At 41.2% G+C, this 115,343-nt stretch carries 84 protein-coding genes, 1 tRNA gene and 1 pseudogene (2 of these 86 running past the window's edge); 48 read left to right on the top strand and 38 right to left on the bottom strand.

Annotated features, from left to right (window positions below; translation table 11 throughout):
- The 3 genes from AC1XUE_RS08095 to AC1XUE_RS08085 form a co-directional block, all read right to left on the bottom strand.
- Window positions 1-1,016: the 5' portion of an NAD(P)/FAD-dependent oxidoreductase gene (locus AC1XUE_RS08095; protein ID WP_483355430.1), read on the bottom strand. Its footprint begins 562 nt before the window's first position; the window shows 1,016 of its 1,578 coding nt (coding positions 1-1,016); it begins with the start codon at window positions 1,014-1,016; its stop codon lies beyond the left edge, outside the window.
- A 202-nt stretch (window positions 1,017-1,218) separates the two neighbouring features.
- Window positions 1,219-3,657, bottom strand: a complete 2,439-nt coding sequence (locus AC1XUE_RS08090; RefSeq protein WP_483355429.1) for an outer membrane beta-barrel protein — start codon at window positions 3,655-3,657, stop codon at window positions 1,219-1,221.
- 265 nt (window positions 3,658-3,922) lie between these two features.
- Window positions 3,923-4,267, bottom strand: a complete 345-nt coding sequence (locus AC1XUE_RS08085) for a DUF6249 domain-containing protein (protein ID WP_483355428.1) — start codon at window positions 4,265-4,267, stop codon at window positions 3,923-3,925.
- A 199-nt stretch (window positions 4,268-4,466) separates the two neighbouring features.
- Here AC1XUE_RS08085 and AC1XUE_RS08080 point away from each other — a divergent pair, with 199 nt between their 5' ends.
- Both AC1XUE_RS08080 and AC1XUE_RS08075 read left to right on the top strand, forming a co-directional pair.
- Complete coding sequence (locus AC1XUE_RS08080; RefSeq protein WP_483355427.1) at window positions 4,467-5,018, top strand: RNA polymerase sigma factor; 552 nt, start codon at window positions 4,467-4,469, stop codon at window positions 5,016-5,018.
- A 26-nt stretch (window positions 5,019-5,044) separates the two neighbouring features.
- The gene (locus tag AC1XUE_RS08075) at window positions 5,045-5,566 is read left to right on the top strand and encodes a hypothetical protein (RefSeq protein WP_483355426.1); all 522 of its coding nucleotides are present in this window, start codon (window positions 5,045-5,047) and stop codon (window positions 5,564-5,566) included.
- Here AC1XUE_RS08075 and AC1XUE_RS08070 read toward each other — a convergent pair.
- Window positions 5,558-7,909 carry an ABC transporter permease gene (locus AC1XUE_RS08070; protein WP_483355425.1) on the bottom strand — a complete coding sequence of 784 codons (2,352 nt, stop codon included), beginning with the start codon at window positions 7,907-7,909 and terminating at the stop codon, window positions 5,558-5,560. The two genes, AC1XUE_RS08075 and AC1XUE_RS08070, sit on opposite strands and share 9 nt — an antisense overlap.
- Window positions 7,910-8,053: 144 nt before the next feature.
- Here AC1XUE_RS08070 and AC1XUE_RS08065 point away from each other — a divergent pair, with 144 nt between their 5' ends.
- Together AC1XUE_RS08065 and AC1XUE_RS08060 are read left to right on the top strand one after the other, a co-directional pair.
- Window positions 8,054-8,476 (top strand): VOC family protein, encoded by a 423-nt coding sequence (locus AC1XUE_RS08065; RefSeq protein WP_483355424.1) that lies wholly within the window; start codon window positions 8,054-8,056, stop codon window positions 8,474-8,476.
- A 181-nt stretch (window positions 8,477-8,657) separates the two neighbouring features.
- The gene (locus AC1XUE_RS08060) at window positions 8,658-9,818 is read left to right on the top strand and encodes an acyl-CoA dehydrogenase family protein (RefSeq protein ID WP_483355423.1); all 1,161 of its coding nucleotides are present in this window, start codon (window positions 8,658-8,660) and stop codon (window positions 9,816-9,818) included.
- Window positions 9,819-9,914: 96 nt separating this feature from the next.
- Here the strand turns inward: AC1XUE_RS08060 and AC1XUE_RS08055 are convergent, their stop codons facing one another.
- The 3 genes from AC1XUE_RS08055 to AC1XUE_RS08045 all read right to left on the bottom strand — a co-directional run bounded on the left by AC1XUE_RS08055 (window position 9,915) and on the right by AC1XUE_RS08045 (window position 13,364).
- Window positions 9,915-10,859 (bottom strand): sterol desaturase family protein, encoded by a 945-nt coding sequence (locus tag AC1XUE_RS08055; RefSeq protein WP_483355422.1) that lies wholly within the window; start codon window positions 10,857-10,859, stop codon window positions 9,915-9,917.
- Between the two features lie 177 nt (window positions 10,860-11,036).
- Window positions 11,037-12,524: a helix-turn-helix domain-containing protein gene (locus tag AC1XUE_RS08050; RefSeq protein ID WP_483355421.1), complete on the bottom strand. Its 1,488-nt coding sequence runs from the start codon at window positions 12,522-12,524 to the stop codon at window positions 11,037-11,039.
- 168 nt (window positions 12,525-12,692) lie between these two features.
- Window positions 12,693-13,364: a porin family protein gene (locus AC1XUE_RS08045; protein ID WP_483355420.1), complete on the bottom strand. Its 672-nt coding sequence runs from the start codon at window positions 13,362-13,364 to the stop codon at window positions 12,693-12,695.
- Window positions 13,365-13,650: 286 nt separating this feature from the next.
- Here AC1XUE_RS08045 and leuS point away from each other — a divergent pair, with 286 nt between their 5' ends.
- The 5 genes from leuS to AC1XUE_RS08020 all read left to right on the top strand — a co-directional run bounded on the left by leuS (window position 13,651) and on the right by AC1XUE_RS08020 (window position 24,081).
- Window positions 13,651-16,515: a leucine--tRNA ligase gene (leuS, locus tag AC1XUE_RS08040; RefSeq protein WP_483355419.1), complete on the top strand. Its 2,865-nt coding sequence runs from the start codon at window positions 13,651-13,653 to the stop codon at window positions 16,513-16,515.
- Window positions 16,516-16,945: 430 nt separating this feature from the next.
- Window positions 16,946-17,533 (top strand): RNA polymerase sigma factor, encoded by a 588-nt coding sequence (locus AC1XUE_RS08035; protein ID WP_483355418.1) that lies wholly within the window; start codon window positions 16,946-16,948, stop codon window positions 17,531-17,533.
- An 88-nt stretch (window positions 17,534-17,621) separates the two neighbouring features.
- A complete protein-coding gene (locus tag AC1XUE_RS08030) occupies window positions 17,622-18,773 on the top strand; it encodes a FecR family protein (protein ID WP_483355417.1) in 1,152 nt (383 codons plus the stop codon).
- Between the two features lie 100 nt (window positions 18,774-18,873).
- Entirely contained in the window at window positions 18,874-22,278 is a 3,405-nt protein-coding gene (locus tag AC1XUE_RS08025; RefSeq protein ID WP_483355416.1) for a SusC/RagA family TonB-linked outer membrane protein, read from the top strand.
- Window positions 22,279-22,281: 3 nt separating this feature from the next.
- Window positions 22,282-24,081, top strand: a complete 1,800-nt coding sequence (locus AC1XUE_RS08020; RefSeq protein WP_483355415.1) for a RagB/SusD family nutrient uptake outer membrane protein — start codon at window positions 22,282-22,284, stop codon at window positions 24,079-24,081.
- A gap of 76 nt (window positions 24,082-24,157) precedes the next feature.
- Here the strand turns inward: AC1XUE_RS08020 and AC1XUE_RS08015 are convergent, their stop codons facing one another.
- The 4 genes from AC1XUE_RS08015 to AC1XUE_RS08000 all read right to left on the bottom strand — a co-directional run bounded on the left by AC1XUE_RS08015 (window position 24,158) and on the right by AC1XUE_RS08000 (window position 30,380).
- Window positions 24,158-26,398 (bottom strand): M28 family metallopeptidase, encoded by a 2,241-nt coding sequence (locus tag AC1XUE_RS08015; RefSeq protein ID WP_483355414.1) that lies wholly within the window; start codon window positions 26,396-26,398, stop codon window positions 24,158-24,160.
- A 242-nt stretch (window positions 26,399-26,640) separates the two neighbouring features.
- Window positions 26,641-27,492: a sugar phosphate isomerase/epimerase family protein gene (locus AC1XUE_RS08010; RefSeq protein WP_483355413.1), complete on the bottom strand. Its 852-nt coding sequence runs from the start codon at window positions 27,490-27,492 to the stop codon at window positions 26,641-26,643.
- A gap of 132 nt (window positions 27,493-27,624) precedes the next feature.
- A complete protein-coding gene (locus AC1XUE_RS08005; protein ID WP_483355412.1) occupies window positions 27,625-29,001 on the bottom strand; it encodes a M16 family metallopeptidase in 1,377 nt (458 codons plus the stop codon).
- A gap of 50 nt (window positions 29,002-29,051) precedes the next feature.
- Window positions 29,052-30,380 carry a M16 family metallopeptidase gene (locus tag AC1XUE_RS08000; protein WP_483355411.1) on the bottom strand — a complete coding sequence of 443 codons (1,329 nt, stop codon included), beginning with the start codon at window positions 30,378-30,380 and terminating at the stop codon, window positions 29,052-29,054.
- Window positions 30,381-30,682: 302 nt separating this feature from the next.
- Here AC1XUE_RS08000 and AC1XUE_RS07995 point away from each other — a divergent pair, with 302 nt between their 5' ends.
- Window positions 30,683-32,308 carry a hypothetical protein gene (locus AC1XUE_RS07995; RefSeq protein ID WP_483355410.1) on the top strand — a complete coding sequence of 542 codons (1,626 nt, stop codon included), beginning with the start codon at window positions 30,683-30,685 and terminating at the stop codon, window positions 32,306-32,308.
- A gap of 70 nt (window positions 32,309-32,378) precedes the next feature.
- Here AC1XUE_RS07995 and AC1XUE_RS07990 read toward each other — a convergent pair whose 3' ends face one another.
- Entirely contained in the window at window positions 32,379-34,067 is a 1,689-nt protein-coding gene (locus tag AC1XUE_RS07990) for a VRR-NUC domain-containing protein (protein WP_483355409.1), read from the bottom strand.
- Between the two features lie 285 nt (window positions 34,068-34,352).
- Here AC1XUE_RS07990 and AC1XUE_RS07985 point away from each other — a divergent pair, with 285 nt between their 5' ends.
- Window positions 34,353-35,543 (top strand): phosphoglycerate kinase, encoded by a 1,191-nt coding sequence (locus AC1XUE_RS07985; protein ID WP_483355408.1) that lies wholly within the window; start codon window positions 34,353-34,355, stop codon window positions 35,541-35,543.
- 176 nt (window positions 35,544-35,719) lie between these two features.
- On the opposite strand, the gene AC1XUE_RS07980 is transcribed toward AC1XUE_RS07985, so the two are convergent.
- From AC1XUE_RS07980 to AC1XUE_RS07970, 3 genes are all read right to left on the bottom strand, one after another.
- Window positions 35,720-36,541: an alpha/beta fold hydrolase gene (locus AC1XUE_RS07980; protein ID WP_483355407.1), complete on the bottom strand. Its 822-nt coding sequence runs from the start codon at window positions 36,539-36,541 to the stop codon at window positions 35,720-35,722.
- Between the two features lie 96 nt (window positions 36,542-36,637).
- The gene (locus AC1XUE_RS07975) at window positions 36,638-37,231 is read right to left on the bottom strand and encodes a 2OG-Fe(II) oxygenase (RefSeq protein WP_483355406.1); all 594 of its coding nucleotides are present in this window, start codon (window positions 37,229-37,231) and stop codon (window positions 36,638-36,640) included.
- A 153-nt stretch (window positions 37,232-37,384) separates the two neighbouring features.
- Window positions 37,385-38,287: an AraC family transcriptional regulator gene (locus AC1XUE_RS07970; protein WP_115828947.1), complete on the bottom strand. Its 903-nt coding sequence runs from the start codon at window positions 38,285-38,287 to the stop codon at window positions 37,385-37,387.
- 257 nt (window positions 38,288-38,544) lie between these two features.
- Here AC1XUE_RS07970 and AC1XUE_RS07965 point away from each other — a divergent pair, with 257 nt between their 5' ends.
- From AC1XUE_RS07965 to AC1XUE_RS07925, 9 genes are all read left to right on the top strand, one after another.
- Window positions 38,545-39,345, top strand: coding sequence for an SDR family NAD(P)-dependent oxidoreductase (locus AC1XUE_RS07965; RefSeq protein WP_115828946.1), 801 nt, complete (start codon window positions 38,545-38,547; stop codon window positions 39,343-39,345).
- Window positions 39,335-40,567: an enolase C-terminal domain-like protein gene (locus AC1XUE_RS07960; protein WP_483355405.1), complete on the top strand. Its 1,233-nt coding sequence runs from the start codon at window positions 39,335-39,337 to the stop codon at window positions 40,565-40,567. Before AC1XUE_RS07965 ends, AC1XUE_RS07960 begins: the two co-directional genes overlap by 11 nt.
- 17 nt (window positions 40,568-40,584) lie before the next feature.
- Window positions 40,585-42,240, top strand: coding sequence for a sodium:solute symporter (locus tag AC1XUE_RS07955; RefSeq protein ID WP_483355404.1), 1,656 nt, complete (start codon window positions 40,585-40,587; stop codon window positions 42,238-42,240).
- Window positions 42,241-42,505: 265 nt separating this feature from the next.
- Window positions 42,506-45,607: a SusC/RagA family TonB-linked outer membrane protein gene (locus AC1XUE_RS07950; protein ID WP_483355403.1), complete on the top strand. Its 3,102-nt coding sequence runs from the start codon at window positions 42,506-42,508 to the stop codon at window positions 45,605-45,607.
- Complete coding sequence (locus AC1XUE_RS07945; RefSeq protein ID WP_483355402.1) at window positions 45,607-47,124, top strand: RagB/SusD family nutrient uptake outer membrane protein; 1,518 nt, start codon at window positions 45,607-45,609, stop codon at window positions 47,122-47,124. Before AC1XUE_RS07950 ends, AC1XUE_RS07945 begins: the two co-directional genes overlap by 1 nt.
- 80 nt (window positions 47,125-47,204) lie before the next feature.
- On the top strand, window positions 47,205-49,559 hold the full coding sequence (locus AC1XUE_RS07940; RefSeq protein WP_483355401.1) for a glycoside hydrolase family 95 protein: 2,355 nt from the start codon (window positions 47,205-47,207) through the stop codon (window positions 49,557-49,559).
- A 7-nt stretch (window positions 49,560-49,566) separates the two neighbouring features.
- The gene (locus tag AC1XUE_RS07935; RefSeq protein WP_483355400.1) at window positions 49,567-52,563 is read left to right on the top strand and encodes a T9SS type A sorting domain-containing protein; all 2,997 of its coding nucleotides are present in this window, start codon (window positions 49,567-49,569) and stop codon (window positions 52,561-52,563) included.
- Between the two features lie 306 nt (window positions 52,564-52,869).
- Window positions 52,870-53,463: a Crp/Fnr family transcriptional regulator gene (locus tag AC1XUE_RS07930; RefSeq protein ID WP_483355399.1), complete on the top strand. Its 594-nt coding sequence runs from the start codon at window positions 52,870-52,872 to the stop codon at window positions 53,461-53,463.
- Between the two features lie 115 nt (window positions 53,464-53,578).
- Window positions 53,579-54,475 carry an EamA family transporter gene (locus AC1XUE_RS07925; RefSeq protein WP_483355398.1) on the top strand — a complete coding sequence of 299 codons (897 nt, stop codon included), beginning with the start codon at window positions 53,579-53,581 and terminating at the stop codon, window positions 54,473-54,475.
- Between the two features lie 133 nt (window positions 54,476-54,608).
- Here AC1XUE_RS07925 and AC1XUE_RS07920 read toward each other — a convergent pair whose 3' ends face one another.
- Window positions 54,609-55,463 carry a TraB/GumN family protein gene (locus AC1XUE_RS07920; protein ID WP_483355397.1) on the bottom strand — a complete coding sequence of 285 codons (855 nt, stop codon included), beginning with the start codon at window positions 55,461-55,463 and terminating at the stop codon, window positions 54,609-54,611.
- A 210-nt stretch (window positions 55,464-55,673) separates the two neighbouring features.
- Window positions 55,674-58,028, bottom strand: coding sequence for an ABC transporter permease (locus AC1XUE_RS07915; RefSeq protein ID WP_483355396.1), 2,355 nt, complete (start codon window positions 58,026-58,028; stop codon window positions 55,674-55,676).
- 586 nt (window positions 58,029-58,614) lie between these two features.
- On the opposite strand from AC1XUE_RS07915, the gene AC1XUE_RS07910 reads away from it, so the two are divergent.
- Together AC1XUE_RS07910 and AC1XUE_RS07905 are read left to right on the top strand one after the other, a co-directional pair.
- Window positions 58,615-58,836, top strand: a complete 222-nt coding sequence (locus tag AC1XUE_RS07910) for a hypothetical protein (protein WP_483355395.1) — start codon at window positions 58,615-58,617, stop codon at window positions 58,834-58,836.
- A 35-nt stretch (window positions 58,837-58,871) separates the two neighbouring features.
- Window positions 58,872-59,309 carry a TlpA family protein disulfide reductase gene (locus AC1XUE_RS07905; RefSeq protein WP_483356005.1) on the top strand — a complete coding sequence of 146 codons (438 nt, stop codon included), beginning with the start codon at window positions 58,872-58,874 and terminating at the stop codon, window positions 59,307-59,309.
- A gap of 558 nt (window positions 59,310-59,867) precedes the next feature.
- Here the strand turns inward: AC1XUE_RS07905 and AC1XUE_RS07900 are convergent.
- The gene (locus AC1XUE_RS07900) at window positions 59,868-60,293 is read right to left on the bottom strand and encodes a hypothetical protein (RefSeq protein ID WP_483355394.1); all 426 of its coding nucleotides are present in this window, start codon (window positions 60,291-60,293) and stop codon (window positions 59,868-59,870) included.
- Between the two features lie 376 nt (window positions 60,294-60,669).
- On the opposite strand from AC1XUE_RS07900, the gene AC1XUE_RS07895 reads away from it, so the two are divergent.
- Complete coding sequence (locus tag AC1XUE_RS07895) at window positions 60,670-60,969, top strand: helix-turn-helix domain-containing protein (protein ID WP_483355393.1); 300 nt, start codon at window positions 60,670-60,672, stop codon at window positions 60,967-60,969.
- Between the two features lie 273 nt (window positions 60,970-61,242).
- On the opposite strand, the gene AC1XUE_RS07890 is transcribed toward AC1XUE_RS07895, so the two are convergent.
- Genes AC1XUE_RS07890 through AC1XUE_RS07875 form a run of 4 tightly spaced genes read right to left on the bottom strand, consistent with a single transcriptional unit; the run spans window position 61,243 to window position 67,391 of the window.
- On the bottom strand, window positions 61,243-62,214 hold the full coding sequence (locus AC1XUE_RS07890; protein WP_483355392.1) for a hypothetical protein: 972 nt from the start codon (window positions 62,212-62,214) through the stop codon (window positions 61,243-61,245).
- Entirely contained in the window at window positions 62,211-65,327 is a 3,117-nt protein-coding gene (locus tag AC1XUE_RS07885) for a hypothetical protein (protein ID WP_483355391.1), read from the bottom strand. The genes AC1XUE_RS07890 and AC1XUE_RS07885 overlap by 4 nt, the downstream gene beginning before the upstream one ends.
- A gap of 25 nt (window positions 65,328-65,352) precedes the next feature.
- Window positions 65,353-66,027, bottom strand: coding sequence for a condensin complex protein MksE (locus AC1XUE_RS07880; protein ID WP_483356004.1), 675 nt, complete (start codon window positions 66,025-66,027; stop codon window positions 65,353-65,355).
- Window positions 66,027-67,391 carry a hypothetical protein gene (locus AC1XUE_RS07875; protein ID WP_483355390.1) on the bottom strand — a complete coding sequence of 455 codons (1,365 nt, stop codon included), beginning with the start codon at window positions 67,389-67,391 and terminating at the stop codon, window positions 66,027-66,029. Before AC1XUE_RS07875 ends, AC1XUE_RS07880 begins: the two co-directional genes overlap by 1 nt.
- A 374-nt stretch (window positions 67,392-67,765) precedes the next feature.
- On the opposite strand from AC1XUE_RS07875, the gene AC1XUE_RS07870 reads away from it, so the two are divergent.
- The gene (locus tag AC1XUE_RS07870) at window positions 67,766-68,335 is read left to right on the top strand and encodes a recombinase family protein (protein ID WP_483355389.1); all 570 of its coding nucleotides are present in this window, start codon (window positions 67,766-67,768) and stop codon (window positions 68,333-68,335) included.
- Between the two features lie 979 nt (window positions 68,336-69,314).
- Here AC1XUE_RS07870 and AC1XUE_RS07865 read toward each other — a convergent pair.
- Window positions 69,315-71,306, bottom strand: coding sequence for a hypothetical protein (locus AC1XUE_RS07865; protein ID WP_483355388.1), 1,992 nt, complete (start codon window positions 71,304-71,306; stop codon window positions 69,315-69,317).
- 377 nt (window positions 71,307-71,683) lie between these two features.
- On the opposite strand from AC1XUE_RS07865, the gene AC1XUE_RS07860 reads away from it, so the two are divergent.
- Both AC1XUE_RS07860 and AC1XUE_RS07855 read left to right on the top strand, forming a co-directional pair.
- A complete protein-coding gene (locus AC1XUE_RS07860; RefSeq protein ID WP_483355387.1) occupies window positions 71,684-73,549 on the top strand; it encodes an O-antigen ligase family protein in 1,866 nt (621 codons plus the stop codon).
- A gap of 49 nt (window positions 73,550-73,598) precedes the next feature.
- The gene (locus AC1XUE_RS07855) at window positions 73,599-74,348 is read left to right on the top strand and encodes a hypothetical protein (protein ID WP_483355386.1); all 750 of its coding nucleotides are present in this window, start codon (window positions 73,599-73,601) and stop codon (window positions 74,346-74,348) included.
- Between the two features lie 516 nt (window positions 74,349-74,864).
- Here AC1XUE_RS07855 and AC1XUE_RS07850 read toward each other — a convergent pair.
- The 3 genes and pseudogenes from AC1XUE_RS07850 to AC1XUE_RS07840 form a co-directional block, all read right to left on the bottom strand.
- The gene (locus tag AC1XUE_RS07850; protein ID WP_483355385.1) at window positions 74,865-75,776 is read right to left on the bottom strand and encodes a UPF0236 family transposase-like protein; all 912 of its coding nucleotides are present in this window, start codon (window positions 75,774-75,776) and stop codon (window positions 74,865-74,867) included.
- Between the two features lie 71 nt (window positions 75,777-75,847).
- The gene (locus AC1XUE_RS07845) at window positions 75,848-76,060 is read right to left on the bottom strand and encodes a hypothetical protein (RefSeq protein WP_483355384.1); all 213 of its coding nucleotides are present in this window, start codon (window positions 76,058-76,060) and stop codon (window positions 75,848-75,850) included.
- Window positions 76,011-76,621 (bottom strand): annotated as a pseudogene (locus AC1XUE_RS07840) (molybdopterin cofactor-binding domain-containing protein); the annotation flags it as partial. The gene AC1XUE_RS07845 and the pseudogene AC1XUE_RS07840, both read right to left, overlap by 50 nt.
- 1,156 nt (window positions 76,622-77,777) lie before the next feature.
- Here AC1XUE_RS07840 and AC1XUE_RS07835 point away from each other — a divergent pair.
- The 10 genes from AC1XUE_RS07835 to AC1XUE_RS07790 all read left to right on the top strand — a co-directional run bounded on the left by AC1XUE_RS07835 (window position 77,778) and on the right by AC1XUE_RS07790 (window position 85,828).
- Window positions 77,778-78,164, top strand: coding sequence for a hypothetical protein (locus tag AC1XUE_RS07835; RefSeq protein WP_483355383.1), 387 nt, complete (start codon window positions 77,778-77,780; stop codon window positions 78,162-78,164).
- Between the two features lie 216 nt (window positions 78,165-78,380).
- Window positions 78,381-80,156: a hypothetical protein gene (locus AC1XUE_RS07830; protein WP_483355382.1), complete on the top strand. Its 1,776-nt coding sequence runs from the start codon at window positions 78,381-78,383 to the stop codon at window positions 80,154-80,156.
- 88 nt (window positions 80,157-80,244) lie between these two features.
- Window positions 80,245-80,679, top strand: a complete 435-nt coding sequence (locus AC1XUE_RS07825) for a hypothetical protein (RefSeq protein WP_483355381.1) — start codon at window positions 80,245-80,247, stop codon at window positions 80,677-80,679.
- Window positions 80,680-81,134: 455 nt separating this feature from the next.
- On the top strand, window positions 81,135-81,926 hold the full coding sequence (locus AC1XUE_RS07820; protein WP_483355380.1) for a hypothetical protein: 792 nt from the start codon (window positions 81,135-81,137) through the stop codon (window positions 81,924-81,926).
- A gap of 118 nt (window positions 81,927-82,044) precedes the next feature.
- Complete coding sequence (locus AC1XUE_RS07815; RefSeq protein WP_483355379.1) at window positions 82,045-82,344, top strand: helix-turn-helix domain-containing protein; 300 nt, start codon at window positions 82,045-82,047, stop codon at window positions 82,342-82,344.
- 171 nt (window positions 82,345-82,515) lie between these two features.
- Complete coding sequence (locus AC1XUE_RS07810) at window positions 82,516-82,887, top strand: hypothetical protein (protein WP_483355378.1); 372 nt, start codon at window positions 82,516-82,518, stop codon at window positions 82,885-82,887.
- Window positions 82,884-83,588, top strand: coding sequence for a P-loop NTPase family protein (locus AC1XUE_RS07805; RefSeq protein WP_483355377.1), 705 nt, complete (start codon window positions 82,884-82,886; stop codon window positions 83,586-83,588). The genes AC1XUE_RS07810 and AC1XUE_RS07805 overlap by 4 nt, the downstream gene beginning before the upstream one ends.
- On the top strand, window positions 83,575-84,120 hold the full coding sequence (locus AC1XUE_RS07800; protein WP_483355376.1) for a hypothetical protein: 546 nt from the start codon (window positions 83,575-83,577) through the stop codon (window positions 84,118-84,120). The genes AC1XUE_RS07805 and AC1XUE_RS07800 overlap by 14 nt, the downstream gene beginning before the upstream one ends.
- Window positions 84,121-84,329: 209 nt before the next feature.
- Window positions 84,330-84,989, top strand: a complete 660-nt coding sequence (locus AC1XUE_RS07795) for a plasmid mobilization protein (RefSeq protein WP_483355375.1) — start codon at window positions 84,330-84,332, stop codon at window positions 84,987-84,989.
- Window positions 84,986-85,828 (top strand): relaxase/mobilization nuclease domain-containing protein, encoded by an 843-nt coding sequence (locus AC1XUE_RS07790; RefSeq protein WP_483355374.1) that lies wholly within the window; start codon window positions 84,986-84,988, stop codon window positions 85,826-85,828. Before AC1XUE_RS07795 ends, AC1XUE_RS07790 begins: the two co-directional genes overlap by 4 nt.
- A 411-nt stretch (window positions 85,829-86,239) precedes the next feature.
- Here the strand turns inward: AC1XUE_RS07790 and AC1XUE_RS07785 are convergent, their stop codons facing one another.
- Window positions 86,240-87,331 (bottom strand): nuclease/transposase family protein, encoded by a 1,092-nt coding sequence (locus AC1XUE_RS07785; protein ID WP_483355373.1) that lies wholly within the window; start codon window positions 87,329-87,331, stop codon window positions 86,240-86,242.
- 26 nt (window positions 87,332-87,357) lie between these two features.
- Window positions 87,358-88,155, bottom strand: coding sequence for an RNA polymerase sigma factor (locus tag AC1XUE_RS07780; RefSeq protein WP_483355372.1), 798 nt, complete (start codon window positions 88,153-88,155; stop codon window positions 87,358-87,360).
- Window positions 88,156-88,604: 449 nt separating this feature from the next.
- On the opposite strand from AC1XUE_RS07780, the gene AC1XUE_RS07775 reads away from it, so the two are divergent.
- Entirely contained in the window at window positions 88,605-88,823 is a 219-nt protein-coding gene (locus AC1XUE_RS07775; protein ID WP_483355371.1) for a helix-turn-helix domain-containing protein, read from the top strand.
- A 118-nt stretch (window positions 88,824-88,941) separates the two neighbouring features.
- Here AC1XUE_RS07775 and AC1XUE_RS07770 read toward each other — a convergent pair whose 3' ends face one another.
- The 6 genes from AC1XUE_RS07770 to AC1XUE_RS07745 all read right to left on the bottom strand — a co-directional run bounded on the left by AC1XUE_RS07770 (window position 88,942) and on the right by AC1XUE_RS07745 (window position 95,781).
- Entirely contained in the window at window positions 88,942-89,070 is a 129-nt protein-coding gene (locus AC1XUE_RS07770; protein WP_483355370.1) for a hypothetical protein, read from the bottom strand.
- Between the two features lie 275 nt (window positions 89,071-89,345).
- On the bottom strand, window positions 89,346-89,810 hold the full coding sequence (locus AC1XUE_RS07765) for a hypothetical protein (protein WP_483355369.1): 465 nt from the start codon (window positions 89,808-89,810) through the stop codon (window positions 89,346-89,348).
- A 183-nt stretch (window positions 89,811-89,993) separates the two neighbouring features.
- Window positions 89,994-90,404, bottom strand: coding sequence for a hypothetical protein (locus tag AC1XUE_RS07760; protein ID WP_483355368.1), 411 nt, complete (start codon window positions 90,402-90,404; stop codon window positions 89,994-89,996).
- A gap of 282 nt (window positions 90,405-90,686) precedes the next feature.
- Window positions 90,687-92,810 carry a DEAD/DEAH box helicase gene (locus tag AC1XUE_RS07755; protein ID WP_483355367.1) on the bottom strand — a complete coding sequence of 708 codons (2,124 nt, stop codon included), beginning with the start codon at window positions 92,808-92,810 and terminating at the stop codon, window positions 90,687-90,689.
- A 2-nt stretch (window positions 92,811-92,812) separates the two neighbouring features.
- Window positions 92,813-94,126 (bottom strand): ATP-binding protein, encoded by a 1,314-nt coding sequence (locus AC1XUE_RS07750; RefSeq protein WP_483355366.1) that lies wholly within the window; start codon window positions 94,124-94,126, stop codon window positions 92,813-92,815.
- The gene (locus AC1XUE_RS07745; protein ID WP_483355365.1) at window positions 94,123-95,781 is read right to left on the bottom strand and encodes a tellurite resistance TerB C-terminal domain-containing protein; all 1,659 of its coding nucleotides are present in this window, start codon (window positions 95,779-95,781) and stop codon (window positions 94,123-94,125) included. Before AC1XUE_RS07745 ends, AC1XUE_RS07750 begins: the two co-directional genes overlap by 4 nt.
- Window positions 95,782-96,040: 259 nt before the next feature.
- Here AC1XUE_RS07745 and AC1XUE_RS07740 point away from each other — a divergent pair, with 259 nt between their 5' ends.
- The gene (locus AC1XUE_RS07740; protein WP_483355364.1) at window positions 96,041-96,961 is read left to right on the top strand and encodes a BRCT domain-containing protein; all 921 of its coding nucleotides are present in this window, start codon (window positions 96,041-96,043) and stop codon (window positions 96,959-96,961) included.
- Window positions 96,962-97,042: 81 nt separating this feature from the next.
- Here AC1XUE_RS07740 and AC1XUE_RS07735 read toward each other — a convergent pair whose 3' ends face one another.
- The gene (locus tag AC1XUE_RS07735; RefSeq protein ID WP_483355363.1) at window positions 97,043-97,282 is read right to left on the bottom strand and encodes a hypothetical protein; all 240 of its coding nucleotides are present in this window, start codon (window positions 97,280-97,282) and stop codon (window positions 97,043-97,045) included.
- 257 nt (window positions 97,283-97,539) lie between these two features.
- Between AC1XUE_RS07735 and AC1XUE_RS07730 the strand changes: the two genes are divergently transcribed.
- Complete coding sequence (locus AC1XUE_RS07730; RefSeq protein ID WP_483355362.1) at window positions 97,540-102,816, top strand: P-loop domain-containing protein; 5,277 nt, start codon at window positions 97,540-97,542, stop codon at window positions 102,814-102,816.
- Between the two features lie 59 nt (window positions 102,817-102,875).
- On the opposite strand, the gene AC1XUE_RS07725 is transcribed toward AC1XUE_RS07730, so the two are convergent.
- Complete coding sequence (locus AC1XUE_RS07725) at window positions 102,876-103,115, bottom strand: JAB domain-containing protein (protein ID WP_483356003.1); 240 nt, start codon at window positions 103,113-103,115, stop codon at window positions 102,876-102,878.
- Window positions 103,116-103,902: 787 nt separating this feature from the next.
- On the opposite strand from AC1XUE_RS07725, the gene AC1XUE_RS07720 reads away from it, so the two are divergent.
- The gene (locus AC1XUE_RS07720; RefSeq protein ID WP_483355361.1) at window positions 103,903-105,468 is read left to right on the top strand and encodes a recombinase family protein; all 1,566 of its coding nucleotides are present in this window, start codon (window positions 103,903-103,905) and stop codon (window positions 105,466-105,468) included.
- Here AC1XUE_RS07720 and AC1XUE_RS07715 read toward each other — a convergent pair.
- Window positions 105,434-105,517, bottom strand: a tRNA-Leu gene (locus AC1XUE_RS07715). The genes AC1XUE_RS07720 and AC1XUE_RS07715 overlap by 35 nt on opposite strands.
- 108 nt (window positions 105,518-105,625) lie before the next feature.
- Complete coding sequence (locus tag AC1XUE_RS07710; RefSeq protein WP_483355360.1) at window positions 105,626-106,870, bottom strand: ABC transporter permease; 1,245 nt, start codon at window positions 106,868-106,870, stop codon at window positions 105,626-105,628.
- Window positions 106,871-107,109: 239 nt separating this feature from the next.
- Between AC1XUE_RS07710 and AC1XUE_RS07705 the strand changes: the two genes are divergently transcribed.
- The 8 genes from AC1XUE_RS07705 to AC1XUE_RS07670 form a co-directional block, all read left to right on the top strand.
- Window positions 107,110-108,372 (top strand): asparagine synthetase B, encoded by a 1,263-nt coding sequence (locus tag AC1XUE_RS07705; RefSeq protein ID WP_483355359.1) that lies wholly within the window; start codon window positions 107,110-107,112, stop codon window positions 108,370-108,372.
- 215 nt (window positions 108,373-108,587) lie between these two features.
- Window positions 108,588-109,835 carry an efflux RND transporter periplasmic adaptor subunit gene (locus AC1XUE_RS07700; protein ID WP_483355358.1) on the top strand — a complete coding sequence of 416 codons (1,248 nt, stop codon included), beginning with the start codon at window positions 108,588-108,590 and terminating at the stop codon, window positions 109,833-109,835.
- Between the two features lie 5 nt (window positions 109,836-109,840).
- On the top strand, window positions 109,841-111,277 hold the full coding sequence (locus AC1XUE_RS07695) for a TolC family protein (RefSeq protein ID WP_483355357.1): 1,437 nt from the start codon (window positions 109,841-109,843) through the stop codon (window positions 111,275-111,277).
- Window positions 111,278-111,354: 77 nt separating this feature from the next.
- Window positions 111,355-112,017 carry an ABC transporter ATP-binding protein gene (locus tag AC1XUE_RS07690; RefSeq protein ID WP_483355356.1) on the top strand — a complete coding sequence of 221 codons (663 nt, stop codon included), beginning with the start codon at window positions 111,355-111,357 and terminating at the stop codon, window positions 112,015-112,017.
- A 114-nt stretch (window positions 112,018-112,131) separates the two neighbouring features.
- On the top strand, window positions 112,132-112,515 hold the full coding sequence (locus AC1XUE_RS07685; RefSeq protein ID WP_483355355.1) for a four helix bundle protein: 384 nt from the start codon (window positions 112,132-112,134) through the stop codon (window positions 112,513-112,515).
- Between the two features lie 12 nt (window positions 112,516-112,527).
- Window positions 112,528-113,769 (top strand): ABC transporter permease, encoded by a 1,242-nt coding sequence (locus AC1XUE_RS07680; protein ID WP_483355354.1) that lies wholly within the window; start codon window positions 112,528-112,530, stop codon window positions 113,767-113,769.
- 88 nt (window positions 113,770-113,857) lie between these two features.
- Window positions 113,858-115,024, top strand: a complete 1,167-nt coding sequence (locus AC1XUE_RS07675) for an ABC transporter permease (RefSeq protein WP_483355353.1) — start codon at window positions 113,858-113,860, stop codon at window positions 115,022-115,024.
- A 105-nt stretch (window positions 115,025-115,129) separates the two neighbouring features.
- Window positions 115,130-115,343, top strand: the start of a protein-coding gene (locus AC1XUE_RS07670; protein WP_483355352.1) for a sigma-54-dependent transcriptional regulator. Its footprint extends 1,160 nt past the window's final position; 214 of the gene's 1,374 nt are visible here — the first part of the coding sequence; the start codon lies at window positions 115,130-115,132; its stop codon lies beyond the right edge, outside the window.

Below are 115,343 nucleotides of genomic sequence, written 5' to 3'. Positions count from 1 at the left end.
AACTCACCCGGAGCCGTTGCTGCAGGAACTATAAAGCCACCCGGACACATACAGAAAGAAAAAACACCTCGCTGTACTCCATTGTATCGGGTTTGGGTTACCAAACTGTAAGAAGCTGCAGGCAAATAAGGACCACGGTCTGTTTCGCAGTGGTATTGAATCTGATCGATTACTCTCTGAGGATGCTCGATGCGGACACCCATTGCAAATGATTTGTTTTCGATCAGTATTTGCTTTCTGTCCAGCAATTCATAAATATCCCTTGCAGAATGGCCGGTTGCGAGAATGACGCCTATACCGATGTGCTCGGTTTGATCGTCAGTAACGACACCCTTCAGGTTGTTTTGATCAACAAGCAAATCCGTTACCCTGGTATCAAAGTGGATTTCCCCCCCTGCCTTAAGAATACTCTCGCGCATGGCGGAAACGACTAAGGGAAGTTTATTGGTGCCAATATGAGGATGTGTGTCAATCAGAATCTGTTCGCTTGCACCATGTCCTACAAATATTTCAAGTACCCTTCTGATATCACCCCGCTTATTGGACCTTGTATATAACTTTCCGTCGGAATAGGTACCTGCACCACCTTCACCAAAACAGTAATTGGATTCGGGGTTGACTACATGGTCTTTGTTGATAGCAGCAAGATCACGGCGCCTGGCGCGTACGTCTTTTCCTCTTTCGAACAAAATCGGTTTGATACCAAGCTCGATCAGTCGGAGTGCTGCAAACATGCCGGCAGGGCCACATCCTACGATAATTGCTGCAGGACGGTTGCTTACATCCGCGTAGTTGGTGGAAAGGCTGATGAGTGAAGGCGGTGTTTCATTCACATATACTTCTGCCTGAATATTGACTTTAACCTGCCTGCTTCGCGCATCAATGGATTGCCTTGTTCTGCGGATAACAGGATTGTCGCCTTCACGAAGATTCAGTTTTTTGATGATAAACTGGCGGAAGTTTTCTTCATCCAGCGCAATTTCAGGCGCCAGAACGAATTGTAGTGTTTGTTGCATTGTGAAAGGGATTTAGCCTTTAATAAATGCAAAGGTACTTAATTTATGTAATTGCAGAAAACTGCTACAGGCAGCTTATTAGCCTTTCGGTAGTAAGCTGCCTGTTATTTTTTCCTCTAACGTTTAAAGGATTGACGTACTGCTACTGAGGTGCGCCGCGGCCGTGTGGTATTTGGAAATGCTCAGTATCATGGTTGTAGCACTAATTTTGCACGTCGTCGTTTTTGATTCCCCGTTTGTTTTTCTTAATGGCATCTTTCAATTTCCCAAACTTATAGTTGACGCTCACATTGAAAGACCGGAAATACTCTCTCCGGTAATCTGTTTGTTCGAAATCAGGACCAGAGGTATAGCGATAATTTTGGCGGAATTTCGTAAATGGATTGTTGACCGATGCGGAGAAAGAAAGTTTATCTTTAACAATATCTTTGTTGACACTCAATGAACTGAAAATATACGAATTTGAGCTTCCCTGTAAGTTGACGCTGGGACCGTTGTAATTAAAGTTCACGTTTAATCGCCAGTCTTTTTCGAAACGATATCCGCTAGACATATTGATCTGCGCCATGACTCCCTGGTTCGTTACCGGTAATGCATTTACCGTTCCGTGTACTTTTCCGTGTGCAGCTCTTGCGTTTACATTCATGTTCCAACGTTTGGTAAACGGATAATTCCAGCTCAGGTTAGCCATCAGGAGACGAGCAGTTCCGGTGTTATCGTAACTGAGTCTACTAATCTTTGTAGCAGGATCATATACAGAAACAAGGAAAATCAGATCTGTAAAAAATGTAGTTCCTACGCTAAAATTCAGAGATCCTTTATTCGCTCTGTTATAACCGAGCTGAAAGTCGTGAACCAGAGCCGGACGTAGATTAGGATTTCCGGTGCGTTCAAAGTTGGGGTTGGATCTGTCGACAAATGGATTGAGCTGATAAATACCTGGTCGCTGGATACGCTGTGAGTAACCGAAGTTCATGCTACTGTTGTGCTTTTTTAATTTTTTACTTACGGAAACTGACGGGATTACATTGAGATAATGCTGATCCAAGGTGGATTCTGTAGAAAGGAAATCAGCATTCATTGTGGTTTGTTCCAGGCGAGCCCCTGCTTTCACAGCCCAGCTTTTGAGTGTGTATTGGTAGGTATTATAAATGCCATACACATGCTGCTTGTTGGCGAATTGGTTACTGAAAGCAGGTACAACTTCGAAATCTGATGAATTGTTGCTAAACTGACGATACTGAAAATCACTCTTGTTGTCCCTGATAATGGCTTTTATACCTGCTTCAATACTCACTTTTTTGTAAGGATATATGTAGTCAACCTGAATCGTCTGTTCTGAGAAATGCTGATCGTTCAATTGGCGGTAATCCGGCAAAGGGTAATTGATACGGTCCGAAATTGCCAGATCAGCATTCTGATTGTTATCAAATCTGAAGAACCGGTAAGAAAATGTAAGGAGCCTGTTTTTGTCAGCCTTAAAACCTTTCTGGTAATTCAACGCAGCATCCATGCCGGTTCCATTTCCGGAGTTTCTGTTGTCGAGCTTGTATTGTTGCAAGATTTCTCCGGCGCCATTCAACTCAGACCACTGCACATTTGTACCGCTGGACTTGTTTCCGTTGACATTAATTTGTCCTGAAATAAGGTTGAGACTGTCTATCTCATAGCTTACCTCGTATCCTAAATACCCGCTCCGGCTTTTGGAAACAGTATACGCATCCTGCCAAAGATTGGTTGGTGTGCCATTATTTGTAATTCTGCTGATGCTGTTATACGTTTCCGGTATATTGTAAAAGCTTCCACCGGTCATTCCGGTCATGCCCCATTTTCCCAGTTTGGCAGATACGGATCCACCTATACCCGGACCGCCAACCGGGAATCGTTCATTGATATTGACCGATCCATTGACCCCACTATCTACTTTTTTGCTGGTAATAATATTGATGATTCCTGCCAGTCCTTCAGCGTCGTACTTGGCCGGTGGGGTGGTTATGACCTCAATACGTTCAATGGAAGAGGCAGGCATACTGCGCAAAATATCCTTATAGCTGCGCTCTACCATACTGGATGGTTTGCCATTGATCAGAATCTTAAAATCCGCGTTGCCTTTCAGGTAGATGTTATTGTCCGAGTCCAGTGACAGATACGGAACCTTGCGCATCATATCCAACACACTGAATACTTTGCTTTCGGGATCAGCCTGCAGATCATAGGTAATCCGGTCGATTTCCTGTTTGATGACCTGCTTGGTTCCGCTTACAATTACCTCCTTCAACCCAACGGTTTCAGATGTCATTAGAATGTTTCCTAAGACCAGTGAGAGATCAGCACTTCCTGAGAGATCAGCCTTTAAGACTTTTTTCTGGTAACCGACGCCTACGATCACTATCTCATAGCGCATTGGTTTAAGGTCAGAGAATAGAAAGCTGCCATCATTTTTTGTATAATCTACTTTCAGGACAGTGTTTTTATCCGTCATCAGATTGATGGTCAGAAAGTCAAGCTTTTTACCTGAAACAGAGTCTGAAACAGTGCCTGCGATATTGTAGTCTGAGGTTTGCCCTGTGGCTTTTTTCTGGAATGCAAGCAACGCCAGCAATAGCAGCATCAGCTGTGCAAGGAGCATAGGTATCTTCATTTTTTTTCATGGTTACGAACCTGAGGTTCGATGGCTAATAGATGCAAAAAGGCAATGCAATCCCGTTAAGAGGATTTTCACTCTTTCGGGCAATTCGGGAAATGAAGAACAGAATGGTTTTACCGGCCGGTAGTTAACGATCTCAGTTCATGGCTAATATCTTTGATAATCTCAGATCAAATATATAAAAAGGTACTTTGTATTACAAGGTACTATGTTAAATTTTTTTAGACAGGATAATTTGAAGTGTATTTGAGAAGGCAATTCATTCTTCCTGTTTACGGTCAAGCTGCCGCTCAATGATAAAGTTGATAATGAGACTAATACCTCCAAATAACAGGGTCATGGAAGAGAATGAGGTCCCCCTGCTAAGATCATAATATTCATGCAGAATGTCGCCGATAAGAATTCCCAAAGCGATTCCTACGAGGAGCATACCAAATTTTAGAGTAGGGGAGATTGACCTTTTGCCCGTGAATATTGAAGCATCTACATTTCTTTCGATCATGGCCATACGTTCGCGGTAACGGGTCATCATTAATACATACAATATGCCAAAAGCGGAACCTATTGCTGATACAGTAATGATGATGTGTTTGATGTGTTCCATTCATTTAAGTTTTAATTTCAGCCATATGACATTCGTTCGGGAAATTAGGTTACAGTTTTTTTGAAAAAAACAGAAAATAAAAATTTGAGAAATGTTGTAACCTGTTTTTTCAATTCGATGTCTAACCCATGCAGTCGAACAGTTGGTTTGATATAAGATTTTTGCAACATCAAGCTTTATATAGGGTTAATTACTCAGCATGAAACAATCGGAAGAACAGGTCTGGATCAGCAACGTCAAAAACGGAGACCCGTCTTCCTATTCATTTTTGGTGAACAGGTATAAAGATATGGCCTATACCATTGCATTGAAGATTCTGAAACGTCAGGAAGATGCAGAGGATGTTGCACAGGAAAGTTTTATAAAAGCCTATCAGCAGATTTATTCATTTCAGGGTCATGCTAAGTTTTCGACCTGGCTGTATACGATTGTTTACAGAACTTCCATATCCAAACTCAACCGGAACAGAATTCTGACGTTTTCGATTGATGAAAATTTGAATGAAGATGATGTATATGATTACTCGGATTCGCAACTTGATCAGTTACAGCATACAGAACGATCCGTTTTTGTAAGAAAAGCGATTCAGAAGTTACCGGAATCGGAGTCGTTGCTCATTACATTATTTTACTTGAATGAGAATACGATTAAGGAGATAGAAGAAATTACAGGCATGTCCGAGTCGAATATCAAAGTGAAATTATTTCGAGCCAGAAAAATACTGGAGAAAGAATTGCAGTTCTTATTGTGAGAGTTTTAAAAATCTGACTGATCGTAATGGAACAGGAAAAAGATGACATATTCAGAAAACTAATCCGGGAAGCTGGTACGGAATTGCCGTCGCCAGACTTCACCGGCATGGTAATGGCTGCGGTTCAGACTGAAAATCAGGAAGCGTTAGTCTTAAATGGTAAGCTGAAAGCGGTTCTTCAGGAAAATAATGTTGTGCAAACACCAGGTCATGATTTTATGCTCCGCGTGATGTCTCAGGTGGAGGTTCAGCAAATTGCCCGCCCGCCTGTTCTGGTTGTGAAGCCTATTATCAGCAGTCGAGTCTGGTATATGATTGCGGCAGCCTGTGTAGCCATGATATGCCTGACAGGATTTTTTTACTATGATCAGATAAGTATGCCTGAAACTGTTACGACCAAACCCCTCACAGATAAATTCTTTACGTCCGTAGCATCAGGAATGTTAGCCATGCCATCGGTCTATAGCATTTCCCTGATTGCACTCGGAGCACTTCTCGCAGTTGACTATATGCTCCGTGGAAGGCTTACCAGTAAGAAATTAATCTGATTTCAAACTTTTGACAGGATTTGTAAGCGCTGCTTTTATACTTTGAAAGCTGATGGTTAGCATGGCTACTACTATGGCAAGAAAGCCGGCCAATGCCAGCACCCACCATGCAATTTCCACTTTATAGGCAAATCCCTGCAACCATTTTTGAAGAGCAAACCAGGTAATCGGCATAGCAAGAACAATGGCGATCAATACCAGCTTTATAAAGTCGCGGGAAAGTAATACAGTGATATCCCGGACAGTTGCGCCCAATACTTTTCGGATACCAATTTCCTTGGTACGCTGTTCTGCTGTAAAGGAAGCCAGGCCTAATAGTCCGAGTGATGAAATCAGAATAGCTATACCTGCGAAAAAATTGAATAATTGTCCGGTTTGCTGTTCGGCTTTGTAGAGCTGATTGTATTCAGCATCCAGAAACCGGTATTCAAATGGATATTGAGGTATATATTGCTTCCATAATTTTTCAGCTTTGGCAATGGCATCGGAAGCGGACTTACCTGCAGTATGCACATGGATGACATGATGCTGTGTAGGTCTTGAAAACATCACCAGAGGCCAGGCAGGGATACGTATAGAGGTAATGCTGAAATCTTTGACAACTCCGGTAATCACGCCTTCAACGCCCTCATGACGAAACCGCTTTCCGATAGGATCTTTGATGCCTGCTTGTTTAACAGCTGTTTCATTGAGAATAAAGTGGGCTTCATCAGCTTTACTTCCATCAAAATTACGTCCTGCTACCAGTTGTATACCGAAGTTGGGAATGAAGTCTTTGTCAATTCCCATTTGCGCCATGATCAGCGTCCGGTTCTTATCTTTTCCATCCCAGTCTACTGCCGTGGTGCCACTCGATACATTAACGGGACTATCGGTGGAGGTGCTGATGGCCGCAATGCTGGTTTCAGCGGCAAGTGCCTGTTTAAATTGTTGAGTGAATTCACGTCCGGTGAAAGTAAATACATGTTCTCTGTTGAACCCTGGATTGCGTTCCCTTATAAAACGGAGCTGGCTTCCAATGACTAACGTTCCGCCTATGAGCATTGTCGCCAAAGCAAATTGTATGACAACAAGTGTTCTGCGCAGTCCGGAACCACCTGGCTGGCCCGAGCGGCTGCGAAGCATATGTATGAGATGGAATTTTGATGCTAGTACCGCCGGATAAATTCCCGCTATCAGAAAGCAAAAGGTTAAGGTCCCGATCAGTATTTGCCATGCCTGAGGATCGGTGAGAGAAAATCTACCCGACTTTCCTGTGATTTCAGAATAGAAGGGAAGTAGCATAAACACCAGTAAAACGGAGATCAGCAGCGCCAGGGCCAGCGTCATAGCCGATTCTACCAGAAGTTGTACTGCAAGCTGTTTTGATTGAGCTCCTACAACTTTTCTAACACCCATTTCTTTATTTCTCCTGGTGGTTCTTGCCGTAGTGAGGTTTACATAATTGATACAGCCGATACTAATCAATAATACGGCCACAATGCCTAGAATTTGTACCTGCTGCATAGCTCCCTCGTTGCCTTCAACAGATAGTAAGTGTATATCGGCAAGCGGCTGCAGCAGGTAATCCGGTGCATTTTTTTTGTCTTTTAGAATATTGGTTTGGAGATCTGTCAGCTTGGTCTCTACGGTTTGGGGCTTTGCTTCCGGTCGCAGTTTAATGTAGGTTCCAAAGTCATAATTGTCCCAGTCTGCGTCGGCAGATTGATTTCCAGCGAATTTTTTTTCGCGCGCCTGCATGTTTACACACATGTCGTAACGGAAGGACGAATTATCCGGAGCATCAGCCAGTACACCACTGACTGTATATCTGTCATTGGACTCAACTTGTACAAACGACTTCCCCATTGCATCGCTGGTTCCAAAAAATTTAAGAGCCAGCTTTTTTGTAATGACTACTGAATTTGGCTGGTCGAAGGGTTGACCAGCATTTCCGTGAATCAGGCTGAATCCGTTGAAAACATGGAGAAAGCTGCTATCTACGTAAATCAGATTATCTTTCTCCGTGAAGGTTTTACCGTTGACCAGAAATGTTCCTGACGGGAAATAACCCATGCGAACGACACGCTCAACTTCGGGGAGCTGCTGTGCTGCTGTATATCCGATGGGGCCGGGTGATGATGTTAATGTCATCTCTTCTTCTCCTTTGCCAAAATGGGTATTAAGCTGATAGATGCGTTCAGAATCAGCATGGAAACGGTCGAAACTGAGCTCATCCTTTACCCACCAGAAGAGTAGAAGGCTGACTGCCAGCACTACAGCCAATCCACCCACATTCAAAGCAGAATACCATCCACCGGCGCGAAAGTTACGAAATGCGATTTTGATATAGTTACGTAGCATGTTTTATGGTTCAGGTTTTAATGTCTGTTACGGAAATCGGGCTGAAAGTGTGGCAGATTATTATTTTATGGTAGAATGAACTTTTAATACGGTAGTAAGCTGTTTTGATAGTGAGGGAATAGTACAATCGTAAAAAATAAGAATATGAAAGTCAACGGCATTTTAGAATCGGCGCTATATTTTGATGATTTAGATAAAGCAGTGCGGTTTTATAAAGATTTATTTGAATTTGAAACTTTGGTAGAAAGCGAAAGGCTTGTTGCATTGAATGTAGCTGGTAAACAAGTGCTTCTGTTATTTAAGAAGGAAAGCTCTATAAAACCCATTACACTTCCTGGTGGTGGGATAATTCCTTCGCACGATGGATCGGGCCCTGTTCACCTTGCTTTTTCAATCAATTCCGAGATGTACGACAATTGGAAAACCCTTTTGGCAGAGCGTAATGTAGAGATAGAAAGTATAGTCGAATTCAATAAGGGAAAAAGCATTTATTTTCGGGATACCGAAAGACATCTTATTGAGCTTGCAACTCCGGGAATCTGGAACGGGATAGAAGGAGTTGAGTAATTTGCACGGCATGAACATGGGCTTTTCTGCGGAATTAGCCTACGGGTTTGTATATTTTAGAGGGCTCGTATTCAGCTATTTCAAATTCTGATGTATATAAGAAATACTCTATTTCACGTGGTTACAATTTGTAAAATAACTGTTTTTCTCCAGTGTTATTGATAAATATCAAAATCAGCTTATGACCACCGACTTCCTTCAAATCTCCGACCTGCTCACCACGGAGCAACTACTCATCGCCCGGACTGTCCGGGACTTTACCGATAAGGAAATCAAGCCGATCATTGAGGATTTTGCGCAAAGGGCTGCATTTCCAGTTGATCTGGTGAAAAAGTTTGGTGAATTGGGTGTGTTTGGACCGGCGATTCCGCAGGAGTATGGTGGGGGAGGACTGGACTATATAAGTTACGGACTCATGTGTCAGGAGATTGAAAGAGGCGATTCCGGAATGCGCTCTACCGTTTCGGTACAGGGATCTTTGGTGATGTGGCCTATTTTTGCCTTCGGTTCAGAAGAACACAAACAAAAATATCTGCCCAGGCTTGCCAGTGGGGAGTTGCTGGGATGCTTCGGTCTTACGGAACCTGATTACGGCTCTAACCCGGCAGGAATGGTTTCCCGGCTTGTAAAAACGGAAGGAGGCTACTTGTTGTCTGGTTCCAAAATATGGATTTCAAATGCACCTTATGCTGATATTGCCATTGTATGGGCAAGAAATGAAGAAAACAGGGTACAGGGAATTATTGTAGAGAGGGGTATGAAAGGGTTTTCTACTCCGGAAATTCACGGTAAATGGTCGCTGCGTGCCAGTGCTACTGGTGAGCTTGTTTTTGACGAAGTCTTTATCCCGCAAGAAAACATTTTGCCTGGGGGTATTGGAATGAAAGCACCACTGGCGTGTCTGGATAAAGCAAGGTTCGGCATAGCCTGGGGTGCTTTGGGCGCTGCACTCGACTGCTATGAAACAGCGCTGAAGTATGCGAAGGAACGCATACAGTTTGATAAACCAATTGCCTCATTTCAACTAATCCAAAAGAAACTTGCAGAGATGCTGACAGAAATCACCAAGGCACAACTTCTTGCCTGGCGTTTGGGGATCTTAATGAATGAAGGAAGGGCAACTAATGCTCAAATCTCCATGGCAAAACGAAATAATGTAGCGATGGCACTGGACGTGGCAAGGGAAGCAAGGCAGATATTAGGTGCTATGGGTATATCAGGTGATTATCCAATTATGCGGCATATGAATAACCTTGAGTCTGTCATTACCTATGAGGGAACACATGATATTCACTTGCTGATATTGGGTGCCGAAATTACGGGAATACAAGCATTTAAATAGCTACTAGCTGTCGGATTTCAGGCCGGGGCTAAAAACCGAAATGATTAAATCAGAAGATTATGAATTCGATTGGCTAACTACTTAGGCTGTGGCCACCTATTCCTGAACTTCAATTGCAGACGGCTGGTTCTTGATTGCCGACTGCTGATGGCTGATTGCCGAAAGTTCCTTTTGCAATTCCTTACTCGTCTGCCTGGATCCGTCATGAGACCAGCCTGGCGCCTTTACAGCATATTTTATTTTGGTAATGAGGTCGGTAGCCTGAGCGAAGTCGTTTCCAATTGCTTTCCATTCATGGAAAATAGTATGTCTCAAATTGGTCTGATCCAAATTGGTGGTAAGGCCATAGCGGGTTGGAATATGCTGTATTTCTTTCTGAAAAGTGCCAAAAAGTCTATCCCAGATAATCAGGCACATGCCCATGTTTTTATCCAAGTATTCAACATTGCTCGCATGATGGACTCTGTGATGAGAAGGTGTAACGAGAATGTATTCCAAAAAGCCCAGTTTGCCTACATGTTCAGTATGTACAATGATTCCGTAGATCTGTGTGATAGAGTACATAATTACGATATCTGCAGGATTGAAACCAATCAAAACCAGGGGAATAAAGTAAACGAATCGGTAAAGAGGCTGAAATACCGATGACCGGAAGCCGGTGGTTAAATTGAAATGTTCAGAAGAATGATGTGTTACATGTACAGCCCAGAAAATTCGGCAATGATGATCCACGTAATGCAAGGTATAAAATGCCAGATCTTCCAGAAGGAAAAGTGCCGTCCAATAAATGTAGGGATTCGCAATAGGCTCAACGATACGAAAGTTGAAAAGCCAGATCAGCAGGCTCACATATACAACACGAAAAACAAGGTCAATGCCACCGTTTAATAGCATAAGCGCAGCATTCATAAGGGTGTCTTTGATGGTATAGTTTTTCCTTTCCGAACGATTGGTCAGGAAAATTTCAAGTGCGATGAGGATGATGTAAAAAGGCGTTGAAATCTTTAGAATGAAATCCTCAAATTCATAGGTGCCCGACATAGGATTATTAGAATTTTGGACAAAGATAAAAAGGAAGGAAGCCGTTTGATTTACAATAAGAACTTTTAAGGAATTTTTAATCGGTCATTCTTGATTCTGAAAGGTTGGTTATTTGTCAAAATAACGACAATCAACTATTTGTAAACCCCTATGCCAGGATGATATTTATTAATCTGGTTATCTGATCATCTTTTTGAGTGCTTTCCGAAGTGCCTCATTTTTGTATTTTTTCTGTAAAATGATTGGTGCAGCAATCCGTTCACGGCAGTCAAACAAGGAACATCTTTCGCAAGTCTGATTCACCGTGCGCGACGGTATTGCAGGGTCATTGAGAAAGCGGATTTTTTCGCGTGTGGCTTCATCCAGATACATCCCCATCGAAACACTTACATTGAGGTTATGGGTGGTAGTCACTGGTTGAGCAAAACTGATCACCAAATAATCGTCATTGGAATCCAGGTAAGTTGACTTTTGCGCTTTGCAAAGTACAGTGGATGCGTCTTTATCTTTATGTTCTCCCAATTCATTCAGAATTGTAAGTGCAACCCAACGGCGACAATAATGTTCGTCGCGGACCGTATGCGGATAATGCTTACGTGAAATGTGCATTTCCTTGGTCATATCGAACAAATTCTGCCCTGCAAAATTATTAAAGCGTGAGAAGAAAATCTGATTGATGCCGAAATAACGTGGAAGCACATTGCTTACTCTATAGAAGAATGACTCAGGAGTAGTATTAAACTCAGAAACCATATTCACCAGTTTTTCAGGCTGCCATGTAGGTGATTCAAAGAATGCAGCCAGTTTTGGGACCAATAAGCTCCTTTTGATAATGATGGCGCTGGCAAAATAGGAGGCTTTGAAATTATTGAGCAGTTGCTCAAATGTTTCAGCTTCTACCAAAGCTGTCGTATGCAGACGGTTTTTCAAGTTGAGATAGTGGTAGCCAATCTCTCTTCCGTAAATAAACAAACGCTGAACTGAACTTAGATTGTGATTAAGCAATAGTCGATTGCCTTGCGCATTGGGTATAGTGAGCGACCGCACTGTACTAAATTCGGGATAGCTTTTTTCATTGATATATTCAATCGAATAGCTGTAACGGTTTCTGAGAATGTTTTCAAGAAAAGCTTCGCGAATCAACTCTTCTTCGGGCATCTCCAATTCTTTTAGAAACTGCTCTGCTTCCAGTTCAATGTCTTCAAAATAATTGTCATGCATTTCTTGATAGGTCCGCAATGCTGAGAAGTAGAATTTCTCAATAGACATATTATAATTTCGGGCAATTTCGATGAGCGTGCCCACGAATGCACTGATTTTGGCAGGTGCGTCGGAAAGAATTTCAAGCAGATTGGCCGGGTCTATTCCGAAGAGCTCAAGAGGTAATTCGGTAAGAACGTTAGAGCTCAGAAGTTCAGAAATGGGTTCCAGCCTTTTGCTGAGTTTAAGAGATACGAGGGTATCATACTCCACATTCATAGCTGATGCTAAGGCCAGAATCTTATCCGACTTGGGATATTTTTTTCCTTTTTCTATCTCGTTGATATAAGATACCGACAGCCCTGACTTTTGGGACAATTCGCTGAGTGATAGTCCTTTGTCAAGTCGTAGTTGTTTGATTTTTAGTCCAAAAACCAGTTTTACGTTATCGGTATTTATAGCCACAAAAAATTATCAAATTTAAGTTGAGATATACACTTATTAAAATTCCATACCTGGCAAGTTATATAAATCTGTACAAACACCGAAATTTGAGCTAGGACGTATTTTTATAAACAATAAAGGCGAAATGGAAATCATCCACCTCGCCTTTGCTGTTGAATTTAACTATTTCTAAAAAATCGCTAGTCCTAGTGTAGCCTGGAAAAGATTACCCTTTTTTCCAAACTGAGATGCCGTAGTTGCATTGTCGAAATTCACTTTTACAACATCTGTAAAGTTTCCTTCATAACGCACGTCAAGACTTAATCTACCAAAGTCAAGTCCTACACCTGCCTGGTAACCAAATGCCAGACGGTTATTAATTTCAGCACCGGAATTGTTTCCCGTAACATCATCAAACGAATCTCTGATTTTACCATTGTTCGACATACGTAACGAAGCCATAGGGCCAACATTGATACGCAAAAGCTTAGCAATTCTTACACCAAAAAGTACCGGTACATCCAGGTTGGAAAACCTTACATCCACCTTCCCATCAGAGTTTTGAAGGCCATCTTTGTATACATTGAATCTTCCTCCTTTTTGAGACAAAAGAAATTCCGGCTGAATATACACATTACGACCAAATCGGAAAAATACCCCTCCTACAAAGCCTAGTGAACGATTGTCATTGTCTTTGAAATTGAATGCATCACCACCATTCCCCAGTGAAAGATCATTGCTGCCGTTAATATTGGATAGGTTAGCACCTGCTTTAATACCAAAACGGAATCCCGGATCATATTGGGCCGACGCTGAATGGGCAATGATCAGAGCACAAATAGCAAACAGTAATTTTTTCATAGCATGTTTAATTGAATTGGTTTTTAGTTTTTTGATTACTCAACACGTCTATTGCAAAAGGCGTGCCTGCATGATGGGCAGACAGGATAATTGTAGAATGATAAACGCTGGGCCGGATCAAAAGTCTTTTCATCTATTGTGGTGTATTACAGTACTGAATACAATCAAATCAACTATTTTTGCGGGCAATTTCACGCAGAGCTGAATTTCTCTGTTTAGTAAGTTTGGTGTGTAACTATTTGTATTTTAATACATTAAAATATTTTCGTTAATTAAAAGTAGTATCATGAGCGAGTATAGTCATAAGGACATCGAGAAAAAATGGCAGGATTTTTGGGAGAACAATGGTGTTTATCATGTTGAAAACAATTCCACGCTTCCCAAATATTACGTCCTGGATATGTTCCCGTATCCTTCCGGTGCAGGGCTACACGTTGGGCATCCGCTGGGTTATATTGCTTCGGATATCTACTCGCGATACAAAAGGCTGAAAGGATTTAACGTTTTGCATCCGATGGGATTCGATAGCTTCGGACTGCCGGCAGAGCAATATGCGATTCAAACAGGGCAGCATCCTGCCATCACGACTGAACAAAACATTACGCGGTATATTGAGCAGTTGAAAAATCTGGGTTTAAGTTATGACTGGAGCCGCGAAGTACGTACTTCGGATCCGTCATATTACAAATGGACGCAATGGATTTTCATGGAGCTTTTCAACAGCTGGTATAACAATAACAGTCAACAAGCTGAATCCATTGAGACTCTGACTTCGCAATTTGCTTCAGAAGGAAATCAGAACGTAAATGCTGCATGCGACGAAGATATAGCTCTATTCACGGCAGAGGAGTGGAATAGCTGGACTGAAGAGGAACAGTACAAAATGACATTAAAGTATCGCCTCACCTATGTAGCCGATGCTACGGTTAACTGGTGTCCGGCTCTGGGCTCGGTACTTTCAAATGACGAAGTAAAAGACGGAGTATCTGAAAGAGGTGGTTTTCCGGTTATACAAAAGCTGATGCGTCAGTGGATGATGCGGATCACAGCCTATTCACAGCGGCTTTTGGACGGTCTGGACCAGGTAGAATGGACAGATTCATTAAAGGAGCAGCAGCGTAACTGGATCGGAAGATCCGTTGGGGCGTTGGTGAAGTTTGCGTTAGAAGGCAAAGGGCAGGGGGCAGAGGGAGAAGGGCATGGTGAATCCCATTCACCACGCCCCTTGCCCTCCACCCATATAGAGGTGTTCACGACACGTGTTGATACGATCTATGGTGTAACCTTTATGGTGATTGCACCGGAGCATGAGTTGGTGGATGTGATCACAACACCGGAGCAGCGTTCAGAGATTGATGCCTACATTGACATGACTAAAAAACGTTCGGAACGTGATAGAATGTCGGATGTGAAGACGGTTTCAGGTGCATTTACAGGTGCTTATGTGGTGAATCCCCTGAATGGAGAAAAAGTGCCAGTATACATTGCAGATTACGTTTTGGCGGGATACGGTACGGGAGCTGTGATGGCTGTTCCTTCAGGTGATCAGCGTGACTGGAATTTTGCAACGCATTTTGGATTACCTATTATTCCGATTCTGGATGCGCAGAAAGATACAGATGTTCAGGCTGATGCAACCAAAGAAGGGAAATACATCAATTCTGGTATCATCAACGGAATGACTTTCCATGAAGCCAACAAAGTGTTGATCCAATGGGTGGAAGAAAAAGGTGTTGGTAAAGGAAAAATCAATTATCGTTTGAGAGATGCCGTTTTTGGCCGTCAGCGATATTGGGGAGAGCCGGTTCCTGTTTATTATAAAAATGACAACAATGGACAGGCTTTGCCATACTTGTTGCAAGAAAGCGAATTGCCACTGAACTTACCGGAAGTCGATAAATATTTACCAACGGAAAGTGGAGAACCGCCACTAGGAAGAGCAGAAGGCTGGGCGCATGGAAGTGGAAATCAATATGAGTTGAGCACCATGCCGGGTTGGGCAGGTAGCAGCTGGTACTGGTACCGCTACATGGATCCTAAAAATGATGGTGATTTTGCATCCAAAGAGGCGATAGCGTATTGGAAAGACGTGGATTTATACATCGGCGGAACGGAACATGCAACAGGTCACTTGCTGTACAGCCGTTTTTGGAACAAATTTCTGAAAGACCGTGGTTTTGTACCGGAAGAAGAGCCTTTCAAAAAGCTCATCAACCAGGGCATGATTCAAGGACGTAGTAATTTCGTTTACCGTGTCAAGAGCGATAATTACAGTAAGCCTGTATTTGTAAGTGCTGGTCTGAAAGGTGAATACGATGTAACAGCACTTCATGTGGATGTGAATATTGTTGAGAATGACGTTCTTGACGTTGAAAAGTTCAAAGCGAGCCGTAATGATATTGCTGGTGAACATGCTGAATTTATATTGGAAGATGGCAAGTATGTGTGCGGCTGGGAAGTGGAGAAGATGTCAAAATCAAAATTCAATGTGGTCAATCCTGACGATATTGTAACCCGGTACGGTGCCGATACTTTGCGACTTTATGAAATGTTCCTCGGGCCATTAGAGCAGGCGAAGCCTTGGAATACCAATGGTATAGACGGAACCTACCGTTTCATCCGTAAATTCTGGCGTTTGTTCTACAATGATTTGGGACAGTGGGTAGTGAAGGACGTTCCTGCCAAACCGGAAGAGCTGAAAACGCTGCACAAAACCATTAAAAAGATTGAAGAAGATATTGAGAATTTTTCTTTTAATACAGCGGTAAGTGCATTCATGGTGTGTGTGAACGAACTAAGCAGTGCAAAATGCGCCAGTAAGGATGTGTTGCAGGAACTGGTCATTCTGCTTTCGCCGTATGCCCCACATATAGCGGAAGAACTTTGGTTCGCATTGGGCAATGAACAGGGCATGGTTTCGAAAGCATCATTCCCGAAATTCAATCCTCAGCATATTGTTGAAGACACTTTTGAATATCCTGTTCAGATCAATGGAAAAGTAAGAATTTCTCTGCCGTTTCCTTTGGATACCCCGGCTGCGGAAATTGAAAAAGAAGTACTGGCCAATGAAGTAGTGCAAAAATGGATGGAAGGCAAAACACCTAAAAAGGTGATTGTTGTACCAAAAAGGATTGTGAACGTAGTGCTTTAATAGATTAGCATCAGTAAAAAAGAGGATCGTCGGTGTGAGCCAGCGATCCTCTTTTATTTGGACATATTTGGATGGGTTATAATTAATAAAAAATGTCCGGAGGCGTTAGCTTTCCGGACATTTCTGGCTAATAGTGTGTTGATGATAGTGTGAACCTTAAGAGTAAGTTTGCTGATGAAGTGATTAAGAATGTTATAATGTGTGTATTTTGTGTAATCTATAGACACGGAAAGGGCTGGTTGGTCACATAATCGCGGTAAAAAAATAGTAAAGATCCTGAATTAGGGTGTTTGTATTCTGTATATGTCTGATAGAGAGAGGAAAATGATATATGTTCGTGTAGGTATCATGAGTTGAATATGAATTGTTATAGATTAGCATCATTTTTGAAGCATCTGAACCTATAACCGCTGAACTACCATTGCAACTGATGGTCCTAAACGAATCTGACATCGAACTGTGGGAGCTGTTTGCCTCCGGGAGCCAGGCTGCATTCAGCAGGCTTTACGACAGATATGCGGATATGTTATATGCATTTGGCCTTCGTTATACATCAGATAAGGGAACGGTTAAGGATTGTATTCACGATCTTTTTATTGACCTTCATCATTACAGAGATGGTCTGGCCAGGGAAGTGAATGTACGTTATTACCTCCTGAAAAGCTTCAAAAGAAAACTTCACACTGCGAGCAAGAAGGCGGCCATTTTCAGCCTGAATGAGTGGGATTTGGATGATAAGGTGGTATCCGGCTTTTCGTTCAGTGCTGAGCAGGAGATTATCAGTGATGAAAGACAGCGCGAAATGCTGCAAACCCTTGCTCAGGAAATCAATAAACTTCCTGAAAGACAAAAAGAGATCCTCTATTTGAAATTCACGCATAATCTGGATTACGAAGAAATCGCTTCCATGATGCAAATTTCGGTGCCTACTTGCAGAACTTTTGTATATCGTGCCATCAAGGAACTTCGTGGTAAGCTGGAAGTCAGTGCTATCTTGCTGATTTTGTGGGCATGTTAGAGTTGATATCTTCTTTTTATTAAAAAAAATCATTTTAGAAGTCTATATTTTGTCATCTTCCTTCTCTTTCAGGAAAACATAGTTTCTAATGAAAGACGAAGATCACGACAGACTGCCCAAAGATGGAGATAATCCGGATCAACCAGGTCCTGATAGTAAAACCCTCCATAATGCCAGACTCTTTTTTCAATCTCTACCTCAGGAAAAATTAACGGTTGCTGAAAAAGATCAACTCTGGAATCGTATTGTCGGATATGTTCACATTGAAGACGATTCCAGTGAAAGACGCTCCGTCAGGACAATTTTCTGGTATCGGATTGCCGCAGTCTTGACTATTTTTCTCTCTGTAGGAATAGGTTACAGCGTGTTGAAATATACTGCTGCTAATCGCATGAAGCAGGCTGCCGATATAGCTTCTGTTGAATCTTCAGAGACAAAACTCATGCTGGCAGATTCCCGAACGATCAATTTAAAGGGTGAAAATTCTGATGTTGTCTATCAGCATGAAGTGATCAGAATTGACTCATCCAAGGTTGAGAAAAATGTGAGTCCGGCTCAGAAGTATGGTCTGAATACATTGGTTGTGCCTTACGGTAAAAGATCAACCATAACATTGACCGACGGTACAAAAATCTGGCTGAATTCAGGTACCAGACTTGTTTATCCATCCGAATTTGAAAAAGGCAAAAGGGAAGTATATCTCGACGGCCAGGCTTACTTTTCCGTGGCCCATGATATCACACGACCCTTTTATGTTCAGACCAGTAGCATGGATATCAAAGTATTGGGAACTGAATTTGATGTAAGCGCTTATGGAGATGATAAAAAGATATCTGCTGTATTGACAAAAGGAAGTATAGAACTACTTACTGCTAAAGATTCATTCTGGGGAGGTAAAAAAAGCAGAATGTTACCTGGTACCCGCGCGGTATATGATGGAGTATCCAAACGCGCAAAAATTGGTGAGGTGGATGTAGACCAATATATCTCCTGGAAAGACGGATACCTGGTAGCCAATCGCGAACCCTTGTATGAAGTTTTCAAAAAGCTCTCCCGGTACTACAATTACGACATGGTCCTCAGTGACAAGGAACTCGGAATAGAAACATTTTCTGGCTCACTGGATCTCCAGGACGATATAGACCAAACGGTAGTCAGCCTGGCAAATGCTACATCATTACAATACCACAAATCGGAAAGGAGGTTCATATTCGAGAAGAAAGATACAGCATCTGAATAAAAAAACACGGAAGACGCGGCAACGTCTTCCGTTAGAGTACACTTGCCGGCAAGCAAGTGATTTTTAAACAATTGTGTTCAACAAAAGTCCATTCAAATTTATGAAAAAATTTGACCACTCAGGGTATTGCCCTTTGGGAGAATTCCACCCACAAAAATTAATCAGGATTATGAAATTGACAGTGGTGCTGTTATGTATAGGGATGATGGGCGTACATGCCACCGGATATTCCCAGAAGGGAAGAATGAGCGTTAGAATTAAGAACGGCAATTTAACTACACTTTTTAACCAGATTCGCGAAAACACCGATTACAGAATTTTTTACAAAGATAACCTGCTCGATAAAGCTGCTGGACTGAAAGTAAATCTGGACCTGGAAAATGTAAAAGTTACCCGTGCTCTGGACGAAGCATTACAAGGAAGTCGGCTCGATTACAAAATCAATGGCAGGCAGATCGCCATCGTGGAAAGAGAACAGGAAAAGCAGAATAACCGAATCGTACCGGAGAAAGCAGTCCTTGTAGAGCATAAAAATATCCTGCTCGCAGAAGTTACGGGCGTGGTGAAGGATCAAAAAGGAGTGGCATTACCAGGGGCAACTGTAACAATCAAAGGGTCGACGAAAGGAACGACGACAGATGCAAATGGTATATTTAAGCTCAATGCTGAAAAAGGTGAAGTGCTTGTGTTTTCATTCATTGGCTATTTAGGTAAAGAGGAGATTGTAGGAGAAAAAACCAGCTATGAAATAGAATTGGCTGAGGACGCGGCAGGTTTGGAGGAATTGGTCATTGTAGGTTTTGGTACACAAAGGAAAATCACTACGATCGGGGCACAGTCGACCATCTCTGTTGCAGACCTTAAGCAACCGGTACGGAATCTTACCACAGTACTTGCAGGTCGGATTTCAGGTGTTATTTCTGTACAACGAAGCGGAGAGCCCGGTTATGACAATGCATCCCTTTGGGTTCGCGGAGTATCTACGTTTACCGGAACAAGTCCGCTAGTATTGGTGGATGGTGTACAGCGCGATTTTGCGAACATCAATCCGGAGGATATCGAGAGTTTTTCAATACTTAAGGATGCGTCAGCAACCGCTGTATATGGAGTGAGAGGGGCCAATGGGGTCATTCTCATTAACACCAAAAGAGGAAAAGCCGGTCCACCACAAATTAATGTAGGTTTGAGTCAGGGAGTTACTTCCTTTACCAGATTGCCTAAGTTTGTAGATGGTGCTACATACATGGAAATGGTGAATGAGGCGAAGTCTACAAGAGGGAATCCTGTATCTTATTCGCAGGAAGCGATTGATAAAACCAGAAGTGGGGAGGATCCATATTTGTATCCCAATGTCAACTGGTTTGATGAAATTTTTAATAAGTATGGAAAGAACAGCCGGGTCAATTTCAACATTACAGGCGGCTCTGAGAATGCGGATTACTACATATCAACGTCTTATTTCAGCGAAGCAGGTTTGTTTAAAACAGATGGATTGGCCAATTACAATTCTGCTATAAAAACGGACAGGTATAATTTCACTTCCAATGTAAACCTGAATCTGACCAAAACTACAAAGCTAAGCCTGGGTATACAGGGGTATATCATGAACGGCAATTTTCCCGGAACCGGTACCAATGATATCTTCGGATCGGCTATGCAGGCTCCGCCCGTGATTTATCCCGTCAAATATCCGGATGGGAAAATTGCAGGTCTTCAGGCGGGTTCTTCCGTTCAAAATCCTTATGATCAGCTCACGCAATCTGGATACGTGTCTGAGTGGCGCAACCAGCTTTTGTCGAATATCCGGGTTAATCAGGATCTGGGGTTCTGGCTGAAAGGACTAAGCTTTACATCCATGTTTTCGTTCGATGCTTATAATCAACACACTTTAAGGAGAACCAAAACTTCGGATAACTGGCTGGCAACAGGAAGAAATGAAGCGGGAGACCTGGTATACAATCAAACAAGAATCGGGAGTGAATATCTGGGGTATTCCAGAACCAATAGCGGTGATCGGCAATTTTATACGGAAAGTGCTCTTAATTATAACAGAAACTGGGAAAAACACGGATTGGGTTTGATGTTACTTTACAATCAAACGGACAAGGTGCCGGGTTTTGCGGATGATTTTATTCTCTCACTTCCGTTCCGTAACAGAGGTGTGGCTGGTCGGGGTACGTATTCTTTTGCGGATCGTTATTTGATGGAATTCAATTTTGGTTATAACGGGTCTGAGAATTTTGAGCCATCCAGACGATATGGTTTTTTTCCATCCATAGGTTTGGGGTGGGTCGCTTCCGAGGAAAAATTCTTTAAACCACTCGCCAATGCATTTCAACTGTTGAAGTTCAGATTCTCTCACGGTCAGTCGGGTAACAGTAACATCGACCCTAATAACAGCAGACGGTTTGGTTTTATCTCTACGGTGAATAATAACAGTTCCTATACATTTGGTAAATCCTATGATGATAAGCTGGATGGCCTTGATATCGCTGAATATGCAGCAAGTGTGAGCTGGGAGGTTTCAACCAAGACAAACCTCGGGCTTGACCTGCGTATGCTGAATAATGGCTTGTATGTACAACTGGATTATTTTAAAGAACACAGAGACGGTATATTTCTTCGCAGGTCATCATTGCCGGCGACATTGGGTTTGAGAAATAATCCGTACGGGAATTTGGGGATTACAGAAAACAAAGGTCTGGACGGGACAATTGAATACAACAAGCGGATCGGTAAGTTGGATTTAGGACTGCGGGGTACTTTTACATACGCAAAAAACAAAGTAATACAGGATGATTTGCCGCCGTGGAAATATCCATGGCTGGAAAGAAAAGGGCAGAAGATAGGACAACGCTTTGGCCTTATCGCAGACGGACTGTTTGAATCAGAAGAGGAAATTAAGGCGCATGCTACACAGGTAGGCAAGGTATTGCCAGGAGATGTGAAGTTCAGGGACATCAACGGCGATGGGAAGATTGATGCTTTTGATGAGATGCCTATCGGCTTTGGTTCAATTCCTGAAATTGTATACGGATTCGGATTGACGCTGGGATACAAAAACTTTTCCCTTGCTACCTTCTTTCAGGGGATAGGTAATGTTGATATTTTATTGGGAGGAGAAGGGTTTGTTCCCTTTCAGCAAGGGGGGAACCGTGGTAATCTCTTATCGCAGATCACCGACAGATGGACTCCCGAAAATCCAAATCAGGATGCCTTTTATCCACGTCTCACTTTTGGAGATGAAAATATGAACTACAGAACGAGCTCTCGTTGGGTACAAAATGGCCGTTATCTTAGATTGAAAAATCTTGAATTGGCTTACAAGTTTCCATCTAACTGGTTTAAAGCGATTGGTGTGAAGAGTTCGCGAATTTATCTGCTTGGGTATAACGTGATGACGTTCAGTAGATTTAAGTTATGGGATGTCGAATTAGGCGATGGGCGGGGAGCAGCCTATCCCAACCTCACCAGCTACAACGTGGGTATTGATTTCAATTTCTGACCAATGAAACAATCATTAATGATGAAAAAAGTAATATTTACTTTCTTGCTTATTGCAAGCCTATCTTCATGCAGTGAAGATTTTCTTAATCAGGTTCCCGACGACAGGCTCACGATAGATCAGGTTTTTCAGCGTCGTACTGAAACAGAACGTTATCTGTATGGAGCATATTCCTACGTAAGGGATGAGGCAAATCAGTGGGAAGCGAATCCATGGACGGGTATGTCTGACGAAGCAGATATGACTTGGGCTAGAAATGGTTTCAATACCTATTTTGCAAATATTGGTAGTTGGGACGCTACTTCTAATTTCTTCAATTTCTGGACTCATTATTATCAGGGAATTCGTACGGCAACTTATTTTATGCAACGGGTGGGAGAAAATGCCGAGATTTTAAGGTTGCCGGAAGGAAAGCAGCTCATTACGCAATATACCGCTGAAGCCAGAGCGTTGAGGGCGTATTACTATTTTTGCCTGCTTCGTCAATATGGTCCGGTGGTGATCCTGCCCGGAGATGAGGTGATCCCTCCTGACCAACCCCTGCAAGACTTGCAGATTGCAAGAAGTTCTTTCGATGAATGTGTCAGCTACATTGTTTCCGAGTTGGACAAAGCTGGAAACGATCTGCCTGAATGGTATGGACAGGATCGGGAGTATGGCAGAATGACCAAAGCATTTACAAGTGCGGTTAAAGCCAGATTGCTTCTATACGCTGCGAGTCCTTTGTACAATGGCAACACCGAGCTGGCCGGCATGAGCAATGCTGATGGCAAAAAGTTGATCAGTCAGCAGTATGATGCCACAAAATGGAAACAAGCGGCTGATGCCTCTAAAGCAATTATAGACTTGAATCGATTTTCGCTATTTAAGCAGAATAATTCAGCAGGCGTCTTTGATCCTTATTTGTCTTGTCAAAATATACTACTCACACCATGGAACAGCGAAATCATATTTGCAAGAGTTGATAACAATCTGCAAGATTGGGAACGCCACGCTGCTCCGCGTTTTGGAGGCGGATGGAGCGGTATTGGAGTGACACAAAATCAGGTGGACGCCTATCACATGGCAAATGGTAAAAATATCAAGGAAGCTGGCTCAGGATACGTAGAAGAAGGATTTTCCACTGCTGATGATAAATACACCAAAGCGGGTACATACAATATGTGGACTAAGCGTGAACCGCGGTTTTATGTTTCGGTGGTTTATAATGGAAGTCAGTGGATGAACACTTCAGACGGTGTTAAAACTGTCGAGTTATTTAATACCGGCAATACCGGCAAAGCAGGGTCTTATGATCATTCGGCTACGGGTTATCTGGTTAGGAAAAATGTAGATCCGAATTCTAATCCACGTATCAACCGTTATTCCCGTCGTCCGTTGGTTATGTTCAGATTGGGAGAGTTCTATCTCAATTATGCGGAAGCGCTGAATGAAATTGAGCCAACTAATCCTGATATTTTGAAGTATGTCAATCTGATCAGGGAAAGAGCGGGTATTCCGGGCCTGGCTGCCGGACTGACGCAGGCACAAATGAGAGAAGAAATCCGCAATGAACGTCAGGTGGAGCTTGCATTTGAATACCAAAGGTACTTTGATACCCGTCGCTGGAAAATCGCAGAACAGACTGACGCAGGACCATTTTATGGCATGAATGTAGACGGAGGAAAAAGTGTGAACGATCCGGAATTCTATCAGCGGAAGGTTTTTGAAACACGTGTTTTCAAGAAAGCCTATTACTTTTTTCCAATGCCGCAATCAGAGATTGACAGAAATAAAAATCTGATCCAGAACCCTGGCTGGTAACTACTCTTAAAAGAATCCCCAATGACTCGATAAGCCGGACATTGGGGATTCTTTTTCAAAATGAAACAAAGATTTTCTATTTCAAAAGTGCTGTAGCTTTATCAATTTCAGCTGTAAAGGCTTTGAGATTTTCGCTTACACGTTTGATCCCTTCTTCAGCTTCTGCCCAGTTACGTTGTTCTATTGCTTCGCGAATCATAGGCAAAGTTTTTACACCATATCCTGTATAAAAACCCGGTGCATAAATCTGATGTTTGTACCATGGTCTTCGTGGCAGACCTTGCTGATTAATCAGTTGTCTTTCCGTTTTGAAAAGGATTTCATTCAGTTTTGCAAGCTTATCTGCCGGCAACTTGTCTGCGTTAGATAGTGATTTAGAATAAGCAGTAGCACTTTTTTCTAAAGCGGTTAATGCATTTTCCAAAGGAGCAAAATTCATAAATGGAGCTACATCCAATAGGAGCGGTTTCACGAATGGTTCCTTTGGATCGGCAACTGCCTCAAAACGTTTCTCTCCCAGCAATTTATTGTGATCTGTCGCTTTGCTACGTACATTTTCAAGTTCTTTTTTGACTTCAGTAGCGTACATGTTGACAGTATTTGAAAAGTTGTCAAAGTCAAACGGAAGTACGTCTGCATTGGCAAACCGGATAATGGCCCGGCCGGCAGTTTGTGCTAAAGCTTTTCCATACAAGAAATCGCCGTCTTTGAAGCGAACATAATTATCATAAGAATCATAAATGGTATGGTAATCGCCACCAATGTCTTCCCCACCAAAACCAAGGTTCAGAGACGCAATCCCAAGGTGTTGTATAAATGGCGTATAGTCAGAACCGGAACCTAGCGCGCCAATCCGCAAATCGCTGCGGGTACGCGCTTCTGCTTTTGCCGTAGGACTGCCGTTCATAATTGTTCTGGAACGTAGTCTGTCAATGATACTCGTTCCTTTTTCAGGGTCAGTCACATCTCTGCCTACCTGATTAATAAACTTTTCCAGCGTATGCGATCCGCCTGCTCCAAGATACCCGCGACCATTTCCATCTGTATTGACATACACAACCGTTTTGGCTGACAGGTCATTCTTATACTTTTCGACCCACTCTGTTGAACCCAGCAACCCTGGTTCTTCACCATCCCACCAGCAATAAACAATGGTACGTTTTGGTTTCCATCCTGTTTTAAGCAATTCACCTATTGCCCGTGCTTCTTCCATTTCGGCTACGGCTCCACTCACAGGATCGCTCGCTCCGAATACCCAGGCATCGTGGTGGTTGCCACGTACTACCCACTGGTCGGGGAATTCGCTTCCTTTGATCGTTGCAATGACATTGTAAGCAGGCACAATATCGAAGTTGAATTCAAGCTTCAGGTGTACTTTTGCGGGCCCCGGGCCGATATGGTAAGTAATCGGTAGCGCACCCCGCCAGCTCGCGGGAGCAACCTGTCCGCCCAGTGCTTTCAAAAGCGGCAATGCATCCCCGTAAGAAATAGGCAGTACCGGAATTTTCATCATACTTGGCGCCTCTTCAACAGAGAGCCGTTTATTCTCTGCACTGGCTACGAATCCATTGGTGAGCGGATCGCCGGGAGCTAGCGGAAGATCTACCACCGAACCTCTTTGCGCACCGGTTTCATTTTTGAAAGGTCCTTTCGGGTATACATCGCCCTGGAAAAATCCGTCTTCCTTTGGATCAGAATAAATAATACAGCCAATCGCGCCTTTTTCATAGGCCACTTTCGGTTTGATACCGCGCCATGAATTTCCGTATTTGGCAATCACAATTTTGCCTTTTACATCAATGCCTAATTTAGCAAGTTCCTCGTAGTCTTCCGGGATTCCATAATTTACAAAAACAAGTTCAGCAGTGACGTCGCCATTCGCAGAAAACGCATGGTAGGGAGGGAGAACATCTTTTGTTTGTCCGGAAGTAGCATCTTCTTTAACAGCCTTTTCATTCAATAATGCCTTGAATTTAGTTGGCTCGGTTAGTTCCAGAATCCTTACTTTGGGTGTGGGAAACAGCACTTGTACCGTGTCCAGATGCGCTTCGAATCCCCAGGAGGTGAGTTTGTCACGAATGAACAGGGCATTGTCCAATCCGTACGCGGATCCCAGCTGATGGGGCCGGGCAGTCATACGTTTCATCCAATCTTTCAGATTGCTGGTTTGGATCTGTTTGTCAAAAGCCGTTTCGAGTTCAAGCTGTTTTTTTGCCGATTCAGAACCAAATCCCATAATGGACTGAGCATCTGAGGTATTAAAGAGAACGGTTGACACAAGGAGTGCACCGATCGTTTTTCGATAAATTCTTTTCATAAATGGGAGTGAAGATTGAGAACGTATATTATTCGACTTCCCTAAAATAATCATATTCAAAAGTGAAAAAGCACCGACATTGTAAATTCATATAAATCATTGCTTTAATGACAAGTGAATTGTTAAAGGTTGTATGTCAGATGTTTGTGGTACGTTTTCCGTAAGTGTATGACAATAAAAAAGCAGAATCTTCTGAATACATGTGATCCGGAAATTCTGCTTTTTCATTGAGAAAATATCAACTATTCTTTCAAACTTTTGATGTATTTGATAGTGACAGGAATCTGTTTGAGATAGGAGGGACTTTCGTCTTCAATAAAGTAGTGCTCAACTCCTGCTTTCTTCGCAGCTTTCAATACAGCAGGAATATTGATTGAACCTGTACCAAGAGCGACGTCATTCGTAGTTGGAGTGTTACCTGTCAGATCTCCTTTCACGCCTTTCTTCAGATCTTTCAGGTGCATCAGTTTCCAGCGTTTACCATATTTGTTCAAAAGCGCTGCCGGATCCTGCCCCGGAAATGCGGTCCAGAGAATATCCATTTCGAAGGATACATATTCGGGATTTGTATTTTTGACAATGTAGTCAAACAAGGTTCCGTCCTGATAAGGAACGAATTCGTAACCGTGATTGTGGTACGTCAATGTGATGCCGTTTTCCTTTAATGTTTTTCCGGCGCGATTGAAATCAGCTACAGCTTTCTTTGCATTTTCCAGCGTGAAACCACTTTTATCGTGAGGAATCCAGGCAACCATCACGTATTTGGCTCCCAGTATCTTCGCATTTTTAATGGTTTGTTCAGCACTTTTAGCCAATTCATTATAATCTGCTCCGATGGAAACCATTTTGATTCCTCTTTTATCAAGCTGGCGACGGAGCTCTGCCGTTTCCATTCCTTTGATCGGGCCGCCTTCCATTTCGGTAACACCCAGGGATTTAATCGTATCGAGTGTAGCTTCGATACCCTTCGGCCAGCTGCCCCGGAAGGTGTAAGCCTGCAGCCCGATAGGTTTGGTGTAAAGTGGTTTTTGTGCAAAGGCAGCGCTGCTGAGTAAGGCACTCATCAGCATCAGACACAGCTTTTTTCCTTTCATTGTTCAGGTATGAGTTAAAGGTTAAGATCTTGCTGAAAAAAGAAAGAGAATTCGAAACCTACTGTTTTATAAAAAAGAAACCCGGAAGTCAGTTGCCTGTTCTTCCGGGTTGGTATCTATCAGAAAGCGATTTTAAAAACCTTCTGCTTTGATCTGTTTTTCCGTGATCTCTCCATATTTCTTCACCTGATCCTTGATTTCACTTGCTTTCCCTACCAATACGAACTGCAGTTTATCTTTTGGGAAATAGGTACCAATGATTTCTTTTGCCTGAGCAGTTGTGAGTCCATCTACTTTGGATTGGAAGGTATTGATATAATTTTCGTCAAAATTGAAAACGAACATATCTGTCAGCAAACGGGCCAAGGCACCGGCAGACTCATAGTCAGGAGGGAAATCTCCTTTTACATAGGCTTTTGCCGATGCGAGTGTGGTTTCATCTATTCCCGCTGTATGCAAACTGTCAAGCACGTTTAACGCCATATCTATGGCTGGTACCGTGGTTGCGTTTTTTGTAAAAGTGCTGATTGCGAATGTTCCTGCATATTTGTAACGGGCAAAACGGCTGTTGGCTCCGTAGGTCAAGCCTGAATTTACACGAAGCGCATCATTTAGCCATGATGTGAAACGTCCGCCGAGGATTGTGTTCACCACAATGACAGGCACATAGTCGGGGGAATTATAATCTACGCCCTTTCCACCGATAAGGAACGTGGTTTCACGGGCGTCATCCTTGTTAACAAGTAATACCCTGCTTTTATCAAATTCCAGATCCGGCGCTACACGTTTTACCATTCTGGCATCCGCTGTTTTCCAGTTACCAAAAAGCGCTGTGATCCGCTTTTTCATATCGGCAGTCTTAAAATCTCCTACAACAGCAATCGCACCTTTTCCGGTCGTGTAATTGCTTTTGTAAAATGCAGTCGCATCTTCGGCTGAGATTTTCTCAACTGTCGATTTGATACCTCCACCTGGTGTGGCATAAGGGAAGTTCTTAAAAACAAGGGCATTAAAATAATTGCCTATTACAGATCGCGGACTTTCCTTTTGCTGATCCAGTTCAAGCAATGTTCTTTCTTTGTGTTTGTTGAACTCCGTGGCATCAAACGTCGGGAATAATAATACCTGCTGAATGATATCGAAAAGTTTGTCCTGGTCTTTCACCGCAAATGAGGATACAAGACCTGCGTTGTCTTTCGAAGCATAGGTAGATAAGTTTGCTCCTACAAAGTCCGTCATTTCTTCAATCTGAGACTTTGTATATTTTTTCGTGCCGAATAACAATCCGTCGGCGGTCAGGGACGCCATTCCGTAGCGGTCACTGTCCTGAATAGAGCCGGCATCGAAAACGGCAGAAACATTAATAAGCGGAACTTCATGCTGTTCCATCAAATATACAGTAAGTCCGTTCTTGAGCTTAAATTTTTCGTATTTAGGTACTTTGAAATTATTCTGTGCCATGGCAAACAGCGGCATGATGGCAAACAGTATAGCGCATATTTTTTTCATTGATATCAATTTTTATCAGCAGCGAATGCTGTCAGTTTCAGATTTGAACTTTATTTCGAAGAACTTTTTTCAGGAAGCAGATAACCCACTGTTCTGTTTCTTTCTGTGAAATATTTTCCTGCAACCCGTTTGATGTCCTCTGTTGTTACTTTTTCATAAAGTTTCGGCGCTTCAAACATCTTCTTATAATCACCGAAGAACACATCGTATGTTCCCATGCTGTTGGCTTTTCCATTGATGGTTTCCAATGATCTGTAAAATTCCATCAGTTTTTGATTTTTCACCTTTTGTAGTTCATTGTCAGAAACACCTTCTTTTAAGATCAGGTCTATCTGAGCCAGCAATGCTTTTTCAAGGTCTTGTGCGGTTACTCCCTTGCCGGCAATCGCATATATGTTAAAGATGTTCGGATCGAAACCTTCGCCCAGAAAAGAGAATGCACGCGATGCAATCGTAGTGTCCATCACCAGCGATTTGATCAGCCGGGAAGAGTTACCTGAGGTAAGCAAACTGCTGAACAAATCCAGAGCATAATAATCTTCATGGCCAGTTTGAGGCGTGTGGTAGGCAAGCAAAACGTTTGGAGTGGTAATGTCTTTATAGGCATTCACTCTTCTTTCTCCGTTTTGCTGAGGTTCGATCGTACGGATTTTAGGAGGTAATCCACGTGCAGGGATTGGAGCCATATACTGATCGGCCAGTTTGCGTACCTGATCTGCCTGTATATCACCTACAATCACCACGGTCGCATTATTAGGCGAATAATAGGTTTTGAAGTAATTCTCCAGGTCTTCCTGAGTCCAGCTTTTGATGTCAGATTCAAATCCTATCACCGGAAACATATACGGGTGCTCTTGAAATGCCACTGACTGTACGAGCTCACCAAGCATGCGATAGTTGCTGTTTTCAAGTCCCGTACTTCTTTCAGACAGCACTACACCTCTTTCACTTTCCACCATTTTGGGATCTATACTGAGTGATGCGATACGATCAGATTCCAGTTTAAAAATCGTTTCCAGCGCATCCTTCTGAAACCAGTCAGTATATACAGTAACGTTCTCAGTCGTATAAGCATTATTGGAGCCACCATTTGCTTCCATAACCCTGTCGAATTGCTTGGGTCCGTAGTTCTTTGAACCATTAAACATCATGTGCTCAAAGAAGTGGGAAAGCCCGGTGATGCCATGTACTTCATTTCTTGACCCCACCTTCCAGAACAGGTACATATTGGCAGTGGGAATGGAATGGTCTTCCAATACAAGGAATTTCATTCCATTTGCAAGCGTAAAGGTCTTAACGTCATCCGGTTTTGTTTGTGCGTGAGCGGTGCTCAGTCCCGCAATGATTGCCGCGACAAGCAGTAGTTTTTTAAGCCTCATCGAAATGGGTTTTATTGAATGAATATGTAATGTAGGCGAAAGATAACAAACGGTCTTTGAAAATAAATTGCAGCCTCGGAATATCATAGAAATGTACTTTTTATGTCCATATTTTACTACGGATTTTCTGGGGTATACATGGCATCATACGTGTGACAATTTTTTTTCAAATAAATGCGAATTGGCTGTTACCATTTGTAAGATTTATAGTCTCAAGGGTTAGCGCCACCTTTTCGGGTGTAGTAAGTTTAAATTTTCTTATATGCACACTTTTTACCTTTCATAAATCTATACACATTTCTATGACTACAAATCCTTTACTCAGGTTATTGTTTTTAGTATGCAGTTTTCTGTTCAGCTACAGCGTGATGGCTCAGGAGACGCCCACTTCAAATTGTAATACACCCGGTGGGTGCGATACGCTCGCGGTTGAACGCAAAGTTAGTCCGTGGCGTGTTGGCGGTTTTATTGGTCCGGCAGTGGCTTTTTGCGGAAGCTGGGAAGGAACCTTCAATTCGAATAAGTACCGCGATAAATCGCTGTTTAATGGAATAGGTTTCAATGCAGCGTTGAATGCAGATTATTTCTTCAGATCGAAAACCAAGCCTTCACGGGTGCAATTCGGACTTGGAGCAGTAGCAGGTTTGCAAAACTTCTTTTTCAGAAAGGATATCAATGAATTTACAGACCGGATCGTTGCAGAAGCGGGAGTAAGCGATGCTGTTATCAGAAAAGGATCTTCCGAGGACCATTACTTTGCCGTGGGGCCTGTTCTGAATTTCAACTTTACAAAGAAGCCGCGGTCTCCATTTTTGGAAGCATCCGTAAGAGGGGGAATCTTTCGCTCCACACCTGCTGCAATTTTTATCTATGACCGCGCAACAGGTAATAATATTTATTCAGTAACAGCCAGTGATAAACGCTATCATGCCGGCTTGCTGGCTACTCTGGGATTTTTTGTTCCAAGTAAAAACGGCCTTTGGGCATGGGGTGTGGAAGCACTCGGTTTCAGGACTAAAATGGATTACATTTTCCCTGGGGCAACGATCTATCCTTACCAGCGAAAGCATGGCGGTTTCAGCGCCGGACTTGCAATGCGTAGAAACTTCGTACGGGATGTACCTGTCAGAAAAGACCCGACACCTCCTTTATTGTGTGTTTCTCCTGATCTGGAATGGAAGATGGGAGATCAGTCAATTAAGGGAAATATATTCAGCACTGCCAAAGACACAACAGCCGCTGAACCTATATTGCTCACATGGGCAAGCAGAACCACCCCTGATACGACTAAGACTGAAACGTTCACGGCCCGGATTCATCAGTTAAATGGTGCCGAGGATAAGGTTATTGCTTCTGTGGTGTGTCAGGAAGGCAATGCCTTGGCATTCCCGGCTGAGTACCTGGACAAAAATGGTCGTCCGGTAATGGGACAGTATTATGCTACTGTAAGCAGTCAGTTGCTGTCTGATTGTGCTTCCTGTACCAGTGAGGTGAGTACCACAGGTTTTTCAGTTGTAAAGCCGGATACATTGATCATTAAAGAACCTGGTTGCTTCAAACAGTGCAATCTTGAAATTTATGCATACAAATTGGTGAAGACGAAACGCGTAGTTTACGGAAAGTCTAATACTTCATGCGAAGGATGTATTTGCCCGGTTGATACTGTTCCAAACACTGTTTCGAAATACTATCTGTTGGGTAAAATTCAGGTTGAAAATTGCGATCCTGCCACATTGAATATCAATGATGAAATAGCGAAAGCTAATATCAAGATACCTTCATGGGTGAAAACAGTTTATTCATCAGTTCAAATAGTGGTAGCAGGAAACTGCGACCTTCCGCAGGGAGTGAACAAAGTGAATTACAAAGCAACTGTAAAGAAAGGTGTTGTAGGGCCATTTATCAAAGTCGTCGAAAAGAAGAAGTAACAAAGAATTAACAACAGTAAAGCCCTTTGGTCCTCTAATCGAAGGGCTTTACTGTATACCTTGATAAATTTTACATTTCTTTGATCCATTTCACTCTCACAATCCTGCTGCTTACCCCATGTTCAGCAAAGAAATGTTGCCAGTGCAATTGACGTGATGACAAGTGATCGGTAGGAGACTTGATTTCTATAAAAGCGTATTCTGATTCGTTCCATACCATCAGATCCGGAAAGCCTCTCGTATTCTCACGCATGTTCTGCGCGACTTCAAAAAGTATTTTATGAATCTGTTCAGGACTTAACCATGATATAAGGGTAATGACTTTTTCCAGGCCCGCATCATACCAGGGCACAAGTACATTTGTAATGCCATACTTTTCATTGTAGGTATTCCTGACAATCATTTCAATAGCATCCCTTGACTGAGCAGTTTGCATTCTCTCCCGTAGCTGCTGCGAGCGTTTGCTATAAAAGTCAGGAAGGAAGAAGTCGCTCGGAACGCGTTGCAACGGATTGTGAATGGCTTTCACATTGGTATCGTAAATAATATCCCAGAAGAGCAAACCAAACAACATCCTCCAGGGTTCGTTTTCACTAAAAACAGCATTGTATCCAAGGCTGTGGTAATAATGAATGGCACCTAGCTCTACCTGATGCCGGTACATGATAGGAATTTCAATGGCGTCAGCGGCTTTCAGTGCCTGCGTTGTCCTTTTGATGATTCGTTTTTTCTTATTAACAATCCTTTCATAAAAGTCAAGACTGAAATAGCGCTCGTCAGCATTTTGCGGGTTTTCAGCTATCTCATCACACAGTGCCAGCGCTTCTTCTATCTCGCCAAGTGCATATAGCAATCTGACCCGACGTTCGCGAGAGGGCGCATCATTGGTGAGCTGGTAAATGCTGAGTGCCTGTGACCGCATTTTTTTTCGTTCCAGCCATGCACTGACCCTCATTACAAAGCTGTTATAGGATGGCAGAGCCTTGGAGCTGAGCATGCCATTATTCCCTCCGTGCCAGTTCATAAACCAATCAAAAATATCTTCAGGCGGAAGATCCTGCTTCAGCACATCGAAAGTTTCTTTCATGAGTGCGATCATCAGGGTATCGTCTACATCCTTGCGGGTATCAAACTGAATAGAAAGGTGTGATTCGTCAAAGGACTGAAAACGTACATGTCCCAGATCTCTGATAACGAATTCTGTCATATCAGCATAACGGTTTCCGAAAAACAGGAATTTCATCAGCATCACCTCCGCTTCGTAGGCTACTTTGATGACTGGCTCAGATTGTGAAATGAGTGTACAAAGGGTATTGAAATCGTAAGTATATAGTATCCAGCGTACCAGATCCGGTTTTCTGATACTTTTGGCGGGCATCACTTCCGGTTTCAGCAGGGAAGTCAGATGCAGCAGCTGTTCTTTGGTAAAAAGATCAACCACCTCCGCTAGTCTTGCGGTATGATCTTCACACAGTAATTCGATAAAGTGTGTGTCAGAAAGCTCCTCCAGCGATGCATTAATATCCGATATTTCAGAATAGGTAATGCTGTTTACTTTAAAGAACGACTTACTACGGTTGCTGAATCTGATGAAAAGACATTGAGCATCTTCTGAAAGCGCATCGTACGTATCCAAAAACCCGACTTCCGCGCTGGTTAAAATACCTGAATACCTCTTGCGTACGAAGTTGATCACATAGCAAAAGTACTCATGATAATATTTAGGGGGCAAATCTTGCGGGAACTCGTTACTTAGCACAGCAGGAAACAAAGGATGATCAGCATACAATACAAAGTTAACAGACTTACAGGCCTTCTGCGTTCCTGTTGTTTCAGATTTTTAAGTTGATACAGATTTCATTATTTCACTCTGAGAGGCAATCTTTTACCATATCTCGACAAGATTTTAATAATCTCACATTTTGAAAAATATTTGGTAAAAATTGTATTATTACCATGTAAATTTTGCCATTTAAGCAATACGTAGTATTTTATTTAGAATTGACTTACATTTGTTTTCGATGGTAAACAATTTTACATGCCCATGACAACATTAGATTCTTACAATTTTTCAGGCAAAAAAGCCCTTGTTCGCGTAGACTTCAATGTACCGCTAAACGACAAATTTGAGATCACGGATGATACACGTATTCGTGCTACCATTCCTACGATCAGCAAAATTCTGGACGAAGGTGGAGCAGTGATCCTGATGTCGCACCTTGGACGTCCGAAGGATGGTCCTACTGAAAAATTTTCTTTAAAGCATCTGGTAAATCCATTGTCTCTGATTTTAGGCAAGACGGTGAAATTTGCAGATGATTGCATTGGTGAGAGCGCGGAAGAGCTTGCTGCTGCTTTGGAACCAGGCGAAGTGTTGCTACTTGAAAATCTCCGTTTTTACAAAGAAGAAGAAAAAGGAGATGAAGGGTTTGCAGAAAAGCTTGCAAAGCTGGGCGATGTATGGGTAATGGATGCATTTGGTACTGCACACAGGGCACATGCTTCTACAGCTGTTATTGGCAAGTTTTTCAAGGATAAAGTTTGCGGATATGTGATGCAGGCTGAACTTGATAATGCAGAAAGACTTTTAGGTCATTCGGAACGCCCGTTTACGGCAATCATGGGTGGTGCCAAGATTTCAGATAAAATATTAATCATAGAGAGATTACTTGATTCGGTTGATAACCTGATCATCGGAGGCGGAATGTCTTATACGTTTTCGAAAGCACAAGGCGGTAAAATCGGTAAATCTCTTTTAGAGGCTGATAAGCAGGATCTTACGCTTGAACTTGTAAAAAAGGCCAAAGAAAAAGGTGTTAATTTGATTTTGCCGGTTGATACCGTTATTGCTGATGGATTTAGTAATGATGCAGAACGTAAAACAGTACCTGCCGGTAATATACCTGACGATTGGGAAGGATTGGACATTGGTCCGGAAACGATTAAAATCTTTTCTGAGATCATTGCAAAGTCTAAGACAGTACTATGGAATGGTCCTATGGGTGTTTTCGAATTCCCTAATTTCGCAGCTGGTACTAATTCAATCGCTGAGTCTGTTGTTGCTGCAACGGAAGAAAACGATGCATTCTCATTGATCGGTGGTGGTGATTCAGCTTCGGCGATCAACAACGCAGGTTTCGGAGATCGCGTGAGTTATGTATCTACCGGAGGTGGAGCACTTTTAGAGTATATGGAAGGCAAAGTACTTCCGGGTGTAGCAGCTTTGGAAGCATAACTACATTCAATTAATAGAATGTCTGTTTTTATTGAAAGCAGATTCCAAACAGGGGTGTCAGAAAATTTTCTGACACCCCTGTTGCATATAACATCGTCGTATATAGGTATCAGAATTCCCGGTCTGAAGCCTATTGAAAGCCTATAGATCGAATGCTTTTTGAGCTGCTTTTCTAATTATGACTGAAAGAACTCCAAAAGATCTTTATTGATCGTCGCAGCTTCCGTAGTAGGCATTCCGTGAGGAAAACCAGGATATGTGATTAACTTTCCGTTTTTGAGAAGTTTGGATGCTTTGATGGCTGTGAGCTCGTGGGGGACGATCTGGTCATCCTCACCATGCAAAATCAGAACCGGAATATCCACACTTTTTAGATCCTCTGTAAAATCCGTCTCAGAAAATGCCTTGATACAATCATAGTGTGCTTTGATACCACCCGACATCCCCTGGCGCCACCAATTGTCTCTTATTCCTTGGGATACTTTTGCACCTTGCCGATTATAGCCATAAAATGCCTCATTAAAATCTTTAAAATACTGAGGTCTGTCGGTGGCTGTGCCTTCCCGGATTTCATCGAATACAGACATTGGAATACCGTCGGGATTATTTTCTGTTTGGACCATCAACGGAGTTACAGCACTTACCAATACGGCTTTAGATATGCGGCCTTTGCCATACTTAGCAGCATAACGGATCACTTCACCACCACCAGTCGAATGTCCAACGTGAATGGCATCTTTCAGGTCAAGCGCTTCAGTAAGCTCGGCGACATCAGCTGCATACGTATCCATGTCGTTTCCAACAGCGGTTTGGGTGGAGCGCCCGTGTCCTCTGCGGTCATGTGCAATAACCCTGTATCCTTTGTCTAGAAAAAACATCATCTGTGCGTCCCAATCGTCACTTGACAGCGGCCATCCGTGATGAAAAACAATGGGCTGGCCTGTTCCCCAGTCTTTGTAGTATATTTCCGTACCGTCTTTTACTGTGATCTTACCCATATTTTCCAGATTAAGTGTTAATGTATAAAGTTTACGAATATACATTAACAGCGTAAAAGACCGTACCATATGTTGTTATTTCAACAGCTTATCTTATCAGCCAATTTTCAACCAACCGGTGATACTCATTCTGGGTTTATTGGTTACAAGCACTTCATGTTCCAGGTCGCTGCTTTTGAAAAATACACTTTTACCATTCGTAGGTGAAATGTTCTGGCGGATGTCACCATGGTGAATACACAATTCACCACCATCGTTTTCCTGCCAGTCCGAGTTCAGGTACATGATCATGGAGTATTGCCGGCTTCCATCGTTGCGGAATTGATCCAGGTGTTTTTTGTAAAAACTGCCTGTTTCGTATAAGGTGTAGTGAAATTCATATCCGGTAATACCGGTGTAGCATGTGCTGTTCAGATAGACGACGAATGCGTCCATCAATTCAAAAAAATCATTTTCAGACAGATTATTGTGGCTTCGGTCGAGCCAGTAAATCCTATCACTTCTTACAAGCGTGTTGTGAGCAACTACGGTGTCGTTTCCTATTCCTGCAGATTGCATCTGATTGCCGTTGTAAAGCGCTGTGAGATTCGCCTTTAACCGTACGGCCAAAGATTCACTTAAAAAATTTTCAGCAATGCCTACTTGATTATCGATGAAAGTATCGATGAGTTCATTAAATATTTCTTGCAATGACGACTATTGTAGTTACAGTGCAGCAGTGTAGCCGTCCAGAATGTGAAGGTACAGTTAATTAATTGTAAATCTGTATTTTAGTTAAGTGCGGAAAGAAATTGTCACGAAGAAATATATGCGAAGTAAGTCTGGTTGTATTGCAGTATGATATCATCCGACTTTTTTCGCAGTAGATTTGTACTGTTCAGGCGACTGGCCCATGTTCTTCTTAAAAACTCTTGAAAAGTAAAAAGGATCATCATAGCCAAGGCTCATGGCGATCTCTTTAATCTTGGAATCGTTGGTATAGATCAATTGACACGCTTTCTGTATTTTTAAGTGAATAAAATAGTCCATAGGGGCCATCCCGGTGCCTTTTCTGAAAAGCATAGAAAAATGCGAGCACGACAGCTGGTGTTGTTTTGCCATATCTTCTACGGATAGTTTCTTGTCCAGATTTTGTCGCATATTTCTGATTGTATCCGATACCAGATCGGGCTTGCCGATAGCGTCTTCGCCGAAATGTTTTTCGGGATAAATCAGCATGGCCACGAAGTAATAGATACACATGTTGGCATTGGCGAGGTTTTCCAGGCTGTAGCCCATTTCGAGAGTCTGGTAGATCTTATGCCACATATCAAGCACCTTTTCATGAAAAGCCAGCTGAGTGGGTCCCCTCTCGGGTAAGATCTGTAACGACTGATTGAAACTATGAACGACCGGGCCTGTAAAATGTACCCAATAAATGGTCCATGGGTCTTCATGGTCGGCCCAGTAACGAATGTACTGATCGGTTGCCGGGAGGAGAATATACTGGTTAGCACACACTTCAAATTTCCTATCGGCAATCACATAATGTCCTTTTCCCTGAACGCAATAAATTAGAATATTATCCTCGCATCCCTTGCGGCGCTCGCGGTAGTGAAACAGCGCTTTTGGGAAATAACCTATATGGGTAATATACAGCTGGAAGAGTGCAGGGTTTTTATGTACGATGTCCCGCAAAATACCAGGCGGCAGACTGATTAGTTTTTCTCCGTCAAATCCATCTCTCCTTCTGAAACTGCTGCTCATCTTATGAAGCTTAAATCGTTGTATTTTCCATTATCTATTTAATGACCTTGCGATAATAGGTATTTTTAAATTAAAAAGTAAAATCAATGTTAGTTTAATGATATAAAAATAGAATTTGAGAAAATAGTAAATCGTGGAATTGTCCATCAAAATAAATGAATGCTCTATATGTATCTGCTCAATGCTGTTCTACTTTTGATTGTCGTTGCAGGCTTCCATTTATTTCTTCCACAGATGATTCTACAATCCTATATCACATGTTGCTATTAGCTGACAAAGTCGTTTTTTTAACTGGGGGCACCGAAGGGATCGGTTTTGAGTGCGCCAAAGTGTACCAGCAGGCGGGTGCTAGCCTATGCATCATCAGCAATGATCCGGGCAGTATATCCTATGCAAAATCACGGTTGGGAAGTGGTATCGTGGAGTTCGTTTTGGCCGACGTAGCCAATTCCGATCAGGTAAAAAATGCAATTGAGCAATGCCTGGATGTCTTCGGTAAGATCGATGTCATTCACAACAACGCGGGTATTTCAAGTCCCTCGAAAGCGCTTCACGATACAACCCAGCTTGAATGGGAAATGCTTTTTGCCGTCAATGTGAGCGGGATATATTACACCACGCTGCATGGGATCGACGCGCTGAAAAAATCCGGGGGTAATATCCTTAATACCGGTAGCCTGGTAGGAGAAATTGGCCAGGAAATTCACGCAGCATATACGGCTACAAAAGGGGCTGTAAATTCCCTTACGAAATCCATGGCGTTGGATTATGCACCGTTCGGGATCCGGGTGAACGCAGTTGCTCCGGCAGGCGTCATTACCCCACTTTTACGAAGCTGGAGCCAGCAGCAGCCTGATCCGGAATCTGCCGCGGAATACCTTGCCAACATCCATGCGCTGGGTTACTGCCCGGAAGGCGATGTGATCGCTGATGCCTGTCTGTTCCTTATTTCAGATATGGCACGGTTTGTCACAGGTTGCATTTTGCCGGTGAGCGGCGGCGCGGAACTGGGTTACAAAAAAATGTACAGCAAACAGAAACAGGTTTATGATTTATAAAATTGCCGTAAAAGATGCCCGCTACAAGCTGGACGGAAACGCAGGTAGCGATGCAATTCACCGAGATCCGGTTTATTCCTATGCCGTAACGCAGCTGGCCGACGATAGCGGGATTACCGGAACAGGTTTCGCTTTTACATTGGGAGAAGGAAATGATCTCGTTTGTAAAGCAGCGGAATACTATGCGCAAAAGCTTGTGGGTGAGGATATTGAGGAAACAATGGCTGATTTTGGGACACTTTTCAAACAGTTGTCTGACGACCAGCAATTTCGCTGGCTGGGGCCTCATAAAGGTGTGGTACATCTGGCTTTGGCTTCCGTTACCAATGCGTGTTATGATCTGTGGGCGAAGAAAAAGGGCTTGCCGCTCTGGAAATTACTGGCCGACCTTTCCCCGGAAGCAGTTGTAAATACGCTCGACTTTTCCTACCTCGAAGATGCGCTGACGAAAGAACAGGCTATAGTTCTGTTAACTGAACAGCAAGCCGGTAAAGCAACTCGGGGAGGCATTCTGAAAACCGGGTATCCGGGATACGATACATCAGTAGGCTGGTTTAATTATTCCGACGAAAAAGTGCGGGAGAATTGCAAAAAGGCAATAGCAGCAGGGTTTACGGCTATGAAACTGAAAGTCGGTTCGGCTGATCCCGAGCGGGATATCCGGCGTGCGCACATTGTGCGCGAAGTGGCCGGGGCGGATGTAAAAGTAATGCTGGACGCAAATCAGCAATGGAATTTGCCAGATGCTATTTCAATTTGTAAAAAACTGACAGATGTGAATCCCTACTGGATCGAGGAGCCTACGCATCCTGATGATGTATTGGCGCACCGGACGCTGGCCAGGGAAATTGCGCCGGTTAAGCTTGCATTGGGCGAGCATGTTCCTAATAAAGTAATCTTCAAAAATTATCTTCAGGCAGAAGCTGCAGCATTTGTACAAGTGGACGCAGTCCGTGTAGGTGGGGTCAGCGAGTTTTTGACCGTCAGTTTGTTATGCAAGAAATTCGGTATCCCGGTGGTGCCGCACGTGGGAGATATGGGCCAGTTGCACCAGCATTTGGTTTTGTTTAATCACATTGCAATGGGGCATGAAGCGTTATTTTTGGAGCATATTCCTCATCTTCAAAAACATTTTGTGCATCCGGCAAACGTTAAAAACGGCGTTTATGAAACCCCGCAGGAGGCAGGCAGCAGCTGCGAGCTGATCGGTATTACTATTTAAAACAATTTTCAGCAAACATGATCCATACTCTCGATATTACAATCAGCGCGTTATACATCACGGCGATTTTTATGATCGGTATGTGGGCTGGGTTAAAGCATAAAAACAAATCAAAAAATAGCGCCAATGAAGCCGGAGCTTATTTTCTGGCTGGTAAAACACTTCGTTGGCCTACGATTGGGCTGGCTTTGTTTGCGACCAATATATCCTGTGTACATCTCGTAAGTCTGGCACAAAGCGGTTTCGATACGGGCTTATTGAGCGGAAATTTTGAATGGATGGCCGCTTTCATCCTGATTCTGCTTGCGCTTTTCTTTGCACCGTTCTATATCCGCTCGGGTGTTTCAACTCTGCCCGATTTCCTTGAAAGAAGATACGACCGTGCCAGCCGGGACTGGCTGGCTGTCATATCGGTGGTATCGGCGGTGATTGTGCATATTTCATTTTCGCTTTTGGCTGGTGGTATTGTCCTTCAGACATTGTTTGGCGTAGATATGTACACCAGCATCATCGCCATTTCGGTGATTACTGCTATTTACACGATCGTCGGCGGACTGACCGCAGTGGTTGTTACAGAGTCCATTCAAACGGTGGTATTGCTGTTCGGTGCGGTAGTAATCAGCGTCGCAGCTTATAACAAAATGGGTGGCTGGGAGCCGATGGTGGGCGTTTTGCAGGCGAGTAGCCAGCTGGAAAAACTGTCGATGATGCGCCCGCACGGGGATAGTAGCGGGATGCCCTGGTATGCGGTTTTTCTCGGATATCCTATTCTTGGAATCTGGTACTGGTGTGCGGATCAGACGATTGTGCAGCGGGTTTTGGGTGCCAAAGACGAAAATCATGCGCGGCTTGGTCCACTGTTCTGCGGATTTATCAAGATTCTTCCAGTATTCATTTTCGTACTTCCAGGCCTTTTCGCTTATGCTCTTTCCCAAACTGGCGGGTTGGATATTTCGGCACTACAGTCTGTTGAAAACGGCAGACAGGTTGTCAATAGCAAAGGAATTTACACATTAATGATCACGCAGCTTTTGCCGAAAGGATTGGTTGGGGTATTGGTAGCTGCATTGTTATCCGGACTGATGAGCCAGATCTCAGGTGCACTCAACTCCATTTCGACGTTGGTAAGCTACGATATTTATCAGCGCCGCAAGCCCGACATCTCTGACCGCGAGCTGATTCTGGTTGGAAAAATTGCTGCGGGCATTGCGCTGATCGTTTCACTGGCTACTTTGCCGCTTTTGAACAGTTATGAGAGCATTTTTAATGGTCTCAATGATATTATCGCGCACATTGCGCCTCCGATAACCGCCGTTTTTCTATTGGGAATTTTCTGGAAAAAAGCTTCGGCAGAATCTGCAAAGTATACGCTCTGGATTGGCTCGGCAGTAGGAGTAATCGTGTTTGCAGTTAATAAGCTTTTCCCTGAAAGTCTTATCGGGCAAATCCCATTTATGATGATGGCCTTTTATTTATTCTGCTTTTGCGTGGCTGTTCAGGTCATATGCTCTTTTATTTTCCCTGTCCGTCACACGGCTGAAAGCATGCAACTGTACTGGAAATCACCTTTGGAATCGCTTCAGGCACCCGGCTGGCGGGGTATTGGGAACTACAAAACGCTCTCGGCGCTGCTTGCGGGTATTATGGTCTTTTTATTCTGGTTTTTCAGATAGTCCAAATCGTTGAATTTTGATAATTGTTTTGTGCAAGAACCGGTAGAAGGCGGTTTGCTGCATTTTTGATGCTCTGTATTTCACAAATTTATTCTTTTCAATAATCGTATTGTCCATTATTTTATCAGGTTAGTCCATTTCAATGTGATTTTAGCATGTCTAATTTTACCTCATCAAATAGTATAAATTAATGAAAAGATATGGAAATAAAAATAGTGTTACCTGTGGCGAATAGTCTTCAACCTAACCATTCAAACCCGATTATATGAAAGAAGTATATTTTACTCAATTTCGATGGAAGCAACAGCTTTTGCTGCCAGTGCTCTTACTTTCCTGCCTGAACATACTATGTGTGTCGGGAACCAAAGTTTACGCCCGCGCAATAGATATCAGCGGAACCGTCACATCGGCCCCTGATAACATAGGTCTGCCGGGTGTTTCAATCACCGTTAAAGGCACGACCTTCGGCACAGTGACCGATATGAATGGTAAATACATGCTAAATGTGGCCGACGAAAACGCAGTGCTTGTGTTCTCCTATATTGGTTACGATGCTTCCGAGCAAACTATAGGGGGCCGCAGTGTTATCGATGTTGTTCTGAAAGAAGATCTGAAACAGCTCAGTGAAGTGGTAGTGGTAGGTTATGGAACGCAGAAAAAGGTAAACCTGACCGGCGCAGTAGCTACTGTAAGCGGAGAAGAAATGATCAGAAGACCGGTTACGAACCCAACAGCGATGCTGCAGGGAACAATGCCTGGTGTTCAGGTGCGGCAGGGAACGGGCGAGCCGGGTAATGAAGGGGTATCTGTGCGGATACGGGGTACAGGTACTTTCAGTGGCGCAGGTTCGGATCCACTTGTATTGATCGATGGCGTACAGGGCAATATGGCCGACCTGAATCCGAATAATATTGAAAGTGTATCGGTATTGAAGGACGCCGCTTCCGCATCCATTTATGGAGCAAGGGCAGCCAACGGGGTGATTCTGGTAACGACGAAAAAAGGGAGTGAAGGAAAGCTGAGTGTGCAATACAGCGGGAATTATGCGATTAACAAGCCTACGAAGCTTTTTGACCTGATCACGAATTCGGCGGAATATATGGAGTTGTATAATGAAGCACGCCTCAATTCCGGGCTTACTTCCGGCTTGTATTCACAGCAGCAGATCGACGAATACCGCAATGCAACCGATCACAACCTGTACCCGAATACCGACTGGCTGAGTCTGATTTTTCAAACAGCCCCCACGCACCAGCACGACCTGACTTTCAGCGGCGGACGTGGCGGAACGCATTTCAATGCTTCCGTCGGATACGTGAACCAGAAAGGTGTGATGAAAGGATTTGATTTTGAAAAATACAATGCGCGGTTGAACATAGCTTCTCAGATAACCAAGAAGATTAAATTCGGCGCAAATCTTGCATTGAAGTCGGGTAATACGACATCGCCTGTTTTTGGCTCGGAGGATATGTTCCTGTCGGCTATGTCACAGGCACCTACTTACGGGCCAAAGCTCGCCGACGGCAGCGGCAGGTTTACCTACAAAGCGTATGATCTTGAATACAATAATAAAAATCCGATCGCGCTTTTGGAAGGAAATATCAACCGTGACAAGCTGGATTATTCGGCCAATACGCAGGGGTGGTTTGAAGTAAATCTGTTGAAAGGATTGACCTGGTATGCGAAAGGGGCAGTTAATGCGGATTTTTACAAGACCAAATCTTTCAAGCCTCCGCTGCAGCTTTACAATTTTCGTACGAATGATTTCATGGCTACCCTGGATCTTGGCGGCGGACTGGAAGTGAAAGATGAGCAGAATGTTTATACCAATTTATTCTCCTATCTGGATTATGAGCGCGTTTTTGCCCAAAACCATGCATTCAAACTGCAGGTAGGGTACAGTACCGAAAAAAGTACATATCAATACCTGGAAGCGATCCGGAGAAACTTTCCGACCGATGTGCTGCGCGAGATCAATGCAGGAAGCCCATCGATACAGTATGCAAATGGTTCTAAGAATGAGTGGGCAATACGTTCATTCTTTGGAAGACTGAACTACAATTTTAAGGAACGTTACCTGCTGGAAGCCAACATGCGTTACGACGGAACTTCCAGGTTGAATGCGGATTCCCGATGGGGAGTGTTCCCTTCCTTCTCTGCGGGCTGGCGGGTTACGGAAGAGGATTTTATCAAAAATCTGGATTTTAAATGGCTCAATAGCCTGAAGTTTCGTGGATCCTGGGGGCAGCTGGGAAACCAGAATATTGGAAATTATCCTTATCAGGCTATCCTGAGTTTTACAGGCAATTACTCGTTTGACGATTCCAACCTGTCTTCCGGTGTAGCGCAAACGCAGCTTTCCAATGCCAATATCCGCTGGGAAACTACAACCATTGCTGACATAGGCATGGATCTCACCGTCTTCAGTGGCCTGAATCTGACCGCAGACTTGTATCGTAAAACAACAACCGATATTTTGAGAAGCTCGCAGGTGACAGGAGTAGTAGGCCTTGGCGCACCAACGATCAACAATGGAACCATGCAGAATACGGGTGTGGAGCTAGGCGTTACGTACAATCACCAGGTTTCGAGTGGTGTATTTTCAGGATTGAACTACACAATAGGTGCCAATCTGGAACATTATAAAAACAAGCTGGTCAAATTCGGACAGCGTGAAATTGACGGTTACCGGATCCGGGAAGAGGGCAGGGAGTACGAAACTTACTACATGCTCGAAATGACAGGTATTTTCCAGTCACAAGATGAGATTGCGGCTGCGCCAAAGCAGTATAATGACGCGACGGTGCCGGGAGATATCCGTTTCAGGGATGTAAATGGCGACGGAGTGATCAACGATGAAGACCGTGTGGTGATGACAGGAAATTATCCTGGATTAAACTATGCATTCAACCTTTCGGCTAACTGGAAAGGCTTTGATTTTTCTGCTCTTTTTCAAGGTGTTAATAATGTTAAATTTTTTGTAGACAATTGGGGAACAGTCCCTTTTGTACAAGGCTCGCCGCCGACAACGGACTGGCGTAACCGCTGGACGCCGGAAAATCCGTCGACTACCATGCCGCGAATTTACTGGGGCTGGGGCGCACCTGATCGCATTCGCAGGCCATCTTCCTACTTTTTGCAGGATGCTTCTTACCTGAGACTGAAAAACCTTACAGTGGGATACTCCCTTCCTCAGACATTGGTAAAAAAGATCGGCATGGATAACCTGCGCCTGTTCTTTTCTGGTGATAACCTGATTACGGCTACAAAATACCCAGGCCTGGATCCGGAGCGCGGCGGAAGCGGAGCGTTTGTACAATATCCTCAAAACAAGATTTACTCATTCGGACTAAATATTAAACTATAATGAAAAGTCAGAAAATAAAACTGTTCATGCTGCTGGCGCTGGCTTTCAGTTCATGCAACGATAACCTCGATCTGAATCCGCTTGACCAGATTTCTTCGTCTACTTTCTGGAAAACGAAAGGGGATTTTGACAAAGCATTGACGGCCAATTATGCTTCTATGCAGGCCGATCCTTGGGCGGTGGAATTGCCGGTCTGGAATTGTCTTGCGGATGATGGGTTTGCGCAGCACAATTCAGGAAGTGCCCGGGAAATTACATCGGGAAGTATCAGTCCATCCACAGGCGGTTATGTTTCTGGTGTTTATGGAGAAAGTTATAAGGCGATCGCGCGGGTGAATATTTTCCTGGCACAGCTTGAGGCCTACACAAATTCGGATATATCCAATGCGGACCGTACGCTTTATGAGGCAGAAGTTCGTTTTTTGAGAGCATTTTACTATTTCCAGCTCTACCATTTGTATGGGGATGTTCCATTGGTTTTAGTACCGCTTACCCTGGAAACACAAAATCAACCTAAAGTGCCTGCTGCTGAAATACTTGCGCAGATCAATGCAGATCTTGATTTTGCCATTGCCAATCTGAAATCGAATGCATACCCACAAAACGGTGGTCACGCAGCAGTGTCTTCCGCGCAGGCTTTGAAAGCCCGTGTACTGATTTTTGCTGCTTACGGAGAAGATGGAACACCCGATCCGGCGGTGCTGACGCAGGTAAAAGAGCTCACAAGCGCCGTAATACCAAAGTACACTCTGAGTCCTAACTTCGAAGATCTGTTCCGCGACGCGGGGCAGAAAAACAACCCGGAGATCATTTATTCGATTAACTTTCTGGCACCTAACAACACGCGTCCTTGGGATATGTATTATGGCGACTGGCTGGTAGCAAGTCCGTTACAGAATTTCGTTGATGCTTTTGAATGCACTGATGGACTTCCCTACGGCGTATCGCCGCTGACAGACAAAGACGAACCTTTCAAAAACCGGGATTCACGTCTTGCTAAAACAGTTTTTGTGGATCATCCTGATTTTGGCGGAGGCCGGGTGCATATTCCGTCTAACAGCCGCCCGTCGGGTTATGGTGTTATGAAATTCCTTGCACCTGAAAATATTCCATTTGGATTTTCAACATTGAGTCAGCAGAATGCAGTAGTACTGCGGTTGGCAGATGTTTTACTGATGTACGCAGAGGCGCAGAATGAACTTGCAGGGCCAGATGCATCGGTTTACAAAGCGATCAACGATGTGCGGCTGCGTTCCAAAATGCCCACATTACCAACCGGGTTAACCAAAGCGCAAATGCGTGAAAGAATCCGGCACGAACGACGCATTGAGCTTGGCTTTGAAGGCTTGCGTTATTATGATCTGAAAAGGTGGCGCATAGCGGAGCAGGTTCTAAACAATGTAAAAGATAGTTTCGTACCCTATAATTTTGAACAGAAGTTTTACAAATGGCCCATACCCCAACCCGAAATCGACAAAAGTGGTGGTGTACTGGTGCAAAATGAAGATTATCGTTAGGGAGAAGCATAGGCTTCGCTTGGTCTGACAAACTAAGCGAAGCAGAATTGATATCCTGGTGAAGTACCAAACCTATATCCATGAGAAATAACCTACTATTAACAACCATCCTGAGTCTTTTATCAATTACTGGCTGCTTTTCGCAACAAACCAACTTGCGTATCTGGTACGATAAACCGGCTGCTCAATGGGAAGAGACGATTCCTGTGGGGAATGGGCGGCTGGGGATGATGAACGACGGCGGGGTGTTGAGCGAAAATATTACGCTCAATGATATCACGTTGTGGTCAGGAGCGCCACAGGATGCGAACAATTATGAGGCTCACAAAAGTCTGCCTGAGATCCGGAAATTGCTTTTGGATGGAAAAAACGATGAGGCTCAGCAGTTGGTTAATCAGAATTTTGTGGCAAAAGGGGAAGGCTCAGGACACGGAGATGGGGCCAATGTTCCTTTTGGATGTTATCAGGTGTTAGGAAATCTGCACATGAATTTTTCGTACAAAGGTATTGACTCTTCAAAGGTTCAGTTTCAGCGTTATAAGCGTGAGTTGTCTCTCAATAATGCTGTTTCCGGTTTGGTATATACAGTCAATGGTGTGACCTACAAGCGAGAGTATTTTACAAGTTTTGGTGATGATGTGGGTATCATCAAAATTTCTGCTGATAAACCTGGTCATCTCAATTTACGCCTTTCACTAGACCGCCCCGAACGTTTTCAGACCGTTGTAAAGAACAATGTGCTCGAAATGTCGGGGCAGCTGAACAATGGGGCCGATGGAAAAGGAATGAAGTATCTGACCAAGATCAAGCCGCAGGTGAAAGGCGGGAAAATAGTTACTTCAGGAAAACAAATTGTGATTTCTGATGCAGATGAAATTATACTTTACTTTTCAGCAGGTACCGATTTTAAAACCAAAAACTTCGAATCGGAGACGCAGAGGCTGATTGATGTCGCATTGAAAAAATCTTACACTGTTCAGAAACAAACGCATATAGCAAACTACCAGAAATTGTACAACCGTGCAACGATGCATCTTGGCGGGTCCAAAGGCGATCAAATGCCGACCGATCAGCGGCTTGCTGCGTTTCATAAAAATCCCGGATCAGATAATGAGCTGCCAGTTTTATTCTTCCAGTTTGGTCGGTACCTGAGCATCAGCAGCACACGCGTAGGATTACTGCCACCGAACTTGCAGGGACTGTGGGCGAACCAGATCCAAACACCGTGGAATGGGGATTATCATTTGGACGTGAATGTGCAGATGAACCACTGGCCGGTTGAGGTAGCCAATCTATCTGAACTCAATTTGCCGTTGGCCGATCTGGTGAAAGGCATGGTAAAAGATGGAGAAAAAACGGCTAAGGCTTACTATAAGGCCAATGGTTGGGTTGCACACGTAATCACGAATGTATGGGGTTATACCGCTCCGGGAGAGGAAGCTTCCTGGGGTGCAAGCAATGCAGGTTCGGGCTGGATTTGCAATAATTTGTGGGAGCACTATGCATTCACAAATGATAAAAATTATCTCAGGGACATTTATCCTATACTTAAAGGTTCAGCTGAATTTTATAGCAGCGCTTTGATCAGGGATTCAAAAACAGGATGGCTGGTTACCGCCCCATCTGTTTCTCCTGAAAATTCATTTTACCTGCCTAACGGAAAAACTGCGTCAATTTGTATGGGACCCACTATTGATAACCAGATCACCCGTGAGCTTTTTACCAATGTGATCACCGCATGCGAAGTGCTGGGCACGGATTCGGATTTTAAAAAACTTCTTGAAAACAAACTGAAAGAACTGCCGCCTCCCGGCGTTGTGGGAAGCGACGGCAGACTGATGGAGTGGTTGGAGGAGTATAAGGAAACAGATCCCAAACACCGTCACATTTCGCATCTGTACGGACTTTATCCTGCTGGGTTGATTACTCCTGAAAAAACACCCGAACTGGCAACAGCCTCAGCTGCTACGCTGGAAGTACGCGGCGACGACAGTCCTGGTTGGTCAAAGGCTTACAAGCTACTATTTTGGGCCCGATTAGGTGACGGTAACAGGGCTGACAAGCTACTAAGGGAATTGCTTATGCCGACCTTGCAAACAAACATCAATTATGGAGGAGGGGGAGGAGTATATCCCAATCTGCTCTCGGCTGGCCCACCTTTCCAGATCGACGGCAACTTTGGGGGCACAGCCGGGATCGCCGAAATGCTGATCCAGAGTCATGATGGTTATATTGATGTATTACCCGCAATCCCGGATTCGTGGAAAGCGTCGGGCGAAGTGAAAGGACTGAAAGCACGAGGCAATTTTACGGTGAATTTTGCATGGAAGGATGGTAAAATAACTACCTACAAGATTACATCGAAAGATCCTCGAAAAGTGCTGGTGAAGATTAATGGAGAGAAAAAGGAAATTACATCAACCCGCGAAAAATGAATTGATTATGTTTAGTTATTTTGATAATATCAGGAAGTTGAACCAGTTACGGCTGGTTGCTTGTCTGCTCACATTTGTTTCATTTCAGTCCTTTTCACAAAGTTTTGAAGCTGACTCTGGTGCCATTGCAGGTGGTGCGGATATTCAGGATTGTGAATCCTGTTCGGGACAAAAAATGATTGGGAACCTAGGCGGTGGTTCGGTTACGATTCCTGTGAATGTGGCTGCAGCGGGGACTTACAAGCTGCTGCTTTCCTACTGCACCAGCGATCAGCGAACGATCAACGTGACGCCCAATGCGGATGATTTGATCGCAGTAACCTGCCCAGCTTCCGGAGGTTGGTCGACAGTTGCGACAATCGGTGTGAATGTGACACTGAACGCGGGAAGCAATGCAATCAAGCTCGATAATACATTTGGTTACGGGCCGAATGTTGATAAAATAACCTTGATACCACTGAATGCGCCCAATATCCAAACCATCGCATTTGGTACCAATAACAAGATCAATTACGATCTGAACAACGGCACCTATGATGTGTATTTCAACAATGTAAAAACGGTCGGAGAGGTTTTTGCAACGGCACATTCCAATTCTGTTGTCAACAGTACATCTGGTTACAGCAGTCGGGTATATTCATCAGCCGCGATTAGCGATGAGTTTGGTGCGGGAACCAGGCACGTAATCACGCTCAGAGGTGGCGGTCAGCTGGAAATGCAGCAGGTTTTTTATACCTATTCAGGGAAAGACCATTTTTATACGGAATTGATACTCAATGGTTCCGATTCAAATTCTTACAAAATGACGCCGATCACGTCCAATGCGGTTGATATTCAATCGAATGGAGACAGGCGGGCACTTTTTGTTCCTTTCGACAATGATAAATGGATTCGTTATGAAGCGAAGGAAATTGGCTATGCGAATTTTACTTCATCAGAAGCAGGAGCGATTTACGATAATACCAGCCGTAAAGGCTTAATCATAGGTTCCGTAGAGCATGAAGTATGGAAAACAGGCGTGAATCTCTCAGGCGAAGGGCGCACCGGAACTTCATTTATTTCCGTCGTAGCCGGCTGGACGAGCGAAAATGTGACACGAGACAAGCGAGGTCATGGTTGGGTTGGTGTAGGAAAGCAAAGTTGCAAATCACCTCGGATATTGGTGGGCTATTACAATGACTGGCGTAATGGTTTTGAAGAATATGGAAAAGCAAACGCACTGGCAGAACCAAGGTATATTTTTGATTGGACCGGCGGCACTCCTTTTGGTTGGAACAGCTGGGGCGCTATCCAGGCGGATCTGAACCTTCCGAAAGCAAAAGCGGTAGTGGATTACTTTACAGATCAGGTTCCAACATTCCGAAATGGAGATAATACCCTTTTTATTGATCTCGATTCTTACTGGGATAACCTCACTCCTGGCGGCTTAACAGGTGATTTTAGTCAACTTACTGATTTTGCTGATTATTGTAAAACGAAAGGTCTGAAACCAGGTATATACTGGGCACCGTTTGTGGATTGGGGCAAAGCGAACCGGCAAATGGAAGGCAGTTCCTACAATTATGAGGAGGTGTGGACCAAAGTGAACGGTGCACCGATTGATCTGGACGGAGCTTATGCACTGGATCCTACACACCCGGCCACAAAAGCAAGAATTGCTTATTTGATAGAGAAATTTAAGGCGTGTGGCTTTGAAATGATCAAGATAGACTTCTTGGCACATGCTTCACTGGAAGCGGATGGATTTTACCAATCCGATATTCACACAGGCATGGAAGCATACAAAGTGGGTATGGAATATCTGACAGATCAACTGGACGGATCCATGCTGGTATATGCTGCAATTTCGCCCAGCCTTGCTACAGGGCGTTACGTGCACATGCGGCGGATAGCCTGCGACGCGTACAAGGATATCAGCGAAACGGCTTATACACTCAATAGCACTAATTATGGCTGGTGGCAAAACCAGATATACCAATACATTGATGCAGATCACATTGTTTTCGGAACCCAAACTGCCGGTGAAAACCGTGCAAGGCTTGCTTCTTCCATTGTAACAGGAACCATTATTACAGGAGATGATTATTCAACTGATGGAATCTGGAAAACCACATCGCAAACGCTTTTACAAAATGCTGGCTTGCTCGAGTTGGCAAAAAACGGAAAAGCTTTCCGGCCCGTAGAAGGCAATACGGGCTGGGATCCTAATGCACTTTTTATCCAAACAGTCGGTGGAGATCATTACTTGGCTGTTTTTAATTATGGAGCAGAAACCAAAGTTTTTTCAATAGACCTTGCCAGGGCCGGACTGAATGGACAAACGAACTATTTATCTGAGGAGCTTTTTAGCAGAGCAGATCCGTCGGCGAAGGCAATGGCTGCAACGGTACAAGGGATTTTGTCTCTCACTATTCCCCCAAAGGATGTTATGATCATCCATTTGAGAGATGCTGCATTGCCCGTTACATTGATTTCATTCGATGCGGAGCAGGTCAATTTAGCTACAGTTTTACGCTGGAAAACGGCTTCTGAATCTAATAATAAAGAATTTGTTGTAGAAAAAAGTGCAGATGCGGTGGCCTTTCATGCAATTGGTAAAGTAGCAGGTCGCGGGGATTCCGATAAGCCAGTTCAATACACATTCAGCGATCCGTCACCACAGGCCCATCCAATCAGTTATTACAGGCTTAAGCAAGTCGATTTTGATGGTAAGTCTGAAAACTCCCGGATTGTGGCCGTCAGCTTTACAAATAAAGACTCTCTTATATTGTTTCCAAATCCTGCAAATACAAAGTTAAACCTGAAAGTTCCCAAGAATTTTGGCAGTGATCTACATTTGAAGATTGTAGGTATGGATGCTAAAAGTAGGCTGATGGACCAGTTTGCCAAAAATACGGATAATGGTCTGACCATTGACATCAGCAACCTGGACAAAGGTACTTATCTTCTTTCTGTAGAAGACGGTAATGGTAATAGCCACGGAATTAAGTTTGTGAAAGACTGATTCTCTGGCTGACCACCATTGCGATAGGAGGTGACCTGTATGCATAAACGGCAATCAGCGAGGTTTTGTCAAAATGAAATGCAGTGCCCCGGGAAGCATCTGAGTTCCCGGAGTACTGCATTTTGGCTTGTCTGAAAGCGAGGTGTTTCCATATTTTTAGCTGACTTTTGGAATTGCCTGGTGACAACATCGGCATGCAATCTGTGGTGTTGCAGCCATGCTCATGTTGCTTTGACGGAGTTTAACGGATGCTGCATTGTTGGGTGAGTTGTAAGACTTCGTACCCGAAATGCTACCTTTGTTGTGATGGATGCATTTTGGAATTTTATAGAAGGGTACAAAATTCTATCTCAAGAGTCAAAGACAGCCTGGTCTGCACTATTGAAAGAATCTGAGGTGAAAAAGGATGACTATCTTCTCAGAAACGGTGTCATTCCAAAGGAAATTACTTTTGTAAAAAAGGGATTATTCTCCTACGACTATACCAATGAGAAGGGAGACAAAGTGATCAAAAAGTTTTTCCCCGAAAATTACCTGGTATCCTCTACGAGCGCTTTACTTCTGCAAACGCCAGGTATTTTCTCTGTTCAGGCTCTGGAAGACTGCGAGGTGATCAGTTACTCATTTGAAAAGTTCAGAGAATTGACTGAAAAACATAACGATATCGCTGCATTCTACATTAAATATCTGGAACAGAAGTGGGTTGTTGAAAAGGAGTTTGACGAAATTGCACTTAAATCGGAGACGGCAAAACAACGCTATTTGGTATTCAAGGAAAAATATCCGGACTTGATTCCGCGGCTGAAGCTTCATCACATTGCCTCCTATCTGGCCATCACACCCACACAACTGAGCAGGATCAGGGCTGAGCTAAATAATTCTTTTTCTCAACATATGTAAAGAACGTCCTTCTTTATTACAGATACCTTTGACCCGCCGTTCCACCATTGGTCGGCTCAAATTGAATGATACGGTCAGAAATACAAAGCTGATCAGTAGGGTTTAAAACACAACAATGAAAAATAATATCATCAAAGGAAGTATTTTAGTTGCGCTTGGTGCATCGAGCTACGGCATGCTGGCAACCTTTGTCAAAATGGCTTATGATGAAGGATTCACCACCGCCGAGGTGACCTTATCACAGTTTCTGCTAGGTTTTACAGGGCTTTTCATTCTGACTTTATTTCGTAAAAAGGAGGTTGTTCCACAGGAAAAAGTAGCTGACTTTAGGAGCATTTTAAAGTTGATTGCTGCCGGAACTTCGATGGGGCTCACAAGTATTTTTTACTATATGGCAGTGCAGTACATTCCGGTGAGTGTTGGAATTGTATTGTTAATGCAAACCGTTTGGATGGGCGTAATTCTGGAAATGGTCCTTCACAGGAAGTTACCAGGCTTGCGTAAAACAGGAGCTGTTTTTATTATTCTGGCTGGTACAGTACTGGCAACAAATTTGCTCACGCAATCCGTTACGATCAACTGGATTGGTTTTGGCTGGGGAATGATGGCAGCGCTGTCTTACACTGCATCCATGTATGCATCCAACAACGTTGTGTTGCACTTTCCCTCGCTAAAAAGAAGCTTGTTTCTCATTCTGGGCGGGCTTATCACCATATCAATTATTTTTCATTCGTCTATTAACCAGGAATTTCACTATCAGATATTTCTGCGTTGGGGACTGATTCTTTCTCTTTTTGGTACCATACTGCCGCCCTTACTTTTTACAAGAGGTGTACCGCTGATCGGCATGGGACTGGGTGCAATTATAGCATCGGTCGAAATACCAGTTTCCATCTTAATGGCACATTTCCTGCTGGGAGAAGCCGTTAGTTTGCTTCAATGGACAGGTGTTTTGCTCATTCTCTTCGCAGTTGTTTTAATGAACATAAAAAGCACGAAGATGGTAGGTTAATGCCTTCTGAGTTTTCTTCCACCAAGCTGCGCTTGCACCATACCAATAACTTTGCCGAATGCTTCTTTCATCTTGTCCTGTATTCCGTCATCTAAAATAGAATTTACATGACACATTAGACTTATTTAAGTTACTACAACTCAACTTCCCTGACCACAAACCCTCTTTCCCGCAGTAGCTGAATCAGTCCGGTTTTAAATTTCAAATGTGCCAGTCCGACAGTGACTAAACATGAGCCCTCACTCATTTTATCCAAAATTTTAGGAAGCCACAATGCATGCCTTTCAATGGTATTATCTTTGATGTGCGCGCTTGCTTCCTGATCAAGCATCATATCATTTCTCAACGATTCATGATAACTTTTAGGGTCATAATGATCGGGAGTGGTGATTTCTTCCTCTTTAAGATCATTTTTGATTAAAATAACAATTGCCTGAGCTACTTTTCGGTGATCCTGTTTTGCTTCATGACGAGCCATCTGACCAGTTTCATCAAGTTGAAAAGTGGGTTTATTTAAGCGCTGCATTTCAAAGTGGAAAAAGTCATCGAATGTCATATCCTGATCTTTTGTGTCTCCTCTTTTGATCATCATAACCGCCTGTGCCATACCTGTTAATGAAGCACTATTGTTGTGTGGTTTGATACTCCCATATGACGAAGTTGTGAAAAAGCTGTCGACAAGTGCATACTCACTTTTTGTGAAAATGGAATCGAGTGGTGGCGAATAAATATCTGCATTCTCAACGTTGCCGACCACGTTTCCGCCTTTTTCAAACAATCCAAAGTCAGACGATTTAGCAATATTCATAATCTTCGGAAAGCTCTGTAGCAATTGTGCCGAAGCAATATGGACAGTACCGAATAAATAAGAACTTTTAGATAATCCATTGCCTGAGACCTCCCATACTACGGACTGATTTTTTTGACCAAAAACGGCTATTGGAAGAAGCAGAATAACCAAATAGACTAATATAAAAAGTTGTTTCATCTTTCGCAGTTTTATACATGCAAAGTATAATACTTTGGCCGATAATTTAAATTATCATTTTTTCTGTTGTATCATCATTAGGTACAATTGACTTTTACAGTCGTAACCTATTACCTCGCTTTTTTCCAATGTCATATCCTTATCTATTTCGCTCCTTAACTGCAATTCACTTTAGCAGATATTAAAGTGCAGTCAATGTCGGATATACTATTATTGGCTATTCAAAGACTTGACGGGGTTAGCTACCGCTGAGCGGATGGCTTGGAAACTAATAGTCAGCAATGCTATAACGAGTGCACCGACACCAGCCATCGCAAATACTCCCCAGCTTAGAGAAATGCGGTAAGCGTAACCCAGAAGCCACTGGTACATGAGCCACCCTGCCAGGGGCCAGGCAATTAAGTTTGCAATTAAGACGAGTTTGAGAAAATCGCTGGAAAGTAAGCTCACAATATTATTGACCGAAGCTCCCAGTACTTTCCGAATGCCTATTTCTTTTGTGCGTTTTTCGGCGGTGAAAGTAGTTAAGCCAAATAAGCCCAGGCATGAGATAAAAATAGTGAGTAAGGTAAACAATTCTACCAATTTGCCTACTCGTTTTTCATCGTTAAATTTCCGTTCGTAGGCTTCGTCAACAAAGTTATATTCAAAGGAATACGCCGGATTGTATTTTTTGATCAGGATTTCGGTCTGGCTTATACTTTCAGCAATGGATTGTCTATCACTGAATTTGATGTGCACCACATTAAACCAGCTTTTTGCACCAAAAATCACCAAGGGCTCGGTAGATGTGTACGGAGAGCCTAAAATAAAATCTTTGACTACACCTACTACCTTCCACTTTTGATCGTCGCTTACAATCATTTGTCCTAAAGGTTCATCAAAGCCCATAAGTCTGGCAGCCGATTCGTTCAATATGCAACTTACGGAGTCAGTAGGAAAGGTTTTTAAGTCGAAATCACGGCCAGCAGTTACTTGCAGTCCAAAGGTTGAAACCAAGTCGTCGTCGGCGCACAGTACATTGAAATTAACCAATAACCCAGGGTTCTTGCCCAACCAATCTATTTTGGACGAGTTATCCCAAAGCTCAGTTATTGGTGAGTTGGTTTGGGTTACTGATGTAGCAACGCCAGAATTGAGCAAGTCATTTTTTAATAGTCGATAGTTCTTTTTGAGGTCCCCAAAGTATTGTATATGGATGAGCTTATCTTTTTGATATCCGGCATCTCTTATCTGGGCATGCTTTATTTGTTTTTGAATTACCAGACTTGAAATAATCAAAACAATGCCGATAGTAAACTGCACAATTACCAACACCTTATGAAACGGGAAAGCACTCTTATTACTATGAAAGATACCTTTTAGTACATAGATAGGTTTAAAAGCCGTTAGATAAAAAGCCGGATAAATACCAGCTGCGGCACCGGTAATGATGATAAATGAAATAATAAAACTCCAGAGATAAGTATCTTTATAGTTAATAGTCAGACCTGTTCGCATTAACTCATTAAACGTGGGTAAAGCCAGTAATATCAGCAGGAGGGCAATTGCGCCGGCTAAAAAGGCCAGAAAAATAGATTCACCAATAAACTGAACGATCAGGTTTATTCTGGTAACGCCCAAAACTTTTTTTACTCCCACTTCTCGTGCCCGCTTTTCGCTGCGCACTGTACTCAGATTCATGAAATTAATGCAGGCAATGGCCAATATTAAAGCTGCAATTATGCCGAAAAACCGGACTATTTCAATGCGGCCTCCGGATACCTTACCCTCTTTAAAATTCGAATACAAGTACCAATCGGAAAGTGGATGAAGGAACAACTGTAAGTTCTTTTCACCGTGTAGGGCTGGTAAATTTTCAATCTTTTGCTGCACTAATGCTAGTTTGGCTTCGGGTTCTAACTCCACATAGGTATGAATATCACTGGAAGTCCAGATTTCGGCCCATGGCATGCTTTTACGGAAATAACTGTAAGGTAGCAGGTAGTCGAAAGAGAAGCTGGTATTTGGCGGCAGGTTTTTAAGTACCCCGCTAACCTTAAAGTCATCCTGGTTATCTAGACGGATAATTTTATTAATCGGATCTTGATCACCGAAAAGAGCTTTCGCTAGATTTTCGGTTATCACAATAGAATAAATATCTTGGAATGCTGCTTCTGGACTTCCTTTTAATAGTGGAAAGCTAAACATTTGCAAAAATCCAGGCTCTACACAAATGCCAGGAAAGGCTATCTCTTTATTGCCTACTTTAAGTAAATGATTGGTAACCCAACTCGTTCGGCTTGTATTTTTTATCTCCGGGAAATCATGCTTCAGAACATCGGCCAAAGGTACCGGCGACGTATTGTCGGTTACCACAATGCCCTGCTCTTCTAAATTGGTAAATACCTGATATACATCATCTTTCTTCTCGTGAAATTGCTCAAAACTTACTTCGTGCCGAATCCACAGGGTAATTAACATAAAACTGGCCATACCAACAGCCAAACCAACAATGTTGATAAAGGAAAAAGTCTTGTTTTTAAAAAGATTACGGAGAGTAATTTTGAAATAGTTACTAAGCATGAATTTTTAAGTAAGGTTATTAAAAATCATTTTTAATGATACCAGGGTTTTCTTACAAATGGCATTTTTTTAATCTTATTGACGTAACTACCATGTACTATCGAATCTATAAATAATATACCATCTATTTAACTGGTTTAAAGAGAGTTGATTAGATGTTATTTCTTGTAATTTTGTCCGATTTCAGAACACCTTGTGTTCACTTTTGAACAATCTTAAAATTACTTTACCGATGCAGCAGCTGATGCGAAACGCATCGTGAAATCTTTCAAAACAAGCAGGCACTCAATCAATAAGAGATTATTGTCAGATCTCAATTTCTACCCGGCAATCCCCAACTAACAGGCAATCAGTGGTTTTCTCCATTTGGTGATTCATTTTACGATAAAACGGTCATTTCAAATACCACCTTGGTGGACCTTTCGAAAGAATAATCATGCTGAATAGCTCAGCTTATTTAGAGCCTCAACATCCCATGATCAGTAAGTAGCTATGATAGAGCTTAAAATATAATTATTTTGCGATATATCTGTATTTATCCAAACTATTTATCTACATTGCTATACATCTAACTCATCCATAACATATGATACAGCATGCATTCAAATTACTAATTTTGCTATTCTTTGCAGCAACTTCCATTACCTCTGCACAGGTTGACAAACCCCAAGTGTATATCAGTCCAGATGGGATTCGCTTTACCAGAGCTCAGTTTGACAGCATCAGCTCTGCAAATAAAGGCGAGGCCATCGCGGTAAATGACAGGATAGAGAAAGATAAGGAAGTTCAGTTGACGTTTAAAATTTAAACGTTAACCCATTTCAAGAGTTTTTCGCAAAATGGATAGGCCAGTCATTTCCTAATTTTCAAATTAAGGATATCAACGGAAAAGTATATCACAGTTCTACTTTGCTTGGAAAAGTAGTTGTGTTTAACTTTTGGTCCACTACGTGCGCTCCATGCATCCAAGAGATGCCCATACTTAATGAACTTGTAAGCAGCTATACAAAACAACCAGTTGTATTTTTGGCACCAGCTCCGGAAGCTAGCGACAAGGTCAATAGAAGTTTAGCCAAGCATCCATTTAACTACAACATATTGCCCGATGCAAGTTCATTATTTTCTGCATTAGGTATTGACAGCTACCCATACCACATAATTGTCGACAAAGCCGGGCTAGTCAAGGCCATTTACCACGGATCACGTACAGACCTGGTAACGAATCAGCCTATTTTAAATGAAGGAATAATTACTACAATAGAGGAAAGCTTAAAAAAGTAGTATTGAGCAAATAATTCAGACTAAAAGTCTGAAAAATGGAGGTAACTTAAAACTTTATAAATAAATTTTATGCAGTCAGGAATAGGAAAGGATCTTCATGAAGTAAATCATTGCTGATCAGAACTTTTATTTACTGCTTCCTTCTGGTCAACATTAATCCTATTTATAAGATGAAATGTTTAATCGCCTTGATTTTTACCATTGCATGGTGCTATTCTACTCGGGGCGTTTGCCTCGTTTAAGATGCTGAAGAATTTTACATCTTCCTGTCTCGATAATGTATGGTTAAATATCGTTGACGCTGTTACTAAGAGGATTTAATCAATTCCTAGATATACCAGGGAGCGGGCATTAATAAGTAAAATCTGTCCCGTAATTCTTACCTTTTTTAGGTACAAACATAGTCCTGAAGCTGAAAATATACTCAATGGTTTCGTCACCTATTTTTAGAGGAAGGACAACTCGCATTTTCTGACCGATAAATGCATCTATATATTCAATCTTGCTAGACATTGCGCCTTGTGATACTGGAATAAGCGGGTCAGATCTCCATCCGCCCTATTGTCCTGGCACATATCGAGTCAGAGACGTAGGGGCAATCAAATCGGAAAGGGTGGCGTTTTTATAGACTGAAGTAGGGGGCTGCGAGTTCTCGCGATCAATCAATTTAATACCATTATGAAAAATGCGACTTGTTTCGTTTGCTATTGAAATATAAGCAGCATCGTCCCAAAGAACTTTAATTGTCTGATCTGATTTGTTTTTTAGTTCAAATCCTACCTGAGAATAAGCATATTCCCAATTTATTTTTATCATTGGATCTTCCCAGACAGATATCGTGCTATCCAGGCTGTAATTTTCAAGCGCTTTGGGGCCTTCCACCGAATAGAGGTAAGCAGAAGAATGACCTTCTCTCTTGTCCTTCTTTTGGGCAGCACTTGGCATGCTGCTGACTAAAATCATTAAGAGTAAAAAAAATCTCATATTTAATGTGGAGGGTTGTTTGATTTGGTAACTAAAATCTCTTTACAATAAAGGTACTAGAACCATTTAATCAATAAGCGCAAAGTAAAGGGCTAGTAAAAACACGTAACGAGAAAAAGAAAAAGGAGTATAAATAGATGAAATTCAACCTTTTATACTCCTTTGTTGTACCGGAGATGAAATTTATCTCGAATCAATTCTTGAAAGATTTGGAGAAATTAGCCAGGCTTGTGGAGCGGAAATAGGTGGTTTGTTTTGTACTGGTTCTCAGTCCTGCACATGTACCTGCTAACCATTGATTTTCGAATAGGTTATCACTTAATGTTGTTAATTATCAACAATTAGATTATATTTGTTGATAATTAACAACATTATTATGGGCTCAAAAAAACAAAACCTTCTTCCAAGGCTCTTAAAGATTCTTGAACAGTTGGGGGAGAATATTAAACTAGCACGTAAGAGACGTAGGCTAACTACCATACAAGTTTCTGAGAGAGCTGGTATTGACAGGACCACATTGTATCATATCGAAAAGGGCAACCCAAGTGTATCATTGGGTGCATATTTCAATGTGTTGAGAGTTCTTGGATTACAGGATGATTTTTTGAAACTAGCGGCTGACGATACTTTTGGAAGAAAATTGCAAGATCTGGAATTGATCGGCAAATCAAAATAGTATGGCAGAGAAGACAGATATGTGGGTCTATGCCGACTGGATAGGAATGTCCTGAAAATGGTTCAGCCTATGCTGAAAAGTAACTTTTTTTTAGCATTTACAAGCAATTGTAGAGGCGTACTAAATAATACTATTTGGCTTGAATAGTTAACGAAGTCATGTTGAAAATGTAAAACAAACTTTGTACAAACTAAATTGCTTTATTTAAGATTATTTCGTGATTTTATATGGTTTAGCCTATTTAAAATAGGTTGAATTTACAGTATTTATTGATTAAATGGCACCCTCCCTAGCCAGCATTTCAATTAGATCACTATCTTCTTCACGCAGCCAGGCACGGTCTCCAATGAGTTTGGAAACCATTTTTTTATGATCCTCACATAAGACTTCGTCGGGAATTTCTTTGAATTTTTCTTCGTCAAGCTCCTCCCAATAGGAATGATGATTTGGTGTGTCGCTTAGTTTTATCGATTCAGAGATTGGTGTCAGCAATTTGATCATAGGAAGTAACTCTTTCACTCTCAGAAATATATTCAAGCCATCGCGATCCCAATCGCAAGAATAAAATATTGGTACATCTATTAGGTCGACCTCATACAGCAACTTAGGAGTGTTGGCGCCTCCAGCATACCATAGTTCTACATTGTTCTTTCTCGGTCGTGTAGGTCGACGTAAAAAGTCCAAATTCTCACATAGTACAATTAATTTTCGCTTTGGTGCAGTCAATTTGTAAATCCATTGCTGTCCTTTGTCATTTGCCAGTTTATCAATGTTCAAAATTCTTTTCAACGCTTCAATCACATCTTCTTTATTATCCAGATACTTTTCGTCGTTGAAAAAAAACATGCGGGATACTCCTCTGATGGATTCTTCTTTTTCAATAATTTGATCTCTGAGGTCTAGAATTGAACCATCAACCATTTGCTCATCCAAGCCTAGAAGAACTTTTAGTTCATGTTCTTCAAACCTAACTTGCGTTTTCAGGCGACCATTCCTGTCAGTTAATAAATCATGCTTTTGAAGCAGGTTGCTATATTCTGAAAATTGATTCAAGTAACACTTTTCATAGTATTCGCGAAATGAGACCGCTTGTCTTTCATCAAGGACAACACATCTGCCATCTACATACAGCTCCTCGGTACCAATAAATTGACTGATTGTGTCGTCCTTAATGAATTGCTCACTTAGTTTGGTTTTCCCGGCGGAATAAATTTCATTTAGTTTATTGAAAGTAAGCCAGTTCATCTTTTATCAACCTCTAAAACATTACTGATACCCTGCGATCTAAAAAAGCTTGCAGTACCTGGGTAATTAATATTCCGATCACCGTCACCTCTAATAAGTTGATGCAAAAACCATTCAGGAACCGAACCGATATTATATGGCTTAGGGGTAAGCGTTAGGAGCTGATAGCCAAACTCGGAAGCGATATCTACAACCAGCTCAAAATTTTCATCATCTATACTGGCAGTTTCTTCCAGAATCACGAATTTTAGTCCAGTACTGTCCTTTCCTAAAACGGACAATCTACCAATTCCCAACAAGATTATAGCAGTGTAAGCTTCACCCGTACTACCTGGCGCCTCTTTCCCTTGATCATCCACCAATTTTGCTTTTAGAGAAAAGTAACTCTTAGGATCCACCAGTTGCTTTACCGAGCGCATTTCCTTTTGCGTTAATTGATGATAGAAATTTTCGACAAAGCTATCGACGGTTTGCCCCAGCTCTAACTCACTGGACTCAAATACTTGATCGCTTTCTTTATTCAGCGTGTTAACCCAGTCGATTAATAGACGATTGTCAGAAAGGCGCTCCTCATTGAATTCAATCTCAAAGAAGAAATGCTTGCTGATTCTTCTTCCTGCAAAAAATGTATTCAGGTCACGTACTTGATCTTTATATTTCCGGTAGCTTTTAGCCGTAGCTCTAAACACGCTCTTTATTTTATCATAAATTGTTCTGCGACAATTCATGCGACTACTGTTAAGTTCGGAAAGCTTATTTCCTACATCTTCTAACAGGCCGATTCCCCAAAGCATCGAAGTTTCCAGAACCCTAAAATGAAATAAGCGTTCCTGGATCTGCGCATGAACATCCGCATTAAAATTTGCGCTGCCTGGTTTGGTAAAAGGAAGTGCTAATTCCAGATAATAATTTGTATACTCGTTGTGTGCAGAGTCGAAGTCACCTTTTGCACGAGATGCATCTGAATGAGATCTTTCTAACAGCTCGGTATCCTTGATGTGGATACGAATTGCTTCGACGTCCTCTTCTAACTTTGATATTGAAACCTGTTTTTGGGCGAGTCTCTCTAAGCTGTCGGCCAAAAGCAGGTCATCATTAGGTATCGAAACTCCAAGTTCGGCTACTTTGACCCTATATTCCAACAAGTTTGCTTCAAGTTTTTTGTGATGTTCTTGATTTGTGTGGCGGGTCCTTTGCCACGTCTCAACCAAGACTTCTAGTTCCGATATATTATTTACAACGGTAAGTTCACCTAACTTGCTTCTAAACTCGTTATTAAGCTGTTCTATTTGATAATCAATATGTTGAATATATTTAGTGGTTTCGCTCAGAATAGCTATGTCATTCTCAACAGTATTAAGATGAATAGAACTTACCAGCCTCAAATCAAAAACTTCCGGGACTAACTGATTGTCGTACGGCTGTCCTAACTGAATCTTTCGTAATTCATTTTTAATCCCAAAAAGCTGTTTTTGTCTATTTTCTAGTTGTTCAGATAAAATCGAGCGTGCTTCCTGTATCGTTTCGGTACTGGATAGTATTTGAGGCTCATCCCTCCGACGGATCAACTGGCTTAACGGCCCAGTTGATAGCCAAAATCCCTCAGCCACCTGTGGCTCTGGAAGGATATTCTGAGATGATATGATTGTTAAATCTGTAACAAATTTACTTCCTATCGATATGTCAGTAGGTCTCCCAAAACTAGTTGAAAGCAGATGAAACAATATGGATTCTTGTTCCAAGGATAGTGGATTGCCTTCTCTCAAAACTTCGCTGAACAGAGTATTATCGATATTATTGTCGACAATTTTTTTTAAGTCCTCTGCTTGCTCAATTAAGTCCTTATTATGAATTAACAAATTTTGCAGTTGTTGTTCTTGCTCAGTTGCCTTCTGGCGTATATGATCTATTGATTTGTAGTCATTTAGGATTGGCAAAACATTACATGCCTTATTGACCAGAGTTTCTATTGGTACATTTTTGTCTACAATGGTTGTTGTTTCGAAGTTTGTCAGACTGGGTACTGGAATATTATTTAGCGTTTCTTTATCCCGTAGTAGCTTTTCTGTTTGTTTTTTTAGATCATCACATGTAAGTAGGGCAAGATATATAGCCTCACTATTAACACATTCTTTATCGACTGCTGGGATCAAATGGTCTTTTAAGTTGATAATTTGGGCCTCTAAGAAACTCATTGATGACTTGTTCTCCTCTAACTTTTCCCCAAGTTGCCTGATATATTGAGTATCTGAATCCAATTCAGATCTCAACTTAGCTAGCTCTGCTTTTTTCCATAATATTTCCTTTGTTAACTTTATATCTTCGAGGTGCTTCAAACTGAGCAGATCAATTTGGCGCTTTGTAATCGACATGCTGATTTCTCCTAAATCTTTATATCTGGCGAGTAGGTTCTTCAAATCCTCTTGATGGCGCTTAAATTCTGCGTAATATTCTTCTCCAACCTCGTCAAATAAAAAATCTTTTAACATTGCGGAATTAGTCGGATCAAAATTCTTCGCCCTCGAAAATGATTGTATAATACGGGCAAAAGCTTCTAGATTATTCTCAGTAGCAAGATTGATTGGCAGTAGTTGAAAGTTTTTTAGAAATAGATGGTATCCCTGAATGTCATTTTTGTTATTGAATGATCGGAGATGTAGTCCAAATTTGTTTCTTAAACTAATCGCTAACTCAGCTACGGATGGTACTGATCCCGCTATTAAACAATCACTACTTTCGATCAGATCTTTTTTAGTGAAGGAAATATCTGTCACTGTTAAATTTAAAGTGTTTATATCAGGCCGCTGAGTTACAACAAAGGGTTTGATAGGTGCCCGGGGGTCTTTGGAAATACACACTCCAATGATTACAAATCGATCTTTATCCACCTCTACACTCAGAAACGCATACGCGTAGGGATGCTTGTATGGGATTGACTCTATGCTACGATCTGACTTTTGAAGGCCATCGGTGCCAAATCGTATTAATCTACGATCCTGAACAAAGATGAGTTGGATCAAATCTGCCAGTACCGATTTTCCTATTCCATTCTTGCCTGTAAAATCGGTTCGAAATTCATGAATCAAATAATCCTGGTGATAGTGCTTCAGCACACCAACCGTAGAAATTTTGTGTATTCTAGGATACGACACCGCTATCATCTTTGCTCAATTTTCTCGCTATTAATGTATCAAAGAGGACTTCCGGATTTACCAGCTCCTTCGAATAGATGTCCTCCAACCTATGGATGCTTACGTTGATTATGAATTTAAAATTGCTACCATCAATGTTTTTGACACTAAGCCATCCCAGATCGTCAAACCGCTGAGCCATTTTTTTAAAATTGGTTCTCACGAACGACCACTCCGTGTCAGTGTAGTTGTTCCCTTCATTAATTCTACTAAAGAAAACTAATTTATATTTCTCCTGGCGCTCACTGTTAAGGATAGTGTCCTTGATATCATCCCAACTTCCTTCCTTCACACGATCAAAGCTTTTTTCGTAGTACATTGTTAAGAGCATCAGTCCAAACAGAGTTTGATTTTCTGTTAGTGGAATATGTAATTTGGGGCCACTTAGTGCTCCAAGTTCTGATTCGGGCGGGAATAGATAATAATATTTTTCAGATAGTCCTATTTGCCTGACAAGAAGATCTAAGCCGTACAAGCGCTTATAAAATATAAAGAATCTATTAAAATATGATTCTTGTGACAGCAAGTTGTATTCTTCTGGATCTGTAAATACCTGTATATGTCGACCATTAAGTAACTTTATATTTATGTCGGCAAACTTGGATTCAACTTCTTCCTCCATTAAGAAATCGTAGTCGCCGGGCCGTTTCGCTGAATAGTCATTTTCCATATAGCAATTGTTTTGTCTGATGAAAATTGAGGCTCTTTTAATACCTCGATTGAAAAGGTGTTTGATTTACTAAGTTCGCTGATCACACTTGTACACATTATTAATGGAATTTCTATACTAGCGGTAGCCTCATAAACCTCCCAAAATTTCAGTGACAAATCGAGATGGTCAACATGATTGAGTTCTTCTAGAAGCACATTTACATAGCCATCAATTTCTTCTTGTTTCTCAAGAAGTTGAGATATTGCTGTGTTTTCTGCTTCAAAATAGCTCGGGCTGATCGTTGGAATAAAACTCTCTCTCAAAACCTGTACCTCAAAATCGTACTTTTTTATGTCAATGAATCTAACAGGTTGATAAGTAATGCTTTTTGGCCTAAACGGAAAGATGAATGTTACTCCATATTTTTTGTCAAACTGGGAATGATCTAAGCAATGATTTAGTAGCCGTTTGATATTTATACGCAGTCTTGCATGCTCCTGAAAATTGGTTTGTAGTTCCGTCAGCTTTTCCTCTGCGTAAATTATTTTATCAATAATGAAATCAATTCGACCTTCGATTTCGTCAAAATATGTTTCAACACTGGCAACAATGTTTTGCGCCCTTTGAAAATCATCCTTTAAATCCTTCTGTATATTTAGAGGTGATACCTTAATTTGAGAATACAACGAATCTAATACTAGTTGTAATTGCTGGGACAACTCTTGCCGGATACTCAATGTACGTTGTATATCATACGCCTTAGCTGCTGCCAGGTGAAACACTTCAACAAAATCGTCGATTTTTTGTCCCAGTGTCTGTTCGTCATTTCTTAGGATAGTGCTTAGTTCGCTAAGTGTTCCCTTCAATTGATCGTTAAGTCCTGCTATATGATCATTAATCGTTCGCCGTGCTGCACCATCAAAGCTTTGCTGGTACCAGCTTTCAAGCTCTAAAAGTGATCTGATTTTTTCTGTATCAATAGTGGCGTACTGCTCGACGCTGCTGGAAAGGGAGAACTTTTTACGTGCAGAATCGACTCTTGTAAAAATCAACGCCACCAATTCCCGTGAATGGTCGGTTAAGGCATACTTACCTTCCATCCTTCTAAGAGGTCGTTCAATGAAATCACCAAACATCCTTTGGAGGAAGTCATCAACATTTGGAGATACAACTCCTGTTACCTCATGAAGAATTTCCTTTACGTCTTGATTTGTAAAATAGTTGTCAATATCCCCACTTTCTATTCGCTGATGAAGCATTATTAATGTAACTCCGTCTGTTCTTGAAGGGATGTATTTATTAAAAATGTTTTTTGCTTGATCAGGAGTTTTCATTGTCGTTAAACATACAAATCTATTTGGGTTTGTAACAGGCCTAAGTAAATTCTCATAATACCGAATTTAAACCTTTGCCTCGCAATCAATGATTATAAGCCAAGAGGAGTAGGTATTTTATATTTTGATTACAGATTGTCTTGAATAAACTTGATTTTGCTTTAACATTAAGTTCTTAATCTGTATTTTCTACCCGACGTGTATCAGTTTCGTTCGATGGGATCACCAATGTCCTGTAGTCCATAAAGTCATACCTTTCTGAGCCATATCAAAATTTAAGTCTCCATCTGCACTGCATATCGAAAACATGGTTCAAAAAGTAGGTTCAGTCAAAATATTGGTTTTATATTTGTGAGACTAACTTTTTGATACCAATGAACAAAATTTTTGGATACGCGCGTGTTTCGACTGTTGATCAGAGCACCGATACACAAATTGAGGCTTTGGAAAAATATGGATGTGATAAAATATTCCAGGAAAAAATCAGTGGCCTTTCCGTGCAAAGACCTAAGCTTGACGAAATGCTATCCTTATTAAGAGAGGTAGATACAGTTGTTGTATCCAGGTTTTTCAGATTGGGTAGGAGCAGGGATCATCTTATTAGCCTGGTTGGAGATTTTGCCAGAAAAGGAATTGTGTTCAAAGCACTGGACCTCGGCATTGACTCATCAACACCGGCAGGAAAGATGGTCATCGGTATTTTCGCATCGTTAGCAGAGTACGACAGAGAAATGATCCTAGAGAAGACGAGAGCAGGACAGCTACTTGCAAAAGCGAAAGGAAAGCATGTGGGCAGACCGAGTGGTGTAAACGAGGTTAATTTTTTAAAAGTTAAGCGCGGTTTTGACAAAGGCCTTTCCGTTTCGGAGATTGTAAGTTTGACGGGAATAAGTATTTCTAGTGTAAAGCGGTACAGAAAACAAATTTCCAATAATGGCTCATAATTAATTTTGCAAGCGGCACTTGCGAAATTGCGAAAAAATAAACCCTGCCAACGATCAAACACTAATTCCCGAGCAGCGGCGAGATAATTGGATAGGGGAGGATTACTTAGCAGGGAATATCCATTGATTCTGATAGAACGAGATTTCATTATTTTGACAATATGAAGGTGTAGCGAAATAAACTAACGTTTAAATAGGTACACATTTTGGATTTTTAAAACACTCCTGCTCAACCTATAAGCAGTGTAAAAGCTTGGGAAGCTGGAGACTATTTTGTCGGCTTTATCTACTATAACAGTACACATAATATGGGAATGTTTCACTACACAGAGATTTCGGTCGACATGGATTAAATCATATGCTGCTGAAAAAGGTTGACAGTCAGCCAGTTTAAGGTAATGGTCTGGATACTGGACATTTCCAAAACGGATTTTCTTATATGGGTACCATTTAAGTGGGGGAGGTCCGGTTCGGTAATGTGCCTGATGAGGTGTCAACCGGGTCGCAGGGCGATATCCTAGCGACGCATGTGGCCTCATAGCATTATAATTGTTGATCGCCTTTTCGACAGCTTCGTATGCTGATGAAAAAGAAACAAAGCTTCTTATCTCAAAATCATCGGCTACAGCCGCCCGGTGTAAGTGTCCTTGCCCGTCTAAGGTCTTGTCCAGGTGGCGACCGACGATTTTTTGAGAGTAAGCATCCATAATAACTGTACAGTACTGGAACTTCTTTACAGATTTTGCAGGCGTGAGGTCCCCCCTGAAAACAAGGGAGGACCTCACGAGTTTCCTATACTGTCAATCAGAATACCGATACAGAGAATGGCTTCCTGTAAGTGTAGGATGGTGGAAAAGATATCAGATAAAATATATTAAATTGCTTAAATACAGATGAATACATACCATATCGAATCTATTTAAAAATTGTGTGGTACCTCATGCTAGTATCTCGAAGCTTGATTTTGTGAATGAGAATGTCACATCCATTTTACCAAGTCGTCCTCAATTAAGAATATTCGTTCATCTTCTCCTTCATCAATATTTCTTAGCCACAGCAGTGCCCCGACCGGTATATTTGTAAACCTAACATGCGTAGTTGTCGCCGTTTTTACACCAAGTGATTTCCAGTTTTTATCATCCCAATAAAAAAGCTCATAACGCATACCACTGTAGATTCCATTTTTGTCATTCCGCGGACAGTAGCTTATTGCAGATATAGTGATGCTTTCAGATAATTCTATGCCCACCCAAAGTGAATCAGTAGATGATTGATTTACAATTATATCTGGCCTCTCAAAATTTATTGCATCGTGGTATTGAACAGTCTTTACATGACTGAGAAGGTCATCATCGAAAATATTTTTAAAATTATCTTTTGTTAGACCGGCTGAACCTATGTACCTCCCTTGCACTTTATCTAATTCTCGGTTGTAAAAAGAGATGGAGGCCGGACCACTTTTAAAATGGTAGTTAACTGAGGGAAATAAAAATCGTATGAATCTACCACGCTGAGGGTTAACATTTACAAACTGAACCTGCATCTCTGGCTTCTTCTCTATAATATGTAAATTCTTCGCGTTATTAAAATTTATATTATCAGCAATCTGGAATTTCCCTCCAATCATATCCATACACCTGGGGCCATAAATTCTTGGGTAAAGTATGGGATATTTCCTATTAAAGCTATACTCCATATTTCTGCCGATGCGTTTAACATGCTTTACAGTGCCGTGCTTATCAACTGAGATAGGAGATCCCGCAGGTACGAGTTTCCCGTTAAGACTGTAAGCAGGAAGATATACCATTTCTCTTCCCATTTTGGAAAATATAACCTTACCATTTACCAACTTACCCAGGCACAGAGGAGTCCACTCAGTCTTATCAAACGTACACAAATACATATCTGAATTCTTGGAAATGTCTAGCTCTATATCTGTTACTGGAAAAAGGTTGTCTGTAATATCTTCTTTGGTCGCCTGATCATAGAGTTCAAAGTTGAGGGACTTAGGATCTATGAAAAATTTAGAAAGATAAACCTTTGGAGCTCTATTATCTAAATAGAATTCATCGGGGTTAAGGTAACCAGTCGAAAAGTGGTGCCATTCTCCCAAACTGTCTAAAACTGCATTGAATTCATGCATGCCTGATCGGACACCCCAGTGAGGTATTGTACTTGCGGCTGATGCGATACCTAGACTTCGTAGTACAGCGATTCCCAGCGCTGTCTGATCGTAACAGGTTGACCATACTCTTCCTTTGAATAAGTTACTTAACTTGATTCCAGATGGTGAGCTTAAAATGAGATTGTCATCATAAATTGTATTCTGAAGCCATTTGTTTATGTAGCCACATACTTTAATTGGATCAGTAGTATATTTTAAGGTGTCCTTAACCCAAGCCAGCTCAGTAAAAATATAGCCCCTCCATTCATCAATCGGTTCAGAGCCAACCCTATAAGGTAAGATATATTTGCAAAATTCGTCGAAAGAATAAGATTTCGACCAAGGATTATCCCAAGCTTTAAAAGCGTATTCGATATTGTTGATTAGGAAATCGGCTGTGATGTAATCTATATCTTTAATTTCTTTTAGCTGCTTTAATTCGATTTCCCCTATTGTATTAAAATGCTCTTTCCATAAGTTATTAAATATTTCTTTCCTGATTGTCCTGTCCGTAAGTGAGTCACCAGTTAATTTGAGAGACTGGTCCGAATTATACATACTGGAGTAAATTGTATCGTACAGCGCACATTTAGAATTATAAAACGAACTATGATATGGCATATTCTTTATTAGATAAACGGCAGCTTTGTACTTGAGGCTGTCCTCAGGGCCTGAATAATGATCAAGAACTTTCTGAAGTTCTTGTCTATTACCGTCAGATGAAGAAAGTACCTTATCTAAATGAGCATCTTTCCTGGTACACGCATGAAGTGAGATAAAAATTAAAATAGTAATAAAATGCTTCATATTATAATTGAGATAGTAAGAATATTAATATAGTATAAGAGCTAAATGTATTTATTAGAATTTTATTAAAGTAAATTATTTATTCCCGATAGATTTAATTTTATCGATATTGGCACATTAATATTTACATTGAAAATTTTAAAATGTGATTTTATATAGAATTATATGTATATATACTATATTTTTTACATTATTCAGCATTTTATTTTGCAGTTTTATGAAAAATAAAAATAATATATCATATTGCATAATAATTAAAAAATAATATTCCAACGTTGTGAATTAATTGTAAGTAAACTAATTTGTGCCGTTAAATTTGATTGATACAATGATTATAATCTCTATAAATGATAAAACATGATAATATAAACGGCTATATGATTGGTGCATTTAGTGTGAACAATATTGTATCACTTTTATTTATTTGTTCTACATTTATACCCTTAGTTATACAAACTAATCATGACAATGAATACTTAGCTTATTCTTTGTTATCTTCTAAGCCAATTTACTTTATTAAATATTTATCTTTTGCATTTTCGTTTTTTTTGGCGTTATATTTAATTTCAAAAAAAATAGTTTGTATTCGTATTACATACATAGATATATGCATTTTATCAGTTATTTTTTTTATAATTACAAATAGATATTTGTTTAAAAATAATATTTCATTTTCCCTGCAATTTTATGAGTTAATAGCTTTATTTCTATTTTATCTACTAATTAGAATAATGATAACTAGATTCTATTATATTTTAGTTTTATTCATTTCTATAGGTGGAGTTTTTCAATCATTAGTTGGTATGCAACAAATTTTTGGGAATAGATCATCTAATAGTGATATTTTTTCTATAACTGGCGGATTTTTTAACCCCGGTCCCTATGGTGGTTATTTATGTATGACTTTGATCTGTTGTATTGGTGTATTAGTACATAAAGCACATTTATTAGATAATTTTATACCGAATAAGTTTTCATATATATACATAGCTAAACAGATAATTAGCTATATTTTAATAGCTTCATGCATTTTTATCTTCATATTTTTGGTTAAGTCTGAATCTAAGTCATCTTATATTTCGTTGGTTTTAGGGATCATATTATTATTTCAAGATAGAGGTATTAAATTTATTAAACATAGATTTAAACTGACGAACCATAATAGCATATTGTATATTTTTGGATCACTTCTCCTCGTATATTTTTTATTTTTTATTTATAACTATGATAGTGCTTCTTCAAAGGGAAGAATTCTTATATGGAGAGTCACGACCAACATAATATCTGATAACCTGTTGCTAGGACTTGGTTTTGATGGATTTAAGAAGATTTATATGGAATACCAAGGAGAATATTTTGCAGGTAGATATTCTGATGCTGACGTGTATATTTCGGATAATTCCATGTATGCTTTCAGTGACATTTTACAATTTACTGCAGAAAATGGTATTTTTGGATTGTCTATTGGAATGTTCTTAATGTATATTGTTATATTTTCTAAGTATGATAGTGAATATAGAGATTTAAAAATATTATGTATGTCTCTACTTTTTTCTGCATTTTTGTTTAGTATGTTTTCCTATCCGAGTCAAATTTTAGATATAAAATTAGTGCTTGTAGTTGCCTTATCTATTCTGTCTTCTATTAGTAAGTATAATATAAATATTAATATATCGATTGGTCGATATATGTGGTGTAGATCTTTTTTAATTTTATTTTTTTTATTCGGAGGTACTTATACATTTTTACATATAAGATCTGTAGAGGATGCTTATGAGAAGTGGCAGAATGGACTCATGAGCTATAGTTTTGAAGAATATGAAAAGAGTGTTGATCAACATAGAGAAGTTTATAAAATATTAGGTAATAACGGAGAGTTTCTGATGAATTTTGGTAAGTCGCTAGAGTTATCCGGTAATTTTAATGAATCTATTGTTGTGTTAGAAAGAGCTAAGTTATTTATGAATAATACGATTATTGAACTTGCTTTAGCGAATTCTTATAAAGAGCTAAAAAGGTGGAGTGATGCTGAGCAGTCCTATCAGAGAGCGATATTTATGATTCCATTTAGGTTATATTCTCACTACTTGTTAGAGAGGCTTTATAGAGATTCTGGTGAATGCGAAAAATCATTTGATAAGGCATTGAAAATACTGGATATGAATGCTAAAGTTCATTCTGTTGCAGTAGACGAGATTAAACATGAAATGAGAGTTGTGGTGTCAGCTGGAAGGTGCAATTAAGATTTTATTAGTACAAGTCAATTTTTATTCATCTAACTTAATTTTATTTATGTGCAATTTAACTTTTAAAGCTTTTTTTTTCTGTTTCCTTTCCTTTTTTATCATTTCTTGTTCTAATGATAAAACAATGATGGAGGACGAATATCATGAAGTGATATTCGATGGAAACGGATTAGAACCGGCATCTTTCAATGTGAATAAGAGGAAAGCCATCAGCGTGTTTAATACACCTATAGAGATCCGGTGGGTATCCAGAAACTATAGTGTAGAAATTGCTGAGGCTATAGACAGGTTGGTAGAGCTGGGTGTAAATATGAGTGATTACGACTTGACTAAGATGCGACTGAACAGTTATAAGGATACGCCTACCCATGCATTATCTATTCCGAAGGTTGGACTTCTGGACGTAGAAGAGCTAATCGTATATATTAGCCCTGGAAAAACTATTTTTTCAATTGCAAAATTCGATAACGCTAAGAATGGTGAAAAGACATTCTCTTTGACATCTCTCGATAGTAAGATTATTCACTATAGCATGAATCTTGGCTCTGACAATAAAATCAAAAATCTGAAAGTACGTAAGATACCAATGGTGGAATCATCAGTAACTTTAGCGAGTCTAAAAACCAGTGCAGCTCTGGCTCAGGAGACTTGTCCTAACAGGACTTCAAATTTCTCAGATTGTATGCTTTGCGCAATTCATGAAGAGTGTGGTACTGATTGGGCATGTCAAGCAGCATGTATGGCTGCACCTGTCGCATGCTTAATTGGTTTTGGACTAGCTTGTGGTATAGGTTGATACGATTTTGCAATTTTTTTATCAAAATGTTAACATTATGACTTCAACTTCAAGACTTTTTGTTTTTAAATCTTTGTTATCTGGCATAGCCTTGATTATTGTCGGTGCCTTCCTATTTATTCGTATACAAGATAAATTCTATTCCTACGGGTTATGGTGCGCTGGCTTGATTCATTTAATATTTTTCTGCTTTTTTTTATATAAATATTCTAGAAAGAAATGAATTAAGATATGTTGATATTCGTTCTCTTGCTATTAGGTTAAAGTAGTATTTACGCTATTTCACAATTCATTTTGTTATTTTAATTTCTGTTAATGTATTGCATAGGTTGATGATATCTGATGGTTTTCGATATTGTACTAGAGCAGGTGGTCTTATAAGACCACCTGCTACTTAGAAACATTTACTTATACGTTCAATACTTAGTATTCTTTGTTCTGTGGTTTGGCTACTCTAGTTGAGCCGCAGAGCAATTTTTTTAGTTATGGTAACCATTTTTAGGGTGCATTTCAAAACTACGCAGCCTGCTTTAATATCTGTGTGACACATCCCCATCGATTACTTTCCTTTATAACTCTGAGGTTAAGCATGGCCTGAGCGCCAATTGGAGTCCACCTCTGTCCACTTCTTTTCATCCTGCTCTGAATGACAGTTCTATGGGCGGCCTCAATTGGCCCACTCCCAATCATAAGCCCTTGATTTTTAAATACTTTGTATTTCATTCGCATCAGATTATTTTTATAATATTCCAATAACTTTGTTTGCTCTTTTTTTGTTGCTGGTGATAACTTTTTGAGTTTCGCTATGTTTTCAATAACCATTTCCGGGGTTCCTTCTAAAAGCTGTGTTTCTTGAACTTTCATCCACTTTCGGCGTTTATTTGGATTTTCAAAATGCAGCTTCGCAAAGTCAGACAAGTGTTCTACTGCATGGAAATAATCTAGTATATGGGTTGACTCTGAGAAGGTTTCGGTTAGATATTTCTGTATCCATATCGCCCCATCTGTGATAAAAACCAAGTTTTTTCTGTGGCTTTTGTATATTCCTAAACTAGCCTCAAATTTTGGAATAAAATCAATATATGAGCCTAAATGGCCGCTATAGGATGATTCCTCGAGTTTATATCGGATTTCGTTTTGACCTTTAGTGCCATTTTCGACCCGACTATCTTCCCGGAAAACCCGCCCGAGTTTAGCTTCTTGCCACCCTTCATCAGTCTGTATCATGCTGCCGTCAATAGAAGCATATACTTTTTGATTTCCAGTCAACTTAGGATGCTCAATTTCTTCCATTAAATCGGGAGTTAATTGATTACCAAGGAAATCGGTAACTCTATATACTTGACTTTCAGATACATTAATACCCAGAAAAGCATTGAGTAGATCATTGGATTTGGAGTAGACATCACTAACACCAGCTAATGCCATCAAATTTTGAAGATATGGGCTAATAAAAAAACCGTTGCACTTAGCCTGATAATGATGTGATTTAGCAAGTTCTATTTTTCCGAATCGGGTTTGACAATCGTTTTTTTTCGCTTGTCTATAGATGTTCCCTTTTTAAGGCTGGCTTGCATCACTTGACCTCCCAATTCTGTCCACACTTTTACAAAACCTTCTTCGTAGGCATAAAAGGTCTTTTCTGACTGTAAATCAGTTAATTTATCGTACTGAGCGTTTGCTAATGCCAAGAATAGTTTTCTCCATTTCATCCCTGAAAGGCTGGTTGTAGTAACGCTTGCCTTTCAACTTATATAATGCATTAGCTACTGCGCTAAAAATAGGAAGGAAAGGGGGGCTCCTAATCTCGCGGGGTCAAATTGATTTTTCACAAAATGAACTTTGATGCTTTTGGGTATTTCATTGATGCGGATCATTCTATAATTATTGAAATTATTCTTCTGGGGGAGCGCCGTATTTGAAAGTTAGCTCACCATAGAATGAATTACCTATTCCATCCACAACAGTGCCCTGCACCATATTGGTTGCTGGATCTGGATTGAAGACAATCCTACAGTCCATTGCGCTGATTACCTGCTCTACATAGGGCTGTCCATCACGAGTTACCATGTCTATGACATGCGCAGCATACGAGTTGTGACAGATGAAGGCTACCACACCACACTTGTACTTTTCATTACCAGGCTTTCCCCAATTGGACTTGTCGCGCACCAGCCCAGATCAAAGACACTGGCATACCTGTCAGGTTCATATTCATTGTTCTTCCCTACCTGATTCTTCTTTGCTCTTTTCAAAAGTTCCAATCTGAATTTTTTCTTCCCATGTTGAGTACGACAGGGAAATGATATTAGAGGAAACCAAAGCCGGGCAGTTACTTGCCAAATCTAAGGTAAAGCATATTAGTCGACCAAGCGGAGTAAATGAGGGTAACTTCATGAAAGTAAAACGCGGCTTTGAAAAGGGGGCCATCTGTATCTGAAATAGTAAGCCTGACTGGCATTAGCATCTCCAGAGTGAAGAGATACAGAAAAACGCCATTCTGTCAACGTCTCCAAAGTGTTATAGTAGGTATTCTTTTAAATATCAAGCATAATTATACAGAATGTTAACTCTGCGGGAAGAGTTAACATTCAAAGAAATGCATCACCCTGATTTCTGGTATTAAACAAATAAGATGGTGATATAGGAGTGATCCGACATAACGTTTAAGGAGCACGTTGATGCTTAGTTAATACAGATTGGAAAGAAGGAATCAGGTCTAACGGTATCTCTATACCGTTACTGCGTAGTATCATAAGGATCATAAACGCGCTAAACATTATTAACAGCAGCCTCCATGTGACTACCTTTATTATATCTAACATGCCCGTACGGGAAATCTTTCCTGCTTTTAGAAAAAAACCTGATTTAGAAAAGGAAACTTCCAAATTCTCTATATCGGATTCTTTATGTTCAATCTCAGTGGTCGTTATCATTTTTAATATAATTTGAATTAATGTGATCCTTACTATAGGTAAGGGTAAAAGTTTCTGGGGTGTAGCTGCGAACCGTGTTACAAACCAAATACATAGCTTTTAAAAAGGGTAGGACGCAAATTCGCGTTTTTTGAAAAATGTGGAACATAAATTATAAGTTGTTATAATCCACGCATTTATGAAAATTAGGACTGTGGCTAAGAAAAGCAGCCAAAATGCCTAAGTTTCAAACAAATCATTGTTATGGGCCAGAATGTAATTTTGAGGTTGTAAGGTGACCATTAAGGTCATGCCCTCTGTTTGTTCGGTATAAATCAGGTTCTGATATTCCCACTTCATACTTCTGTTTTCCTGCCTCCTTCATATCCTTAATTTTTATTTTGTGAGATATTGTTTGTGTTAATCGTGATGCAAAACACGGCTCAGGAACCAAAAAATGAAAGGACAAGTTATTAATAAATGTGGGACATAAATCATAAATAACTGATTATCAATGAATATAAAAGGTGCTGGGCGTAAGCCAATGGAAAGTGAATACAAAAGGGAAAAAAACATTCGGGTGAGATTGACTGAAGCGGAATTGTTACAGGTTCAGCAACTTTATAGAAAGACAAGGAAGCAGACAATTTCTGATATGATCAGAACTGTGATATTCAAAGAAAAGGTAACAGTTCGTGTCGAAAATAAGGAATTTCAAACCGTTATGAGAGACATTTCCAGCCTCTTGGATCAATCGGGTAAAATATTAAGAAGAAAGGCTCCAAAATATGAAGATCTTGAGCCTATAGTAGAGCGGTTGGAAACTTGTCTTAAGAATGCATCTGATAAGTTTGGGGCCAAGGTCCTTACTCTTGCAGATTTGGAAGACATAAATTCATAGCAGTTATTTCATAAAGGGGATAGGACCGAGAAGTATAAGATAGCAAAAAAGGTTGCTAATGCAACCTTTTCAGTTTCTTAGGGGTACGGAAATCACTTATGCTTCCTTAGCGGAAATAATAGAGGTAACTTCCGATCCCCCTTTCTGTATCTTTGCTCAGACGTGAGATTTATCAAGTCAAATGCTTATATCAAAGATACATAGATATTCTTAATTATGCAAAAATACAATCTAAGCTATACTGTAACTCCGATTCAAAGATTTTTCATAGACAGATGTATTGAGCTTCTGTATGTAAATAGCCTAGATACCTACAGACTCAGGTTACACAACCCTCTGACCCTTCTGAAAGAACTAATATCTGTTGGTAAGCTGACCGCAGATGGATTGCTGTCTAATAAAGTTTACATAAAAGACATATCAGAAGAACTGAGGTTGATTATAAGTGAAGGGAACCATGGATTCAATTTCAATAAATTCAGCGAGAATTATTTCATTACTCAGATTCTTAGTAAGAAAGAAAGTCCCAAAATGGTGTTGCAGGGTGCTAGAATCCTACTTTCTGACAATGCCGACTATCTACCGCGTCTCTTTGAACGGGTAAGGACATTGGCGAATTCTTACACGACTTTTCTTGATGAGCAAGAAGTGCTCAATCAAAAAGAGTATGACAAATGCCTTATAGAATTGAATACTTTATTAGGCCATCTTCTTGTGGAATTATTACAAAAAGGATTTTCTAAGAAATACCTCTATGACTTGTTTCAAATCTTTTTTATTCGCAAGACCGATGAGCACCTTGGGTTTAATGAGCGCATTGACATTTATGGGCAATTGATGGAAAAAGCCCCCGAAAAATTTGATATGGTATACTCCTTAGTTGGGACATCCTTTCAGGTTAATAAATTCAGCCTTATAGACAGTACGTACCAAACAGTGGATCGAAGGTTCAAAAAATCTTTGGAATCTGTGGTGAGTCAGAAGGTAACGGATTTTCTTTCCATGAATGACGGAACACTGATTAGATTTCCAATCATGGCTCATGATTATTATAAGGCTGTCGAGCTTTCCATGGAAAAAATCTCTAAGGACCTTGACGTGTATCACATGGGTTTTACCAAAGGTCAGGTAAAGATCTCCAAAAATTGTGCAATCATTGGAGAAGTTGATAAAGCCAAAGCCAACGTTTCTCCAGTCAATTTTCAAATTGACGGATACATCCGCAGTAATTCCACGGTTTTTGATCTGCTGTTAAGCAAGATAAAAAAGGCGGAAACAAATGGGGTAGATGAGCGCAGCTATGATAAGTTGCTGTCAGCAATCAGATATTTTAGAACCGGATCAGAAGCTGTTGAGCTGGAAACCAAGTTTCTGAACTATTGGATTGGACTGGAGTATATCTTTACTTCTGATGGCAATTCTGACTCAATTTCAAACATGAGGGAGCATTTTCCAGTATGCCATTCTAATGTCTATGTGAAAAGAGCATTACTCGATTTCCATAAAAGCATCAAGAGGCAGGAGATTAACGTTCATTTGGATGACTACAACGACGATCTGGATTATTTAACAAAATTCAATACATACAAAACCATTATTGAGCACAGTTCTGCTGAATTACCAAAATTTCGGGCACTACAATTTCAAGGGTGGACAAGTAACCCAGATAATATTCAACGGTCTCTTAAAAAGCACCAGGAAAACTTGAAATTGAATTTGACCAGGCTATATAGGATTAGAAATGAGATAGTACACAATGCAGCGATTAAAAAAGGTATACTTGTTAATATCGCCCACTTACGGTATTATTTCACATTTATTCTTAATTCGATTTTAGATTTTATGGCGGAACAACAAGTGGATCTGACAAACGATGGAAAGATAAGTTTGGATGACTATTTCATTTCTCAGAGTATTATTCAAGGCTGGCTTCAGAAGAGTACAATCCAGGAACATATGAAAGTAGTAAACCCTTCGGAGATCTTTTTCTAAATGTAAATTTTAACAAATATTTCAAAAATTGCTGATAAAGAGTGGCTTATTTAGATTAATATCGATATTTTAGAAGAAAAAACTTCATATGCCATTATTTATCCCATTCCTTATCAAGGGAGCTATTATAGTAGGAAAAGCTGTAATCGCTTCAAAAAAAGTAGCAGTGGTATCTAAAGTAGCCACTGGAGCTATTAATGCCTACGGGGCAACTGCTGTAGCAAGTACAGCAGCTACCGCATGCATTGCAATTGGAGGTATCTATTGGTCTGCAGAGAGGGTAGACGATGTGGAAAAATGCTATGAGACTTGGCAAAAGGGAGATTACCAGGCATTAGCTGGCCAAATGGCATCACTAGCATCAAAAATGCATTCTGTAGGCACTGATTCAATTGCCAATTCGTGGGGAGAGGTTTTGAAACACCAAGGACACAATAGTATGGATGTTTTAAAATTTGTCAAGGATTGTCTTGATTTAAGTTCGGAGGCATTTCGTGAATTTAAACGGCCTGCTTTAAGCTGAGATGTATTTCTATAATTATTTAAGAGTCCTCAGTCTCACAGAATGGGGACTCTTTTTTAATGGTCTACTTCGCAGGTCAAATGCTTGGGCAAAAAAGTTGTATAACTAAATGTTATGTTAAATATACACTGAGATTATTTAAGGTATTTAGCTCGAATTACTACGCTCCTATGCTTTTGGATGCCGTAGCTTCCTATATCTCATTTACAAAAGTTGTTCGAGTGAATAGCTGATCACTTTCTCAACCTGTACAGATATTTTACAGCTAACAAAAACTTCACAATCATTCCCTAAATTCGTATGGATGCCTGATACACAGGCTGATATTAAATGTGTGAACGATAACAGCGCGAAGGATGAACTTACAATCAAACCTACAGTATCCATTTTTTAAATACATCTTGGAAGAATTTTCAGGAAGCTTTTTTCAGAATGATATTACCTGTTTAAACAGAATGCTTATTCTATATCACAACAGGTTGCTTTTTTCCATTCATGATGACACAGATCGCTACCTGGACGACTATAAAGCATACTTACATAACCCGGTTAATTTTTGGTATATTCCTTCGATAAGAAGAGAATGTATTAACCGGGTAAGGCTTAGAATGGCATATATTCTGGAAAATAACCGTATCATTTTTGAGCAGCTGCTGGCAAGAAATGATTACAACTCTCCGGAGGCGAAGCAGCAGACACTTGTTCAGATTTATCGATGGCTTGAGGTGCTACCAGAAGCTAATCAATCAACTTCCGGTGTCGATGTGAATGAATGGAAAAGAGAGCTGAAGAAAAACGTCGTAGATTCCCTTGTATCCCCCGTTGAGATCACAGTGCAAAAAGTATTAAAGAAGTCAGGGTATGGTCATTTTTCTGAGTTGCTGACAGGAGAGACATTTGAAGATAAATATGAGAAATTCCAGCGGCTAATCACCATTCTTATTGATAACCAATGGATTGAAAAAGCAAATCGGGATGACCTATACATGTTTAGATACAGTGGACGAGGGGCTCGACTTCAACTTGCTGCACTGTATTACGTTTTAAATGCTGGTGGACATATTACAGAGGAACTCATGGCTACACAGATTGCTGAACTGTTTAATGGTTGGCTGACCCACAAAATATCAAAGGATTCTTTTATCAAGGCTTTTCAGGCGGAACAGCAGGATACTTTTAACTGTGGAACGCGTCAGTCGAGATATAAATATGTGCAGGATTGCAGGCTTTTACTCCGCGATTTATAATGGAAATCCTGAAAAATTAAGTTCTGTGATTCTTTTCATTCCCGCCCGAACGGCGGGAATTTTTTTGATGCGCCCTCAGACCAATTTTGCTGCGTGTTAAACTTAAACGGTAAGCAATATGGTTAATGGAAAAACAAAAGTATCCGATCTAACTGTCGAAGAATTGGAGCAGATACTATCTAAAATTAATGTCCCGTCTCCCAGCGATCAAAGTCAAATTGTAATGGATGCCTCGCAAGCGTGTGAATTTCTGGACGGCATGTCTAAGGATGCGCTCTACTATCGATGCATGCACAACGTAATTCCCCACATTAGAAAGGGCAGGAAGCTCTACTTCATCAAAGATGTGTTGGCGCAATGGAAAATTCAGAATATTCCTGGAAGTGAGAAGATTGTTTCTTCTGTAAAGCCGGAATAATTAACTGTTCTGAAGCCTAAACTGAAAGAAGTATAGTGCTTTCGCTGGTGTAAAATCTAATAATGGTGAAAATGTCTGAATGTAGAATAGACCCGAGAACCAGCTCTCAACGGATGCTTAGGTGATCGTATATATCATAACGTTCATTATTTTCTTTTAACTGGAAGTGCAATGGATAAGGAAACATTAGTCAAGCTATTCGAGCGGCGTGATAAGAAAAGAAGGCGAATACTTTATGAGCAGTATTTCGGCCTAATGAAATCAAATCTTACGGCTAGCTTCATCGCGGAGATAATTTGCAACGAGCTACAGAGAGAAAATATAGTCAATGCAGCAGATATCAAGTTTTGCAGATATCATTTCAAAAACAAATCTGTTGCCACAGTCTATCAAAAGCCAATTATTCCGGTTCCAGGTTTACCTGCTGCGCAAAAAGAATTGACAACCCGTCAAGTGGATGGTTTTGCAGGCTTCTGTTCCGATCCGGATAATATGAATACACATGAAAACCTGATTGTTGAATCTAAATTTTCGAAAAAATGAAACGTAAATTCCATTATGTGCTGCAAGCCAAAGGTGGCGTTGGTAAGAGCTTATTTACATACTTGAGAGCGCTGTCCGATGAAAATGGCTCTTCCGCATTCATCGACGTGGATCATTCCACAAAAACATCTACACGTCAACTCAAATTTCTGGGGGAGGAGAGGAGAGAAAGTCTTTCATTGATTAACAGCCGTGATGTGCTGGTACGTGACCTATTCATTGGTTATGTAGAGAGTTTAGTCAATGCGCCATTTGAACAGATCTATATGGATTTTGGTGCTCCTGAAAGTGAGCAGTTCCCTTCTTTAGTATCCAGAGATCTTGACTTTAAAGCGTGGTGTGATATACTTGAAAATGAGGTTACTTTTCATATCATCATTGCAGGGGGCGGTGCTTACCGGGCATGTGTCGAGTATTTGGATACTATTATTAAAACCGTTGATGGTAGATTTCGGATTATTGTCTGGGAGAATATGGGCACATTTAAACAGTTTCCAAGTTTGGCTGAAGAGCTTTCGAAAGTCTGTGAAAGGTTTGGATTGGAGCTGCGCAAATTTGGAGACTTTGATGCTGATACATTGCTAGGGACCATGATTCTTGACGGTATCAGAAATGGTTACAAGCTAGACCAGTATGCGCCTGGCGCAAGAATACGTTTGATGGCTGAACTGAAAAACAATTTTGATCATGAACGAAGTTAGTAGGGAGGATATCATTCGTATTCAAGGAGCATACCGAAAAAAATATGGCATGCAGATGGATGATTGGTCAGCATCTGTGCTTTACGAGATTCATGAACACTTTGAGCAGCTTGATAATAGAATGCACATATCTGCACAACAAGTCAGAAGGGCAGGGGAGGCAATTAAAGGTTCACAAAAGGCTGTTCATTTCAAATCAAACTGGCAGGCATTCTTCTTTGGACTGGGGGTTACAGCTCCGGTGTCCCTTGTAGGAATAGTGATTTCAATTCTCATTTTTTGGTTTGCGAGCAATAGCCGGGATTATCAAAATAAGAAACTGATAATCGATACCTATGAGAACGTATCAAATTATGTGCTTCTGATGCAGAACGGCAAGACAATAAATAAAAGCGGAGCTTACTATCTGGTACTTGAACATATCCCAAAGAGAGGTGATGTCATTATCGGGAAGCACTACATTTTTGATCAGAAAAAGAAGCAGGTTTTAGTGCCGTTAGGTACAAAAAAGACCGTAGAAGCCAACAAATGAACTTGTATGAACTTTCTTAAACTTTAGCTGCCCAAAGCTAACTTTTATGAACTTCTATGGGCCTGGGCGTTGGTTTCTCCAAAGCCAGCTATCGCCGGTAGGTCGCAAAAAAGCTTCCACCGGCGAGAACTGGCCATGGGAAACCCCTGGACCCCGCTATTCGCCTTTGGGGCTCATAGCTTTTCAGACATTTTTAAATCTTAAAACTTATGGAAAATCAAAATAAAAAAGGAAGACCGGCCAAGTCTAAAGACAAGGTCAAACTCAAAAGCTTCAGTGTATGGGCGACAGAAGCCCAGCGCGCTCAGATCAGTGAGCTCGTAAAAAAAAGTGAAATGTCTGCCAGTAAGTTCTTTCTGACACTGGCCCTCGATACACCATTGAAGCTACCTCAAAGAAAAACCCTCCCCGCTTCAACAGCGGATTTAATCCGTATGCTAAAGCAGCATGCCGGTATGCTCGCTCTTGTGGCTACAAAGACAAAAGACCAGCAGATGCAATCTGAGAACTGGAGGGTGAGCAGTCAATCTGTCAAATATATGGCTGATCTTGTTATGCTTTGGATCTATGAGGATTTTCAGATCCGCAATGTGCATAAAACTTTATCAGATATACAGGAATGGATGAAAGATTTGTATGCATATCAGACTGCTGTGTTGCCAGATGGTGAAAGCAAAAGCCAGCTGCTCGAAAAGACATCAGCCTTGTATCATGCCAGCGCGCAGCTGCTTGAAAAATATCAGAATCACTATCAGCCTGAACAAACCCCTGATTTGATTCCGGCCTTTTCCTACAATGAAGGTGGCGGGGATATTCATGATCAGATTGAAAAGACACTTGATCAGATCGTAAACCGAAGAAGACGATGATCGGGAAAGCAGGCCTGGGCAGTTTTCCGAAAGGGATTTTGGAATACTGCTACTACGAAAAGGAGCTGACTGAAAAACAAAGACAGAAGCTGACGTTGGAAGACGTCAGAGGAGAGCTGGTCTATGTGCAGCATTTGGCAGTGAAGCTGCAAGCAGACAAACGGCTTGATCTGAATTATCTGGCCAGTCAGTTTCTTGATCAAAGAGATATGAACAGAAGACTTACCAAATTCATGTGGCATCAGTCGTTTAGTTTTCCGCCTGGCGAGAAGCCGACGGATGAGCAGATCACTGATATCGCAAGAGAATTTGCCAAAGACTTTGGGTTCATAGACAATCAGATGCTTGTTTTCAGACATACAGATACCGAGCACAATCATTTCCACCTGCTAGGAAACCGGCTGAATTATAAGGGTAAAAACACCGCCGATCATTTTAATAACTTTCCAAAGACCGGCCAGTTTTGCCGGAAGATGGAGCTTCAGCTGGGACTGACCATCACCCCGCAAATGAATATGCTGCTGGAAAATGACAAGCGGCAGACTGTCGACAAGAGGCGTCTCGCGCTAAAATCCTTGATAGATAGTCTTCTTACTAAGTCGGGATCAATGGATCTGTTTAAAGAAGAGATGCTGAAAGCCGGATACAAAACCTATACCGGGCGGGGTATCGCGTTTTTTGATCCGAAAAGTAAGATGAAGGTGAAAGGCTCTGATCTGGGAAGAGAGTATTCCCTTTCAAATCTAGAGAAACGGATCGGTGTGCAGCCGGAATTATTGGTAAAGCAGGAGGTGAAGCAAGAAAAAAGACGAAACAGAGGTAAGCGTATTGGCTTTTAACTGATCATCAGTTTCGCGATAACATTGTTGTGATTTTACTAAGAAAAGAAAATACCGGCTGGCACTCGCCAGCCGGTATCTTTAAAGGTCATGTGTGCCCTGAAGAGCAATAAGCAAAACCCAGTTGTATATGTCTGGAATATCCAGGGCATTTAATCAAGCCATCAAGACCTGATCCTGCGGCTGTACAAGCAGCCTCGTTTAGATTTTCATTTCGTCTATCAGCCGAAACTAACCTGAATGCTTTTCCCTCAAAGCAATACTGAGCACTTTGCAGCTTCATATTTTTTCTCACAACCTCTCCGTGTTCTCAGAGAGAGGATTGGGAGAAAAAATATTATTGGGGGGAACCACGTCAGAAACAGGCGGCCTCGCATTTTGCTTCGCCGGACAATTCCAGATTGATATCCATTATTCGACCAATACGGCGATGCCGGCTTTATCTGCCTTACGTTCTATTTTTTCTTTTAACCCGTAATATCCCCAGTTCCGAAGCAGAAACGGATCCTTACCTGCCGCCTCTTCCTTTTCTGTTTGATCCACCAGCAGCAAAGTCGCTGCTTTATTTTTGACGCACAAATCAATTAAACGCTTGCTATATACGTGCTGCTTCTGATTAACGTAAGCGCGCTCTGAGGCCTGAAGGTTGACAATCGTGTTTTGCCGGATACGTTTCTTCGAAGCTTTATTCATAAAAGCTGTGGCCCTTTGCTTTCTTTGGATCGCTGCTTGGATAGCGAGCCTTTTATATAAATACTCGTCTTTATTTCCGATCTCATAGGTGGCCTTGCCGATTGTAAGGGTAAGGGGCACATCGAGCGACAGGCTTGCTTCTGCTATGATATTTTCATCCAGCGGCTGCGGCTCATGCTGCTTTTCAAATACAGCCAGCATAAAAATCTTTCTTTTGTCCATCACAAGTGAGCTCGTGCAAAGCTTGATCTCTCCGCCTGCCAGTTTTTGCAAAACCGCTCTCTTATCATAGATGTCACGGCCCAGATATGTCTTGAATGCAATATCAAACAAAGTGAAATAAAAGATTTTGCCTTCAGGGCAGCTTCTGAGGTTCTTAACGTCTGTACCTTTAAACGGAACAGGAATTTCCTTTTTAAAGGAAGACAAAGATCTTTCACCTGACATATAAAGCAGCTTGTTCTTTCCGAACTGCCCCGTTAAAGTGCTGTTCAAAGAGCTCATAATATGCATTGGAATCTGGCCCTTATAGTTGCGGGCCAGGATCTGATAGGTAGTATTCATCTTTGAAGTGCACAGCATACCTTCCGGATCTTTACTGATATCTGCTAGTTTCATTTTCGTCTGATCGTTCAGATAAATCAATTCCCGGATATGGTGCTGCACGTAGTGGTGTGTGTAGATCTGATTCGCTGCCTTAAAACAGACGTATCTCCATTTGTAGAGGGTGTCAAGTACTTGACCTTTGTATGCAAAGTCCTGTGAATCGACAATCAACCTTATCTTCCGTGTATAAAATGTCCTTTTCATCTGCGGGTTGGTTTAGCTGAGTGAAATTATTTGCGGCCTTGCTTCCAATGCGTTTTCACAATCTGGTAGGCTTGTATATAATGCTGCTGCACCTGATTCTGACACCAGCCCAGCTGACTGGCAATTCCTGCAAAGGACATTTTCTGTTCTTGTCTGAGTGCATACACTGTAGCCTGCGGCTGACTCAGGATATGACTGTATGGGTAATCTTTAACGGCTCGTTTCTCTTTCGGGCGGCTACTTTTATTCACGTGAACAATCTGTTTGAGCTGCTCTATGCTCTTTTCTATTTCAGTCGAAATATGAAGAGTATTCGATTTTAATCTTTCTGCAATCTGACGGGCTGGCAGGCCGTCAATGAAATGAAGCGTAGCTATCAGCTGGCGTTTTGCTGGCAGATACTGCATCACTCTTTTTAGTTCCTCGATCCTTTTTTGCTCCAATCCTGCGTCCTGTGAAGGTTGAGTATCAATAATTTCACCAAAAGTTTTTTCAAAATGGTCTATATGAAGCGATTGTCTGTATATCTGATAGTTTGGTTTCTGGATCTGTTTGAGTACCTGCCAGCGCAGGTTCATTCTGATGAAACGGAACGCATGCGGAAAGCTTTCTATCTTCTCCCTGTGTGCCCAGACTTTCAGATAACACTCCTGCAGGATACAGTCAACCAGAAACTCATCATCAATCAGTTCTTTGCCAATCCAGAAAAGACTGGAGTAGGATTTCTGATAGAAATAAGTCAGGCCTCTGTCATCGCCGGTTTGAAACAGGCACAGATTGCAGCTGTTCTTTTCGTTTTGGAGTGAGAGTTGGCGGAGTGACATGGAAAATGTTAAGTTGTGAATGACATATCTTACACAGTCGAGTAAAAGTCAGTTGCTGTTGTTTGATGAGTAACACTATAAAAGGATGTGTTTACACTTTCAAATGATCCAGTATTTCGTAAACTGATTTCAAATTTTTCTTAAAATCGGGGTCGCAGTTTTCGATAGTGATTTCTTGTAAAATCGTTAAGAGTCCTGCTCGATACCTGAATAAGTCTCCTTCGTCGGCGTCGGGTATTATAATTTCTAGCTGATTTAATCTATTATTATAAATAACCATAATTTCGATTTTCTGTAATATTATTAAGAATAACTTAAATATACAACAGTATATCTAAAATTTAAGTAATGTCAACGCCCAGTGGCGTTACATGGTACTGCCGAAGATTTTTAAGGAATTCGAAAAAAAAGCGCAACTTTGATAAGGATATATTCAGATAGTCGTAAATATGGCAACAAAACTGGGGGAGTATTTCAAATTGAAGTCCGTTAATAAAGCAGATATAGCAAGAAAATCTAAGCTTACAAGTCCGAGATTGACAGAGCTATCAAACAATCCTACAGCTAAACTTCGCGCGGACGAACTTTACCTTATAGCTTTAGCTATGGATGTGTCCCCGTGCGAACTTCTAGAATATGTATGTGGATCTTTGAAAAAGGATAAATAAGGGGTTTTAACCGGTCTCTATTCTAGTGAGGCATAAATTATTTTTAAGCCAGTAAGTTGATGTGCGAGGTAGAGATTTTATGTGGTACTAAATCGATTATTCGAAGAAATCTTTTTGTTTAGCGATCAATAAGAATAAATCCATTGATTTCGGAATAGCTTTCAAGAAACAAATCTCTTCCCAAGGCTTCTTTGTCAAAATCTCTTTCTAGAATTTCTGGTGCTCCCGAAAAAATTCCGACGTTCATAGGAGAATAGAAATCACACTTGTCGAAGATTAATTATGAAGATTCACAATTAGTTTCTAATTTGTAACAAGTTAACTTACAATTAGAAATCAAAATCATGGGAATTAAACCGGGACCAAAGAGAATAGCAGACTCAACAGGGAAGCCTGATAGGCGCCAACGAGATAACAAAGACACACCTGCTAATACGCCATCACTAAAGCCGCACAAACACAAGAAAGGAGATTAAACACAAGAGAATTAAAGTTAGTGGAGAGGTGCGAAGATTTTCTCAATTAATTTCTCGCTGCGTTTAGCACCTCCCAGCCTACTTCGGTAGCAGCCTTAGGAGCGTCAACTTTTATATCGAAGTTGACTATTTTCTTTGGATGAAATACATCATAAAGAGTTATCTGAGTCTCTCCTATTATAGTTTTTGTTCGACTGTAAAATTTAATATTGAGGACTGCATCCTTGTAAACTGCTGTGGTGGCAGTATTGTTAACGCTACCTTGGATTCGAAACTTCCCGCCCAGAATTGTACGCCAATATTTTCCATCGGTACTTAAAAACTTAGAAGGGCTAGCATACTCATAGCTTTCAGCAGAAACGGTATTATTGTAGTATTCAAGTTCGAGATTTTTATTTTGAGTGGATATGGCGTAAGCTAAGCCCGCCACAATGATCATCGGAACTACAATTAATAATGTAGTTTTAATACCTGAGCGCTTCTTCGGCGGTTCTGAACTAAGATAGGGCATTTGATAGAAGGGTAAAGTTTCTCAATACTAGGAAATTGTGTTCACAAAGCAAAGTATTTATTAGTAGTACTTTTTATAACGCGTTTGATTAGATATCGTGTAACTTGAACAATTCATTTAATTCTGTGCTTGTAGACAAACATGTTTCCATTAATGTATAAACTCACAACTTGTTAGAGCATTTCATTTTTTTAAGGATTTAAAAATTGCACCCATTAACTTCTTCTCTGTGTAAGGAAGGTATTCATCAACGCTGTCATCAGAACCACTAATATGTAATACGCTTAATGGCTTATCAATATTTATCAAGAAAACTTCCGCATTGTCGGATGTAAATGAAATTCCATTATGATCGAAAATATTGTGAATGGTGTAATGAGTATAGTTACCCGAAATTGCAGCAGGGAATATGGATAGCATCAGCCGGTTTTCTCCATCATTTGCTAAATGAAATGCCTTCGGCATGTAACCGTTTAATACATACCTGCATTCATAGTGTTCCGGATATTCTTCCGGCAACAACCCCATTTTCTCTTCATGGTCAGGATATTTTTTAAGGATTGCATTTAGTATCCTATTGTACAGCTCCAGCATCAATAAAATTCGTGTTTTCCAAGGTGTTAAATATTGAAAATAAAATCATTAGGTCCCCGGTCTTACAAAGGAAATCAATCATAATTTATAAAGGCAACTGAAAATTTATTCCGTTTTTCCTGATCAAAAGTTAGTTGAGCACTGATTCCGCAGACAGTGTCTGCGGAATTGGCTTACGAAAACCAACAACTTCGTCAATCGACAATTTTGGAAGAACTCCTACTGAATCCGTACTGCAAATATCCGCATCTTGTATTTTTACGCGCAGAGTAGCAGCTTTAATCAGGTAAATCGCACAAAATTCACCCTCTCTATAAATGTCGAAGCATTTTCAAAATCATAATATTTATTAATCAGTAACAGACGTTGATATTCAATAGGCAAATACTCTCCCCATTTCGAAAAGGCTAATAAAGTGGGATTTTCCTCCAGATCCGCAGATATGTGAGCGTGCAGGTTAGGTAAGAGCCTCATTGCTTCATTTAAAACAGTCGGTAAATCCTGAGACAATTCCCGAAAAACAAAACTGCTATCGGACTCCTCATACGTAAAGCTGAGGTTCAGCTTGCGAAAAAAGAAAGCCAACGTTCTATTCACAAGTGTTCCTTGGAATGTATACAGCTGTACGACATTGTCTTTATAAAGAACGGGCCGGTCATCTTCCAGGCACTCAATATGAAATCCTGAAAATTCTTTTCGCAGTTGCCGCAAGACTTCGGAAGCAATTTCGTCCATTCCAGCTGGCTCCTTTCTTGCGACCAAAACTTCTAACATTCTCTCACGAATCTTTGAATGAACAATGCCTCCATTTCCAGAAAATACCGGCTTTTTTCCATCACTTGCTGGAATGACGCTGATCTTCGAGGCTTTGTGATCAATGTCTATGATTTTCCAAATTTTCGCTGCAAGCAGTATGTTTTCATTGACCTCTAACTGAGGTGAGAACGGCATCTCCCCAATTGGCTTTTCCTGGTGAAGTATTTTATAAGCTGGCTCTGTTTTAAAAACTGTGTAGAAGTCCTTGGAATTTACAATGTATTCCCCGTCGACACCAATGATCAGTTGCCCATTAATCTTTTCTAATCGATTTGTTTCCAACAACCACGCTACAATGTCTTTTAGCTCATGCTCTTCGATATCAGTGAAAGCGTGATTACTGTGAATATTTTCCCAAAGTTTGTTAAAATCGCATTCAGAAAATTGCTTGACGTAAGCAAGTACCTGATGAAGAAGAATATCATATGATTTCTTTGTTGGTCTTAACGGCTCGATGTAGCCCTCATCAAAAAGATCTAAGCAGGCTAGTGTCTGTAACAGCGACCAAGGATTTGTCGCATAGAAAAGCAGCTTGCTTTTTTCGCCTTCACGCCGCCCGCTTCTCCCAAGCCTCTGTACTAGGGACGATATGGATTGAACCGAATCAATCTGAACGACCATATCCACTGATCCGATGTCAATCCCGAGCTCCAATGTTGATGTACAAGCGATCGCAAAAGGATATCTAACATTTGTTTTAGCGAATGTTTCAATGTACTCCCTCAATTCTTTGTGAATTGAAGAATGATGTGAGAAATAGTAAGGATGCCCTTTAACTCTATCAGAAAGCTTTTTCAACTTCACCGCCACTTCCTCACATCTACTTCGACTGTTTGGAAATATAAGAACCTTATGATCCTTTGTTTCCAAATACAAATTTTTCATCAAGTCAATGGGCAGGTCTGCGCCGTCCGACAAATGATATCGAAGCTTAATATCTACTTCCTTTGCCGATTTATCTAGCAATACCTTTGTGTTCGCTTCTTCCCCAGTCATAGCCTTGGCCTGTGCATAGTCTCCAATAGTGGCCGATAGCCCGACAACAAATGCTTTACCACTATTCAGCGGCTTAAGCCGCGAAAGAATGGATTTCAGTTGTATACCCCGATCAGCGCTCAAAAAAGAGTGAATTTCATCAATAACAATGTAATTGACTGCGCCGAACAATTTGCGTGCGTTTTGAGGCGCGTTTGCAAGCATAGCTTCCAAAGATTCAGGCGTAATCAAAAGCACGCCACTTGGATTCTTTATGAGCTGCTCTTTCAGGCTGCGGCTTGCCTCGCCATGCCATTTTGTTACCCTTACATCCAAATATGAACAAAGATCTTCGATCCGCTGAAACTGATCATTAATCAGCGCAATTAGCGGTGAAATGTAAATAACCTTCACACCGGGCTCTCGGAAATCTACTTTCGACAAGATTGGCAAAAATGCTGCCTCGGTCTTTCCGGAAGCGGTACGTGAAGCCAAAATAACATGCTCGTCGGACGAAAGTATTTTCTTTATCGCCGCTGCCTGAATTGGGCGCAAATACTCCCATCGCTTGTCGCGAATGTATTTTCTTATCGGTTCAGATAGTAATTCAAACACCCCTAAAGTTCTTCAATGTCTGCAAAGATCGATTCGTCTGGTCTCTCGTCGTGAATTTCGATCTCGCCGAACAACTTCCTTTTATCCACTCCAGGGTTTTGTCTAATAATGCTAAGAATATTCAAAAAATCACGAATGACCTCGCGAGGAGTTAGGAATTCCGCAGCACCAGGTTTGTTGTAAAGCTCTTCCATAAACTGGTGAATGTCGCTGTCCGAAATGTCAAGCTCGACGGAGTAGTGAAAATCAAAGACTTCTTTCAGTTTTTTGAGTAACACAAAAATCTCGTTGTTATCAAGCGGAAGTAGTCTTATGACAGGCTGAGCAAAGTCGCGGATTTCCAGAGTTTCAAACTTGTTGGTCTCTAATCTCGACTTCAAGGCCTGATAACTAAAAAGGCCACGTCGTGGATTTTCAAGGACTTCTTTGGTTCCAGCAAAGTTGATAAACAGATTGCTGACCTTACCTTGAAAGCAATCATTGTAGATGGTAAGAATCTTCTCATAATTCTTTTCACGCATTACTGAGGTTGAGATCTTGTACAAATTGATCGCCTCGTCCAGGTTAATCATAAATCCGGCATAGCCTATGCTTACAAACAACTTGCAAAAGTTCTTAAGCATGTCATAGAAATTGAGGTCGTTGATTATATCCCGCACACCCAAATCCTGCCTAGCTTCTGTCCTGGTTCTGTATTCGCCTTTCAGCCACTTCAACGCGTTCCGCCGCAAAGCGTCATCCTCCTTGATAAATCCCTCGTAATACTTCGTAATCACCCAGCTGAAATCAAATCCGCCGACCTCAGTAATTTCGTTGACGGTTCGAACGATATTCTGCTGAATTAGTTGACTATGCTTTTCATCACGAATTTCGCCGAGGCTGATGTTGTGGCTCGTAGCCGTCTGCATCATAATTTGCTCGATCCATTTGTCCAGCAAGGTGGATAATGCACCCCCCTCGGGTTTTGTCTGGATCGCGATGTTATCCATAATTGCTGCATACAGCGCGACTGCCTTCCCATCATTGGAATAGAGACGGTTGTCAGGTGTAAAGTCCGCGTTTGCAACAACGAACTTCTGTTTGAGAGCAACCGTATTCAGAAGGTGAAGCATGAAGGACTTGCCGGATCCAAAATCTCCAATCCAGAATTTCACAATACTATGCCCATTCTTGACATCATCGAGCGCTTTTAGGAAAGCTTCTACTTCGTCCGATCGTCCGACTGTGATATGTTGTACACCAATCTTCGGCACAACGCCTCCAAGTAGTGAATTAATGATAGCGGTAGCTTCTTTGGGTTTTACGTTGGTAATCATGCAGCTAAAATCTTTTTATAATAATTTACATTGACTTCAAATCCATCTTCATTCTCTTCGATCAAAACGTCATCGAGCAATTGCATGCACTGGTCGTTGATGCCGTCGATCAATTGATTTTTAAAAAGCCCATTCTGTTTTGCGAAAGATTCTATTTTGTCAAACTCCACGGAAAACCCTTCGCTTTCAAAGAGTTGAAGACACTGGCGTTGTACAACAGACAGGCTTATGGTGCTACCTTCAACGTTAGATTCGATAGTTCCAGAAGCTGAATCGACTACTATGGTTAATTCGTCTGTTGCCGATTCCAAAGTGTCGCTTAATAGCTCATTCTCGTCCCGTAAGTACTCGCTCAAGATACTAACTGTTCCCACATGCTGTTTCTCAACCAACTGAACCGCAGAAATATCAATTGCTATCGATCTTCTTTTAGGTGCATAAATACTAGAAACGCCAGTTAAAGCCTTTTGCAAATCCTTTGTTTTGACCAAATCATCAACAATCGACTTGAAGTGTTCGAATTCCTGCTGTTTTGAGAAAAGCTTTTTTTGAATTGTTTTATTTAGCTGTTTGCTATCAACCTGTTTAGAGTTGAGATCGTGCCAGATATAGTGCAGATAAAATCTTAGGCTCTCTGCCTTGTCCCGAGTTGCAAGAAATTTAGAGGCTTCGTAGTAAACATGTTCAACATTCGGGTTTTTTGCATTTAGTTCTCCCAAACGATAGAGTTGTGCGGTAGTCTCACTTTCGTCTGTCAGCTGATTTTCTATAATTGCTTCAAAGTATATCTTCCATCTGCCAGTCCCTGTCTCGTTTAGAGCAATCTCCGTCAAATCATCAGGCTCCCCAATGTGCTGCGAACACTTTTTGACAGCATCGTCAATCACCACGGCCAATCGTTCATCAAATAGCGCTTTGATCTCAGGAGAGTAAGGATAAAATTCCGCCTGTATTTTTCGTTTGTGATTCCATCGATCCCGGACAAATGATTCACATCTCTTGTAAATGACTTGATAGGCTTCCTTCTCAATAGATTCCTTGTGGCTTCGGACGTCATAGTCGGTCCAATAAGTCGTTTGGGATTTTTGAAAATCCAAAGACTTCTGTGCAATCGCTTCAATCTCGCGACTTAACGTCGAAGCTTCTTTCTTTAAAAAGCTATTGATCTTCTTTATCGACGCGATATACAACTTAACAATCTCCGTCTCGCAACCTTCAATGGAATTAAAGACATTGGCATAATTCCAAAATTTGTTCAACCAGCCAACCTCCTGTTTCGTCAAGGCCAGTTTATCCTTGTATTTTTTTCCAAGCTTATATTCATCAGGGTCGTAAGCTGGTGTATGTGCTGACCTATTCTCGAAATCAGAATAATGGCTATCATATGAAATTCTGATGGGCTCAGGTGTAACCTCTATGATGGACTCGTCATGAAATGAACTCGTTGCGCGTTTTTGATTTGAAATCGCAGAAGCTTGTACCACTGACCTTTTATATACAGAGGTGTCCTGGTAGGTTGAAGATTTGTTTATTTGCCTATTGACTGGCGGACTCACTGGCCTGGACTTTGAATTGTTGTCATTCACTCCGGCCAGCTTCTTAACGAACTTGAAGAAAAAAAACAGTATTAGGCAGATGATTATTAAATATGTCATTAGTTGAGGGTTTGTTGAGCTAAGTTAGAAATAGTTGTCATAAATCACCAGCAGTTTCTACGAATGCAATGAGCTTGAAGCCCAGGTACTGAGATGCATTTCAAATGCCCGGCTTGGCAAATAGGCCGTTCCATTCAATATAAGGGAATTTGTAGCTCTCGTCAACTCATTAAAAACCGTTTAATAAGTAATCTGATTTTGTAGAAGTAGGTAGTACAATCCAGTTACTTGTTAGCATAAACCTAACTCAACTTCTCAAATGCTCGACACCTCCCATTTTGACACTTACGACAACGGCTCGTTCCGCCAATTTTGCGGGCCGGCTCAGGTTCATAAAGATTTAAATACCCTTTACGGGCTCATCGTCGGCATTCAGGCTGATGGTCACATTAATGACAACGAGATTGAAATGCTCCGCGCGTGGATCAGCTCAGTTTCCAGCTTGCAGGCCAAGGCTCCTTACAACAAGTTTGTCGCTAAGATCAATGCCGTTATCAGCGATGGTGTTGTTACAGAGGAAGAAGCTGAGGATTTGATCTGGCTTTGCAAGAATTATCTGGATTACAACCGGAATCCATACTATGATGTGATCACATCTTCCACCCAGCAACTCGGTGGGTTTCTGGCCGGAATCTCGGCTGACCAAACAATCAATATCGAAGAGCTCACTACCTTGGGCAATTGGACATCCAATAATGCACCGATGTTCAAAACCTGGCCGTTTGACACGCTGCTACCCGCCATCGAGCGCATCCAGGCCGAAAGGCAATTGTCGGCCGACGATCAGAGGGAGCTGCTCACATTCTGCCAATCGATTACCTCTATCAAACCAGCTGAGGAAGAAAAAACTACCATACCCGGAAAGCTTCCGGATCAGCAAGTTGCGATCCTAATCCAGGATAGTAACTTCTGCTTTACCGGAGAGTCTTCGAGGTATTCGCGGAAGGAACTGGCGCAAATTGTTGAAATGTACGGAGGCATTGCCGCCGACTCGGTAACCGCAAAGCTTCACTACCTGGTGATATGCGACGTGCGGAACCCTGCCTGGGCATTTGAAATGTATGGGCGTAAGGTTGAGAAGGCTATGAATATGAAGAAGAAGAAAGGTGCCGGGCCGGAAGTGGTTTTCGAGGAGGACTTATTTGCGACGCTGAATGTGTTTGGATTTTCACATTTCTGACCGGCCGCAACATTGAAATATTTATTAACTAAAAACATTGAAAGGCAACCAGCTTGGTGCCCGTTGCCTCTTCTTACACCGTCAAGGCTTGATCTTTCCGACCTCCTGGAAGAAAAACACCAGTTCTTTGAAAGAAACAAACCTGTTGTGGCCGCTTGGATCGGTTCCACATTCCTGCGCAAACAGGGTGAAACCTGTGTACATCTCCCAGAGATCTTCAGCCCATTGGGCTGCGTCGCTTTGGGAGAGCAACTCTTGGACTTTGCGACCAAAGGCGCGGTGGAGCGAGTCCTCGGACTCGCTGTCTTGAAATGTGTGCATAAAAACTACAAATTAAGGTTGAACGATGGCCCTGCCTGACGGTGTCCTTGCGTTCGTAATAACACCCGGGGGACTTTCGACACACCCCCAACGTAGAAGAACATTTCTTTCAAGATTTTCATAAGAATACAGATTCAAAGGAATGCAAACTCAAAACATTTCAATGACATACAGTCTCGCACCACCTAATTACTAATCGTAGTATTGGGGAGGTGGAATTAGTATATTTCGAAAACGGATTAAAACCTAAAATAAATATGACGCAAATCGATTGGCAGATTGTAAAGCAAAGTCTTCACGAAAATTTTATCCAGATAGATTTCAATGTTCCTATCGCCTTTCCTGGTGTAGATTTCGACAATTTATTAGAGATAGTCAGATATGTGTTAAATAGCAAACAAAAGGATCACGCAGAATTGATAGATGTTCTAGAATCATTACAGTCTTACGCATCAAACGAGAATAGTAAAAATGTCCTAGACACACTAGTCTCAAAATTCGAACCTTATACCAAAAAAATTCTTTCAATTATAGGAAGGCCATTCGTTCCGGGTACTAAGTCACCGGAGAAAGGAGCTGCATTAGGTTGGTGTATGCAAGAACTATTGAATAAACTACCTACGAGTATCTCAAAAAATCGAATGGATGACTTTTACGAAACTGTCCTTGATGGGAAAACATCTACGCCTGCTAAGCCTTCAAGTAGTTTCGTTAATCTCCTAACTGATGGTAGCCGTCACGGATCTTATCTCCATCAAACATATCATCTGAGAAACTCGAGTATACATGACAATCCCGCTATCAGAACTCGTGACATCCCTGGTCATATAACGGCTTGCATCAATTCTTACCTCTACTTCACGGCCAAATTCTATAACGATCTAGTTAGCAGTATACCCAGCACAGATCTAACTCCCTCGAGCCTTGTTGAAATTAAGAACTTAGCTTCCTTGGGCGGTGGGGCATATAACCCAAAAACAATCAATGAAGTCGTAAGAGATGGAATTATCAAGACAATAGAGAAAAAATTAGAAAGCCTAAACATCCTTTCCTTAGGAGGGCCGAATGGTGTCGGCAAAACCAATATTCTTTATCAATTCATAAAGAAGCACCCTGATAATTGTATCACGTACTTTATAGATGGTAATGACAAAAGCACGTACAGCATTTTGGCGATTTTAAAGGATCTGTCTAATCAAATAAGCTTTAAAAACAGTAAAAGAGAAATTACCGAGGATCTAAATGCAGTACAACTCGCCGATGAATCATTTCTTCAAAGATACTTTAACGGGACTAGACTAAGAACAGCCGCAAATACAACCGACTATATAATAATTGATGGGTTAGACGAAATTCCTCTCGAAAATCAGCAAGAAATTCAAGAACAGATACTTGATCTTCTTCCTTTGACGCGAGATAACGTCAAAATTCTAATGACGGGAAATATCCCAACGAAACTGAAAAAGCACAAGAGCGAATTGTGGGAAATCCCTCAAATGTCAAGTCATGAGGCAAAACATATACTTGGAAAAAGCTTTACCGAAAATGAATTCCACGAAATAAATAAACTTTGTCAAAATAATGCTGGGAGGCTCGTTTTTATTAGGGAGCTATTAACCGATTCCGACATTCAGACAGGATCCATCATAAACAATATCACTACCAGAATTGACGATCTATTTACATATATTTGGAATAGATTCATAAATAAAGACGACAAAATATTAGGTTTAGTTTTAGCCATCATCGCCTATGAAGGAAAAAAGTATACCTTGGATAAGATAGCTCAGATATTATCCGAACCGCAAAAAACCATAACAGAAGAAATATTAATTGGTGCAATCCAAGAAATCCCATTCATAAGGAGGAATGCTCGTGGAACTTACGAATTTATCTTTAATGATCTAAACGACTTCGCAAAAAAACGGCTGGCTTCCTATAAAAAAATTATCGATGAGAGCCTAATAAGATATTTAATACTGAACTCGGACACAAAAGAATCATTGGTCAACCTCCCCGAACTTTACAAAGAGACTGGAAGAATCGACGACTTAATTAAACTTCTCGGAGCAGATAAGTGGAAACAACTTCTAAAAACTAGCGAAAGCATCAGTGACGTCAATAGAGTATCATCAATTGCACTACAAGCTATAAACGAGGAAACTGAGAACAAAAATATTCCTACGTTGCTTAAATACTCAGTACTAAAATCTGCCCTAAAAGAACTTCAACAGGTTTCCATCTGGCAATATGAAATTGCAGCTAACCTCAGTCTCGACGACGATCTAAATGCAATCAACTTAGCTAACTTAGCCTTTTTGAAAGAAGATCGCCTTAAACTATTTGCCTCGATAGCAAAAACGTATTCACAAAAAAAGAGGCCAATTCCAGACTCGATCTGTAACGCAATTAACGAACTGTTCCAAGAACTGAACTTTAAAAATATTGGAACAGATGCATTGGATTTAGCTTCATTATTGATGTACGCAAATCCTAAACTTACTTTTCAATTGATTGAGCAAATATCTGGCAATGTGGCTGACAATGATAACGCATTTGACTGGGCAATGGCGCAAATGTCTTTAGATGCTTACGCAAATTTACATTACAATGAAGATCTTACAAGAGAAGATGTTAATTCGAAGGTTTATTCAAAGATTAGAAATCCCAAAATTAAGGAATTTGCTGACGCAATAGTGTTCAGCATGGAAAATCAAAAGTTCGAAGATATTATTGCAAAAATAAATGAGGTAGATAATACAGGGCAAAAACTTTTCCTATTGCAAAACTGGATAATCAACAATATAGAGGATTCAAACATACCTTTGATGGTTGATATGGGGATAGATCTTGTCGTGAATAAAAGCGACTATTACGTTCCAAAAGCCAGCGATTTTAAGATATTTGCAGCCCCGCTACCTTTCTTGAAAGACGAGGAAAAAGCATTATACTTATCTAAAAGAATTGAAGCATTTTTAACTTCGCTCACAGCAACTTCCAGCAATTTTGAAATATTCAATATTAAGCTTCTTATTGCTCAGACACTTTATAACTTCAATTATACGATAGGCGAAGAAAAGCTTTCACTTGTTTATGAAGAAATAACAAAAATCTCCGATCTGTCCGTGAAGTCAACATGCCTTGCTTCATACGCCAGTTTTGCCAGCAAGATAAAAAAGAAGTTCCCCGAATCCGAGATAGATATTTATGCAGAAGTCGCAAAAGACCATATAGAAGGCAGCATTGATGAAATATTAAACAAAACCGCCTCGCATTTTGAGATTGTCCGTAGTATCATAATCAACCTGGTTAAGGTTTACCCACAAAACACAATTGATATATGTGATAAACTCAATAAGTCAATTGATCGAGAAAATGGCTATTTAGAAGCACTTTCGCATTACATCAAACTTGATCTTAACTTATTAGAGATTGAGATTATTGATCAAATTATAGCAAAAATTCTTGATATAGATATCAGGAAGTTAGCTATATCCGAGATAGTTGACCGTCTCACACAGCTTGACGAAAAAGCTGAAATTCCAGAGGCACTTTTGAAATACTTTGATTTAGTTGATGATATAATTGATCCAAGCACGAAGTGCTTTTTGTATATTTCTATCCTGTCCGTGTTCGAAAAACTGTCCAAAGATAACGCGATTATATCGGACAAATTGATCAGTAGCTGGGCTGAGTTGGAAATTGGTGCTAACAAAATTGAACTCGGTTTCGAGATTGCCTATCGCGCGTCTTTTTTGGAAAACAAAACAATTGCACAGGAATTTCTCAAATTATCAAAGGTTGAGAAAGATCGAACGGAGCTATTGTTAGATTCACCTAATACTGCGTCAGTATATTATAATGTCATAGATTTAGCCATTCGTTCCTTTTCCGGTTTAGTAGTTAAAGCTGCATACGACGAAAGGGATCTCACCGCTTTAGAATCAATTATCGAAGCTATCCCATCTGATAGTCAACAAATCATTCTTTGGTCTACATTAATTCTTCGAATCGCTCCTAAAGTAGAAAAGGCCTTTGGTAAAAAGTTAATTGACCAGTATATACTTCCAAAAATTCACAAAGTTAAAAGTTATTCGGAGCGTATCGAAGTCATTCTGAACATCGCGCCGGTTTTGTATTTGGCAGATTCTGAGCTCACTTATTTGAAAGAGCTTCCAAGTGATAAACTGCGGGACATCACTATTGCTAGAATTTGCAAATATCTTGTATCAAGCTGTCCCCCTAACGAGCTTTGTGATGACAATGAAGAAGGCTTCTCAATTGCCTTCCCGACCTTAAGAAACATCTTAGAACTGGTCAGGAAAATGCACAATGACTATTTTATTGCTTTTCAAATAGATGAGGTTCGTAAATCGATTAACTCTGGTAAAACCAACGTTAGTTTTCAGCAGATAGTTGAGATCCAAAATCAAATTGATCTAATATCAAGTGAAAAATTACCGGATATGTCGAATATACGACACGACGGGTATAAGTTATTGCTTAAAGCGTTCAGGCTTTCCATTCAACGACAAGTTCGAAAAGAGGATTGGGAGGGTATTTTAGTAAAAGTTGAAACAATTCCAAATCTTTCTGATAAAATTTACCTGTGGATATCGATTGCCACTATGATTCCAAATAAGAGTGAATTTGATAGTCTTCGTCAGGATTTAATCACGATGGCTGCTGACAATGCATATTTGCTGCCTTCTTTCTTAGATACAGTTCAAAGGCTTTCAATGATATTCCTTTCATTAACAAGGAAGGAGGTTACCGGAATAAGCCTAAAACATCTATTGGCCCGATTTGTAGATGCCCAACGAAAGCAAGAGGTAACTCCCAAACTTAGAGAACAGTATAGAGATATTTTAGACGTAGCGTATACCACTGACCCAGGCACTGCCAAGGTGTTTATAAATCTTTTTGATGATGATCCTGCACGTCACAACACAGGAGCTTACTTAAATAACTATTTAAACTACTTAGAATTCCAGACCAAGCTGAACAAAATTTCAAACGATGTTGTGAGTGAGAGAGTTATGATTGAGACAAATCCACATTTTTTTCGGCAATTGATTAACAAAAAGCTTGCACGATTAAATGCTTCAAAGAATATTGATGATAGTTATGTTCCGAAGGAGCTAGTATACCAATTGAACATAGCAGCTGACAAGTCGATTTACGACAGTCAGAGCGCGTTTGCGTATTTTATTGAACGACTCAATATCAGATATGAGAAGACGGATGAGGCAAATAAAATTTTAAAGAAAAGCTTTAAAGAATTATTGGAAATATGTGAGATTATAAAAATGCTGTCAGTCAGAAATGCAGATAAAATTAAATCGCTCTTCGATATATTGTCTAATGTGCACGAAAACTCAATTGATACCTTGGAAACATTAACTGAAGATCTAGGGAGTGAAAAGATTGCAATGATAAAAAAATTAATTGCAAAAGAATTTACTACAAAGGAGATTTCGGAAATGCTCTCGATTGAGAAAGTTAAGATAGAAGTTATAGGTACTGCCATTTGAATCAACGAATTAACTTTTTACATATACGATATATAGCTTGGGCTTTCATGGGCACAGGATTACCAAATAGACCATTTATAGCCAATTTGGTAATCCTGAGTAAATCTTAGATATTCATCCGTAAACGAGCAAAACCCTTCCGCCGTCACAATCAAGTGCTCCAGAACTCTGATATTCAGCAACTCACCGCCTTTTTTCATATTCTTAGAAACATACTTATCAGCATCACTCGGCACGGGCTGGCCTGGAGGGTTATTGTATGCCAGGATAATCCCTGTTGCATTGGCTTTCTTCGGAATCTCTATTTTATTCTGCTCTGGTTTCTAAATCAAACTGATAATTGTGAGCAGATGAGCATTGCTAACCCATTGTTATAGTATTTAAAAGTAAACTGAATGGGCAGAATGAAATAACTGAGTGTGATTTAATATTTCTGATGCTAAGAGAACCCATATTAGTTATGTGCGCCTTCTGATCATTGGTTCTGTAAATTCTGGCTAGCGTTGATCCATAAATATCCATAAGCATTCACATATTTAGGATCCCTACCTACTTCATTGATTTCGTTCTGACAAACACTTCTTTAAACAGCACCGTCAAGTAAGAAGCGTATTAGAAATCCTTCCCTCTTCGTAGCTATGGCTTTAGCTCGGCTAGTTGTTTATTGTTTTTGCAAATGCAGAATTTGCGTAATTCTTTACCGCTCTCTACTTCGGATAGCATATAATGACAGGTTGTCGCTCAGCTGTGAGTGTGATGGAAATTATCTAAATCTTAGTTCTTTTCGTTCCATCTGGAAGCGACGGAAAGTGTAGCATAGATGGTTAAACTACTTTCCCACATGTTCTACAAAAAGCACTGAGGGAAGATGGAGGAGACAAGAGCAAAAACAGTATCATTACAAAAAGCCATGGATATATTAAGGGGCCAGGGACTACATGTAACCGAAGATCAGGCCGGGAAAATCTTGGAATTTCTATCGAAATTCACTAATATAGTTGTAAGCCAGTGTATTAAAGAATTTGTAGATGGTGATTTATAGCGTGATTAAGTCTAATTGGTATTTTAAAATGTAACTGTATAGAGATGAAGATTGCAGATTTATATGTTCGGGTAAGTACGGATGAGCAGGCAGATAAAGGCTATTCGCAAAGAGGGCAGGAGGAGATGCTCAGAAAGTATTGTGGTATTCACAATATTGGCGTCAGGAAGGTCATCTATGAAGATCATTCCGCAAAGACTTTCAATCGCCCCCAATGGTCAAAACTGCTGTTAGATTTGAAAAAGTCGAAAGGGAAGGTGCATCTGATTCTATTTACAAAATGGGATAGGTTTAGCCGGAATGCCGGTGACGCGTACCAAATGATCAATACGCTTCGAAAAATAGGAGTAGAGCCGCAGGCAATAGAGCAGCCTTTGGATTTGACTATACCCGAAAACAAAATGATGTTGGCTTTTTATCTGGCAGCGCCTGAGGTGGAGAATGATCGCAGAGCGCTCAATACATTACATGGTATGCGACGTGCCAGGAAGGAAGGACGATATATGGGAGTTGCTCCGGTAGGGTATAAGAATAGGATAACAGAAGATGGCCGAAAATATATCGAACCACATGAACCTCAGGCATCCATTGTAAAGTGGGCATTTGAACAGGTCGCTCATGGAGTTTATGGAGTTGCAGAGGTACGAAGACAAGCTGTGCGCAGGGGGTTGAAATGTAGTAACAGTAGTTTTTGGAAAGCGATTCAAAATCCAGTTTACTTCGGAAAGATATTTGTTCCCGGATATAAGGATGAAGAAAGCCGCTTAGTACAAGGGCAGCACGAGGCTTTGATATCAGAAGAATTGTTTTATCAAATGCATGACGCGATTGATGGACGGAAGAGAAACAAGAGACCGAATGTCAACGAAATGTCAAATGATATGTTTCCTCTCCGCAGATTTCTGAAATGTCCGAAATGTGATAGGCATCTCACAGGTAGTGCCTCAAAAGGTAGAAATGCCAGATATTACTATTATCACTGTGTCGCTTCTTGTGGCGTGAGATATCCGAACGATCTCGTAAATGACCAATTTTTGAAAGAACTTCAAAAATTCAAGCCTCATGACGGAGTACAAACATTGTTCGAACTGATTGTGAGAAAAGCGTTCAAGGGTCACACAACAAACTCTCTTAACGAGAAGAAGGAAATACTTGGTCAGATAGATCAGATGAATAGCAAGCTGGCTAAGGCAAGGGAGCTTCTATTAACTTCTGATATTGATACAATGGACTATAAGGTGATGAAAAGGGACATAGAGGAAAAGCTGGTACGCCTTGAAGCCAGATTAACTGAAATGTCTAAGCCCTCAGATAGCCCTTTAAACCTCGAAAAAAAAATATTGAATAGGGCTGTAGAGGCTCTTGCAAATATTGATCTGGTATACGAAAAAGCAGACATTGACCAGAAGAGAGATATCATTGGTTCGATTTTTCCCGAAAATCTGGAATTTTCTGAAAGTGGATATCGAACCGCAAAAATCAATGAGGCAGCCGCTCTTATCTTTCAGATTAACAGTGAGTTACGAAATGAAAAAAGCCGAATTTCAGATAAAAATTTATCGAAATCCGGCTTAGTACCCGGAGCCGGAGTCGAACCGGCACGAGTGTAACCTCATTGGTGTTTGAGACCAACGCGTCTACCAATTCCGCCATCCGGGCATTGATCTTCTCTTGTTGGGAGTGCAAAAGTAGGCAGAAAATTAGATTCTGCAAGCGTTTTAATCAAAATGAATAAAAATTAATTGTTTTGATTAAAACCACATGCTCCTATTCGTAACGTAGTGCTTCTATAGGATCCAGACGCGAGGCCTTGATGGCAGGATAAATACCCGAAAGGACACCTACTGCCACGCAAACCGCAATACCCATAGCCATCCATACCCATGGCACAACAAATGTCGCTTCAGTACTAATTGAATTGGAAATGACGTTACCGATGATAATCCCCAGGAACAAACCACCGATTCCACCCAAAATACAAACTACAATTGCTTCAATTAAAAACTGAAAGCGAATTACTTTTGGTGTAGCGCCGAGAGATTTTCGTATGCCAATCTCCCGGGTTCTTTCAGTTACCGAGACGAGCATGATGTTCATCAAAGCAATTGAAGCACCCAGCAGGGTAATAATGCCTATACCAAATCCACCAATACGGAGGTATCCTGTAATACTTTCAAATTCTTTGGCCATCGCATCTGCTCTTTCCAGAGTGAACGAGTCTTCAGAACCCAACTGATCTGCACGTATCCTTCGCATCAGTCCGCGTGCTTCTTCGATAATAAACTCCCCATCTGAAATGTCAGGTGCAGATGCTGTGATATCATAAGTGAGAGATCGGTTGGCGGCCAGTCCACGTCCGTTATCCAGCGGAATAATAATGATCCTGTCTGCGTCTGTACCTCCGCCCATAGACCCTTTTTTTGCAAGTATGCCTACAACCTTATAACGGGCGCCCATAAAAGTGACTTCTTTGTTGACGGGATCAAGATTTCCAAAGAGGTTTCTGGCTACTTCCTGGCCCAATATGGCAGCGTTCACAGAATTTTCCAGGTCATTTTTATTCAGGTTTCGCCCTTTATCAATTTTGTAACCTTTGATGCCAAGGAAGGAGTCGTCGGCGCCAAAGACATTGATGTTCGGATTTGTTTTTTTACTGAGATAATTTACCTGCACTGCACTACCAATATTGGCAGACAAGGAAACGATACCTTTAAATTCATCTCTGAAGCGGGACGCGAACTCCGTAGCCTGATGGTAATTGATGATGGGATATTGTTTGCCTCTTCGTCCGCCTCTGCGCGCTCCTTCATCATATCGGTTTTCAACTGTGAATGTATTGGCTCCAAGGTCAGCAAAACTACTGTTAACGGAATTCTGGATCCCTTCAATGGCTGTGAGGATGCCCACCAATGATGTAATTCCGATGGCGATGATAAGCGCAGTAAGCACTGTTCGGAGCAGATTGGACTGGATAGACCGCAGACCTTCGTCTACATTTTCTCTAATATTCATGAATCGTCGGTTTACATATCAGGCAAAAGCAACATCTCCGATTAACGTTAAGATATAAGCTTATGCACCATATTTTGTAATATTACGTTACTTCTGCAGCGACTATGATAAACAGATACTCGTTTAGTCCATTAGTCTGGCTGCAAATATTTCCTTATTTTCAGTCCTCGATCATACCGGAAATTCCGAACCAAATATATTTTGTAAAGCTGCAAATGATACCTGAAAGAATCAAACCAGTGAAACGCCTCTTTATTCCGCTTATCATTTTTTTAATGATATCCTCCTCGGCCTGGGCTAATAAGCTCCTGATCCCTATGGACGACTCCCAAAAAAACCATTTGAAAGCTTACGGCATCTCATTCTGGATACTGAAAACTTTCGAAATGGAAATGGACTGGCTCCTCAACTACAGAGGAGGAAGTTTTTTGGTGCCCTATAACCAACGTTTTGCTTCTGAAATGACCGTTCGTGGTGTAAGTTATGAGGTAATTTCAGACGGACAGGCATCACAAATATTATCCGAGATCAGTGCGCCGGATGTGAATATGGATGCTGTCAAATTGCAGAAAGCGCCGAAAATTGCTGTATATTCTCCAAAGTCAAAACTGCCCTGGGATGATGCGGTAACACTCGTACTTACGTATGCCGAGATACCTTATGACGTCGTATATGACGACGAAGTGCTGAGTCTTAAACTTCCTGAGTATGACTGGCTTCACTTACACCACGAAGATTTCACAGGTCAGTTTGGTAAATTTTTTCAGTATAAAGATTTTCCATGGTACCGCGAGCAAAAACGTGAAGCAGAAGGAACTGCCGAGAAATACCAGTTCGCGAATGTCCCACAGATGAAACTTGCAGTAGCCAAACATATTGCCGAGTTCGTATCCGGAGGTGGTTATATGTTTGCCATGTGTAACGCTACGGATACATTTGACATAACGCTTGCAGCCGACGGAGTAGATATTGTAGAAACGATGTATGATGGCACGCCAGCGGATCCAGCCGCCAATAGTAAACTGAATTTTGGAAATACATTCGCTTTTCACAATTTCAAAACGATCCCTTATCCATATGAAATTGAATTTTCGGATATTGATAACCAGCCTGAAGAGCGGGGGCTGACAGAGAACAATGATTTCTTTTCGTTGTTTCAGTTCTCTGCCAAATGGGATCCGGTGCCAAGTATGCTGACGCAGAACCATCAGACCATTATCAAAGGTTTTCTAGGCCAAACTACCGCTTTCAAAAATCGCACAGTGAAACCAGAAGTAATCGTTCTTGCTGAGAATAAATCGGCCAACGAAGCACGGTATATTCACAGTACGCACGGAAAAGGATTTTTTACTTTCTACGGAGGCCATGATCCCGAAGATTACCAGCATCGTGTAGGAGAAGAACCTACGGATCTTAATCTGCACCCGACTTCAGCTGGTTACAGACTTATTTTAAATAATATATTATTTCCCGCAGCCAAGAAGAAGAAACTCAAAACCTAGTCAATAGTTATAACATATTGTAATGCCTGGCCATACCCGCCAGGCATTTTTTGTTTCCGTTCGGCTATATCGCACTTCTTGTGCGTAATCGCACAGGTTTTGGAAAAGTATTTTTGTGTAATAGTTCTGATAAATAGTGAGTTATGTTTTGGTATGAAGTTGTAGTTAATCATGACAGTTAGCCATGAAAACACCTTCTTTATAATCAGGATACAATGGATCGTGAAGTATCACAAGAACAGATCAAAAAAGAAAAAAGCAGGAAATGGGGCGTTGTCGTACTCATTATTCTGGTGCTTGGTGTAGGTATTTACTATCTGCGAAAGTCACTAGGAACCAATATTGCTGCTGCCAGAATCCGTACTGCAGAAGTTAAAAATGGTGATGTAGAGAATACATTGAATGCTTCCGGAGAAGTTATACCTGCCTATGAACAGATCATTACAAGTCCGATCCGGGCAAGTATCAAGCGTGTTTTGCTGTCGCCGGGAACAAAGGTTATTCCGGGGCAGCCTATCGTAGAACTTGACAAGTCGCTTACGCAGATTGAATTTGAGCGGTTTCAGGATCAACTGGCACTGAAAAAAAACGGTATTGACCAACTCCGGATGAAGCTCGATAAAAACCTGTATGATGCAGAAATCACTGATAGGATCAAGCTGCTTAACATTAACAAACTCAAAGCGGATCTTGAAGATACGCGCCGTCTTGAAAGGGTAGGAGGAGGGACGAAAGAAGATATTACGCGAGCTGAAAATGCACTCAAAATAGCCGAACTGGAAAAGCAACAGCTGGAAAATGATTTGTCCTATAACCGTAAGTCAATGGGAGCCAGTTTGCGAGAAACGGAACTGGGAGCACAGATTGAAGGTAAAAATCTAAAAGAATTACAGCATAAGCTCAAAATGGCTGATATCGTTGCAGACCGTAAGGGCGTGCTCACCTGGGTGAATGAAAACATAGGATCTTCTGTAAGCGAAGGGGAAATGCTGGCGAAAGTTGCAGATCTGGGTAGTTTCAGGATCGAAGGTTCATGCTCGGATGTCTATGCCGAACAGGTAAAAGCAGGCCTGGATGTAATCGTAAAGGTGAACGAATCTGCTTTGCGGGGAATGATTTCACAAGTGAAACCATCTGTAAAAGATGGAGTAATTGGTTTTGTCGTGCAGTTGGAGAATGCAAAAAATGAACTGTTACGCCCGAATATGAAAGTGGATGTTTATGTTGTAACGAGTAAAAGTGCCAATACTTTGCGCGTTACGAACGGACCCGCGTTTAACGGCAAACAACGGCAGTATGTATTTGTGCTTGAAAATGGCATAGCAAAGCGGAGGGCAGTAGTTGTAGGTTTGTCCAATTTTGATTTTGTCGAAATTAAAAGTGGTTTGCAAGCAGGTGAAAAAGTGATTCTGACAGACATGAATCAGTATGAGCATCTGGAAGAAATCATAATTGAAAACTGATAGCCATGAAAAAATATACTTTTTTGTTGCTATTCGTACTGCTGGGCGATTATATAAAAGCCCAACGTTATTCGCTGACAGATGTGGTGCAGTTGGCACGGCTGCAATCAATATCTTCTAAACAGGCAGAAACTTTGCGTAAAACGAATTACTGGCAATACCGTTCATTTATAGCTGATTTTAAACCTCAGCTTAGCCTGAACGGAACCCTGCCCGGATTCACCAGATCATACATACAGGTCGTACAGCCGGATGGAACAATATCATTCCGTAATGTGAGTAATAATAACTCGCTCATTAACCTGGGATTGAGCCAGAATATAGCATGGACGGGCGGGACCATTTTCATCCAGAAAGAAATGCAGCGGTTTGATGATTTCAATCGGAACACGACCAGCTACAATGGTATTCCCGTTGAAATCGGGATCAATCAGCCCTTGTTTCGGTTTAATGAAATGAAATGGATCAGGCGTATTGAACCTTTGAAATTTCAGGAAGGAAATCAGCAATTTATATCTTCACTTGAAAAAGTTTCTTTGGATGCGGTAGCCTATTATTTTGACTTGCTCATATCGCAGGTTAATCTGGAGATTGCTGAAAAGAACCGTAGCAACAACGATACCCTTTTCAAAATTGCGGAACACAAGCTTAGAATGGGAAAGATTTCTCAGAATGATCTTTTACAGTTACAGATAGGCTTGCTGACTGCCCAAAAGGATTTGGCTTCTGCACATCAGTCTGCGGCTGTGGCATCCATGCAATTAAAAATGTTTCTGGGTTCCCGAAATGATCAAATGCCTGATCTCGAAATACCGTTGGAAGCTCCTGACTTTACTATTGATACACAGTTGGCTTTGGAGCAGGCTTTTGCCAACCGTTCAGATGCGATAGGTTTTAAACGTAGGTTACTGGAAGCAGAAATGGAAACGCAACGTGCACGCAAAGAAAATGGTTTGAATGCATCCCTGCAGGCCAATTTCGGGCTGAGCAACCAGGGAAGCCGGCCGGGAGATGTGTATGTCCGGCCTCAAGACAGAGAGTCTGTTTCTTTACAATTTACGCTACCTATTATGACCTGGGGAAGAAACAAGGCCCGCACCGAAATCGCCCGTGCCAATCAGGAGTTTGCTCAGCAGTCGGTAGAGCAGGACAAGCTTACATTTGAGCAAGAGATATTTACACAGGTAACATTGTTACAAATGTTGCAGAAGCAGGCAAAACTGACGAAGCTGGCTGATAATCTTGCTGCCAACCGTTATCAGATTGCCCAGGAAAGATTTATACTGAGTGATTTGAGTGTGACCGATCTGGGCATCGCCATGCAGGAAAAGGATCGTGCAAGGCGGGATTACATTATTGCCTTGAGAGATTACTGGCAATCCTACTATAGTCTGAGATTGCTGACATTGTATGATTTTGAAAAAAACGAAAAAATTAAATAGCATAGGGCTCACAAAAAGGACCATGGAATAATACTCATATTCCTTTTCCACTGCCCAAACCCCAAACTCACAAAGCCATGATAAAACTACAGAACGTCGAAAAAGTGTACCGCACCAGTTCAATCGAAACGCTCGCGTTGAACAACATCAACCTGGATGTAAAAAAAGGAGAGTTTGTTTCCATCATGGGCCCTTCGGGTTGTGGGAAAAGTACTTTACTCAACATCATGGGACTACTCGATGAACCGTCTAACGGGACGATAGAGATTGATGGTACGCCCGTTACTTCCTACAGGGATAAAGAATTAGCAAAGCTGCGCAATCAGAAACTGGGTTTTATATTTCAGAGCTTTCACCTGATTAATGATCTTTCGGTGCTGGATAATGTGGAGATCCCACTTCTTTATCGAGAAACGTCATTGAAGCAGAGAAGGGAGTTGGCCACGGAGGCCCTTGAAAAAGTTGGGCTAAGTAATAGAATGAAACATTTCCCCAAGCAACTTTCGGGTGGACAAAAGCAACGGGTGGCTATCGCGAGAGCTATCGTTGGTAAACCAGAAATCATACTGGCTGATGAGCCAACCGGAAATCTGGATAGCGCCATGGGAAACGAAATATTGGGTATCCTGCAAAAACTGAATAATGACGGAGCAACGATTGTAATGGTTACACATGATGATGCGATGGCTAAAAAAACGCACAGGTTGATCAGGTTGTTCGACGGAACGCAGGTGCTTTAACGCATTGGGCAGAGAGCAGGGGTTGTGTGATCCAAAGCAAATCTATTGAGACCTTATTGTATCTGATAGGTCTTATATAGTGGGAATTAGCCCAAATTCATAACCTTGAGCCCTATGCCAATAATCCGTAAGTTTCGTTTTGAAGATTTAGAAATCTGGAAATTAAGTGTAGAAATCGGAGATCAGTTATATGATATAGCTGATTTTTTAGAAGGCAAAAAGTTATTTCGTTTTGCGGAACAACTGAGAGGGGCGGGGCTGAGTATCTCAAATAATATTGCAGAAGGATCGGGATCTACCTCAAATAAGGAATTTGATCAATTTCTAAATTACGCCCGCAGATCTGTCTATGAGTGCGCTAATATCATCATCATTTTACAACGTAGGAATTATATTCAGGAAGAACTAAAAACGGAAATTTTTAATAAACTGGACGAGGTAAGCCGAAAGATTATGAGTTTTCGTAAAGTCTTAATTATTAAGCCACCCATGTCCTAAACCCCAAGCCCCATGCTCTTTAACTACATCAAAATCGCCTGGAAGGTATTGCTGCGGCATCCTTTCTATACATTTATCACCTTGTTCGGAATCAGTCTGACACTGACCGTATTGATGGTACTTACTTCTTTTCTGGATCACTTGTTTGGTTCCCACTATCCGGAAAATAAACGTTACCGAACGTTGTATATCGCGAATGTGCTACAAACGGATTCCGCACAGAGCTCCATGAGTACTGGTCCGGCCAGTTACAATTTTCTGAATAAATATGCCAAGTCGCTCAAGACTCCGGAAAATGTTGCAGTTGTCTCCAATTTCAGTTTTTCCAATACGTATGTGAACGGAAAGCGTATCAAGCTGAATACAAAATACACGGATGTTGCTTTTTGGGACGTCGCTGATTTTATGTTTTTGGAAGGCAAACCGTACAATGATCAAAATATTAAAAATGGGGATCGTGTAGCAGTTATTACAGATGATCTTCGAGATCAGTATTTTGAACCTGGTACGCAGGCTGTTGGTAAGTTAATTGATATAGAGAACATCAACTACCGGGTTATTGGCGTGGTGAAAGGCAGTCCGCCTACAAGGATTTACACTTATGGAGATGTGTATTTCCCTTATACCGCTCCAAAAAGCAACTATGAGAACAAGGGCATTCGTGGAAGCTACATAGCTATGGCAGTGGCTAAAACAAAAGCAGACTTCCCGGCCATCCAGGCAGAATTTGATAACACAATTTCCCGTTTACCAAAGGACGTGATTCAGGATGGAGGAAGGTATTCAGTGCTGAAAATTAATGCACTTTCATATTTCGACCATTTCCTGGATACTTTCGCCCGGCAGGATTCCCAGAAAACATTTTTCTATTCCATCATAGGTCTTGTTTTGCTCATGGTCATGGGCTTGCCCGCTATCAATCTGGTTAATGTGAATGTGAGCAGGATACTGGAACGTGCATCTGAAATTGGTGTCAGAAAGGCTTTCGGTGCACCTTCAAAGGCATTGTTGTGGCAGTTTATTATTGAAAATATCTTCATCACTTTCATTGGAGGTGTATTTGCCCTGATCTTATCCTTTGCCATCATTTCTCTGATCAATTCTAGTGGATGGATTGCCTATGCCGATCTGAAGATTAATCTCCCTGTATTTCTGATCAGTATCTTTATCTGCCTGGTTTTTGGACTGTTGTCGGGAGTACTTCCAGCATTCCGGATGTCAAAACTCAAAATTGTAGATGCGCTCAAGGCATAAGGAGCATCAGGTAAAGGGTTTGATTGACATGCCCTCAGCCCCGAACCTCATGCCGAAATATCATTTCAACTTATAACCTACTTCCCACATGTTACGTCATTTATTTAAATTAATCTGGAATAAGAAGGGCTCGCATGCCTTGCTTATCATAGAGATATGGGCTTCGTTTATGGTTTTATTCGGGGTGCTGTCGCTTATCGTATACAATGTCGACAATTACATGCAGCCTATAGGTTTTGAATATGAGCGGGTCTGGAATCTGCAGTTAAGTAATAACCAGGATACAGTGGGTGTTGGCGAGAAGATGAACCGCATTATTCAGCAGATCAAAGCCAATCAGGAAGTGGAATCCTTATCCCGCATGAGCAGTAATACACCGTTTTCAGCCAACCAGATCATGAATGGCGTCACTTACAAGAAGGTGAGTTTGTCGCCGGAGTTTTACTATACGGATGAAAATTTTATTCATACCATAGACTTATCTATGGCATCGGGAAGATGGTTCAGCAAGCGTGACCGGGTTTCGAAATTCACACCAATCGTGATCAATTCAAACTTACAGGAGCGGTTATTTACTAATGAAAATCCTTTGGGTAAGGTAATTAAGTTTGATGATAAGAAATCTTTCAAAGTGGTAGGTGTTGTAGACAAGTTTAAATCAAAAGGAGAGTTTGCCAGTGATGCACCGGCACTTTTCGAGATGCTGGGCAAGGAGGATGGCTGGAATACCAACGTACTTGTTAAAACGAAGGCAGGCACAGATGCTAATTTTGAAGCTAAATTAGTCAAAGAGGTTGCTGCTGCTTTGCCAGGCTGGGGGGTGGAAGTTAGCTACCTGACAGACCAACGAAAAACCAGACATAATCTCACATTGGTTCCTGTAGCTATTTTTCTGATCGTGAGTAGCTTTTTACTTACCAATGTTGCATTGGGACTTTTTGGGATTCTTAATCTGAATATTGCTAAACGGAAGAATGAAATTGGCCTTCGAAGAGCCATGGGAGCCACTGAAAACGGGGTCACATCCCAATTCCTGGGTGAGGTATGGGTACTGGCAACGCTCAGTGTATTCGTCGGGTTACTTTTTGCCATTCAGTTTCCTATCTTACATGTCTTTGATTTACAAGCAAAGATTTACATCATGGCCATCATATTGGCGGTAATCATTATCTTCATCATCGTCACACTTTGTGCCTGGTGGCCAAGCCGGCAAGCCTCCCGGATTCATCCGGCGCTGGCACTACATGAAGAATGATGGTAGGAACTCAATGTTTCAAAATAACAGGGATAGGTTCTTCTCATTCCAAATAGGACAATACCTTTGCATTATAATTTTTGAACGCTAAAAATAAGAAAACGAGTGCTGCTGATTATCGACGACGACCTGGCTATACGAACATCACTGGCGCTATTGCTTAAAAGCAATGGATTTCAGGTGAAAGGTGCCGCGTCGCCCGATGATGCATTCAAAATATTACAGAACGAAGTACCTGAACTCATTCTGTTAGACCTGAATTTCTCTATGGCGACATCAGGAGATGAGGGGATGACCTTATTATCGGGAATAAGAAAAC

It is taken from the genome of Dyadobacter sp. HNCC25DJ187 (genome assembly GCF_056895255.1).
This window is presented reverse-complemented; position numbering and strand designations above follow the sequence as displayed.

Bases quoted from the DNA above. Each gene is read 5' to 3' on its own strand.
- AC1XUE_RS08090 (WP_483355429.1), bottom strand. From the start codon at position 3,657: ATGAAGATACCTATGCTCCTTGCACAGCTGATGCTGCTATTGCTGGCG.
- AC1XUE_RS08085 (WP_483355428.1), bottom strand. From the start codon at position 4,267: ATGGAACACATCAAACACATCATCATTACTGTATCAGCAATAGGTTCC.
- AC1XUE_RS08080 (WP_483355427.1), top strand. From the start codon at position 4,467: ATGAAACAATCGGAAGAACAGGTCTGGATCAGCAACGTCAAAAACGGA.
- AC1XUE_RS08075 (WP_483355426.1), top strand. From the start codon at position 5,045: ATGGAACAGGAAAAAGATGACATATTCAGAAAACTAATCCGGGAAGCT.
- AC1XUE_RS08070 (WP_483355425.1), bottom strand. From the start codon at position 7,909: ATGCTACGTAACTATATCAAAATCGCATTTCGTAACTTTCGCGCCGGT.
- AC1XUE_RS08065 (WP_483355424.1), top strand. From the start codon at position 8,054: ATGAAAGTCAACGGCATTTTAGAATCGGCGCTATATTTTGATGATTTA.
- AC1XUE_RS08060 (WP_483355423.1), top strand. From the start codon at position 8,658: ATGACCACCGACTTCCTTCAAATCTCCGACCTGCTCACCACGGAGCAA.
- AC1XUE_RS08055 (WP_483355422.1), bottom strand. From the start codon at position 10,859: ATGTCGGGCACCTATGAATTTGAGGATTTCATTCTAAAGATTTCAACG.
- AC1XUE_RS08045 (WP_483355420.1), bottom strand. From the start codon at position 13,364: ATGAAAAAATTACTGTTTGCTATTTGTGCTCTGATCATTGCCCATTCA.
- leuS (WP_483355419.1), top strand. From the start codon at position 13,651: ATGAGCGAGTATAGTCATAAGGACATCGAGAAAAAATGGCAGGATTTT.
- AC1XUE_RS08035 (WP_483355418.1), top strand. From the start codon at position 16,946: ATGGTCCTAAACGAATCTGACATCGAACTGTGGGAGCTGTTTGCCTCC.
- AC1XUE_RS08030 (WP_483355417.1), top strand. From the start codon at position 17,622: ATGAAAGACGAAGATCACGACAGACTGCCCAAAGATGGAGATAATCCG.
- AC1XUE_RS08025 (WP_483355416.1), top strand. From the start codon at position 18,874: ATGAAAAAATTTGACCACTCAGGGTATTGCCCTTTGGGAGAATTCCAC.
- AC1XUE_RS08020 (WP_483355415.1), top strand. From the start codon at position 22,282: ATGAAACAATCATTAATGATGAAAAAAGTAATATTTACTTTCTTGCTT.
- AC1XUE_RS08015 (WP_483355414.1), bottom strand. From the start codon at position 26,398: ATGAAAAGAATTTATCGAAAAACGATCGGTGCACTCCTTGTGTCAACC.
- AC1XUE_RS08010 (WP_483355413.1), bottom strand. From the start codon at position 27,492: ATGAAAGGAAAAAAGCTGTGTCTGATGCTGATGAGTGCCTTACTCAGC.
- AC1XUE_RS08005 (WP_483355412.1), bottom strand. From the start codon at position 29,001: ATGAAAAAAATATGCGCTATACTGTTTGCCATCATGCCGCTGTTTGCC.
- AC1XUE_RS08000 (WP_483355411.1), bottom strand. From the start codon at position 30,380: ATGAGGCTTAAAAAACTACTGCTTGTCGCGGCAATCATTGCGGGACTG.
- AC1XUE_RS07995 (WP_483355410.1), top strand. From the start codon at position 30,683: ATGACTACAAATCCTTTACTCAGGTTATTGTTTTTAGTATGCAGTTTT.
- AC1XUE_RS07985 (WP_483355408.1), top strand. From the start codon at position 34,353: ATGACAACATTAGATTCTTACAATTTTTCAGGCAAAAAAGCCCTTGTT.
- AC1XUE_RS07980 (WP_483355407.1), bottom strand. From the start codon at position 36,541: ATGGGTAAGATCACAGTAAAAGACGGTACGGAAATATACTACAAAGAC.
- AC1XUE_RS07970 (WP_115828947.1), bottom strand. From the start codon at position 38,287: ATGAGCAGCAGTTTCAGAAGGAGAGATGGATTTGACGGAGAAAAACTA.
- AC1XUE_RS07965 (WP_115828946.1), top strand. From the start codon at position 38,545: ATGTTGCTATTAGCTGACAAAGTCGTTTTTTTAACTGGGGGCACCGAA.
- AC1XUE_RS07960 (WP_483355405.1), top strand. From the start codon at position 39,335: ATGATTTATAAAATTGCCGTAAAAGATGCCCGCTACAAGCTGGACGGA.
- AC1XUE_RS07955 (WP_483355404.1), top strand. From the start codon at position 40,585: ATGATCCATACTCTCGATATTACAATCAGCGCGTTATACATCACGGCG.
- AC1XUE_RS07950 (WP_483355403.1), top strand. From the start codon at position 42,506: ATGAAAGAAGTATATTTTACTCAATTTCGATGGAAGCAACAGCTTTTG.
- AC1XUE_RS07945 (WP_483355402.1), top strand. From the start codon at position 45,607: ATGAAAAGTCAGAAAATAAAACTGTTCATGCTGCTGGCGCTGGCTTTC.
- AC1XUE_RS07940 (WP_483355401.1), top strand. From the start codon at position 47,205: ATGAGAAATAACCTACTATTAACAACCATCCTGAGTCTTTTATCAATT.
- AC1XUE_RS07935 (WP_483355400.1), top strand. From the start codon at position 49,567: ATGTTTAGTTATTTTGATAATATCAGGAAGTTGAACCAGTTACGGCTG.
- AC1XUE_RS07930 (WP_483355399.1), top strand. From the start codon at position 52,870: ATGGATGCATTTTGGAATTTTATAGAAGGGTACAAAATTCTATCTCAA.
- AC1XUE_RS07925 (WP_483355398.1), top strand. From the start codon at position 53,579: ATGAAAAATAATATCATCAAAGGAAGTATTTTAGTTGCGCTTGGTGCA.
- AC1XUE_RS07920 (WP_483355397.1), bottom strand. From the start codon at position 55,463: ATGAAACAACTTTTTATATTAGTCTATTTGGTTATTCTGCTTCTTCCA.
- AC1XUE_RS07915 (WP_483355396.1), bottom strand. From the start codon at position 58,028: ATGCTTAGTAACTATTTCAAAATTACTCTCCGTAATCTTTTTAAAAAC.
- AC1XUE_RS07910 (WP_483355395.1), top strand. From the start codon at position 58,615: ATGATACAGCATGCATTCAAATTACTAATTTTGCTATTCTTTGCAGCA.
- AC1XUE_RS07900 (WP_483355394.1), bottom strand. From the start codon at position 60,293: ATGAGATTTTTTTTACTCTTAATGATTTTAGTCAGCAGCATGCCAAGT.
- AC1XUE_RS07895 (WP_483355393.1), top strand. From the start codon at position 60,670: ATGGGCTCAAAAAAACAAAACCTTCTTCCAAGGCTCTTAAAGATTCTT.
- AC1XUE_RS07890 (WP_483355392.1), bottom strand. From the start codon at position 62,214: ATGAACTGGCTTACTTTCAATAAACTAAATGAAATTTATTCCGCCGGG.
- AC1XUE_RS07880 (WP_483356004.1), bottom strand. From the start codon at position 66,027: ATGGAGGAAGAAGTTGAATCCAAGTTTGCCGACATAAATATAAAGTTA.
- AC1XUE_RS07875 (WP_483355390.1), bottom strand. From the start codon at position 67,391: ATGAAAACTCCTGATCAAGCAAAAAACATTTTTAATAAATACATCCCT.
- AC1XUE_RS07870 (WP_483355389.1), top strand. From the start codon at position 67,766: ATGAACAAAATTTTTGGATACGCGCGTGTTTCGACTGTTGATCAGAGC.
- AC1XUE_RS07865 (WP_483355388.1), bottom strand. From the start codon at position 71,306: ATGAAGCATTTTATTACTATTTTAATTTTTATCTCACTTCATGCGTGT.
- AC1XUE_RS07860 (WP_483355387.1), top strand. From the start codon at position 71,684: ATGATTGGTGCATTTAGTGTGAACAATATTGTATCACTTTTATTTATT.
- AC1XUE_RS07855 (WP_483355386.1), top strand. From the start codon at position 73,599: ATGTGCAATTTAACTTTTAAAGCTTTTTTTTTCTGTTTCCTTTCCTTT.
- AC1XUE_RS07850 (WP_483355385.1), bottom strand. From the start codon at position 75,776: ATGGCATTAGCTGGTGTTAGTGATGTCTACTCCAAATCCAATGATCTA.
- AC1XUE_RS07845 (WP_483355384.1), bottom strand. From the start codon at position 76,060: ATGAAATGGAGAAAACTATTCTTGGCATTAGCAAACGCTCAGTACGAT.
- AC1XUE_RS07835 (WP_483355383.1), top strand. From the start codon at position 77,778: ATGAATATAAAAGGTGCTGGGCGTAAGCCAATGGAAAGTGAATACAAA.
- AC1XUE_RS07830 (WP_483355382.1), top strand. From the start codon at position 78,381: ATGCAAAAATACAATCTAAGCTATACTGTAACTCCGATTCAAAGATTT.
- AC1XUE_RS07825 (WP_483355381.1), top strand. From the start codon at position 80,245: ATGCCATTATTTATCCCATTCCTTATCAAGGGAGCTATTATAGTAGGA.
- AC1XUE_RS07820 (WP_483355380.1), top strand. From the start codon at position 81,135: ATGCTTATTCTATATCACAACAGGTTGCTTTTTTCCATTCATGATGAC.
- AC1XUE_RS07815 (WP_483355379.1), top strand. From the start codon at position 82,045: ATGGTTAATGGAAAAACAAAAGTATCCGATCTAACTGTCGAAGAATTG.
- AC1XUE_RS07810 (WP_483355378.1), top strand. From the start codon at position 82,516: ATGGATAAGGAAACATTAGTCAAGCTATTCGAGCGGCGTGATAAGAAA.
- AC1XUE_RS07805 (WP_483355377.1), top strand. From the start codon at position 82,884: ATGAAACGTAAATTCCATTATGTGCTGCAAGCCAAAGGTGGCGTTGGT.
- AC1XUE_RS07800 (WP_483355376.1), top strand. From the start codon at position 83,575: ATGAACGAAGTTAGTAGGGAGGATATCATTCGTATTCAAGGAGCATAC.
- AC1XUE_RS07795 (WP_483355375.1), top strand. From the start codon at position 84,330: ATGGAAAATCAAAATAAAAAAGGAAGACCGGCCAAGTCTAAAGACAAG.
- AC1XUE_RS07790 (WP_483355374.1), top strand. From the start codon at position 84,986: ATGATCGGGAAAGCAGGCCTGGGCAGTTTTCCGAAAGGGATTTTGGAA.
- AC1XUE_RS07785 (WP_483355373.1), bottom strand. From the start codon at position 87,331: ATGAAAAGGACATTTTATACACGGAAGATAAGGTTGATTGTCGATTCA.
- AC1XUE_RS07780 (WP_483355372.1), bottom strand. From the start codon at position 88,155: ATGTCACTCCGCCAACTCTCACTCCAAAACGAAAAGAACAGCTGCAAT.
- AC1XUE_RS07775 (WP_483355371.1), top strand. From the start codon at position 88,605: ATGGCAACAAAACTGGGGGAGTATTTCAAATTGAAGTCCGTTAATAAA.
- AC1XUE_RS07770 (WP_483355370.1), bottom strand. From the start codon at position 89,070: ATGAACGTCGGAATTTTTTCGGGAGCACCAGAAATTCTAGAAAGAGAT.
- AC1XUE_RS07765 (WP_483355369.1), bottom strand. From the start codon at position 89,810: ATGCCCTATCTTAGTTCAGAACCGCCGAAGAAGCGCTCAGGTATTAAA.
- AC1XUE_RS07760 (WP_483355368.1), bottom strand. From the start codon at position 90,404: ATGCTGGAGCTGTACAATAGGATACTAAATGCAATCCTTAAAAAATAT.
- AC1XUE_RS07750 (WP_483355366.1), bottom strand. From the start codon at position 94,126: ATGATTACCAACGTAAAACCCAAAGAAGCTACCGCTATCATTAATTCA.
- AC1XUE_RS07745 (WP_483355365.1), bottom strand. From the start codon at position 95,781: ATGACATATTTAATAATCATCTGCCTAATACTGTTTTTTTTCTTCAAG.
- AC1XUE_RS07740 (WP_483355364.1), top strand. From the start codon at position 96,041: ATGCTCGACACCTCCCATTTTGACACTTACGACAACGGCTCGTTCCGC.
- AC1XUE_RS07735 (WP_483355363.1), bottom strand. From the start codon at position 97,282: ATGCACACATTTCAAGACAGCGAGTCCGAGGACTCGCTCCACCGCGCC.
- AC1XUE_RS07730 (WP_483355362.1), top strand. From the start codon at position 97,540: ATGACGCAAATCGATTGGCAGATTGTAAAGCAAAGTCTTCACGAAAAT.
- AC1XUE_RS07720 (WP_483355361.1), top strand. From the start codon at position 103,903: ATGAAGATTGCAGATTTATATGTTCGGGTAAGTACGGATGAGCAGGCA.
- AC1XUE_RS07710 (WP_483355360.1), bottom strand. From the start codon at position 106,870: ATGAATATTAGAGAAAATGTAGACGAAGGTCTGCGGTCTATCCAGTCC.
- AC1XUE_RS07700 (WP_483355358.1), top strand. From the start codon at position 108,588: ATGGATCGTGAAGTATCACAAGAACAGATCAAAAAAGAAAAAAGCAGG.
- AC1XUE_RS07695 (WP_483355357.1), top strand. From the start codon at position 109,841: ATGAAAAAATATACTTTTTTGTTGCTATTCGTACTGCTGGGCGATTAT.
- AC1XUE_RS07690 (WP_483355356.1), top strand. From the start codon at position 111,355: ATGATAAAACTACAGAACGTCGAAAAAGTGTACCGCACCAGTTCAATC.
- AC1XUE_RS07685 (WP_483355355.1), top strand. From the start codon at position 112,132: ATGCCAATAATCCGTAAGTTTCGTTTTGAAGATTTAGAAATCTGGAAA.
- AC1XUE_RS07680 (WP_483355354.1), top strand. From the start codon at position 112,528: ATGCTCTTTAACTACATCAAAATCGCCTGGAAGGTATTGCTGCGGCAT.
- AC1XUE_RS07675 (WP_483355353.1), top strand. From the start codon at position 113,858: ATGTTACGTCATTTATTTAAATTAATCTGGAATAAGAAGGGCTCGCAT.